This is a genomic window from Streptomyces sp. NPDC048185, from assembly GCF_043202495.1.
Lineage (GTDB): Bacteria > Actinomycetota > Actinomycetes > Streptomycetales > Streptomycetaceae > Streptomyces.
This window is the reverse complement of record NZ_JBIDAN010000006.1, coordinates 350,075-464,124: the sequence shown is the minus strand read 5'-3', so window position 1 is coordinate 464,124 and position 114,050 is coordinate 350,075. Positions and strand designations below refer to the sequence as shown.

At 72.1% G+C, this 114,050-nt stretch carries 96 protein-coding genes, 2 tRNA genes and 1 riboswitch (2 of these 99 running past the window's edge); of the genes, 33 read left to right on the top strand and 65 right to left on the bottom strand.

Translation table 11 applies throughout. The features are described 5' to 3' along the window. Both ACGF3H_RS20775 and hutU read right to left on the bottom strand, forming a co-directional pair. Positions 1-1,040 carry the 5' portion of an allantoate amidohydrolase gene (locus tag ACGF3H_RS20775; protein WP_362497747.1) on the bottom strand. Its footprint begins 178 nt before the window's first position, so 1,040 of the gene's 1,218 nt are visible here — the first part of the coding sequence; the start codon lies at positions 1,038-1,040; its stop codon lies beyond the left edge, outside the window. Then, positions 1,037-2,773: a urocanate hydratase gene (gene hutU, locus ACGF3H_RS20770; RefSeq protein ID WP_362497748.1), complete on the bottom strand. Its 1,737-nt coding sequence runs from the start codon at positions 2,771-2,773 to the stop codon at positions 1,037-1,039. The genes ACGF3H_RS20775 and hutU overlap by 4 nt, the downstream gene beginning before the upstream one ends. A 160-nt stretch (positions 2,774-2,933) precedes the next feature. On the opposite strand from hutU, the gene ACGF3H_RS20765 reads away from it, so the two are divergent. Further along, complete coding sequence (locus ACGF3H_RS20765; RefSeq protein ID WP_362497750.1) at positions 2,934-4,331, top strand: diaminopimelate decarboxylase; 1,398 nt, start codon at positions 2,934-2,936, stop codon at positions 4,329-4,331. A 96-nt stretch (positions 4,332-4,427) separates the two neighbouring features. On the opposite strand, the gene ACGF3H_RS20760 is transcribed toward ACGF3H_RS20765, so the two are convergent. The 16 genes from ACGF3H_RS20760 to ACGF3H_RS20685 all read right to left on the bottom strand — a co-directional run bounded on the left by ACGF3H_RS20760 (position 4,428) and on the right by ACGF3H_RS20685 (position 23,442). Next, positions 4,428-5,012: a hypothetical protein gene (locus tag ACGF3H_RS20760; RefSeq protein ID WP_362497752.1), complete on the bottom strand. Its 585-nt coding sequence runs from the start codon at positions 5,010-5,012 to the stop codon at positions 4,428-4,430. Positions 5,013-5,116: 104 nt separating this feature from the next. Further along, complete coding sequence (locus tag ACGF3H_RS20755; protein ID WP_362497754.1) at positions 5,117-5,959, bottom strand: MurR/RpiR family transcriptional regulator; 843 nt, start codon at positions 5,957-5,959, stop codon at positions 5,117-5,119. Positions 5,960-6,066: 107 nt separating this feature from the next. Next, complete coding sequence (locus ACGF3H_RS20750) at positions 6,067-7,386, bottom strand: AarF/ABC1/UbiB kinase family protein (RefSeq protein WP_362497953.1); 1,320 nt, start codon at positions 7,384-7,386, stop codon at positions 6,067-6,069. A 398-nt stretch (positions 7,387-7,784) separates the two neighbouring features. Next, complete coding sequence (locus tag ACGF3H_RS20745; protein ID WP_362497757.1) at positions 7,785-10,040, bottom strand: anthranilate synthase component I; 2,256 nt, start codon at positions 10,038-10,040, stop codon at positions 7,785-7,787. Between the two features lie 137 nt (positions 10,041-10,177). Next, the gene (locus ACGF3H_RS20740; RefSeq protein WP_362497760.1) at positions 10,178-11,320 is read right to left on the bottom strand and encodes an acyl-CoA dehydrogenase family protein; all 1,143 of its coding nucleotides are present in this window, start codon (positions 11,318-11,320) and stop codon (positions 10,178-10,180) included. Next, positions 11,302-11,829: a hotdog domain-containing protein gene (locus tag ACGF3H_RS20735; protein WP_362497763.1), complete on the bottom strand. Its 528-nt coding sequence runs from the start codon at positions 11,827-11,829 to the stop codon at positions 11,302-11,304. The genes ACGF3H_RS20740 and ACGF3H_RS20735 overlap by 19 nt, the downstream gene beginning before the upstream one ends. Positions 11,830-12,480: 651 nt before the next feature. After that, positions 12,481-13,608 carry a ferritin-like domain-containing protein gene (locus ACGF3H_RS20730; RefSeq protein ID WP_362497765.1) on the bottom strand — a complete coding sequence of 376 codons (1,128 nt, stop codon included), beginning with the start codon at positions 13,606-13,608 and terminating at the stop codon, positions 12,481-12,483. After that, positions 13,605-15,137: an AMP-binding protein gene (locus ACGF3H_RS20725; protein WP_362497768.1), complete on the bottom strand. Its 1,533-nt coding sequence runs from the start codon at positions 15,135-15,137 to the stop codon at positions 13,605-13,607. The genes ACGF3H_RS20730 and ACGF3H_RS20725 overlap by 4 nt, the downstream gene beginning before the upstream one ends. A gap of 1 nt (position 15,138) precedes the next feature. Further along, positions 15,139-15,384, bottom strand: a complete 246-nt coding sequence (locus ACGF3H_RS20720; RefSeq protein ID WP_362497771.1) for a phosphopantetheine-binding protein — start codon at positions 15,382-15,384, stop codon at positions 15,139-15,141. After that, entirely contained in the window at positions 15,381-16,400 is a 1,020-nt protein-coding gene (locus ACGF3H_RS20715; RefSeq protein ID WP_362497774.1) for a hypothetical protein, read from the bottom strand. The genes ACGF3H_RS20720 and ACGF3H_RS20715 overlap by 4 nt, the downstream gene beginning before the upstream one ends. Continuing rightward, entirely contained in the window at positions 16,397-16,654 is a 258-nt protein-coding gene (locus ACGF3H_RS20710) for an acyl carrier protein (protein ID WP_161163652.1), read from the bottom strand. The genes ACGF3H_RS20715 and ACGF3H_RS20710 overlap by 4 nt, the downstream gene beginning before the upstream one ends. Beyond that, a complete protein-coding gene (locus ACGF3H_RS20705; RefSeq protein WP_362497776.1) occupies positions 16,651-18,324 on the bottom strand; it encodes an AMP-binding protein in 1,674 nt (557 codons plus the stop codon). The genes ACGF3H_RS20710 and ACGF3H_RS20705 overlap by 4 nt, the downstream gene beginning before the upstream one ends. A gap of 5 nt (positions 18,325-18,329) precedes the next feature. Beyond that, the gene (locus tag ACGF3H_RS20700; RefSeq protein WP_362497779.1) at positions 18,330-19,934 is read right to left on the bottom strand and encodes an AMP-binding protein; all 1,605 of its coding nucleotides are present in this window, start codon (positions 19,932-19,934) and stop codon (positions 18,330-18,332) included. A gap of 253 nt (positions 19,935-20,187) precedes the next feature. Then, complete coding sequence (locus ACGF3H_RS20695) at positions 20,188-21,093, bottom strand: alpha/beta hydrolase (RefSeq protein WP_362497782.1); 906 nt, start codon at positions 21,091-21,093, stop codon at positions 20,188-20,190. A 409-nt stretch (positions 21,094-21,502) separates the two neighbouring features. Continuing rightward, positions 21,503-22,723, bottom strand: a complete 1,221-nt coding sequence (locus tag ACGF3H_RS20690) for a 3-deoxy-7-phosphoheptulonate synthase (RefSeq protein ID WP_362497785.1) — start codon at positions 22,721-22,723, stop codon at positions 21,503-21,505. Between the two features lie 122 nt (positions 22,724-22,845). After that, a complete protein-coding gene (locus tag ACGF3H_RS20685) occupies positions 22,846-23,442 on the bottom strand; it encodes a 4'-phosphopantetheinyl transferase superfamily protein (protein ID WP_362497788.1) in 597 nt (198 codons plus the stop codon). A gap of 352 nt (positions 23,443-23,794) precedes the next feature. Here ACGF3H_RS20685 and ACGF3H_RS20680 point away from each other — a divergent pair, with 352 nt between their 5' ends. Continuing rightward, positions 23,795-24,298 carry an SRPBCC family protein gene (locus tag ACGF3H_RS20680; RefSeq protein ID WP_362497790.1) on the top strand — a complete coding sequence of 168 codons (504 nt, stop codon included), beginning with the start codon at positions 23,795-23,797 and terminating at the stop codon, positions 24,296-24,298. On the opposite strand, the gene ACGF3H_RS20675 is transcribed toward ACGF3H_RS20680, so the two are convergent. Next, complete coding sequence (locus ACGF3H_RS20675) at positions 24,275-24,811, bottom strand: RNA polymerase sigma factor (RefSeq protein WP_362497792.1); 537 nt, start codon at positions 24,809-24,811, stop codon at positions 24,275-24,277. The two genes, ACGF3H_RS20680 and ACGF3H_RS20675, sit on opposite strands and share 24 nt — an antisense overlap. Before the next feature lie 654 nt (positions 24,812-25,465). On the opposite strand from ACGF3H_RS20675, the gene ACGF3H_RS20670 reads away from it, so the two are divergent. From ACGF3H_RS20670 to ACGF3H_RS20660, 3 genes are all read left to right on the top strand, one after another. Next, positions 25,466-26,032, top strand: coding sequence for an RNA polymerase sigma factor (locus ACGF3H_RS20670; RefSeq protein ID WP_362497796.1), 567 nt, complete (start codon positions 25,466-25,468; stop codon positions 26,030-26,032). Continuing rightward, positions 26,029-26,520 carry a hypothetical protein gene (locus ACGF3H_RS20665; RefSeq protein WP_362497799.1) on the top strand — a complete coding sequence of 164 codons (492 nt, stop codon included), beginning with the start codon at positions 26,029-26,031 and terminating at the stop codon, positions 26,518-26,520. Before ACGF3H_RS20670 ends, ACGF3H_RS20665 begins: the two co-directional genes overlap by 4 nt. Before the next feature lie 142 nt (positions 26,521-26,662). After that, positions 26,663-27,088: a hypothetical protein gene (locus tag ACGF3H_RS20660; RefSeq protein WP_362497954.1), complete on the top strand. Its 426-nt coding sequence runs from the start codon at positions 26,663-26,665 to the stop codon at positions 27,086-27,088. A 331-nt stretch (positions 27,089-27,419) separates the two neighbouring features. On the opposite strand, the gene ACGF3H_RS20655 is transcribed toward ACGF3H_RS20660, so the two are convergent. Beyond that, positions 27,420-28,808 (bottom strand): cystathionine beta-synthase, encoded by a 1,389-nt coding sequence (locus ACGF3H_RS20655; protein ID WP_362497801.1) that lies wholly within the window; start codon positions 28,806-28,808, stop codon positions 27,420-27,422. A 168-nt stretch (positions 28,809-28,976) separates the two neighbouring features. Here ACGF3H_RS20655 and ACGF3H_RS20650 point away from each other — a divergent pair, with 168 nt between their 5' ends. From ACGF3H_RS20650 to ACGF3H_RS20640, 3 genes are all read left to right on the top strand, one after another. Then, on the top strand, positions 28,977-30,002 hold the full coding sequence (locus tag ACGF3H_RS20650; RefSeq protein WP_362497804.1) for an SGNH/GDSL hydrolase family protein: 1,026 nt from the start codon (positions 28,977-28,979) through the stop codon (positions 30,000-30,002). A 299-nt stretch (positions 30,003-30,301) separates the two neighbouring features. Continuing rightward, a complete protein-coding gene (locus ACGF3H_RS20645) occupies positions 30,302-31,522 on the top strand; it encodes an acetyl-CoA C-acetyltransferase (RefSeq protein WP_362497806.1) in 1,221 nt (406 codons plus the stop codon). Between the two features lie 292 nt (positions 31,523-31,814). Then, on the top strand, positions 31,815-32,597 hold the full coding sequence (locus tag ACGF3H_RS20640; RefSeq protein ID WP_362497809.1) for a hypothetical protein: 783 nt from the start codon (positions 31,815-31,817) through the stop codon (positions 32,595-32,597). Between the two features lie 24 nt (positions 32,598-32,621). Here the strand turns inward: ACGF3H_RS20640 and ACGF3H_RS20635 are convergent, their stop codons facing one another. After that, positions 32,622-32,933: a hypothetical protein gene (locus tag ACGF3H_RS20635; protein ID WP_362497812.1), complete on the bottom strand. Its 312-nt coding sequence runs from the start codon at positions 32,931-32,933 to the stop codon at positions 32,622-32,624. Positions 32,934-33,036: 103 nt separating this feature from the next. Here ACGF3H_RS20635 and ACGF3H_RS20630 point away from each other — a divergent pair, with 103 nt between their 5' ends. Further along, positions 33,037-33,267 carry a DUF4287 domain-containing protein gene (locus tag ACGF3H_RS20630; protein WP_225637830.1) on the top strand — a complete coding sequence of 77 codons (231 nt, stop codon included), beginning with the start codon at positions 33,037-33,039 and terminating at the stop codon, positions 33,265-33,267. Positions 33,268-33,392: 125 nt separating this feature from the next. Here the strand turns inward: ACGF3H_RS20630 and ACGF3H_RS20625 are convergent, their stop codons facing one another. From ACGF3H_RS20625 to ACGF3H_RS20615, 3 genes are all read right to left on the bottom strand, one after another. Further along, positions 33,393-34,304 (bottom strand): Bax inhibitor-1/YccA family protein, encoded by a 912-nt coding sequence (locus tag ACGF3H_RS20625; protein WP_362497816.1) that lies wholly within the window; start codon positions 34,302-34,304, stop codon positions 33,393-33,395. 158 nt (positions 34,305-34,462) lie between these two features. Further along, positions 34,463-35,638 carry a 4-hydroxybenzoate 3-monooxygenase gene (locus tag ACGF3H_RS20620; protein ID WP_362497819.1) on the bottom strand — a complete coding sequence of 392 codons (1,176 nt, stop codon included), beginning with the start codon at positions 35,636-35,638 and terminating at the stop codon, positions 34,463-34,465. A gap of 328 nt (positions 35,639-35,966) precedes the next feature. Further along, positions 35,967-36,050, bottom strand: a tRNA-Leu gene (locus ACGF3H_RS20615). Positions 36,051-36,480: 430 nt separating this feature from the next. On the opposite strand from ACGF3H_RS20615, the gene ACGF3H_RS20610 reads away from it, so the two are divergent. Together ACGF3H_RS20610 and ACGF3H_RS20605 are read left to right on the top strand one after the other, a co-directional pair. Further along, positions 36,481-37,251: an ABC transporter ATP-binding protein gene (locus ACGF3H_RS20610; protein WP_362497822.1), complete on the top strand. Its 771-nt coding sequence runs from the start codon at positions 36,481-36,483 to the stop codon at positions 37,249-37,251. A 45-nt stretch (positions 37,252-37,296) separates the two neighbouring features. Next, positions 37,297-39,828, top strand: a complete 2,532-nt coding sequence (locus tag ACGF3H_RS20605) for an FtsX-like permease family protein (RefSeq protein ID WP_362497825.1) — start codon at positions 37,297-37,299, stop codon at positions 39,826-39,828. A gap of 73 nt (positions 39,829-39,901) precedes the next feature. Here ACGF3H_RS20605 and ACGF3H_RS20600 read toward each other — a convergent pair whose 3' ends face one another. The 16 genes from ACGF3H_RS20600 to ACGF3H_RS20525 form a co-directional block, all read right to left on the bottom strand. Next, positions 39,902-41,218, bottom strand: a complete 1,317-nt coding sequence (locus ACGF3H_RS20600; RefSeq protein WP_362497827.1) for a class I SAM-dependent methyltransferase — start codon at positions 41,216-41,218, stop codon at positions 39,902-39,904. Positions 41,219-41,387: 169 nt separating this feature from the next. After that, positions 41,388-42,074, bottom strand: a complete 687-nt coding sequence (locus ACGF3H_RS20595; RefSeq protein WP_362497830.1) for a hypothetical protein — start codon at positions 42,072-42,074, stop codon at positions 41,388-41,390. Then, positions 42,071-42,685: a hypothetical protein gene (locus tag ACGF3H_RS20590; protein WP_362497833.1), complete on the bottom strand. Its 615-nt coding sequence runs from the start codon at positions 42,683-42,685 to the stop codon at positions 42,071-42,073. The genes ACGF3H_RS20595 and ACGF3H_RS20590 overlap by 4 nt, the downstream gene beginning before the upstream one ends. Before the next feature lie 473 nt (positions 42,686-43,158). After that, positions 43,159-44,562: an NAD(P)/FAD-dependent oxidoreductase gene (locus ACGF3H_RS20585; RefSeq protein ID WP_362497835.1), complete on the bottom strand. Its 1,404-nt coding sequence runs from the start codon at positions 44,560-44,562 to the stop codon at positions 43,159-43,161. A 418-nt stretch (positions 44,563-44,980) separates the two neighbouring features. Beyond that, the gene (locus tag ACGF3H_RS20580) at positions 44,981-45,922 is read right to left on the bottom strand and encodes a Ppx/GppA phosphatase family protein (RefSeq protein ID WP_362497838.1); all 942 of its coding nucleotides are present in this window, start codon (positions 45,920-45,922) and stop codon (positions 44,981-44,983) included. Next, positions 45,919-46,458 (bottom strand): DUF501 domain-containing protein, encoded by a 540-nt coding sequence (locus tag ACGF3H_RS20575; protein ID WP_362497840.1) that lies wholly within the window; start codon positions 46,456-46,458, stop codon positions 45,919-45,921. The genes ACGF3H_RS20580 and ACGF3H_RS20575 overlap by 4 nt, the downstream gene beginning before the upstream one ends. A gap of 29 nt (positions 46,459-46,487) precedes the next feature. Next, positions 46,488-46,970, bottom strand: coding sequence for a septum formation initiator family protein (locus tag ACGF3H_RS20570; protein WP_362497842.1), 483 nt, complete (start codon positions 46,968-46,970; stop codon positions 46,488-46,490). Between the two features lie 91 nt (positions 46,971-47,061). Next, entirely contained in the window at positions 47,062-48,342 is a 1,281-nt protein-coding gene (gene eno, locus ACGF3H_RS20565) for a phosphopyruvate hydratase (RefSeq protein ID WP_225637847.1), read from the bottom strand. Positions 48,343-48,620: 278 nt separating this feature from the next. Then, on the bottom strand, positions 48,621-49,352 hold the full coding sequence (locus ACGF3H_RS20560) for a transglycosylase family protein (RefSeq protein WP_362497846.1): 732 nt from the start codon (positions 49,350-49,352) through the stop codon (positions 48,621-48,623). A gap of 3 nt (positions 49,353-49,355) precedes the next feature. Beyond that, a riboswitch (cyclic di-AMP (ydaO/yuaA leader) is annotated at positions 49,356-49,521 on the bottom strand. A 177-nt stretch (positions 49,522-49,698) separates the two neighbouring features. Further along, positions 49,699-50,754, bottom strand: coding sequence for a transglycosylase family protein (locus ACGF3H_RS20555; RefSeq protein ID WP_362497848.1), 1,056 nt, complete (start codon positions 50,752-50,754; stop codon positions 49,699-49,701). 143 nt (positions 50,755-50,897) lie between these two features. Next, positions 50,898-52,205 (bottom strand): cytochrome P450, encoded by a 1,308-nt coding sequence (locus ACGF3H_RS20550; RefSeq protein ID WP_362497851.1) that lies wholly within the window; start codon positions 52,203-52,205, stop codon positions 50,898-50,900. Further along, positions 52,202-53,188 (bottom strand): nucleoside triphosphate pyrophosphohydrolase, encoded by a 987-nt coding sequence (locus ACGF3H_RS20545; protein WP_362497853.1) that lies wholly within the window; start codon positions 53,186-53,188, stop codon positions 52,202-52,204. Before ACGF3H_RS20545 ends, ACGF3H_RS20550 begins: the two co-directional genes overlap by 4 nt. Before the next feature lie 71 nt (positions 53,189-53,259). Then, on the bottom strand, positions 53,260-53,907 hold the full coding sequence (locus tag ACGF3H_RS20540) for a SurA N-terminal domain-containing protein (RefSeq protein WP_362497856.1): 648 nt from the start codon (positions 53,905-53,907) through the stop codon (positions 53,260-53,262). Positions 53,908-54,061: 154 nt separating this feature from the next. Next, positions 54,062-55,552, bottom strand: a complete 1,491-nt coding sequence (pkaE, locus tag ACGF3H_RS20535) for a serine/threonine protein kinase PkaE (protein ID WP_362497957.1) — start codon at positions 55,550-55,552, stop codon at positions 54,062-54,064. Between the two features lie 38 nt (positions 55,553-55,590). After that, positions 55,591-56,259, bottom strand: a complete 669-nt coding sequence (locus tag ACGF3H_RS20530; RefSeq protein WP_362497859.1) for a hypothetical protein — start codon at positions 56,257-56,259, stop codon at positions 55,591-55,593. 125 nt (positions 56,260-56,384) lie between these two features. Further along, a complete protein-coding gene (locus ACGF3H_RS20525; protein WP_362497862.1) occupies positions 56,385-58,418 on the bottom strand; it encodes an N-6 DNA methylase in 2,034 nt (677 codons plus the stop codon). 189 nt (positions 58,419-58,607) lie between these two features. Here ACGF3H_RS20525 and ACGF3H_RS20520 point away from each other — a divergent pair, with 189 nt between their 5' ends. Together ACGF3H_RS20520 and ACGF3H_RS20515 are read left to right on the top strand one after the other, a co-directional pair. Next, positions 58,608-59,300, top strand: coding sequence for a hypothetical protein (locus tag ACGF3H_RS20520; RefSeq protein ID WP_362497864.1), 693 nt, complete (start codon positions 58,608-58,610; stop codon positions 59,298-59,300). Positions 59,301-59,370: 70 nt separating this feature from the next. Continuing rightward, a complete protein-coding gene (locus ACGF3H_RS20515) occupies positions 59,371-60,156 on the top strand; it encodes a hypothetical protein (RefSeq protein ID WP_362497867.1) in 786 nt (261 codons plus the stop codon). Positions 60,157-60,171: 15 nt separating this feature from the next. Here the strand turns inward: ACGF3H_RS20515 and ACGF3H_RS20510 are convergent, their stop codons facing one another. Then, complete coding sequence (locus ACGF3H_RS20510) at positions 60,172-60,942, bottom strand: HNH endonuclease family protein (RefSeq protein WP_362497869.1); 771 nt, start codon at positions 60,940-60,942, stop codon at positions 60,172-60,174. 136 nt (positions 60,943-61,078) lie between these two features. Between ACGF3H_RS20510 and ACGF3H_RS20505 the strand changes: the two genes are divergently transcribed. Beyond that, positions 61,079-61,279, top strand: a complete 201-nt coding sequence (locus ACGF3H_RS20505) for an antitoxin (protein WP_362497872.1) — start codon at positions 61,079-61,081, stop codon at positions 61,277-61,279. A gap of 103 nt (positions 61,280-61,382) precedes the next feature. Here ACGF3H_RS20505 and mfd read toward each other — a convergent pair whose 3' ends face one another. Both mfd and ACGF3H_RS20495 read right to left on the bottom strand, forming a co-directional pair. Continuing rightward, complete coding sequence (mfd, locus tag ACGF3H_RS20500; protein ID WP_362497874.1) at positions 61,383-64,913, bottom strand: transcription-repair coupling factor; 3,531 nt, start codon at positions 64,911-64,913, stop codon at positions 61,383-61,385. 243 nt (positions 64,914-65,156) lie between these two features. After that, positions 65,157-65,435 (bottom strand): helix-turn-helix transcriptional regulator, encoded by a 279-nt coding sequence (locus tag ACGF3H_RS20495; protein ID WP_393816521.1) that lies wholly within the window; start codon positions 65,433-65,435, stop codon positions 65,157-65,159. A gap of 462 nt (positions 65,436-65,897) precedes the next feature. Between ACGF3H_RS20495 and ACGF3H_RS20490 the strand changes: the two genes are divergently transcribed. After that, complete coding sequence (locus ACGF3H_RS20490) at positions 65,898-66,455, top strand: phospholipase A2 (RefSeq protein WP_362497877.1); 558 nt, start codon at positions 65,898-65,900, stop codon at positions 66,453-66,455. A 116-nt stretch (positions 66,456-66,571) separates the two neighbouring features. Here the strand turns inward: ACGF3H_RS20490 and ACGF3H_RS20485 are convergent, their stop codons facing one another. Together ACGF3H_RS20485 and ACGF3H_RS20480 are read right to left on the bottom strand one after the other, a co-directional pair. Continuing rightward, positions 66,572-69,142, bottom strand: a complete 2,571-nt coding sequence (locus ACGF3H_RS20485) for an FtsX-like permease family protein (protein WP_362497879.1) — start codon at positions 69,140-69,142, stop codon at positions 66,572-66,574. Then, entirely contained in the window at positions 69,139-69,927 is a 789-nt protein-coding gene (locus tag ACGF3H_RS20480; RefSeq protein WP_362497882.1) for an ABC transporter ATP-binding protein, read from the bottom strand. The genes ACGF3H_RS20485 and ACGF3H_RS20480 overlap by 4 nt, the downstream gene beginning before the upstream one ends. Positions 69,928-70,377: 450 nt before the next feature. Between ACGF3H_RS20480 and ACGF3H_RS20475 the strand changes: the two genes are divergently transcribed. From ACGF3H_RS20475 to ACGF3H_RS20465, 3 genes are all read left to right on the top strand, one after another. Then, positions 70,378-71,874 (top strand): MFS transporter, encoded by a 1,497-nt coding sequence (locus tag ACGF3H_RS20475; RefSeq protein ID WP_362497885.1) that lies wholly within the window; start codon positions 70,378-70,380, stop codon positions 71,872-71,874. Positions 71,875-72,070: 196 nt separating this feature from the next. Next, positions 72,071-72,517: a DUF485 domain-containing protein gene (locus ACGF3H_RS20470; RefSeq protein ID WP_362497888.1), complete on the top strand. Its 447-nt coding sequence runs from the start codon at positions 72,071-72,073 to the stop codon at positions 72,515-72,517. A gap of 26 nt (positions 72,518-72,543) precedes the next feature. Further along, positions 72,544-74,127, top strand: a complete 1,584-nt coding sequence (locus tag ACGF3H_RS20465) for a cation acetate symporter (protein ID WP_362497961.1) — start codon at positions 72,544-72,546, stop codon at positions 74,125-74,127. A 690-nt stretch (positions 74,128-74,817) separates the two neighbouring features. On the opposite strand, the gene ACGF3H_RS20460 is transcribed toward ACGF3H_RS20465, so the two are convergent. The 3 genes from ACGF3H_RS20460 to ACGF3H_RS20450 form a co-directional block, all read right to left on the bottom strand. After that, positions 74,818-75,702, bottom strand: coding sequence for a cellulose-binding protein (locus ACGF3H_RS20460; RefSeq protein ID WP_362497891.1), 885 nt, complete (start codon positions 75,700-75,702; stop codon positions 74,818-74,820). Between the two features lie 205 nt (positions 75,703-75,907). Beyond that, positions 75,908-78,679, bottom strand: coding sequence for an SUKH-4 family immunity protein (locus ACGF3H_RS20455; RefSeq protein ID WP_362497894.1), 2,772 nt, complete (start codon positions 78,677-78,679; stop codon positions 75,908-75,910). 7 nt (positions 78,680-78,686) lie between these two features. After that, complete coding sequence (locus ACGF3H_RS20450) at positions 78,687-79,688, bottom strand: SMI1/KNR4 family protein (protein WP_362497964.1); 1,002 nt, start codon at positions 79,686-79,688, stop codon at positions 78,687-78,689. Positions 79,689-79,948: 260 nt separating this feature from the next. Between ACGF3H_RS20450 and ACGF3H_RS20445 the strand changes: the two genes are divergently transcribed. Continuing rightward, on the top strand, positions 79,949-80,476 hold the full coding sequence (locus ACGF3H_RS20445; protein ID WP_362497896.1) for a YwqJ-related putative deaminase: 528 nt from the start codon (positions 79,949-79,951) through the stop codon (positions 80,474-80,476). Between the two features lie 46 nt (positions 80,477-80,522). Then, on the top strand, positions 80,523-81,032 hold the full coding sequence (locus ACGF3H_RS20440; protein ID WP_362497899.1) for an SUKH-3 domain-containing protein: 510 nt from the start codon (positions 80,523-80,525) through the stop codon (positions 81,030-81,032). A gap of 42 nt (positions 81,033-81,074) precedes the next feature. Here ACGF3H_RS20440 and ACGF3H_RS20435 read toward each other — a convergent pair whose 3' ends face one another. Next, positions 81,075-82,394, bottom strand: coding sequence for a histidine kinase (locus ACGF3H_RS20435; protein WP_362497902.1), 1,320 nt, complete (start codon positions 82,392-82,394; stop codon positions 81,075-81,077). Positions 82,395-82,529: 135 nt separating this feature from the next. Between ACGF3H_RS20435 and ACGF3H_RS20430 the strand changes: the two genes are divergently transcribed. The 7 genes from ACGF3H_RS20430 (at position 82,530) to ACGF3H_RS20400 (ending at position 88,235) form a co-directional block, all read left to right on the top strand. Then, on the top strand, positions 82,530-83,411 hold the full coding sequence (locus tag ACGF3H_RS20430) for a hypothetical protein (protein WP_362497905.1): 882 nt from the start codon (positions 82,530-82,532) through the stop codon (positions 83,409-83,411). A 6-nt stretch (positions 83,412-83,417) separates the two neighbouring features. Next, a tRNA-Gln gene (locus tag ACGF3H_RS20425) sits at positions 83,418-83,488 on the top strand. A gap of 125 nt (positions 83,489-83,613) precedes the next feature. After that, on the top strand, positions 83,614-85,062 hold the full coding sequence (gene glmU, locus ACGF3H_RS20420; protein ID WP_362497907.1) for a bifunctional UDP-N-acetylglucosamine diphosphorylase/glucosamine-1-phosphate N-acetyltransferase GlmU: 1,449 nt from the start codon (positions 83,614-83,616) through the stop codon (positions 85,060-85,062). Positions 85,063-85,195: 133 nt separating this feature from the next. Then, entirely contained in the window at positions 85,196-86,170 is a 975-nt protein-coding gene (locus ACGF3H_RS20415) for a ribose-phosphate diphosphokinase (protein WP_362497910.1), read from the top strand. A 200-nt stretch (positions 86,171-86,370) separates the two neighbouring features. Continuing rightward, positions 86,371-86,967 (top strand): 50S ribosomal protein L25/general stress protein Ctc, encoded by a 597-nt coding sequence (locus ACGF3H_RS20410; protein WP_362497912.1) that lies wholly within the window; start codon positions 86,371-86,373, stop codon positions 86,965-86,967. 91 nt (positions 86,968-87,058) lie between these two features. After that, entirely contained in the window at positions 87,059-87,661 is a 603-nt protein-coding gene (gene pth, locus ACGF3H_RS20405) for an aminoacyl-tRNA hydrolase (RefSeq protein WP_362497915.1), read from the top strand. 52 nt (positions 87,662-87,713) lie between these two features. Next, a complete protein-coding gene (locus ACGF3H_RS20400) occupies positions 87,714-88,235 on the top strand; it encodes a hypothetical protein (RefSeq protein ID WP_362497918.1) in 522 nt (173 codons plus the stop codon). Positions 88,236-88,305: 70 nt separating this feature from the next. Here ACGF3H_RS20400 and ppc read toward each other — a convergent pair whose 3' ends face one another. Continuing rightward, the gene (gene ppc, locus ACGF3H_RS20395; protein ID WP_362497921.1) at positions 88,306-91,047 is read right to left on the bottom strand and encodes a phosphoenolpyruvate carboxylase; all 2,742 of its coding nucleotides are present in this window, start codon (positions 91,045-91,047) and stop codon (positions 88,306-88,308) included. Positions 91,048-91,350: 303 nt separating this feature from the next. Here ppc and ACGF3H_RS20390 point away from each other — a divergent pair, with 303 nt between their 5' ends. Beyond that, positions 91,351-92,361 carry a fatty acid desaturase gene (locus ACGF3H_RS20390; RefSeq protein ID WP_362497924.1) on the top strand — a complete coding sequence of 337 codons (1,011 nt, stop codon included), beginning with the start codon at positions 91,351-91,353 and terminating at the stop codon, positions 92,359-92,361. Continuing rightward, positions 92,358-93,032, top strand: coding sequence for a TetR/AcrR family transcriptional regulator (locus ACGF3H_RS20385; protein WP_362497928.1), 675 nt, complete (start codon positions 92,358-92,360; stop codon positions 93,030-93,032). Before ACGF3H_RS20390 ends, ACGF3H_RS20385 begins: the two co-directional genes overlap by 4 nt. A 10-nt stretch (positions 93,033-93,042) precedes the next feature. On the opposite strand, the gene ACGF3H_RS20380 is transcribed toward ACGF3H_RS20385, so the two are convergent. Then, positions 93,043-93,405 carry a VOC family protein gene (locus ACGF3H_RS20380; RefSeq protein ID WP_362497931.1) on the bottom strand — a complete coding sequence of 121 codons (363 nt, stop codon included), beginning with the start codon at positions 93,403-93,405 and terminating at the stop codon, positions 93,043-93,045. A gap of 3 nt (positions 93,406-93,408) precedes the next feature. Then, complete coding sequence (locus ACGF3H_RS20375; protein WP_362497934.1) at positions 93,409-94,236, bottom strand: trans-aconitate 2-methyltransferase; 828 nt, start codon at positions 94,234-94,236, stop codon at positions 93,409-93,411. A gap of 119 nt (positions 94,237-94,355) precedes the next feature. Here ACGF3H_RS20375 and tamR point away from each other — a divergent pair, with 119 nt between their 5' ends. Continuing rightward, positions 94,356-94,853 carry a MarR family transcriptional regulator TamR gene (gene tamR, locus ACGF3H_RS20370; RefSeq protein ID WP_188181585.1) on the top strand — a complete coding sequence of 166 codons (498 nt, stop codon included), beginning with the start codon at positions 94,356-94,358 and terminating at the stop codon, positions 94,851-94,853. Here the strand turns inward: tamR and ACGF3H_RS20365 are convergent. After that, the gene (locus tag ACGF3H_RS20365; protein WP_362497937.1) at positions 94,812-95,579 is read right to left on the bottom strand and encodes a response regulator transcription factor; all 768 of its coding nucleotides are present in this window, start codon (positions 95,577-95,579) and stop codon (positions 94,812-94,814) included. The genes tamR and ACGF3H_RS20365 overlap by 42 nt on opposite strands. Positions 95,580-95,869: 290 nt before the next feature. Here ACGF3H_RS20365 and ACGF3H_RS20360 point away from each other — a divergent pair, with 290 nt between their 5' ends. Next, complete coding sequence (locus tag ACGF3H_RS20360) at positions 95,870-96,325, top strand: GNAT family N-acetyltransferase (protein WP_362497940.1); 456 nt, start codon at positions 95,870-95,872, stop codon at positions 96,323-96,325. Between the two features lie 30 nt (positions 96,326-96,355). Here the strand turns inward: ACGF3H_RS20360 and ACGF3H_RS20355 are convergent, their stop codons facing one another. The 6 genes from ACGF3H_RS20355 to galT form a co-directional block, all read right to left on the bottom strand. Continuing rightward, the gene (locus ACGF3H_RS20355; protein ID WP_362497943.1) at positions 96,356-97,015 is read right to left on the bottom strand and encodes a hypothetical protein; all 660 of its coding nucleotides are present in this window, start codon (positions 97,013-97,015) and stop codon (positions 96,356-96,358) included. Continuing rightward, positions 97,015-99,192, bottom strand: coding sequence for a hypothetical protein (locus ACGF3H_RS20350; RefSeq protein WP_362497946.1), 2,178 nt, complete (start codon positions 99,190-99,192; stop codon positions 97,015-97,017). Before ACGF3H_RS20350 ends, ACGF3H_RS20355 begins: the two co-directional genes overlap by 1 nt. Positions 99,193-99,197: 5 nt before the next feature. Beyond that, entirely contained in the window at positions 99,198-99,647 is a 450-nt protein-coding gene (locus tag ACGF3H_RS20345; protein WP_362497948.1) for a hypothetical protein, read from the bottom strand. Positions 99,648-100,044: 397 nt separating this feature from the next. Further along, positions 100,045-101,208, bottom strand: coding sequence for a galactokinase (galK, locus tag ACGF3H_RS20340; protein WP_393816517.1), 1,164 nt, complete (start codon positions 101,206-101,208; stop codon positions 100,045-100,047). 43 nt (positions 101,209-101,251) lie between these two features. Continuing rightward, positions 101,252-102,214: a UDP-glucose 4-epimerase GalE gene (galE, locus tag ACGF3H_RS20335; RefSeq protein ID WP_362500670.1), complete on the bottom strand. Its 963-nt coding sequence runs from the start codon at positions 102,212-102,214 to the stop codon at positions 101,252-101,254. Beyond that, positions 102,211-103,272, bottom strand: coding sequence for a galactose-1-phosphate uridylyltransferase (galT, locus tag ACGF3H_RS20330; protein WP_362500668.1), 1,062 nt, complete (start codon positions 103,270-103,272; stop codon positions 102,211-102,213). The genes galE and galT overlap by 4 nt, the downstream gene beginning before the upstream one ends. A 178-nt stretch (positions 103,273-103,450) precedes the next feature. Between galT and ACGF3H_RS20325 the strand changes: the two genes are divergently transcribed. Together ACGF3H_RS20325 and ACGF3H_RS20320 are read left to right on the top strand one after the other, a co-directional pair. Next, a complete protein-coding gene (locus ACGF3H_RS20325) occupies positions 103,451-105,130 on the top strand; it encodes a sodium:solute symporter family protein (RefSeq protein ID WP_362500666.1) in 1,680 nt (559 codons plus the stop codon). 21 nt (positions 105,131-105,151) lie between these two features. Next, positions 105,152-105,457: a hypothetical protein gene (locus tag ACGF3H_RS20320; protein ID WP_362500664.1), complete on the top strand. Its 306-nt coding sequence runs from the start codon at positions 105,152-105,154 to the stop codon at positions 105,455-105,457. Between the two features lie 530 nt (positions 105,458-105,987). Here ACGF3H_RS20320 and ACGF3H_RS20315 read toward each other — a convergent pair. The 6 genes from ACGF3H_RS20315 to rsmA form a co-directional block, all read right to left on the bottom strand. Next, positions 105,988-106,662, bottom strand: a complete 675-nt coding sequence (locus tag ACGF3H_RS20315) for a response regulator transcription factor (RefSeq protein WP_362500060.1) — start codon at positions 106,660-106,662, stop codon at positions 105,988-105,990. 199 nt (positions 106,663-106,861) lie between these two features. Next, on the bottom strand, positions 106,862-108,745 hold the full coding sequence (locus ACGF3H_RS20310; RefSeq protein ID WP_362500061.1) for a PQQ-binding-like beta-propeller repeat protein: 1,884 nt from the start codon (positions 108,743-108,745) through the stop codon (positions 106,862-106,864). A gap of 43 nt (positions 108,746-108,788) precedes the next feature. Next, entirely contained in the window at positions 108,789-110,546 is a 1,758-nt protein-coding gene (locus tag ACGF3H_RS20305; protein WP_362500062.1) for a PQQ-binding-like beta-propeller repeat protein, read from the bottom strand. A 249-nt stretch (positions 110,547-110,795) separates the two neighbouring features. Further along, complete coding sequence (locus ACGF3H_RS20300; RefSeq protein ID WP_362500063.1) at positions 110,796-112,610, bottom strand: ABC-F family ATP-binding cassette domain-containing protein; 1,815 nt, start codon at positions 112,608-112,610, stop codon at positions 110,796-110,798. Positions 112,611-112,665: 55 nt separating this feature from the next. Next, entirely contained in the window at positions 112,666-113,559 is an 894-nt protein-coding gene (locus ACGF3H_RS20295) for a 4-(cytidine 5'-diphospho)-2-C-methyl-D-erythritol kinase (protein WP_362500064.1), read from the bottom strand. Positions 113,560-113,566: 7 nt separating this feature from the next. Then, positions 113,567-114,050: the 3' portion of a 16S rRNA (adenine(1518)-N(6)/adenine(1519)-N(6))-dimethyltransferase RsmA gene (gene rsmA, locus ACGF3H_RS20290; protein ID WP_362500065.1), read on the bottom strand. 377 nt of this gene lie beyond the right edge of the window; the window shows 484 of its 861 coding nt (coding positions 378-861); its start codon lies beyond the right edge, outside the window — the gene reads right to left on this strand; its stop codon occupies positions 113,567-113,569.

The window sequence follows — 114,050 nt, the reverse complement described above, 5'->3', positions numbered from 1 at the left end:
AGGACGGGGACCTTCAGCTCGGTGTCGCTGCCCAGGATGCGGGCGAGTTCGTCGCGCAGGGCGTGGTCGAACTCCACGACGGGCGTGAACGACTCGCGGACGACGTCGAGGTCGACGCCGTGGGCGGCGGCGTACTCGCGGGCCGCCTTCTCGATGCCGGTGACCACGGTGTCCAGGCTCCCCTGGTCGGCGGCGCGGGAGTCGAGCCAGCCGCGGACCAGGGACGGGATCGCGTTGACGCCGTTCGGCTCGACGGCGATCTTGCCGAAGGTGGCGACGGCACCGGCGAGTTCGGCCTCGCGGCGGGCGGCGAGGACGGTCTCGGCGTAGGAGAGCATCGGGTCGCGCCGGTCGGCGAGGCGGGTGGTGCCGGCGTGGTTGGCCTCGCCGCGGAAGTCGAACCGCCAGCGTCCGTGCGGCCAGATGGCGCTGGCGATGCCGATCCGGTCGCCGGACAGGTCGAGGGCGCGGCCCTGCTCGACGTGGAGTTCGACGAAGGCGCCGATGCGGTCCAGGCGTTCGTGGTCGGGTCCGATGGCCTCCGGGTCGTGTCCGGCGGCCTCCATGGCCTGGGGCAGCGTGATGCCGTCGGCGTCGGTCAGGCGCCGGGCCTGCTCGACGGTGAGCGCCCCGGAGGTGAGCCGGGAGCCGACGCAGGCGAGGCCGAAGCGGGCGCCCTCCTCGTCACCGAAGTTGACGATGCCCAGCGGCCTGGTGATCCGCGCTCCCCTGCGGCGCAGTTCGTCCAGGGCCGCGAAGGCGGAGACCACCCCGAGGGGGCCGTCGAAGGCGCCGCCGTCGGGCACCGAGTCCAGGTGGGAGCCGGTGACGACGGCGTCGCCGGCGGCCGGGTCGCCGAGCCAGGCCCACTGGTTACCGTTGCGGTCGACCTCGTGGGCCAGGCCGCGCGCCTCGGCCTGCTGCCGGAACCAGGCCCGGCAGTCGGCGTCGGCGCCGGTCCAGGCGAAGCGGCGGTAGCCGCCGGAGGCGGAGCTGCGGCCGACCGGCAGCAGCTCCGCCCACATGCTGTGGAAGCTCACGCGGCCCCACCCTCGCGCGTCCCGTCGCCTTCGCGCATGGGCACCCGCACGCCCCGCTCCCCGGCCACCGACTCGGCGATGTCGTACCCGGCGTCGACGTGCCGGATGACGCCCATGCCGGGGTCGTTGGTGAGGACCCGGCGGATCTTCTCGCCGGCCAGGGCGGTGCCGTCGGCGACCGTGACCTGCCCGGCGTGGATCGAGCGGCCCATGCCGACGCCGCCGCCGTGGTGGAGGGAGACCCAGGAGGCGCCGGAGGCCACGTTGACCATGGCGTTCAGCAGCGGCCAGTCGGCGATGGCGTCGGAGCCGTCGAGCATGGCCTCGGTCTCCCGGTAGGGGGAGGCGACGGAGCCGCAGTCGAGGTGGTCGCGGCCGATGACGATCGGGGCGGCCAGCTCACCGCTCGCGACCATGTCGTTGAAGCGCTCGCCGGCCTTGTCGCGCTCGCCGTAGCCGAGCCAGCAGATGCGGGCGGGCAGGCCCTGGAAGTGGACGCGCTCGCCGGCCATCTTGATCCAGCGGGCCAGCGACTCGTTCTCCGGGAAGAGGTCGAGGATCGCCTTGTCGGTCTTGGCGATGTCGGCGGGGTCGCCGGACAGCGCGGCCCAGCGGAAGGGGCCCTTGCCCTCGCAGAACAGGGGGCGGATGTAGGCGGGGACGAAGCCGGGGAAGGCGAACGCCCGGTCGTACCCGGCGAGCTGGGCCTCGCCGCGGATGGAGTTGCCGTAGTCGAAGACCTCGGCGCCGGCGTCCTGGAAGCCGACCATGGCCTCGACGTGCCGGGCCATGGACTCGCGGGCGCGGGTCGTGAAGCCCGCCGGGTCCTTGGCGGCGGCGTCGGCCATGTCCTCGAAGGCGATGCCGGTGGGGAGGTACGCCAGGGGGTCGTGGGCCGAGGTCTGGTCGGTCACGATGTCGATGGGGGCGCCCATGGCGAGGAGCTGCGGCACCAGCTCGGCGGCGTTGCCGAGGACGCCGATGGACAGCGGCTTGCGCCGGTCGCGGGCCTCGGTGGCCAGGTGCAGGGCGTGGTCGAGGGAGTCGGCCTTCACGTCGAGGTAGCGGTGCTCGATGCGGCGGTCGATGGCGCGGGGGTCGCAGTCGACGCAGATCGCGACGCCGTCGTTCATGGTGACCGCGAGGGGCTGGGCGCCGCCCATGCCGCCGAGGCCGGCGGTGAGGGTGATGGTGCCGGCCAGGGTGCCGCCGAACTTCTTCGCGGCGACGGCGGCGAAGGTCTCGTAGGTGCCCTGGAGGATGCCCTGGGTGCCGATGTAGATCCAGGAGCCGGCCGTCATCTGCCCGTACATGGTCAGGCCGAGGGCCTCCAGGCGGCGGAACTCCTCCCAGTTGGCCCAGTCGCCGACGAGGTTGGAGTTGGCGATGAGGACGCGCGGGGCCCACTCGTGGGTCTGCATGACGCCGACCGGGCGGCCCGACTGGACGAGCATCGTCTCGTCCTGCTTGAGGGTCTCCAGGGTGCGGACCATGGCGTCGAAGGAGCGCCAGTCGCGGGCCGCCTTGCCGGTGCCGCCGTAGACGACGAGCTTGTCGGGGTGCTCGGCGACCTCGGGGTCGAGGTTGTTCTGCAGCATCCGCAGGGCGGCCTCCTGCTGCCAGCCCAGGGCGCTCGGCTGCGTGCCGCGCGGCGCTCGGACTCCACCAGGGGGCGGCCCGTAGGGCCTCGGTTGAGGGTGGTGGCGGGAGACGGGCGGGCGGGGTCCGGACATGGTCTGCCTCCTGGTGGCTTGCTCCCGGCGGATTGTTACTGCGGATATTCATATCCTCGCCTTGTGAATAGAACTAGTCAATACGCCCGTGTCGCGGCGCGGGCGCGGCGCGGATGTTTGGCTGGACGTCCGGGCAGACGGCGAAGGGACGGAGGATCGCGTGAGCGACGGCGTGGGCACGAGCGGTGATCTGGACGGCGGCGACGCGGAGCGGGCCGCGCTGCGGGACGAGGCGGTGCGGGCGGCCGTGGAGCAGGGGCTGCTCGGGCCCGGCGCCCCGATCGCCGGACTGCTGGACGTCGCCGGGATCCGGGAGTCGGCGGCGGCGCTGCGGGCGGCGTTCGCGGCGGTGACGGCGCCGGGGACGGACGTGCTGCACGCCTTCGCGGTGAAGGCGTCCCCCCTGGTCCCGGTGCTGCGGCTGCTGCACGAGGAGGGCATCGGCGCGGAGGTCGCGAGCCCCGGCGAGCTGGCCCTGGCGCGGGCCGCGGGCGTGCCGGCGGAGCGGACGGTGCTGGACTCGCCCGCCAAGACGCCGGACGAGCTGCGCGAGGCGCTGGCGCTGGGCATCGCCGTCAACGCGGACAACCCGCAGGAGCTGGCGCGGCTCGACGCGCTGACGGCGGCGGGGACGAGCCGGTCCCCGCTCGGCATCCGGGTGAACCCGCAGGTCGGAGGCGGCGCCATCGAGGCGCTGTCGACGGCCACGGCCACCTCGAAGTTCGGCGTGGCGCTGCGCGACGAGGGGGCGCGCGAGTGGGTGGTGCGGGCGTATCTGGACCGGCCCTGGCTGACCCGCCTGCACGCGCACACCGGCTCCCAGGGCATTCCGCTCAGCCTGATGGCCGAGGGTGTGACCGAGACGTACGCGCTCGCCGAGGAGATCAACGAGCGTGCCGGGCGCCGGCAGGTGGACACGCTCGACATCGGCGGCGGGCTGCCGGTGAACTTCGCCTCCGACGAGACGACGCCGACCTACGCCGCGTACGCGCGCACGCTGCGCGAGGCGGTGCCGGGGCTGTTCGACGGGCGGTACGGGCTGGTCACCGAGTTCGGACGGTCGCTGCTGGCCAAGCACGGCACGGTCGTGGCCCGGGTGGAGTACGCCAAGAGCGCCGGGGGCCGGCCGGTCGCGGTGACGCACGCGGGCGTGCAGGTGGCGACGCGGACGGTGTACGCGCCGGGGGCGTGGCCGCTGCGGATCGCCGCGTACGACGGCAAGGGACTGCCGAAGGAGGGGCCGGACGTGGTGCAGGACGTGGCGGGGCCGGCGTGCTTCGCGGGGGACCTGCTGGCGACGGGGCGGGCACTGCCGCTGCTGGAGCAGGGCGACTACGCGGCGGCGCTGGACACGGGGGCGTACTACTTCGCGCACCACTACGCGTACAACTCGCTGGCGCGGCCCGCCGTGTACGGGTTCGTGGCGGACGGCTCGGGGGGCGTCGCCTTCGCGACCGTGCGGGAGGCGCAGAGCGTCGAGGAGATCGTGGCCGAGGCGGGCGGTGCGTACGTCGGCTCGCTGAGCGGGCTTCGCCGTGGGGGTGCGGGCGCTTCGTAGGGTGCGGCGCACGTCGTGGCTGGTCGCGCCCGGGCGGCGGGGCCGCCCGCCGCCCGGTGAAACACAGCGCCCGTGCCCCCGGCGTCCGGCCCCGCGTCAGACCAGCGCCGGCGCCTTGCGCTTCGCGCCGCCGGGGGCCGCGTCGCCCGCGGCGATGCCCGTGCCGCGGTAGGCCTTGACCGCCCTGCCCGCGGGACGGCCGGCGTCGCGAGCGAGCCAGTCGACGCGGACCCAGAGCAGGGCGTCCCCGGCCTCTTCCCGGCGGCCGATCCAGGCGGACTTCAGCCACAGGCCGGCACCGCAGCCCGCCATCAGCAGTCCGGCGGCAGCCGGGACGGCGAAGGCGCTGCCGAGCGCGGCGAGGAAGGCGAGCAGCAGCCACCAGCGGTGGCCCCGGCGCCAGTTGCGCACGGTCACCGCGCGGTCCTGGAGCACGTCGTGCTTGCCCGCGCGGACGGCCGAACCGGCCAGGGCGGTGTACCGCTTGCGGCGCACGTACGCCACCACGGCCGTCGCCACGACGAAGAGCGCCGCACCGGCCAGGACGCCGATCCTGCGCCCGGTCAGTCCCGGCACCAGCACGCCGATGCCCGCCGCGAGCACCCCCAGCCACCACAGCGGCGCCGCCCCCGCCCGTACGACGACGGCGACCCGAGCCAGTCCCTGTCCTCCGCGTGCCACGTTCCTGCCTCCTCGTCCCCAGTCCTGTGTGTCGGGCGCCGCACTGTAGCGAGGGAAGCTGAGACGAATCTGAGAAGCCGTCCGGGGACGCCCGCGGGGCCGGGTCACTCCACGAACAGGCCCCTGGCCGCCGCCTTCGCGTCGAACTCCTCGAGCCGGGCCTGGGCGTCCGGCAGGTCGTCGCACATCGCCTCCAGCAGCACCCGGCCGATCAGCATCGGCGCGCAGGCCGTGTCGAAGGCGAGGCCCGTACCGACGGCCGCGGGCAGCAGCAGGTCGGACACCTTGGCGACCGGGGCGAACGCGGAGTCGGCGACGGTCACCACCGTGAGCCCCGCCTCCTTGGCGTGGGCAAGGGTGTCGACGACCTCCCGCGGGTGCCGGGGCAGGGCGAAGCAGATCAGGGCGCTCGCGCCGGCCCGGACGGCGGCGTCGATGCGGTCGTGGACCATCGTGCCGCCCTCGTTGAGGAGCCGCACGTCGGGGTGGACCTTGGCGGCGAAGTACGCGAAGCCGTGCGCCTGGGCGGCCGCCGCGCGCAGCCCGAGGACCGGGAGCGGCCTGCTGCCCGCGAGGACCCGGCCCGCCTCCCGCACCGGCCCCGGGTCGGCCAGCGCCTCGGCCAGGTGCCGCAGGTTCTCGATCTCGGCCTCCACGGCCTGCTGGTACTCGTTGGAGGAGCCCGTGTCCGCCGCCGTTCCCGCGGGGGCGACCTCGCGCAGGTGCCGGCGCAGCGCCGGGTAGCCGTCGAAGCCGAGGGCGACGGCGAAGCGGGTCACGGACGGCTGGCTGACCCCCGCCAGCTCGGCCAGCTCCACGCTGGACAGGAAGGGCACGTCGGCCGCGCGCCGCACCATGCTGTGCGCGATGCGCCGCTGGGTGGGCGTCAGCCGGTGCCCCTCGAAGAGCGCCTGCAGCCGCGCGGCCGGGCCGTCCGTCCCGATCATGACGTGCTCCCCCTCGACCTATTCACCCGTAACGGTTTCTGCATACCGTTATACAGGCGCACGGGGGCCGGGGCACACGGCGCTGGGACGGCCGGGCCCCTCCCGGCTCACCGGCCGCGCACGGCCTCGCCCGCCTCCCCCTCCCTCTCCTCCTCCGCGCCGGCCGTGCCGGGCACGAATCCCGGCAGCCAGCGGGCCGCCTCCGCGCGGAACGGGATCTCGCACTCCAGCTGGCACAGCACCGCGGTGGCCGCGCCGACCACACGGTTCACCAGCACGTAGGAGGGCGGGAGGTTGAGGCGGCGCAGCAGTCCGCCCTCGCGCAGGTCGACGGAGTGCACGACCTCCTCGCGGAGCCATTCGCGGGTGAAGCGGTACGTCTCACCGGCCGACGGCGTGGCCACGGGCAGCAGGAACGCGCCGAGCGCGGCGTGGTCGAGGGGGGCGCCCGCCGTGACGAACCCCTCCCGCACGAGGAGTTCCTGGGCGGCGGCCCAGTCCCCGTCCTGGGCCAGCCGGATCAGGCTCCCCAGGGCCGCGGGGAAGCCGTCGGGGAGGTGCTTGACGGCGCCGAAGTCCAGGATGCCGAGCCTGCCGTCCGGGAGCAGGCGGAAGTTCCCCGGATGCGGGTCGGCGTGCAGGCGTCCGGCCCGCTCGGGCCCGGAGAACAGGAAGCGCGCGTACTTCAGGCCCGCGTCGTCGCGCTCGGCCTGCGATCCCTCGCGGATGACGGAGGCGAGCGGTGTCCCCTCCAGCCACTGGGTGACGAGCACCCGGCGGGTGTACGTCACCACGTCGGGCACCAGGATCTCCTTGTCGCCCCGGTACGCGTCGGCGAACGCCTGCTGGGCCTCGGCCTCGAGCCGGTAGTCCAGCTCCTCGGCGACCCGTTCGCGCAGCTCGCGCAGCATGGGCTCGACGTCCAGGCCGGGGGTGACCAGGGAGAACAGCCGGATCAGGCGGCCCAGTTGGGCGTAGTCCCCGAGCAGCGCCTCGCCGGCGCCCGGGTACTGGATCTTCACGGCGACGGTGGTGCCGTCCGTGCGGACGGCCCGGTGCACCTGGCCGATGGACGCGGCCGCGGCGGGCGTGTCCTCGAACGCGGTGAACTGTTCGCGCCAGTCCGGGCCGAGTTCCTCCCGGAGGACGGCGTGCACCTGGTCCGCGGGCAGGGCGGGCGCGGCCTCCTGGAGCAGGGTCAGGGCGGCCCGGTAGGGGCCGACCACCTCCGGGGGGAGCGCGGCCTCGAAGACGGAGAGCATCTGGCCGAACTTCATGGCCCCGCCCTTGAGTTCGCCCAGCACGCGGAAGAGGTGCCGGGCGGTGCGGCGCTGCAGTTCACCGGCGAGCAGGTCGCCGGACTCCCCCAGCAGCCGCCGCCCGAACCCGAGCGCGGAACGGCCGGCGAAGCCGAGCGGCAGGGACATCAGGCGCGCGCCGCGGGTGAAGGAGGAGCGGGGGACGGCACGCGCGGCGGGGGCGTCGTACGGTGCCGCGGCGGAACCGTCGTGCGGTGCCCCGGCATCCCGGCCGGCTGGTTCCGTGGTGCGCTCGTCCGCCGACGCCCCGGACCGCTCGGCCGCCGGTTTCGTGGCGGCTTCGGCCACCGGAAACACGGCCCGCTTGTCCGCAGGTTCCCCGCCACCCGGGGCCGCCGGTGCCGTGGTGGCGCCGGTCGTCGTCGCCGCCGACCGCCCGGCCGCCGGTTCCGTGGTGGGCTCGTCCGCCGGTGCCCCGGCAGGGTCGTCGGTCGGTTTCGTGGTGTGCTCGGCCGCGAGGTCACCGGTGTGGTCCGGCGTCGGGGCCGCTCGGGTCTCGTTCTTCGTCATCGTGGGCTCCCCGCCGTCATGGTGGCCCGCACGGGGCCCTTGAGTCCGGTCACGGCGTTGGCGATCAGGGCGTGACCCGCGCCCTCCCCCGTGGTCATGATCGACTCGGGGTGGAACTGCACGGCCGCCACCGGCAGCGTGCGGTGCTCGATGCCCATCACCGTGCCGTCGGCGGTGCGGGCGGTCACCCTCAGCCCGTCCGGCAGCGTCGCGGGATCGGCGTACAGGGAGTGGTAGCGCCCGGCGCGGAAACGGGCCGGCATGTTCCGGAACACCGTCCCCCCGTCACCGGTGACCTCGACCGTGGACGGCTTGCCGTGCACGGGCCACGGCAGCGTGCCGAGGGTCCCGCCGAAGTGCTCCACGATGCCCTGCAGGCCCAGGCAGACCCCGAACACCGGCAGTCCGCGCGTCAGGACACCCTCCAGCAGGGCGGACATCCCGAAGTCCGCCGGCCGGCCGGGACCGGGTGAGAGGAGCACCAGGTCGGGCGCCACGGAGTCCAGCAGGTCCAGGGGGAACCCGGCGCGGTAGGTGACCACCTCCGCGCCGGTCTGCCGGACGTAGTCGCCGAGCGTGTGCACGAAGGAGTCCTGGTGGTCGACGAGCAGGACGCGGCGCCGGCCGCCGGTCCGCGCCGCCCGCCCGGCTCCCGCCCGTACGCCGGCCCGCGCCACCGCGTCCCCGCCCGGGTTCTCGACCGCGTCGAGCAGCGCGGACGCCTTGAGCACGGTCTCGGCCTCCTCCGCCCGCGGGTCCGAGTCGAACAGCAGCGTCGCGCCCGCCCGCACCGTGGCGACGCCGTCGCGGAACTGAATCGTGCGCAGGGTGAGCGCGGTCTCCAGGCCGCCGTCGAAGCCGACGCGGCCCACCGCACCGCCGTACCAGCGGCGCGGGCTGCGCTCGTGCTCCTCGACGAAGGCGATCGCCGCCCGCTTGGGCGCTCCCGTGACGGTCACCGCCCACATGTGGCTCATGAAGGCGTCGAGCGCGTCGCGGTCGTCGCGGAGCCGGCCGCGGACGTGGTCGACGGTGTGGATGAGCCGCGAGTACATCTCGATCTGCCGGCGCGCGAGGAGCTCCACGCTGCCCGGCACGCACACCCGTGCCTTGTCGTTGCGGTCGACGTCCGTGCACATCGTCAGCTCCGACTCCTCCTTGTCGGAGCCGAGCAGCGCGCGGATCTGTTCGGCGTCCTCCTGGGGGTTGCGGCCGCGGGCGGCGGTGCCGCTGATCGGGCAGGACTCGACGGTGCGGGCGTGCGGGTCGACGCGCACGAACATCTCGGGCGAGGCCCCCACCAGGTGCTCGCCGTCGGCGAGGTTCATCAGCAGGCCGTACGGCGCCGGATTGCGGGCGCGCAGCCTGCGGAACACCTCCGAGGGCGGCGCCTCGGCGCGCCGGTGGAAGCTCTGGCCGGGCACGACTTCGAACAGGTCGCCGTCGCGGAACCGTTCCTTGGCGAGGCCGACGAGCTCCGCGTACGCCCCCGGCGCGTGGTCGCGCGGGGCGGGGGGCCGGGCGGGCGGCGCGAGGGGTGTCGCGGGCGTGGCGCGGTCGAGCCCCACGGTGCTGCGGCCGGCGTGGGAGAAGTCATAGCTGTGGCGCACGGCGGTGCCGCGGTGCCGGTCGATGCACAGGATCCGATCCGGTATGTGCAGGACGAGGACGCGGTCGCGCGGGTCACGGTCCTGGTGCTGCGGTACGGGGTCGAGCTGCAGGACGAGGTCGTAGCCGAACGCCCCGTACAGGCCCCACACGTCGTCGTGCGGTCCCGCCAGGGCGGCGACGACGGCGCGCAGCACGGTGAAGGCGGAGGGCAGCCGGGTGCGGTCCTCCTCGGCGAAGGGGACCTGGCCGTGGCGTGCGCCGCGGCTCGGGTCGATCGCGACCGTGACCGTGCCCGCGGTCCCGTCCCGGCGCGGGCCCAGCGGGGCCAGGGCCCGGAAGAGCGCGGGCAGCAGGACCCGGCCGCGTTCGTTGAGCGCGCGCAGCCGGACGTCGTCCTGGTGGGCGGTCACCTCGACGGGCGGGTCGACGTAGGCGATGTCGTGGGGCCGGTAGCGGCCCGGCTGGTCGGAACGGCCCGACATCAGCAGTCCGCGCCGGGTGTCCAGGGCTTCTTCCAGGCGGGCGAGTTCGGTCTCCGCCCGTTCGAGGTCCAGGGCCTCGGTCAGGCGGGTCACCTCGGCGCCGGCCGGGGTGGTCCACTGGTGTGCCGTCGCCGCGGTCCGGTGGGTCGTTGCCGTCATCGTGGTCCTTTGCGTCGGGTCGTCGGCGGATTCGCCGGGCTGAGGCGGGCGGGGACGGCCTGGTGGCGTACGGCCGGGGGCCGGGGGCGGCGCGGCGAGGGAGGCACGCGGCGGGGGGAGTGCGGCGCGGGTGGCGGTCAGACGCCCAGGTCCCGGCCGATGATCTCCTTCATGATCTCGTTGGTGCCGCCGTAGATCGGGTGCACCCGGTTGTCCACGAACGCCCTGGCGACGGGCGTCTCCCGCATGAAGCCGTAGCCGCCGTGCAGTTGCACGCAGCGGTCGAGCACCCGGCGCTGGACGTCGGTGGCCCACCACTTGGCCTTGGCCGCGGCCACCGCGTCGAGGCGTCCCGCGTTGTGCTCGGCCACCGCCCGGTCGACGTAGGTGCGGGCGACGTCCAGTTCGGTGGCCATCTCCGCCAGTTCGAAGCGGACGTGCTGGAACGCGCCCACGGGCTGCCCGAAGGCGGTGCGGTTCTTGCAGTACGCGAGGGTCTGGGCGAAGGCGGTCTCGGCGGCGGCCACGGCGTAGGCGGCGATGCCGAGCCGTTCCTGCGGCAGGTTGGCGGCCAGGTGCAGGAAGGCGCGGCCGGGGGTGCCGAGCAGGTTGGCCGCCGGGACGCGGACGTCGTCGAAGAACAGCTCGGCGGTGTCCTGGGCCGCCATCCCGATCTTCTCCAGCTTGCGGCCGCGGGAGAACCCGGGCATGCCGCGCTCGACCACGAGCAGGCTGAGGCCCCGCGCGCCCCGGCCGGGCCGGGTCCGGGCGACCACGACGACCAGGTCGGCGTGGATGCCGTTGGTGATGAACGTCTTCGCGCCCCGGAGCACGTAGTCGTCGCCGTCCTGGAAGGCGGTGGTCCGGATGGCCTGGAGGTCGCTGCCGGCCTCCGGTTCGGTCATCGCGATGGCGGTGACCAGGTCGCCCGAGCAGAAGCCGGGCAGCCAGCGCCGCTTCTGCTCGTCGGTGGCGAGTTCCAGGAGGTAGGGCGCGACGACGTCGTTGTGCAGGGCGAAGCCGATGCCGGTCGCGCCGACGCGCATGATCTCCTCGCTGAGGAGGACCTGGTAGCGGAAGTCGCGGACGCCTCCGCCGCCGTACTCCTCCGGTACGTCGATGCCCAGCAGCCCGAGCTTGCCGGCACGGCGCCACACCTCGCGGTCGACGAGCCCGGCACGCTCCCACTCCGCGTGGAACGGGACGATCTCCCGCTCGACGAAGTCGCGCACCATGGCCTGGAAGTCGCGGTGGTCCTGGGTCAGTTCGCTGTCGCGCATGTCCCTCGCTCCGTCTGCGGGCCGGTGGTGCGGTGGATGATCTGTTCGACGGTCCCGGTGCAGGCCCGGGTGCCGGCCTGCTCGAAGCGCACCTCGGCCACGGCACGCCGGGTGGAGCAGCTGGTCAGTACGGTCTCGATGCGGACGGGGCCGGGGAGCAGCGGTGCGTGGTAGTCGACGGACAGTCCGGCGGTGAGGAAGCCGGTGCCGTCGGGGATCGCCGACAGCATCACCAGTCCGGCGAAGTGGTCGACCAGGCAGGCGATCCAGCCGCCGAAGACGACGCCGGGGGTGAGGGTCAGCTCCTCGTCGAAGGACGTCTCGCAGACGACCAGGCCGGGCAGCCAGGAGGTGGCGGGCGGCAGGGCGAGCGTGCGGGCGGCCGGAGGGTCGGGCACCGTGCCGTCGGCCAGGCCGACGAGCATGCGCCGGCCGCTGGTGTCCGCACCGTCCGGTGCCAGGCCGCGCAGCCGGGCCGGCCGGGCGGGTGGCGGGGTGGTTTCGAGCATGCTGGCATCTCCGCGTTTCCAGGGTCGAGGGACCGGTACGGGGTGGGCGGCGCGTCCTCCCGGCGGACCGGGCGACGTCCTGCCGGACGCCGGGCGTTCCGGTTCACCGGGTCGCCCGACGGCAGTACCGCCGGCCCGGCCGCCGGGTGCCGCCCGAGACGGCACGCAGCGGACGCCGGCCCGGCGCCCGGGCGCCCCGGGTCGTCCGATGCCGCCGAGCGACCGGCGGGGCTCCGGCCGGGGTCCACCCGCGGCCGACCGGACGCACCGGACCGCCCGCAGGACGGGTCGGGCGTCGGGCGACGCGGCACGACAGGTGCCCGCGGTCTCCCGCTGCCGGGCGCTACCCGGGTCGGCCACGTCCGCCGGGTGACCGCAGCACAGGTGCCACCGTCGCCCGCTGCCGGGTCGGCCACGTCCGCCGGTGACCGCAGCACAGGTGCCACCGTCGCCCGCTGCCGGGTCGGCCACGTCCGCCGGGTGACCGCAGCACTGCCGCGGTCTCCCGATGCCGGGTCGCTGCCGGGTCGGCCACGTGCGCCGGGCGTGCCGCACCACGGTGGCAACCGCACCGCACCGCCGGTCCGGGTGGCGTGGGGCCGCCGCCGCGACGGGGCCGGGGGATGTACCCCGGCGCGGCGGCGGCCCGGTTCAGGGGGCCGGCGTGCCGTCCGAGGGCGCCGCGCTGCCGAGGTCGGCGACCTGTTCGATGTCGCGGTGCCGGAACGCCATCTCCCGTTCGGTCAGCGCGTCCACGGCGGCCTTGTCGTCCAGGGCGCGCAGCGCTTCCTCGTCCACCTCGTGGAAGCCGAGGACGCCCATCTTGGCCAGCGCCTCCTGGACCCGGGGTCCGAACATCCCGATCTCCTTGAGGCCGGGCACGATGCGCATGAAGACCAGCCGGCGGAACTCCCGCTTGGCGGGCGAGCGCCGGGAGGCCTTGATCGCCTCCTCGCCGTAGCCGAGCTGCTGCCAGATCTCGTCGTCGACGTACCGGTCGCGCAGCGCCCAGCAGCCCTCGACGACGAAGTCCTCGCGCTCCTTCAGCTCCGCCTCGGAAAGCTGCGGGTAGTAGCCGCGCAGCAGCAGCCGGCCGAAGGCCACGTGCCGGGCCTCGTCTCGGGCGACGTAGGCGCTGAAGGCACGCGCCAGCGGGTCGCGCAGCCGCTCGCGGTGCACGCCGAAGGTGGCCAGGCCCATGTTCTCGACGAGGATGTGCGCCGCCAGCACCCCGAAGTCCCAGCGGGGCTCGCGCATCGCCTGCTCGAACATGGCGGAGATCGACGGGGACAGCCCGTAGCGCAGCCCGATCTTGGTGTGCAGGAACCGGTTGAAGCCCTCCACGTGCCGGGCCTCGTCCATCATCTGCGTGGCCGCGTACAGCTTGGAGTCGAGGTCCTCCACGGTGAGCAGGATCTTGCCGACCGCGATGAGCGCGGCCTGCTCGGAGTGGAGGAACTGCGAGTACAGCCAGCCGCTGCTGTGCCGGCGCACGATGCGCCGTTCGCTCTCCGGCAGCCGGTCCCACAGCTTGGAGCCGGCGATGGAGATGAAGTCGTCGGGAAGGCCCAGCGGGTCGTCGGGGTCCACCTCGTGGTCCCAGTCGAGCCGCTCGTCCATGTCCCACTGGCGCTGCTTGCCCTGCTGGTACAGCCGGACCAGCTTGTCGTTGCGCCGGTCGTAGTCCCACTGGATGACGGCCCGGCCGTTGACCGGGACGGCCCACTCGCCGGCGAGGTCCGTCAGTACCTCGGGACGCGTGTAGTCGGTGGTGCTCATGAGCTGTTCTCCCTGTCGGCGGTGAGCGTCTGCCGGGCGATCTCGCGCAGGTCGGTGCGCAGGGCCTTGCCCGCCGGGTTGCGCGGGATGCGCTCGATCGGCAGGAAGTGGGTGGGCCGCTTGTAGGGGGCGAGGCCCGCCACGCACAGCCGCAGCAGTTCCTCCGGGTCGAACCGGTCGTCGTCGGTGGGCTGCACGAACGCCACCGGCGTCTGGCCCCAGGTCTCGGACGGCACCGGTACGACGACCACGTCGGCGACGTTCGCGGACTGCCGCAGCACGTGTTCGATCTCGGCCGGGTAGACGTTCTGGCCGCCGCGCAGGACGAGGTCGTTGCGCCGGTCGACGACCCAGACCCGGCCGTCGGCGTCGACGCAGCCCACGTCGTGGGTGTTGAGCCGGCCGTCGCGCAGGACGTCGGCGGTGGCCTCCGGGTTCTTCCAGTAGGCCTGCATCAGCCCGTCGCCGCTGACCTGGAGCTCGCCGATGACACCGGCGGGCACCTCGCGCCCGTCGGCGTCGGTGACGCGCAGCCCGGCGCCGAGCATGGGCACGCCGACGCAGACGGCTCCGGGGACCGGCGGCGGTCCGACGGGCGTGTCCGGGCGCAGGGTGAGGACGGGGCCGCCGCCCTCGGTGATCCCGAAGATGGTCTGCAGGTCGGCGCCGAGCCGCTCGCGGGCCTCGCGGGCCAGGTCCTCGGGCATCGGGGCGGCGCCGTGGAGCAGCAGCCGCAGCCGGGACAGGTCGGTGCCGGGCAGGCCCTTGGCCCGCAGCAGGAGCCGGACCATGGACGGCACGAGGAAGGCGTGCTCGATCTCCCACCGCTCCAGGGCGGCCAGGCAGCCCTGCGGGGTGAAGCGGTCCAGGACGCAGACGGTGCCGCCCGCGGCCAGGTGGTCCAGGGCGATGACGACGCTGCCGTGGAAGAGCGGGCCGGCGTTGAGGAAGGCGGTGCCCGGGCGCGGGCCGACGTCGGCGAGCCAGGACAGCGCGTTGATCTGGAGCGAGCGCTGGTCGACGACGACGCCCTTGGCGCGGCCGGTCGTCGCCGAGGTGTGCAGGATCAGCACGGGGTCGGCCATGCCGGTGCCGGCCTCGTCCGCGGCCCCCGCGTCCGCGGACCCGGCGTCCTCGTCGGGCAGTTGGGCGACGGTCGCGATGTCGGTGACGGGCAGCCCCGGGTACAGGGCGCCCAGCCGGGCCGCGTACGCCTCCTCGGCGACGGCCGCCGAGGGCTCGACGGACTCCATGATGGCGCCGATCTCCGGGTCGGTCAGCGCGGGGTTGACCGGCACCGCGACCAGGCCGGCGACGGCGCAGGCGAAGTAGGTCTCCAGCACCTCGACGCGGTTGGTGCTGAGCACCAGGACGCGGCTGCCGGGCAGGGTGTCGTGGCGCAGCCGGGCGGCCAGCGCCGCCACGTCCCGGTGCAGGGTGCGCCAGCTGACGTCGCGGCGGACGTCGCGCAGGGCGAGGGCGTCGGGGTCCCGGTCGAGGCCTCGGCGCAGCACGTGGTTCAGCCACATGTCAGCTCGCCTCCGCCCCGGCCAGCCGGGCGACGGCGCGGACCGTGGTGAGGCCGAGGAGTTCCTCGTCCTCCAGCGGCCGGCCGAGCTCGTCCTCCAGGCTCAGCGCGATGCGGATCAGCTCACCGGAGCCGATGCCGGCGCCGGCGAAGTCGTCGTCGTCGCCGAGCCGGTCCAGCAGGACGGGGTGGTCCAGGCTGCCCCGGATCAGGGCGCGTACGTCGGTCAGGGAGCGGACGGCGGTCATGAGCTCCTCCTGGGGCGGGCGCCGACGCCGACCATCGCCCAGTAGGGGGCGGGTTCGCCGTCGAAGTACACGAGGGGTTCGGCGCTGTCGGTGCGGCAGGGCAGCAGCCGGTTGAAGCGGCTGCCGAAGCAGGCGGCGGCGAACTCGGGCGACTCCGCGACGCCCCGTTCGTCGCCGACCGTGGCGACGAAGGCGAAGACCGGGTCGAGCGACTTGTGCACGCCGTCCTCGACGACGTCGCACCAGGCGTGGTCGCTGCCGAACAGCCCGAGCAGGTAGCCGCGGCGAGCGGTGGCCTGCAGTCCGGCCGCGCGCAGCCGGTCGGCGAGCAGCCGGGAGGCGACGACGCAGTCGGCGATGCCGAGTTCCCAGGCCCGGTGGTGGTCGGCGCGCAGGGGTTCGGGCACGGTCTGGTAGATCACGCGGCGCGCGGCCAGGGCGTCGACGACCTCGGACCACGCCTCGTGGACGCGCGGGTCGCGCACGGTGTGCGCGGCGCCGGTCAGCCGGATGGCCGCGGTGTATCCCGAGTCGTGCAGCGGCCGGCCGAACGGTCCGCCCTCCAGCAGTTCCACGCCGGGCGCGGACAGGTCGGGGACGCGGACGGTCACCTTCCGGCTCCCGTCGCCGGCGGCGCGGTCCTCCGCCGCCTCGCCGCCGGCCGTACGGGAGGGATGGACGCCGATCTCCCAGTCGCGTGGCGCGAACCAGCTCGCCCGGGGGGCGGCGGCGAAGCGCATCAGGAAGCGCAGGCCGAGTTCGGGCACGGTCTGGCCGGTGCCGCAGAACATGCCGACGTTCATCAGGTCGTCGTAGTCGAACAGCGGCCCCCGGGCGGAGTCGACGACGTGCGGCAGTCCCGCCGAGGCGAGCCGCGCGACCTGGTCGGGGGCGGCCCGCAGGGCGCGGGCCGCGGTGGTGGTGTCGGTGTCGTAGCGGGCGACGTCGGACGGCGCGGTGCGGAACCGGTCGAGGGCGCCGAGCAGGCTGTCGGCGGCGGCGGTCTCCACGGTCATACGGAGCTGCCCTCCCGGGTCAGCCGGGCCACGAAGTCCGCCAGTTCGCGCACGGTCGCGGTCTCGAAGAGGAAGTCGTCGGGGATGACGACGTCGCACTCGTCCTCGATCTCGGTGATCGCGCGCAGGGCCTTGACGGACTCGATGCCCGGCACGGCCGACAGCGGCTTGTCGGGGTCCACGGAGGACTCGGCGACGCCGGCCTGTGCGGCCAGTGCCCGTACGACGATGTCCAGGGTCGCGGTGACGCTCACGAGTGCTGTCCTTCCGGTGCGGTGGGCAGTGCGGAGTGGTGGCGGCGGTACAGGTCGGCCGCGCCGGAGCGCTTGACCTTGCCGGAGCTGGTGAAGGGGAGGGTCTGCGGGGAGACCGCGAGGGTCTCGACGGCGGTGAGGCCGAGGTGTTCGGCCAGCCGGGTGCGGATGGCCTCGCCGACCGCGCGGGCCGTGTCGGTGTCGAGCTTCGTCTCCCAGATCACGACCATGTACTCCTCCCGGTCGTCCTCCCAGGCGAAGGCGGCGCAGTGCCTGCGGTCGACGCCGGGGGTGGACTTGACGATCTCCTCGACGTCCTCGGCGTAATAGTTCTGGCCGCGCACCACGGCCATGGCCTTCACGCGGCCCATGACGTAGAGCTCGCCGTCGTGGCGGAAGCCGATGTCGCCGGTGCGGAGCATGCCGTCCGGGGTGAAGGGCTGCTGCTCGGCGGGGAGTCCGAGGTAGCCGGGCGTGACGGGGGCGCCGCCGATCTGCACCTCGCCGACCACGCCGTCCTCGAGGGGTGTGCCGTCGGCGTCGCCGATGCGCACCTCGACGCCCTCGACGGGCCTGCCGCAGGAGACGACGGTGCGGGTGGTGGGGCCGGACTCGGCGGCTTCCCTGACGCGGTCGCCGACGGCGAGGCTGGAACGTTCCGCCTCCAGGCTGCGGTACGGGGAGCCGGGGACGCCGGTGCTGACGATCAGGGTGGCCTCGGCGAGGCCGTAGTTCGGCTGGACGACCTGGGGGCGCAGCCCGTACGGCGCGAACGTCCGCTGGAACTCCTCCAGGCTGGAGCGGCGCACCGGCTCGGAGCCGTTGCCGCCGTAGCGCCAGGCGGACAGGTCCAGGTCGTCGGGGATGCCCTTGGCGGCGGCGGCGACCAGGTAGTCGTAGAAGAAGTTCGGGGCCGGCAGGATCGTGGCACGGCTGGCCGCGAACTCGGCGAGCCACCGCATCGGGCGGCGGACGAAGTCGCCGGGCTGCCACAGCGAGATCGGCGAGCCCATGCGCAGCGCGGCGAGCAGCGTGAACAGGCCCATGTCGTGGAAGAGCGGCAGCCACTCGCCGAGCCCGTCCTCACGCGTCCACCGGGTGCCGGCCTCGATCGCGTCGAGTCCGGCGGACACGTTGGCGTGGGTGACCACGACGCCCTTGGGGGCGGAGGTGGAGCCGGAGGTGTACTGGACGATCGCGGGTGCCGTGCCGCCGCCGTGCGGGGCCGGCAGGTCCTCGCGGGCGTGCGGGGCGTCGGCGATGTCGATGAACGGGATGTGCGGGACGGCCTCGGCGACGCGGGCGACGATGCGGCCGCCGAGGCTGCCGTCGACGAGCATGGCGTCCAGTTCCGCGTCCTCGGCGATGCGCCGGACGTGGGCGGCGTAGGCGTCGGCGCCGCCGAAGGCGACCGGCAGGGCCAGCGGGACGGCCGCCGCGTCGAGGCGGAGCGCGGCGAGCATGCCGCGGACCCAGGGCTCGCCGTTGGCCATGAGCAGGCCGACCCGGCGCGGGGCGCGGCCGTCGCGGGCCGCGAGCACGGCACCGGCGGTGCGCTCGGCACGGTCGAACAGGGCGGTGCCGGAGACGGGTTCCTCCGTGCGCGAGGGCGTGTGCAGCAGCGTGCCGTCGTGCAGGCCGCGGGAGAGTTCGTGCCAGAGGTGCGTCATGCTGCTCAGGCCTCCTTCGGGGCGGTGGCGGGGGCGGCGGTGCGGTGGACGCTGCCGGCGAGCCTGCGGCGCAGCACGGACCTGCGGACCTTGCTGGTGCCGGTGACGGGCATGGCCTCCCACTCCCAGAAGCGCACCCGCAGGCCGGGGAGCCCGGCCTCGGCGGCGACGGCGCGGAAGCGTCCGGCGTCGGGGGTGGTGCCGGGGCGGGGGCAGGCCACCGCGAAGACGGTGCCGTCGTCGTCCTTGACCAGGACGAGTTCGACCAGTTCGGGCAGGGCCTCCAGCAGGTGGTCCTCCTTCTCCAGGAGGCTGCCGACGCCGTCGACGTGCTCGACGCTGCGGTCGAGCAGTTCCAGCGAGCCGTCGTCGAGGAGACGGCCGATGTCCCCCATGGGCCACCAGGCGTCCGCGGGCGGCATCGGGTCGCCGCCGACGTAGCCGCGCATCCGGCCGGGTGAGCGGGTCTCGATCAGGCCGGGCGTGTTCGGCGGCTGCGGGACGCCGTGCTCGTCGACGATCCGGATCTCCATGCCGCCACCGCTGTGGCCGACGTTGCGCGGCGAGTAGTCGGCGGACTCCTCGCGGGTGACGATGCGCAGGCAGATGGGGCCGGACTCGGTCTGCCCGTAGGCCTGGAAGTAGTGGGCGCCGGGGTGCTCGGAGGCGTTCAGCAGCGTCCGCACGGTGCGCGGGTGCATGGCGTCGAAGGTGCTGATGAACCGTTCGACGTGCTGGAAGGGGCGGTCGGGGTCGTCGGCGAGGGACTCCCACTGGATGTAGATGTTGGGGTGGGTCTCCAGCGAGGTCGGACTGTGCTCGAGCATCAGCCGCTTGACGTTCGCGGGGTCCGGGTCGGCGATGGCCAGCGCGGGCATCGCGGTCTCCAGCGAGGCCAGCGTGCCCGCGCAGGTGCGGGCGTGCACGAAGGACAGGTGCTTGGCGTTCAGGTCCTGCGGCGAGTACTGGTCCCGGAAGATCATGATCATCGGGGCGACCATGCCGAACAGGGACCGGGTGGAGTGCGCGGCCATCTTGGGCGCCCCGGTGGTGCCCGAGGAGTGGGTGATGACGAACCACTCGTCGGCGTCGCGCGGGTCCGCGGTGTGGGCGACGCGCTCCTGGAGCGGTACGACCCACTGCTCGTCCGTCTCCTCCAGGCACAGCACGTTGCGGGTCAGGCGGCGCAGCGCGTGCCGGTGTTCGGCGAGCCGCGACAGGCCGGTCGAGTCGACGACCAGGTAGGGGTCGTCCAGGCGGGCGAAGCACTCCAGGAGCTCCCCCGTCTCCATGGCGGAGGAGAGCAGGGCGGGCAGGGCACCGATCTTGCCGAGGGCGCACATCACGCCCTCGACCTCGATGTGGTTGCGCTGCACCACGGCGACGACGTCCCCGCGGCGGATGCCGCCGGCCCAGAACCGGTCGGCGTAGTCGTCGACCGCCCGCGCGAAGTCCGCGAAGTCGCGGACGGGGTGGTCGTAGGTGCGCCAGGGCGTGTCGGACAGGAAGGGGGTGTCGGGGTACTTCTCCGCCGCGACGGCCGGGAGGATCCCGAGGGGCGCGGTCGGCTGCGGCATGACATCGAGCTTCAGTGCGGATATGTCAGGCATGGAAAGTCCCCCTGCTCGGCCTGGCGAAGACGTCCGGGCAGCACGACGTGCGCGCCGGGATATGGCTGTCCGGTGTCGGAAGTGGTCGGGATCGCTCACCGTTCGGTCGGGAGCGGCCGACATGAGACAAGAGGGGGTTCCCGGCCGATGCACTCCACCGAAATCCGAGATTTTCCGGACGCTCCGGCTCCGCCACGGCCGCACCCGGCGCACCCCGGTGCGCGGTGAGCGGCGGAGCCGTGGCCGGGCGGCGTCAGCGCGCCCGGGAGAAGAGCCGCTCGGCGGTCCGGGCGACCAGGTCGGGCCGTTCCTCGTGGAGGTAGTGACCGCAGTCCGGGACCACCTGGACCCGCAGGTCGTCGGCGTGCCGTCCGGCCGGCGTCAGCACGCTCGGGGGCAGCATGAAGTCACGCGCCCCTCCCATGATCACGGTCGGGGTGGTGAGCCGGAGCCTCTTGTAGCGGCCCGTCAGCAGCCGTGCGATGTCCCGCAGGGCGAAGGCCCGGTGCAGTGCCTCCCCGGCGCGCGCCCGTGCGGGCTCCCGGCCGGCGCGGACGAACTCCTCCATCGCGTCCGGCGTCCAGACCGCGCCGTCCACCACGCCCTTGCGCATCAGGTAGCGCGTGAACCCGGGTCGGTGGCGCAGCATCCAGCGCCCGAGGAGCGGCTGCTCCAGCAGTGCGGTGTACCAGAAGCGCCAGGACTGCGGCATGAGGCGCCGGTGCAGCGGCCAGGGGTGCATCATGTTCAGCGCCAGGTAGTGCGAGACGCGCTCGGGTGCGGCCAGGCAGAGGTGGAACCCGGTCCAGGCGCCCCAGTCGTGCCCGATGAGCCGCACCCGGTCCAGGCCCAGTTCGTCCAGGAGGGCGACCACGTCGGCCACCCTGCTGTCGGTGTCGTAGCCCTTGGCCGGGGCGTCGGACCAGCCGAAGCCGCGCTGGTCCACGCAGATCAGCCGGTAGCGGCCGGACAGCAGCGGGATCAGCCGCCGCCAGCCGTACCAGTGCTGGGGAAAGCCGTGCAGCAGCACGACCGGCTCCCCCTCTCCCGCCTCGGCGACATGCAGGCGTACGCCGCCCCGCACGGTCACCCAGCGGTGGCGCACGCCGTCCAGTTCGGGCTGGGGCGGTGAGGCTGAGGCGTTCTCCACGGACTCCACGGAAGCTCCTGTGAGTTGTCGGACCGGTGCGTTCGGTCGGTCAGGAGGCGGCGACCGGGCCAAAGGTTCCCGCCGAGCACCGGCTCGCGGACCGGCCCCTCGCCGGGGCGTGGCGACGGTGAGGGGCCGGCGCGGGGGAGCCCGGCCCCGGCGCGAGAGGACCGCTGCCGCCGGACCGGTGACCGGTGGCCCCGGCAGCCAACACGCCGATGCCGCAGGCGCGGTGGCCTGGTGACCGGTGGGCGGTGGCCGGTGCGCGGTAGCCGGTGGCCGGTGGCTGCGAACACGCCGATGCCGCAGGCGCGGTGGCCCAGGCGGCGGTGGCCGGCGTCCGCGCACACGGCGTCGCCGCCGGGCCGGAGCCCGGCGGCGACGGAGGGCGGCAGCGACAGGGGCAGTGGGGCGCCCGTCAGCTCCCGCCCGCGCACAGCCGCGCGGTCAGTGCGGCGATCTCGGCGGTCTGGGAGCCGTTGAGGCGGGGATCGCAGGCGGTCTCGTACCGCACGTGCAGACCGTCCTCGGCGATGCCCGCGCCGCCCCCGACGCACTCGGTGACCTCGGCGGGCGTGGCCTCCAGGTGGAGACCGCCGGGTGTCGCGCCGGCGGCCCGCACCGCCGCGAAGAAGCCGCGGATCTCGTCGGCCACCGTCGCCACGTCCCGGGTCTTGTGCCCGCTGCCGCCCACATAGGTGTTGCCGTGCATCGGGTCGCACATCCACACCACCAGGTGGCCCGAGCCCGCCACCTCCTCCAGCAGCGGCGGGAGCAGCTCGCGCACCTGGCCGGCGCCCATCCGCGAGATCAGCACCAGGCGCCCCGGCTCCCGGTCCGGGTCGAGCCGGGCGCACAGCGCGGCCAGCCGGCCGCGGTCGGTGCCCGGCCCGATCTTGACGCCCACCGGATTGGCGACCCCGGACAGGAACCGCACGTGCGCCCCGTCGGGGTCACCGGTGCGCGCGCCGATCCAGGGCAGGTGGGCGGAGGTCAGGCACAGGCTGCCCGTCACGGGGTCGCGCCGCACCTGGGGCTCCTCGTAGTCGAGGACCAGCATCTCGTGGCTGGTCCACACCGCCGGGACGCCGGGCACCGTCGCCCCCGGCAGGGCCATGCCGGACTCGGCCAGCTCCCGCAGCAGGGCGAGGACCTCGCGCGCGTGCTCGTGGCCGCGCAGCAGCCGCATGGCGTCGGGAACGCGCGCGGCCGGCTCGGGGCGCGGATCGTTCACGAGGTGCCCGCGGAAGGACGGCAGCAGCAGTCCGCCGACCCGCTCGGTCGGGGAGGAACGCGGTTTGGCGTACTGGCCCGCCAGCCGGCCGACGGGGATCACGGGCCGGCCCAGCGCGGCCCGGACGGTGCCCGCGGTGCCGTGGAGCTGGCCGACGCGCGCCGCCACACCGGCGAACGTCGGGGCGTCGAAGGTCTCCGCGCAGTCGCCGAGCTGCACCACGAAGGCCTCCCCGGCGGCGGCCTCGGCGAGGGCGCGGCGCAGGTCGAGGATCTCGTCGGACCGTACGAGGGGTGCGGCGCCGGCCAGCCGGGCGCGGATCCGGCGCAGCAGTCCCGGGTCGGGCCAGTCGGGCTGCTGCTCGGCCGGGTGTGCGCGCCAGTCGGACGGCGTCCACTGAGGCACGCGTCGGGGTGAGGTGAGTACGGCGGGCGGGTGCATGGCGGGATCGGCCTCCGTCGTGGGATGCGGGCAGGGGTGAGGGCGAGCGGGGAACACGTGCGGGAAGCGGGGAGCGGCGCCCGGTCTCAGTCCTGGGGCAGCGCCCAGCACAGGACGCCCCGGTCGGGCAGTTGCCGGACGCTCACGTGGACGCGGGTGCGGGGGTGGCCGGCGGCCCAGGCGAGGTAGCCGGCCCCGTCCGGCTCCAGTCGCACGTCCCGCAGCCCCCGCGGGGCCGGGTCCACCAGCGGGTGGAGTGCCTTGAAGGCGGACTCCTTCGCGGAGTACAGGGCGTGCAGGCGCCGCGCGGCGGTGCGGGGCGTGCCGAGCAGCGGGCGTTCGGGTCCGCGCAGCACCAGGTGGGCCGCCCGGACGGGCAGCGGGGTCATCTCCAGGTCGACGCCCAGGGCCCGGAACCGGACCGAGGGGCCGGCGACGGCGACCGCGACTCCGCCGGAGTGGCTGATGGACGCGGCGATGCCCTCGGGCAGCCGGGGGCGGGGCCCGTCGCACAGCACGGAACCGGCGGTCAGTCCCGCCGCGCGCACCGCCCGGTGCAGGGCGCTGCGTCCGATGAGGAAGTCGCTCCGGCGCGCTTCCGGCATGGTCCGCGCCAGGCTCCGCTCCTCGTCGGTCACCGCGACGGGCGGTCCCTCGTGGGCCGAGGCGACCCCGAAACCCATGCCCGGAATGCGCGGACCATTACTGGAAAAAGCGCGGTGAAGATTGTGGAGCGGCCCACTGAAATACACGATGCTCGCTTCCCCGTCCGTTGTCGTCGGTATCCGCGAGAACCGGGGACCGACCGCCCGGGCGAACCCTTCTCCGGCCCGCACAACGGTCGGTATCCTGGTTTCTCACACAGGGAAGAGGGCCCATGGAGCGCATGTACTCCCCTGCGCGCCGAATCCCTTCGTCCGCGACTTCCGCGGGCCCATGACGTCAGATTTTTCCAGGTCTTGACCATCCCGGGAGACAGTGCGACGCTCCCTCACATACGTAACCTCACGTACGCGTGAAGAGGGAGCGACAGCAATGACCGGTTCGGTGGACAACGATTGGCCGCTGGCCGAACTCGACGCGATACGCCGGCTGAGGATCATCGCGTCCAGCGCCCGCCACCCGGCCTTCGCCGAGCGCCGCTTCGACGTGCCGGTCGACCGCGTCTGGTCCGTCGCGTCCGACCTGGAGGCCGAACTCCCGCTCATCGTCCCGGGGCTGCGGTCCTTCACCGTCACGGAGTCCTCCGGTGACCGCCTGGCGGGCCGGGCGGTCGGCGCCCTCGGTTACCGGGAGAGCTTCGACGTCGTCCTGCGCCCCGGGTGGTGCCTGATGCAGGGCACCGCGCTGACCAGCGGCATGGCCGCCGTGCCGGACGGTGACGGCTGCCGCTTCGCCTTCTTCAGCACCCTGCGCCTGCCGGGTGGCGGCACGCTGGACCGGTTGCGCGCCCCCTGGTCGGCGAGGCGGGCCGAGAGGATGCTCGACCGCCTGGGCGAGCGGGTCGCCGCCCGCTCAGCCCCAGGCCGAGCGGAATGACCGGCGGGCCCGGAACAGCCGCGACCTGACGGTGCCCACGGGTATCTCCAGCAGCGCGGAGACCTCCTGTTCGCTCAGGCCCTCGACGTGACGCAGCATCAGCACCGCCCGGTGCTCCAGCATCAGGCGGCCCAGCGCGTCCGTGATGTCCGAGGCCAGGTGCAGGTCCCCCGCGACCGGCAGGTCCTCCCACTCCATCGGCACGGTGGGCTGGCGCCGGCGCTGGTTGGCGAACTTCAGCGCCTCCCGCACGGCGATCGCCCGCACCCAGCCGAACAGGGCCGCCGGCTCCTTCAGCTGGCGGATGCTGCGGAACACCGCGATCAGCGCCTCCTGCGCGGCATCGGGGCCGTCCTGCAGCGCCACCGGACCGCAGATCCGGCCGACGAAAGGGGCGAGGATCTCCAGCAGTTCGTCCATCGCCAGCGCGTCCCCGCGTCGCGCCCCCTCGACCAGGCGGGCCAGCAGCTCCGGATCCCGTTGCCCCGTGCGCCCCTCTCCGCCCCCGCTCACCGCGCCCCCGCCGTCGCCGCGACCGGGCGGCAGGCGCGCAGGGAATTTCGAGATTCAACTGAATAGCCGGACGACGGGAACGGGCGACGCCGAACCCTCTCGTATTGACGGGAATTCAAACAGACCTTGCCGACAACCGCTTTCCAGAGAAATAGCTGCACCATGTGTGACGGACCCCCCGTGGATGGCTAATTCAATAGCCGCACATCGCGCCCACCCTAGCACCGGGTGCAGAAATCCGGGAGGTTGAGCCGAGGAGCCCGCCCCGGCCGGGCAGATGCCCGGCGGCGGCCGCAACAGATCGCCCCAGAACGCATCACCTCTCCCCACCCGGGTGATAACCCGGCACACCGGAATAGCGCTCCGCGCATGCCGGGGAGTGCCTCGGCGTTCGCTCCGCCCGGCACTCACTGTCCGCCAACTCCGATGCCGCCCGGCGAACCGGTCCCCCGGCCCGCGGGACGGACATCCCACCCGGACAGAGGCCCGTCGGCGCCCATGCACTCCCTCGCCCGCCGATTCCAGTTCCAGCCAGTTCCCGACGGACGGGAGTGCCCGGCCGCCGCCGCTCCTCCTCATCCACGAAAGCTCCCACACCGACGCCGTCCTGGTGCCGCCGCTGGAGCGCCGACGTCCAAGGGAGGAGAACGGCACATGATCACAGCCCGAGCGGGCACCCTGCGCGAGGCCCCTGCCCCACGGTCCGACACACAGGAGGACCCCTGGGCCGCGGGAGGCGTCCTCGTGCGGGCCGCCCAGTCCGGCGACGCCATGGCCCTCAACGATCTGCTGGGGCTGCTCACGCCGTACGTGAGCCGGCTGTGCCGGCCGATCGCCCTCGGCCACAGCGCCGACGCCGTGCAGGAGGCGCTGATCGCGGTCTTCCAGGGCATGCCCCGGCTCCGCGACCCCCGCGCCCTGTACGCGTGGGTGCGCACCATCACGGTGCGCGAGGCGGTGCGGGTGGCCCGCCGGGCCGAACGCGAGACGCCCGTGTGCGAGTTCGACGACATCGTCTGGCCGGGCAGCCCGGAACTGGCCGTGGACATCCAGGACGTGCTCGCCCGCATGTCCACGGAACACCGCGCGGTCCTGGTGCTGCGCGAACTCGAGGGCCTGGACGAGCGGTCCGCGAGCCGGATCCTCGACATCTCCTGCGGCACGATGAAGTCCCGGCTCCACCGTGCCCGTCACAGCTTCCGAAAGGCGTGGCCGCGATGACAACGAACTGGCCCACGGCCGAACTCGACCCGGTCCGGCGCCTGCGCGTCATGGCCGCGGGACTGCGCGCCGTCATGTACGCGGAGGCCCATGTCGACCTGCCGATGGCGGACGTGTGGTCCGTCGCCGGGGATTTGGAGGGAGAGCTCCCCCATCTGGTACCGACGCTGCGCGAGTTCCGGTGCCGGCCCTGCGGCGGGGACCGCTTCCACGGCCGGGCGTACGGCCCCCTCGGCCACACCGCACGTTTCGACGTCCGGCTCCAGCCCGGCTGGTGCCTGATGCAGAGCGAGTACGTGGTCGGCGGCATGGCGGCCGTCGCCGAGGGGTCGGGCACGCGCTTCGCGGTGCTCGGCGGTCTGCGCCGGCCCTGGTCCGCTCCGCTGCAGACCGCCCTGCGCCCGCTGGGCCGGTCCCGGGGCCTGCTGATGATCGACCGGGCCACCCGGCGCGCACGGCTCCGGCGGGACGCCCGGGAGGCCGGCTGAGCGGCCGGGGCCGCCGCCGGACGGGGCCGGGCGGCGGACCCCCCGCCGCCGCCCGCTCCGTACCGCCCGCCCCCGCCGAAGACGGGGGCTAACCCCCGTGCCGGCGCCGTCCCCGCCCCCTACCGTGGGAGCCATGACGGGAATGGACGGGCGGGACACCGACCTCAAGAAGGAACTCGACGCCACCCTGCAGACCCGCAGGGAGCTCGGTGAGGAGTACGAGTCCGCACTGGTCGACTCGTTCCTGGAGAGGGTCGAGCAGCGCATCGACGGCACGGTCGAGCGCCGGGTGCGCCGGCAGTTCGCCGAGCAGCAGATGTCGGCGGCCCGGGACAGCCGCTCGCCGCGGTCCACCGACTCCTTCGGCGAGCGTTTCGGCTTCGGCATCGTCTCGCTGGTCCTCGCCGTCCCGCTCTCCGCGATCGGCGGCGGCGTCGCCCACCTGCCCGGGCTGCTGACCGCCTGGGCGGGCATCGTCGGGGTCAACGTCGTCCAGGCCGCCCGTACCAACCCGGGCCTCTTCGGCCGCCGCCGCACCGCCGGCCGCGAGGACCGCTGGGAGGACTGAGCACACCGGAGGACTGCGCGGGGACCGCCGCACCCCCATCGCCGGGGGGCGGGACGACGACGGTCCCCGCGGGGGACGCGGTGCCGGGCCTCACGGCCGGGCGGCGCGTCCGTGGCGTCCGTGGAAGTCCGGGAGCCGCTCCGGAAGGTCCTCGACGCCGTTCGGTGCCGGCCGGGCGGGAGGCCTCCCCCAGTGCTCAACGCCTGGGAGGCACCCCCTCCGCCCTGCCGACACCCCCTACTGTGCCGACCTCGTGTTAAGCGGGTGCTGCGCCGACGTGACGCGCGCGTACCACTTCCGCGAAGTCCACGGGCCCGTGCGGGCGCCGGGCCTACTTGCCGCCCTTGGCGAGGAAGGCCAGCAGGTCCTGACGGCTCACCACGCCCGTCGGCTTGCCCTCGACCAGGACGATCGCCGCGTCGGCGGAGCCGAGCACGGACATCAGGTCGGCGACCGGCTCGCCGGAGCCGACCTGCGGCAGCGGGGCGGACATGTGCTTCTCCAGCGGGTCCTCCAGCGAGGCGCGCTGGGCGAACAGGGCGTCCAGCAGCTCGCGTTCCACGACCGAGCCGACGACTTCGGCGGCCATCACGTCGGGGTGGCCGGCGCCGGGCTTGACGATCGGCATCTGCGAGACGCCGTACTCGCGCAGGACCTCGATGGCCTGGCCGACGGTCTCGTCCGGGTGCATGTGGACGAGGGAGGGGATGGCGCCGTGCTCCTTGTCGTTCAGGACGTCGGCGACGCGGGCGCTGGGGCCGGTGTCCTCCAGGAAGCCGTAGTCGGCCATCCACTCGTCGTTGAAGATCTTGCTGAGGTAGCCCTTGCCGCTGTCCGGCAGCAGGACGACGACGACGTCGTCCTCGCCGAGCCGCTCGGCCACCTCCAGCGCCGCGACCACGGCCATGCCGCAGGAGCCGCCCACCAGCAGGCCCTCCTCCTTGGCGAGGCGGCGGGTCATCTGGAAGGAGTCCTTGTCGGAGACGGCGACGATCTCGTCCGCGACGTCGCGGTCGTAGGCCGTGGGCCAGAAGTCCTCGCCGACGCCCTCCACGAGGTACGGGCGTCCGGAGCCGCCGGAGTAGACGGAGCCCTCCGGGTCGGCGCCGATCACCTTCACCGCGCCCTCGCTGACGTCCTTCAGGTAGCGCCCGGTGCCCGAGATGGTGCCGCCGGTGCCGACGCCGGCGACGAAGTGGGTGATCTTCCCCTCCGTCTGCTCCCACAGCTCGGGGCCGGTCGAGTGGTAGTGGGAGAGCGGGTTGTGCGGGTTGGAGTACTGGTCCGGCTTCCAGGCTCCCGGCGTCTCGCGGACCAGGCGGTCGGAGACGTTGTAGTAGGAGTCCGGGTGCTCGGGGTCGACCGCCGTCGGGCAGACGACGACCTCGGCGCCGTAGGCGCGCAGCACGTTGATCTTGTCCGTGGACACCTTGTCAGGGCAGACGAAGATGCACTTGTAGCCCTTCTGCTGGGCCACGATCGCGAGGCCGACGCCCGTGTTGCCGCTGGTCGGCTCGACGATGGTGCCGCCGGGCTTCAGTTCGCCGCTCTGCTCGGCGGCCTCGATCATGCGCAGGGCGATGCGGTCCTTCACCGAGCCGCCCGGGTTGAAGTACTCCACCTTGGCCAGGACGGTGGCCCTGATGCCCTTGGTCACGCTGTTGAGCCGCACCAGCGGGGTGTTGCCGACGAGGCTGATCATCGAGTCGTGGAAATGCACCGTGGTCTCCGGATGCCGCAAAAGATGTGGTCGTGATTGGTTCCGCCAGCCTATGGCCTGGCGGCCCGCCGATGCCCTGTGTCGGTCGTTCACTCCGCGTCGAGATTGGGCGACCGTCCGTACGGGGCAAGCAGTGGGTGTACGGCTCGATGGAGGTGGCGGCGACGTATGACGAGCATGTCGAGGGCGCGGGTGGCCCGGCGGATCGCGGCCGGCGCCGCGTACGGCGGCGGCGGGATCGGGCTGGCCGGCGCGGCCGCGGTCGGTCTGCTGCTGGCGGAGGTGCAGCTGGCCAGGCGCCGGGTGGGCATCGGCACGCCCGACCGGGTGCCGAACGCGGCGGGACTGTACGGCGGCACTCTGGCGACAGCCGCCGAGGCGCCGCTGCGGCTGGTGATGCTGGGCGACTCGACGGCCGCCGGGCAGGGCGTGCACCGGGCCGGCCAGACCCCGGGCGCGCTGCTGGCGTCGGGGCTCGCGGCGGTGGCCGAGCGGCCGGTGGAGCTGCACTCGGTCGCGGTGCCGGGGGCCCGGTCGGACGACCTGGACCGGCAGGTGGGGCTGGTGCTCGCCGATCCGGGCCGGATGCCCGACATCTGCGTGATCATGGTGGGGGCGAACGACGTGACCCACCGCATGCCGGCCACCCGCTCGGTGCGGCACCTGTCGACGGCGGTACGGCGGCTGCGCACGGCCGGCGCGGAGGTGGTCGTCGGCACCTGCCCGGACCTCGGCACCATCGAGCCGGTACCGCAGCCGCTGCGCTGGCTGGCCCGGCGGACCTCGCGGCAGCTGGCGGCGGCGCAGACGATCGGCGTCGTGGAACAGGGCGGGCGCACGGTGTCGCTGGGCGACCTGCTGGGACCGGAGTTCGCGGAGAACCCGCGGGAGCTGTTCGGCCCCGACAACTACCACCCCTCCGCGGAGGGGTACGCCACGGCGGCGATGGCGGTCCTGCCGTCGGTCTGCGCGGCACTCGGCCTGTGGCCGGCGGAGGAAGAGCGGCCCGACGTCGCCCGCCGGGAGGGCTTCCTGCCGGTGGCCCGGGCGGCGGCCGAGGCTGCGGACGAGGCCGGCACGGAGGTCGCGGCGGCGATGCCCACGGGGCCGCGGGGACCCTGGGCCCTGCTCAAGCGCCGCCGCAGGCGGAGGGTCTCGGAGGCGGAACCGGCGACGTCGGCACAGCGGAGGTAGGCGGGAAGGGGCGTCGGCCCGATCGGCGTTCGAGCACGAGGCCGTCCAGGCGCCGCAGCGGCGGGGGCGGCATCCGTGCCCCCGGAGGGGCGCGGGGAACGGCGCGACCGGCCACGGACGGCCCGCGCCCGGCCACGGCTCCCCGCGCCCCCGCACCGCGTCCACCCGACCACCGGGGGGCCAAGCAAGCGCTTAGAAAGTTGCGGCCCATGTCACACACCCAGACCCGTGACCCGGGCCATACGTCCGGGTAACTTCCCAACCAGCCGCCTCATCCCCGCGACGCCACTGGAGCCGTGATGCCCGAAGCCGTGATCGTCTCAGCCGCCCGCTCCCCCATCGGCCGCGCCTTCAAGGGCTCCCTGAAGGACCTGCGCCCCGACGACCTGGCCGCCACGATCATCCAGGCGGCGCTCGCCAAGGTCCCCGAGCTGGACCCGAGGGACATCGACGACCTGATGCTCGGCTGCGGCCTGCCCGGCGGCGAGCAGGGCAACAACCTCGGCCGGATCGTCGCCGTCGAGATGGGCATGGACCACCTGCCCGGCTGCACCGTCACCCGGTACTGCTCCTCGTCCCTGCAGACCTCCCGCATGGCCCTGCACGCCATCAAGGCCGGCGAGGGCGACGTGTTCATCTCGGCCGGTGTCGAGATGGTCTCCCGCTTCGCCAAGGGCAACTCCGACAGCCTGCCGGACACCCGCAACCCCCTCTTCGCCGAGGCCGAGGCCCGCACCGCCGAGGTCGCGCAGCAGGAGGGCACCACCTGGCACGACCCGCGCGAGGACGGCCTCGTCCCCGACCCCTACATCGCGATGGGCCAGACCGCCGAGAACCTCGCCCGCGTCAAGGGCGTCACGCGGCAGGACATGGACGAGTTCGGCGTCCGCTCGCAGAACCTCGCCGAGGAAGCCATCAAGAACGGCTTCTGGGAGCGCGAGATCACCCCGGTCACGCTGCCCGACGGCACCGTGGTGTCCAAGGACGACGGCCCGCGCGCCGGCGTCACCCTGGAGGGCGTCCAGGGCCTGAAGCCCGTCTTCCGCCCCGACGGCCTGGTCACCGCCGGCAACTGCTGCCCGCTCAACGACGGCGCCGCCGCCCTCGTGATCATGAGCGACACCAAGGCCCGGGAGCTGGGCCTGACCCCGCTCGCCCGCATCGTCTCCACCGGGGTCTCCGGCCTCTCCCCCGAGATCATGGGCCTCGGCCCGGTGGAGGCGAGCAAGCAGGCGCTGTCCCGCGCCGGTCTGACCATCGACGACATCGACCTGGTCGAGATCAACGAGGCCTTCGCCGCGCAGGTCATCCCCTCCTACCGGGACCTCGGCATCCCGCTGGAGAAGCTGAACGTCAACGGCGGCGCCATCGCCGTCGGCCACCCCTTCGGCATGACCGGCGCCCGCATCACCGGCACCCTGATCAACTCCCTCCAGTGGCACGACAAGCAGTTCGGCCTGGAGACGATGTGCGTCGGCGGCGGCCAGGGCATGGCCATGGTCATCGAGCGCCTCAGCTGAGCCGGGACCGGCTGCTGAGGAACCGTCAGTAGCACCCCGGGGACCCAGCGTCACCCTTCGGCCCAGAACCCGGCGGCACCAGGGTTCTGGGCCGATTTGTGACCCAAACTCCCCCAGGATGTGACCTACCTCTCCCGCCACCGCGATCCCTGCAGGTCAGCCCCGTCACAGGCGTACCTCACGGGCCCAAAGCCCTGTCCCTTTCGTGACGTTACGCACTGACAGACGGCCGGTCCGCCCTTCAAGCTGAGGTAGGAAGTCGGGGGTCGACTTTGAAACCGGGAGTACGTCCGTGAGCGCCATGCCGATCGCCCTGCTGCTCACCACGGCCGCCACCGGCGCCGTGGGCGTCGCCGTCCTGCGCGCTGTCCTCGTGCTGCGCCGCCAGGTCGCGGCCCTGCACACCGAGCTGACGGAGAGCCGCGCCGCCGCGAAGCGGAGCCGGGTCCCGGCCGCCCGCACCACCAGCGACGCCGAGGAGATACGCGCCGCCGTCGCCGAGGCGCTCGCCGAGGAGCGCGAGCGGGAACTCGCCGAGGCGCGCGCCTTCTGGGCCGCCCAGGAGTCCCGCGACGCCTCCGACGCCCCCCTGCTGCTCGGCCTGTCCGACAGCGAGCTGTTCCTGCCCCGCCAGGCGGACCTCGTGGGCCTGGAGCCGGTGGCGGAGCCGGGCGCGGACGCCGACGAGCCGGCCGGGGAGTCCGCCGAGCTGGCCGCGGCCCGCCGCCGGCACCCCTCGCACCCGGACTTCGTGCCGAACCCGGCCCCGGCCGTGAACGACCACGAGCGCACCGTCGCCGCGCTGGAGGAGCTGGCCGCCTCCCACGTCGCGCTGGCGGACGTCCGCCCGGGCCCGCTGGGCACCCTCGACGTGTACGTCTTCGCCGACGGCACCACCCTGTGCATGACGCCGGGCCACCGTGAGACCGCGGAGCGCCTGGCCGCCGCCCTGCGGGCGGGCCGGACGCCGTACCTCCTGGGCGGCTCGGGCATCTCCGGCGCCTACACGCTGACCTTCGCGTGCGGCGAGGAGAACGTCTACATCCTGGCGGACCGGGTCATCGCGTCCCTGTAGTCGCGGGAGCGCTCGGGCGCGCCCTCACACCCCGGCCCGCTTGCGGGCCTCCTCTACCAGCCGCACCGCCTGCTCCACCTGGTCCGCGTCCGTCAGGACGACGGCCAGGTCGTGCGCGGCCACGGCGATCTGGTCGGCCGCGGCGAACATCCCCGCGTCCGGCATCTCCCGCGGCTCGGCGTCCGGGTCCTCCGCGAGCTGGGCGCGCCGGGCGAGCTCCCTGGCCAGCTCCAGCGCCTCGGCGGCGGCCCCGCGTTGCAGCCTGCTCTGCGGGGCGGCCCGCAGCCGGTCGGCGAAGTCGTCCACGGCACGGGTCAAAGGCGTCGTATCAACCACGGCGTGAGCGTACGCGGCGTTCCGGGACTGTTGCCAACGGACGAACGCTCAGGCACGGTGACCTGAAGGACCGGCTTACATCCCCTTTCGCCCGGAGGCGCCGATGTCCCACGTCTTCTCCGAGGAGACCCACCGCAACCTGCTCGCCCGCATCCCCCACTGCACCGGTCGTGAGATCGCCGACTGGCTGCGCGCCGTCGAGGACGGACCCGCTCTCTTCCGCTTCGAGGAGAAGGTCAGCTGGCTCCGTCACGAACACAACCTCGCGTACGGCCACGCGAAGGCCATCGTCCACGAGTACGACCTGAGGAGGGCCGCGCGCAATCTGCTCTAGGCGTGCACCGTTCCACCGGTGGTGATGAACCACGACGACGACGAAGGGGCCCCGGGCACAGTGCCCGGGGCCCCTTCACGCGGCGCTCCGGCGGGCGGGGCGTCGCGGTGGTGCTAGTCGCTGCTCTAGTCGCTGCTGTTGAGGATCGAGATGATCCGCAGGAACTCCATGTAGATCCACACCAGCGTCAGCGTGAGGCCGAAGGCGGCGAGCCAGGCCTCCTCGCGCGGGGCACCGTAGGCGATGCCGTCCTCGACCTGCTTGAAGTCCAGGGCGAGGAAGCACGCGCCGAGGAGGATGCCGACGATGCCGAAGACGACGCCGAGGGAGCCGCTGCGGAAGCCGAGGCCGTCACCGCCGCCGAAGACGGCGAACAGCAGGTTCACCATCATCAGGAAGACGAAGCCGAGCGCGGCCGCCATCACGAAGCCGTAGAAGCGCCGGTTGACCCGGATCCAGCCGGCCTTGTACGCGATCAGCACACCGGCGAAGACCGCCATCGTGCCGATCACGGCCTGCATGGCCGCGCCGTCCGCGATGCGGTTGTCGACGACGCTGGAGACGACGCCGAGGAACACGCCCTCGAACGCCGCGTAGGTCAGGATCAGCGCGGGCGAGGCCTTGCGCTTGAAGGACTGCACGAACGCCAGCACCATGCCGATCAGCGCGGCGCCGATACCGATGCCGTACGAGCGGTTGATGTGGGCGTCGTCGACCGGCAGCAGCGCCCAGGCGAGCGCGGCGGTGACGATGAGGACACCGAGCGTGGACCCGGTGCGGACGAGGACGTCGTCGATCGTCATCCGGCCGGTCGTCGCCGGCGCCTGCGGCGGCGTGCCGTACTGCTGGTCCTGCTGGGCGTAAGGGTTCTGCGCGTAGGGGTTGCCGACGGGCTGGGCGTACGGGGCGCCCTGCGCGTACGGATTGCCCTGCGTGGCGACGGCGGGTCCCCCGGCCTGCGGCGCGGCGTTGAAGCCCGCGTAGCCGTTGTCGCGGCTGAACCCCCGTCGCGAGAAGACCGGGTTTCTGCTCCTCATTTCACTCCTCCATGGCCACACTGCGCAGCCTTGGCCTAAGAGTAATAGAACGGCAAAGGATTGACCCTACTGCTTGGGGAGGATCTTTCCCTCGTCCTGTGGCGCAACACGCTACGCGCAGCGGTGATTCCGCTCACTGCCGGGGCCGCGCCCCGCGTTCAGCCGATCGGGAAGCCGGTGTAGGCCTCGGCGAGGTCGGTCTCGGCGGCGCGGGAGGAGGCGATCCGGTCCAGGCGCGCCACCTGGAGGCGGTCGTCGAAGGGCGTGGCGTCGGGGGCGCGGTGCAGGAGGGTCGTCATGTCGTACGAGAACCGCTCGGCCTGCCACACCCGGCGCAGGCAGGTGGCGGAGTAGGCGTCGAGCAGCTCGTCGGAGCCGGTCCGCCGCCGGTGCGCCAGGGCGCGGGCGAAGGTGACGACGTCGCCGACGGCGAGGTTGAGGCCCTTGGCTCCGGTGGGCGGCACGATGTGCGCGGCGTCGCCGGCCAGGAAGAGGCGGCCGTGCCGCATGGGCTCGTGGACGTAGGAGCGCATGGGGGTGACGGACTTCTGGGTGATGGGCCCCCGCTGGAGCGTCCAGTCGTCGTCCGTCTCGAAGCGGCGCTCCAGCTCGGTCCAGATCTCCTCGTCGCTCCACGCCTGCGCGTCCGTGCCCTCGGGCACCTGGAGGTAGAGGCGGGAGACGGACGGGGAGCGCATGGACAGCAGGGCGAAGCCCCGGTCGTGGCGGGCGTAGACCAGCTCGTCGTGGGAGGGGGCGACGTCGGCGAGGATGCCGAGCCAGCCGAAGGGGTACGTGCGCTCGAAGGTGCGGCTCAGGCCGGCCGGGACCGCCTTGCGGGCGACGCCCCAGAAGCCGTCGCAGCCGACGACGTAGTCGCACTCCAGGACGTCCTCGACGCCCTCGTGCCGGAAGCGGACGCGCGGCCGGTCGGTGCCGGCGCCCTCGACGGCCAGTGCCTCCGCCTCGAAGAGCAGCGGGCCGCCCTTCTGGAGCTGGAGCGCGATGAGGTCCTTGCAGACCTCGGTCTGGGCGTAGACCGTCACGGACCGGCCGCCGGTGAGCGCGGGGAAGTCGACGCGGTGGCGCCGCCTGTCGAAGCGCAGCTCGATGCCGTCGTGGCGCAGCCCCTCGCGGTCCATGCGCTCCGCCGCTCCGGCCGCGCGCAGGACGTCCACCGTGCCCTGCTCCAGGATCCCGGCGCGCTGGCGCCGCTCGACGTAGGCGCGGTCGCGGCTCTCCAGGACGACCGAGTCGATCCCGGCGTTGTGGAGCAGCCGGGCGAGCAGGAGTCCGGCGGGGCCGGCCCCGATGATGCCGACGGTGGTGCGCATCGGTCGTTCCCTTCGATTGGCGTCGTTGCCGCGGGGGTCGCTGTGTTGTTCGCGTGGTGAAAATTCCTTCACTCACTGCTGCGCTGAGTCTCGGCTCCCCGCGCGCGGCTGTCAACGGTTCCGGGCCGGTTCGCGCCGAGCAGCTCGCCGAGACGGAAGGGGGGCGGGAGGAGGAAGCCGGGACGCGCACCACCGTGCCTGACGCGCAGGCGCGACCGGGTCCGGTCCGGAGGAGCGATCCGCCCGGCCGAGGCGGTTCCGGGTGGCGCTCACTTGGCGCCCCCGAAACCGCGCGGCTCTTCGCCGGGGAACACGGCAGCGCGGTAAGTGCCCGGAGCCGGACTTGAACCGGCACGCCCGCGAAGGGGCAGCGAGGTTTAAGCTCGCCGTGTCTGCATTCCACCATCCGGGCAGGCCATGGGCACCGCGTCGAGTGCTCCGACCCTATCGGGACGCACCCCTCCGACAGCGGGCGGTCAGGCCGATGTTGTCTTATTTTATTGGCGCCTGAGGGAGCATCAGCTACCGGAACAGGCCGTCCGCACGTGCCAACAGCCTTGCGGGCGACGACCGGCCACGCATGCGGAATGACGGGAATTCACCGTCTCGACCAGGACGCCCGCCCCGTTCTCGCGCCCGCGCACAACAGCGGGCCCGTCGCGGGCGCCGCCGGAGGGGTGCCGTCAGGGTCGCCCGTCATCCGCAGGTATGACACCGGCCGGGGCCGTCCGACCACAGTCGCCCCCCGAAACCGGAACAGCGGCTGACTCCACGGCACCCTCCGGCCGGGACGATGGATGACGTCCCCGAGCACACCGCCGTACCGACAGGAGCGCCCTCCCGTGACCACCGCACCCATCGCCGACCGGTCCACCGACGTGGCCGCACGCGCCACGGAGCTTTCCAAGATCTACGGCCAGGGCGAGACCCAGGTGGTCGCCCTCGACCGGGTCTCCGTCGACTTCCGGCAGGCCGAGTTCACCGCGATCATGGGCCCCTCCGGCTCCGGCAAGTCCACGCTGATGCACTGCGTCGCCGGACTGGACACCTTCTCCTCCGGCTCGGTGCGCATCGGCGACACGGAGCTGGGCTCGCTGAAGGACAAGCAGCTCACCAAGTTGCGCCGGGACAAGATCGGCTTCATCTTCCAGGCGTTCAACCTGCTGCCGACGCTGACCGCGCTGGAGAACATCACCCTCCCGATGGACATCGCCGGCCGCAAGCCGGACAAGCAGTGGCTGGACTCCGTGATCCAGATGGTCGGCCTGTCGGGCCGCCTCGGGCACCGTCCCGCCCAGCTCTCCGGCGGCCAGCAGCAGCGTGTCGCCGTGGCCCGGGCCCTGGCCTCGCGGCCGGAGATCATCTTCGGCGACGAGCCGACCGGAAACCTGGACTCCCGCTCGGGCGCCGAGGTGCTGGGCTTCCTGCGCAACTCGGTGCGCGAGATGGGCCAGACCGTCGTCATGGTCACCCACGACCCGGTGGCCGCCGCCTACGCGGACCGGGTGGTCTTCCTCGCCGACGGACGCATCGTCGACGAGCTGTACGGGCCGACGGCCGACTCGGTGCTGGACCGCATGAAGCGGTTCGACGCCAAGGGCCGCACGAGCTGACGCCCCCGCCACCTTCCCTCCCGTACGTCTGGACGAAGTAGACCCATGTTCCGTACCGCCTTGCGCAACGTCTTCGCGCACAAGGCCAGGCTGTTGATGACCGTGCTCGCCGTGATGCTCGGCGTGGCGTTCGTGTCCGGCACCCTGGTCTTCGCCGACACCCTCTCCAACGCCTTCCGCAACCAGTCGGCGAAGAGCTACGACGACGTCGCCGTCGCCGTCACCTCGTACGCCGACTCGGACAACCCCAAGGAGGGGTACGGCCTCTCCGGCAAGACCCTCGACCGGATCTCCGCCGTGGACGGCGTCGCCGGGGTGTACGGCCGCGTCGAGGGCTTCGCCGGCGTCGCCGATCCCGACGGGAAGCTCATCGGTGTCGGCTGGTCCAACAAGGGCTCGAACTTCGCCCCCGGCAAGGACGGCAAGGACGCCGCCTACACCTTCACCGGCGGCTCCGGCCCGGTGCGGGACGACCAGATCGCCCTGGACGAGGACTCCGCCGCCAAGGGCGAGTACGAGGTCGGCGACCGGGTGCGCGTCGCGACCAACGGCCCGGTGAAGGAGTACACCCTCAGCGGGGTGTTCACCACCGAGGACGGCGCCGTCAACGCCGGCGGCAGCCTCGTCCTGTTCGACACCGCCGTCGCCCAGAAGCAGTACCTCCGGCCGGGCTACTTCGAGAGCGCCACCGTCACCGCCGCCCCCGGCGCGGACGACGCGAAGATCCTGGCCGCGGTCGAGCCGCTGCTGCCCGACACCGCCGAGGCGCAGACCGGCCAGGCGCTCGCCGACGAGCAGGCCGACCAGATCGAACAGGGCCTCGGCAACCTCAAGCAGGTCCTGCTCGGCTTCGCGGGCATCGCGCTCTTCGTCGGGATCTTCCTGATCTCCAACACGTTCACGATGCTGGTCGCCCAGCGCACCAAGGAGATCGCCCTGATGCGCGCCGTCGGCGCGTCCCGCCGGCAGATCACCCGTTCGGTGCTCGCCGAGGCCGCGCTGGTGGGCCTGGTCGCCTCGGCCGTCGGCTTCGCCCTCGGCGTCGGCCTCGCCGTCGGACTGCGCTCCGGCATGGCCGCGTTCGACATGAAGATGCCGAACGGTCCGCTGGTCCTGTCCGCCACGCCGGTGGTCGCGGCCTTCGCGGTGGGCGTGCTGATCACGGTGCTCGCCGCCTGGCTGCCCGGCCGCCGGGCCGCGAAGATCCCGCCGGTGGCGGCCATGAACAGCGTCCACGCGGTGGCCACCACCAAGTCGCTGGTGCTGCGCAACTCCATCGGCGCGGCCGTCACCGCCCTCGGTGCGGCGGGGATCGTGGCGGGCGCCTCGACCGGCGGCGACGACGGCCGGATGTACATCGGGGCGGGCGCGTTCCTCGCGCTGATCGGCGTGATCGTCCTGATCCCGCTGCTGTCCCGGCCCGTGATCGCGCTCGTCCGTCCACTGCTCGTCGGGCCCTTCGGGGTGGCGGGCAAGCTGGCCGGCCAGAACGCGGTCCGCAACCCGCGCCGCACCGGCGCGACCGCCTCGGCGCTGGCGATCGGCCTGACGCTGGTGACCGGCCTGTCGGTGCTCGGCATCACGGTCGGCACGGCCATCGACAAGATGACGACGGACAACATCAAGGCCGACTACATGGTCTCGATGGCCAACGGCGGCGACCTCGACGGGTCCGCGCTGACGGCGCTGGAGAAGGCCGAGGGCGTGTCCGCGGTCTCGCCGCAGCAGGACGCCTACTTCCGGATCGGCGAGGACTACGTGTCCGCCTCGGCGGTCACCCCGGGCGACATCGAGAAGGTCCTGGCCGTCGACGTCGTCAGCGGCAGCGCGGGCTCGCTCGCCGACGGCCGGATCGCGGTCGCCGAGAAGACGGCGAAGAGCAGGGGCTGGAAGACCGGCGACACCGTGCCCGTCACCTTCGACGACGACGAGAAGGCCACGCTCACGGTCGGCGCCGTGTACAAGGACAGCGAGTTCCTCTCCCCCGTCCTCGTGGACCGCGGGGTCGTGGACCGGCACGAGACGAAGCCGTCCATCCGGCAGATCTTCGTGAAGGTCGACGGCGGCCAGTCCGCGGCGAACGAGAAGGTCCTCGTCGACGCGCTCGGCGACAACCCGGCGATCACCGTGATGGACCGGCAGGACATCCGCGACGAGTTCGGCGGTGCCATCAACACCCTGCTGAACGTCATGTACGGCCTGCTCGCGATGGCCCTGATCATCGCGGTCCTTGGCGTCGTCAACACCCTCGCGATGTCCGTCTTCGAACGGCAGCAGGAGATCGGCATGCTGCGCGCGATCGGTCTGGACCGGCGCCGGGTGAAGCGGATGGTCCGGCTGGAGGCCGTCGTCATCTCGGTGTTCGGCGCGGTGGTCGGCATCGGTCTCGGCACGTTCCTCGGCTGGGCGATCGGCGAGACCGTCGCCGACCAGATCCCGGGATACGCCCTGGTCCTGCCCTGGGACCGGATCGGGATCTTCGTGGTGCTGGCCGGCCTGGTGGGCGTCCTGGCCGCGATGTGGCCGGCCCGCAACGCCGCGCGGCTGAACATGCTGAACGCGATCAAGGCCGAGTGACCTCACCGCACCGCGGCACACCGAGGGCCGGGCTCCCCGCAGCGGGGGCCCGGCCCTTCGCGTCGTGTGCGGATCAGGCGCGGGCGGGCGCACCCCACACGCGGGCCCGCAACGGCATCCCGGAGGCACCCGAGTGCGGCGTCCGGACGGCGAGGACCTGGTTGACGCCGATGCGGTTGCGCTCGAAGGCGAGCGCGGACGCGGCCATGTACAGCCGCCAGACACGGGCCCGGCCGGGGGTGACCAGCCGGGTGGCCGCCTCCCACTCGGACTCCAGGTTGGCGACCCAGCGGCGCAGGGTGAGCGCGTAGTGCTCGCGGATCGACTCCACGTCGCGCACCTCGAACCCGGCACGTTCCAGCTGGGTGACGGTGGTGCCGACGGGAGCCAGCTCGCCGTCGGGGAAGACGTAGGCGTCGATGAACTCGTCCACGTTGTAGGTGGACTCGTCGCGCTGGGGGCGGCGGGCGATCTGGTGGTTCAGCAGCCGCCCGCCGGGCTTGAGGAGCCGGTACAGGTCGACGGCGTACTCCAGGTACCGCTCGGCACCGACGTGCTCGGCCATGCCGATCGACGAGATGGCGTCGTACGGCCCGTCGGCGACGTCCCGGTAGTCCTGGACGCGGATCTCCACCCGGTCGGTGAGCCCCTCGTCGGCGACCCGCTTGCGCGCGTACGCGGCCTGCTCCTGCGACAACGTGACGCCGACGACGCTCACGCCGTGCTCACGGGCCGCGTGGATGGCCATCGAGCCCCAGCCGCAGCCGACGTCGAGGAGCCGCTGACCTGCCTTCAGGCCGAGCTTGCCGCAGACGAGTTCGAGCTTGTCGCGCTGGGCGTCCTCCAGGGTGCCGCCCTCGGCCTCGGGGGCGAACCAGTAGGCGCAGGAGTACACCATGGACGGGCCGAGGACGAGCTCGTAGAAGTCGTTGCCGACGTCGTAGTGGTGGCTGATGGCCCGCCGGTCGCTGCGCTTGGTGTGGAGGTGGCCGCGGACTCTGCGGATCTCCTCCCGCGGCGGCGCGGGCGGCAGCGGCGGACCGGCGAGCTTCACCAGCCCGCGTACGGCGGCCCGCACCTCGGGGTCGCGGAGGGCCTCGACCAGCCCCCGGGCGTCCTCGCCGCGTTCCCAGACGAGCCCGGCGAGCAGGTCGAGGGCGGTGTAGAGGTCCCCCTCGATGTCGAGGTCGCCGGCCACCCAGGCCCGGGCCAGCCCCAGCTCGCCCGGCTTGAACAGCAGCCGGCGCAGCGCCCTGCGGTGCCGGACGACGAGCGTCGGTGCGCCCGGCGGCCCCGCCTGCGAACCGTCCCAGGCGCGAACGCGCACCGGAAGCGGTGCCCCCAGCAACTGTTCGAAGAGGTTCTGCAGCCGCAGCGCGGCATCAGCCATGGCGTACCTCCGTGACAAGCGATCCCGGAATGTCCTGACACCACGTAAACACCTGGGCGGCGCCATCGCAGTCCCGCCACGGAGTCATGACTGGGCAAAAAAAGATGTACACACCACCTTCTCGCCGGCGAGACCCATATCGCCCCCACGACCAGCCCGCCGAAAACCCTCAGGTTCCGGAGATCAAACTGTCGGGAATGTCCGGACGGTTCACACACCCCACCGCGTCCCGCACCGACCGCGCCAGCTCGACGACCAGCCGCTCGTGAAAGGTGCGCGTGAACTTGGGCGCTCTCACCTTTCCCACGCGCGTTTCCAGCAGCACCTGCTCCTGCTTCCCCTTTGCGCCCGCGACATCACACCGGAAGACGAGAACGACGTCTCGCCCCACATACGTCCCATCGGCCACATAGGCGTCCGGGCCAGCCGCGCGCCAGCGCCCGGCTGGGACGGACACCTCTCTCAGGGAGACCGCCGACCAGTACACGTAGGAGGAAAAGGGGCGACTGCCCCGGAGTCCGCAGACGTCGTACTCGTCGAACCCTCTGGCGCGGTCGTAGGGCTCGAGCGCCTCACGCTGCAGACCCTTCGTCACGTCACTGACGGAAAGCGCCTGATTGGTGAACGTGAGGTCGTCGCTCCCGACCATCTCGCGGACGTCGCCCATCCTCTCCGCGCCGAACAACTCGTCACAGGTCTTCCACTGGGTCGGAAATCTCTCGCGCAGAGAGGGGTCGTCCGAGCACCCGGACATCAGCGCCAGTACTGCACTCACCGCGCACCAGAACGGCCACCGAAAGCCCCTCCCGGCGGCCCGGCCGAGACCGCGACGGCCGCCCCCCGACAGCCCGGTCACGAGGACACCTTCTCGTTGTTCGAGATGGCAGCCTTGCCGGTGTAGTAGCTCTGCTCGATCTCCCGCACGACGTCGTCCGCCTCTGATGTGCTCATCCCGGTGTTCTGCGCATACTGCAGGACAGGTTGGGTGACCGCCCGCTCACCGATCTTCTCCACGTCCTGAACCGCCAGGAGCGCCTCCGGATCGTTCTTGTACTCGTTGTCCTGCAGGTACTGCAGCGTGTGGTTGCCATAGGCGGTACTTGCAGCCGAACCACCGGATTCCAGGACCAGCGGAACGGCCGTGGACACGACGATGCCGGCCGCCGGTCCGACCAACACCGCAGCTCCGACCGCCGCGCCGATGGCGACGCCTCCGCCCATGAGCGACTTCCGCCACTCGCCGTTCTTCTCCTGCTGCAGGTTCTTCGCGTCCTCCGCGTCCTTGAACTCCTCACGGATGCCGTGCGACCGCGACTCGTCGAGGATCCCGTGCACCTTGGCCGCGTTCTCGGCGAACGACGTCCCGATGTCCGGGTTCCCCTCGGCAGCGGCGAGGCCACTGGCCATGTACAACTGCTGAGCAGCGGTCAGCGTCCTGTACCCGTCCTCGTCGCCTGCGACCAGCATCGTGGGAGGCCAGGGCGGAGGCGGCCTGCGCACTGGAACCGGCGCCCGCCTTGTCGGCACCCGCGCCGGCGATGTCCGCCGTCTCGCTGAGGCCGTCGAAGAGGATGTGGGCATCGTGGCCGACCGCTCCGAGGTCGTCCTGGTAGACCACCAGGTCCTGCCCGCCACCGCCGCCCGCTGCCGCGAGCTGGTTGAGCCGCATGCCCGTGTCCCGCTGTACGGCCGCGTCGGCCTTCAGCGCCTCCCACTCGTCCCACGCCACTGCCCCGCGCCCCCTTCGTCGTACGTGGCGGGCAACGTACCAACGGGAGCGGTGACGGGGGTTGCTGGTGGAACAGAACGAGTCAGGCCCCCGATGGCCGTCCGCGTGGCGACTGGCGGGGGGCGGACGCGCCGAAGGGGCCGCCCGCACCACGGATGGCGGGTGGCCCCTTCGGGGAGTTGCCGGTACTACGGTGACGGGTGACCGGGCGTCAGGAGGCCTTGGCCTCGGTCTTCTCCGCCGGCTTCTCGCTCTTGTCGGCCTTCGGCGGCGCGGCCGGGGCCGGCTTGGCGGCCTCGTAGAACTCCTCGCGCGGGGTCTCGATCGCGCCGAGGGAGACGACCTCACGCTTGAGGAACATGCCGAGCGTCCAGTCCGCGAGGACACGGATCTTGCGGTTCCAGGTCGGCATCGCGAGACCGTGGTATCCGCGGTGCATGTACCAGGCGAGACGTCCCTTGAGCTTGATCTTCATCTTGCCCATGACGATCATCGCGACGCCCTTGTGCAGGCCGAGGCCCGCCACCGCGCCCTTGTTGGCGTGGCTGTAGTCCTTCTGCGGGAAGCCCCGCATGCCGGACACCACGTTGTCGCCGAGGACCTTGGCCTGGCGCAGCGCGTGCTGGGCGTTCGGCGGGCACCAGGCGTTCTCGTTGCCCGCCTTGCGGCCGACGAGGTCCGGGACCTGGGCGTTGTCGCCCGCGGCCCAGATGTAGTCGGTGCCGGTGACCTGGAGGGTCGGCTGGCAGTCGACGTGGCCGCGGGGGCCCAGCGGCAGGCCGAAGCGGGACAGGGCCGGGTTCGGCTTGACGCCGGCCGTCCAGACGATGGTGTTGGAGTCGACCTCGAGGCCGTTCTTCAGCACCACGTGGCCGTCGACGCAGGAGTCCATCGAGGTGGAGAGGTAGATCTCCACACCGCGGCTCTCCAGGTGCTCCTTGCCGTAGGCGCCCAGCTTCGGGCCGACCTCGGGAAGGATCTTGTCCGCGGCGTCCACGAGGATGAAGCGCATGTCCTCGCGGGACACGTTCTTGTAGTACTTGGCCGCGTCGCGGGCCATGTCCTCGACCTCACCGATGGTCTCCGCACCGGCGAAGCCGCCGCCGACGAAGACGAAGGTGAGCGCCTTGCGGCGGATCTCCTCGTCGGTGGTGGAGTCGGCCTTGTCCAGCTGCTCCAGGACGTGGTTGCGCAGGCCGATGGACTCCTCGATGCCCTTCATGCCGATGCCCTGCTCGGCGAGGCCGGGGATCGGGAAGGTGCGGGAGACCGCGCCCATGGCGATGACCAGGTAGTCGAAGGGCAGCTCGTACGCCTCGCCGACCAGCGGGGCGATCGTGGCGACCTTGCGGTCCTGGTCGATGGTGGTGACCCGGCCGGTGAGGACCTCCGCCTTCGGAAGCACGCGCCTGAGGGGGACGACGACGTGCCGCGGGGAGATGTTGCCGGCGGCGGCTTCGGGGAGGAAGGGCTGGTAGGTCATGTACGACCGCGGGTCGACGACGGTGACGGTCGCCTCGCCGTAACGCATCTTCTTCTGGATGCGTCGAGCTGCGTACAGGCCTACGTACCCACCGCCTACTACGAGGATCCTGGGACGCTCCGTGGTGCTCATGGCATCGAGTATCCACCCGTCCGAGGGGGGTGGTTCGTGCGCCCCTTCACAAGCTCCAGGGGGCACTGTGCTACCATCCGCCGCCCACGTGACGGAGATCATGGCGGGGAGGGGAACCAGCGTGTAGGGGATCCCGTTGTCAATGCCGCGTGAGCTGCCGATCCGTGCGGTCGAGGGCGGTGGACCGGGCCCCCTCGGCCCCTCTCCGGGACCCCTCCGCAGCACCGTCCTGAACACGTTCAAAGGGCAGTTGAACCCCCAAAAGGGTCAACCGACGGCCCTCGACCGTCCGCCGGGACCGAATTCCTTGTGAAGAACTTCACGAAGTTTTCCCGACGGAGTGTCGTCGGGGGCCCTCGCGGGGCCCCCGACCGTGCTCAAACGTTGTCCGGCCTGCTCAGAGAGCCACCGCGGACCCCTACGCCACCGACCACGCGATGCCGTCGAGGATGTCGTGCTCGCTCACGACGACCTCCTCCGCACCCGTCCGCTCCATGATCGACAGGAGCACCAGCGCCCCGGCCGCGATCACGTCCACCCGGCCCGGATGCATCGAGGGCACCGCGGCGCGTTCGGCGTGGGTGGAGCGCAGCAGCCACTCCGTGATCTCACGGACCCGGTCGCGGGAGATACGGGAGTGGTGGATGGCGGCCGAGTCGTACTCCGGCAGCTCCTGCGCGATCGCCGACACGGTCGTGACGGACCCCGCCAGACCGACCAGCGTGCGCGCCTCGCGCAGCGGCACGGACCGCTCGGCGAGGTCCAGCGCCGCCTCCACGTCGCCCCGTACGGCCGCGATCTGCTCCTCGGACGGGGGGTCGGTCACCGCGCCGTCGCGGACCAGGTGCCGCTCCGTCATCCGGACGCACCCGACGTCCACGGAGCGGGCGGCCCGCACGTGGTCGTCGCCGACGACGAACTCGGTCGAGCCGCCGCCGATGTCCACGACCAGGAAGGGCTTGTCGAGGTCCGCGCGGCCGGTCAGCTCCTTCGTCGCGCCGGTGAAGGAGAACTCGGCCTCCTGGTCACCGGAGATGACCTCCGGCTCCACGCCGAGGATGTCCAGCACCCCCCGCACGAACTCGTCCCGGTTCTCCGCGTCCCGGGAGGCGGACGTCGCCACGAAGCGCAGCCGCTCGGCACCGTGCCTCTTGATGATCCCGGCGTACTCGCGGCAGGCGGCGAACGTGCGCTCCAGCGCCTCGGGCGCCAGCCGCCCCGTGCGGTCGACGCCCTGCCCGAGCCGCACGATGGTCATGCGCCGGTCCAGGTCGGTCAGCTCGCCCGTCGCCGGGTCCGCGTCGGCCACCAGCAGCCGGATGGAGTTCGTACCGCAGTCGATGGCGGCGACCCGGGTCACCGGCCCTCCTCCCCGCACGTCTCGGAGACCGTCACGCACGGCCCCTTGCGCCACCACTCCGGCAGCATCGCGATCGCCTCGTCGCCCAGCGGGTTGACGCCGGGACCGGCCGCCAGCGAGTGGGCGACCAGCACGTGCAGGCACTTCACCCGGTCGGGCATGCCGCCCGCGCTCGGGAAGCCGGTGAGCTCCTCGATCTCGTCGCGCCGCCGGACGTAGTCCTCGTGCGCGGCCCGGTAGGCGGCGGCCAGCTCCGGATCGGCGGCCAGCCGCTCGGTCATCTCCTTCATCACGCCGTTCGCCTCCAGCGTGCCGATCGCGGAGGCCGCCTTCGGGCACGTCAGGTAGTACAGCGTGGGGAACGGCGTGCCGTCGGGCAGCCGCGGCGCCGTCTCCACGACGTCCGGCTGCCCGCAGGGGCAGCGGTGCGCGATGGCGCGCAGGCCGCGCGGAGGGCGTCCGAGCTGCTGCTTGAAGGCCGCCACGTCCGCGTCGGTCGGTTCGGTGCGCGGGGTGGTCGGCGGGGGAGTCTGCATGACTGTCTTCTGCTGGTCTTCCTGTTGAGTCACTGCCGGTGGGCGGCGGCGTCGGCCTTGTCGACCCCGTCCCACACGTTCCGGTACCAGGGACGGCCGGCCGCCCCGACGTCGGTGCGCGACTGCGCCGCCGCGTGCGGGTCGACGACGACGAAGCCCGTCTCCCCCGGCATCACGTAGTGCAGCCGCAGGCGAATCTGCTGCTCGGCGTACGCGTCGTCCTGCCAGCGTGCCTTGAGGTCGCGCAGGTCCTCCACCCGCTGCCGGGTCCGCGCCTGCTCCTCGCGCAGGTCGGCGATCTCCGCGCGCTGGGCGACGTACTGCCGTATCGGGTAGGCGAGCGCCACGACGAGCGAGCACAGCACCATCGCGAGCAGCGCCGCCCGGCCGGTCAGCCGGGAGCGGCGGGCCTGGCGCTTGGTCTGCGAGCGGTAGACCCGGGCCGCGGTCTGTTCCCCGATGATCCGGATTCTGGTCGCGGTGGAGAAACGGTCCCGGTCCTTCACGGCCATCTGGTCTCCGCCTCCCGTGCACGCGCGTACGTCCCCGCACACGGTACGGGACCGGGTACGGGGACGTACGTACGACGCTTCTTTACTTGTGTCAGCCCTTGAAGCGCGGGAACGCGCTGCGGCCGGCGTACACCGCGGCGTCGTCGAGGATCTCCTCGATGCGCAGCAGCTGGTTGTACTTGGCGACGCGCTCGGAGCGGGCCGGGGCGCCGGTCTTGATCTGGCCGCAGTTGGTGGCGACGGCGAGGTCGGCGATGGTGACGTCCTCGGTCTCGCCGGAGCGGTGGGACATCATGCACTTGAAGCCGTTGCGCTGGGCCAGCTCCACGGCGTCCAGGGTCTCGGTCAGCGAACCGATCTGGTTGACCTTGACCAGCAGGGCGTTGGCGGCGCCGTCCTCGATGCCGCGGGCCAGGCGCTCCGGGTTGGTGACGAACAGGTCGTCGCCGACGAGCTGGACCTTGTCACCGAGCTTGTCGGTGATGGTCTTCCAGCCCTCCCAGTCGTCCTCGAACAGCGGGTCCTCGATGGAGACCAGCGGGTACGCCTCGACCAGCTCGGCGTAGTACTCGGTCATCTCGGCGGCCGAGCGCTCCTTGCCCTCGAAGGTGTAGGAGCCGTCCTTGTAGAACTCGGACGCGGCGACGTCCAGGGCGAGCGCGATCTGCTCGCCCGGGGTGTAGCCGGCCTCCTTGATGGCCTCGAGGATGAGGTCGAGGGCCTCGCGGTTGGAGCCGAGGTTCGGGGCGAAGCCGCCCTCGTCGCCGAGGCCGGTGGCCAGGCCCTTGCCCTTCAGCACCTTCTTGAGGGTGTGGTAGACCTCGGTGCCCCAGCGCAGCGCCTCGGAGAAGGACTCCGCGCCGATCGGGGCGATCATGAACTCCTGGATGTCCACGTTGGAGTCGGCGTGCGAGCCGCCGTTCAGGATGTTCATCATCGGCACCGGCAGCAGGTGCGCGTTCGGACCGCCCAGGTAGCGGAACAGCGGCAGGTCGCTGGCCTCGGAGGCGGCGTGGGCGACGGCGAGGGAGACGCCGAGGATGGCGTTGGCGCCCAGCGAGCCCTTGTTGTCGGTGGCGTCCAGGTCGAACATGGCCTGGTCGATCAGGCGCTGCTCGGTGGCGTCGTAGCCGACGAGCTCCGGGCCGATCTGCTCGATGACGGCCAGAACGGCCTTCTCGACACCCTTGCCCTGGTAGCGGTTGGGGTCGCCGTCACGGAGCTCGATGGCCTCGAAGGCACCGGTGGAGGCGCCGGACGGAACGGCGGCACGCCCCGTGCTGCCGTCGTCGAGGCCGACCTCGACCTCGACCGTGGGGTTGCCTCGGGAGTCCAGGATTTCCCGGGCTACGACGACGTCGATGGACGGCACGAGCATCTCCTTCTTCAATGTGACGCTTCGGTGTGACGCGGGTCCGCGAGGACCGCAGCGGTTCTGCGGGACGAGCCTAACCGGCTCCGGGCGATCGGCCAGCCGGTCGCCCACCCGGTGGACAGAACCGAGAGTAAATTGTTTCCGAACGGAACAAAGACCGTTCACGGAAATCGGGGAGGCTCCCCCGGCCGCCGGGACGTGACCCGGACGTGAAAAACCCGCCCCGGTGCGTACGGGGGAACACGCACCGGGGCGGGAGCAGGGCGGGCCGCCGCTTACTTGAGGTGCAGCTGCTGGCCCGGGTAGATCAGGTCGGCCTCGTCGACGATGTCGTCGTTCAGCTTGAACAGCTTCGCCCAGCCGCCCTTGACGTGGTGCTCCGCGGCGATCGAGCTGAGCGTGTCGCCCTTGACGACCTTGTACTCGCCGTCACCCTTCTCGACCTTCTTGCCGGTCGGGGTGGTGACGGTCTTCTTCTCGGCCTTGGTCTCGGCCTTGGCGGCCGGACGCTCGGAGGAGCGGGAGGCCTTCTGCTCGGTGGAGCGCTCGGCCGTGGAACCGCTGCTCTGGCTCTGCGAGCCGGAGGACTGCGAGGAGCCGCTGTCCTGGCTCTCGCCGGAGCCGCCGGAGTACGCGGCGCCCGACAGGCCGGTGCCGCAGACCGGCCAGGCGCCCTTGCCCTGGCTGGCGAGCACCTTCTCGGCGACCGCGATCTGCTGCGTCTTGCTCGCCTGGTCGGCGGTCGAGGCGTACTGCGTACCGCCGTAGGCGGCCCAGGTGGAGGCCGAGAACTGCAGACCGCCGTAGTAGCCGTTGCCGGTGTTGATGGACCAGTTGCCGCCGGACTCGCACTGGGCGACGGTGTCCCACTCGGACGCGGTGGCGGCGGAGGCGTTGCCGGCCGCCATCAGCGGGGCGGCGACGGCGGCACCGGTGACGCCGGCGACGGCGATGACACGGGTGGCCTTGGACGGACGACGGTGCTTGCCCTTGTCGGAAAACAGCATGGTTGATCCCCTCACCGACGCCTGCGAGGTGAGCTGTCGGGTTCGGGCCGGTTGAGTTGCCCGGCCGGGTCCCTTGCGGGACTCGGCTCCACCCCTAGCCGCTCCGGATCGCTGCCCGTTGCGGCACTTACCTTGGGTCCCCCGCTCCTGCCTGCGGCGCTTGACGCGACGACTGTTCCCGTACCGCCACTGGCAGGATTCGGCGTTGCGGCGGCCGGGGCCCGCGGTGGCGAGCGGTCATGACCGTAAGCACGCGCTCCGCGGTTTTTCAAAGACGATCACGGCTTCTGAGACCTATCTCTCACGTGATCCAAAACGGACATACGATCTCTAATCGTGACGCGAACTACCCCTGGTTCTGCACCGGTTCGCCCCCGACTGTGAGCGTCTGACCGGGCAGGATGTGGTCCGGGTCGGCGCCGACGACGTCCTTGTTGTCGGCATAGAGGGCGTGCCACCCGCCGGTGAGGTCAAGGGAGTCGGCGATGCCCCACAGGCTGTCGCCCGAACGCACGGTGTACGAGCCGTCCGTGAGACCGCGACCGCCCTCCTCGTCGCGCGAGGCGTGCCGCCCCGACGAGTCCGCCGTACGGCCGTCCACGGCGCCCTCCTCCGCGCTCCCGCCGCGGTGCCGGCCGGTCGCGGGCTCTTCGGTGCCGGTGAGCCCCGAAGCGGCGTCGCTCTGCCCCGACTTGCCGGACTCGTCACCGTCCGACGCGGTGGCGCCCGCGCTGCCGGACGCCTGCGCGTCACCGCCGGCCGGGGTGCCGGACGGGGTGGACGTGTCGGACTTGGTCGTTTCGTCCCCGGCGCCCGACGCGGCATCAGTCGTGGCCGGGGCGGAGGGCGACGGGGACTGGTGCCGCGACGGGGACGGAGAAGGGGTCGCCGAAGAGGACGATTCAGGGGCGGACTCGGTGGAACCGGTCAGACCGGATGACTCGGACGTACCCGGTGCATCCGCCCCCTCCTCCCCCGCCGACGCCCCGTCACCCGAGCCGCCGGAGCCGCCGCCGAGGATTCCCGAGTCGTTGCCCAGCCCCGCGAGCAGGCCGCAGGTCGGCCAGGCGGCGATGCCCTGGGCCGCGAGCACCTTCTCGGCGACGGCTATCTGCTGCGAGCGGCTCGCCTGGTCGGCACTCGAGGCATAGCTCAGACCGCCGTACTGCTCCCACATGTCCTGGGACAGCTGCAGGCCGCCGTAGTACCCGTTGCCGCTGTTCTGGCTCCAGGCGCCGCCCGTCTCGCACTCGGCGACCCGGTCCCAGTTCGTTCCGTCGGCCGCGTGGGCGCCGGTGGCCCCCAGGAGCGGGATCGCGATGGCGGAGCCGGTGACTCCGGCAGCGACGACCAGGGCGGGAGCCTGGCGGGGGCGACGGTGACGACCGTTCCCGGAGAGCATGCGACGACCTTTCACGAGACAGCGGGGACGGCGCGGCGAGTGATGCTCGGCGCCACGCTGATCCGTGAACGTATAGGCAGATGATCGCTTGTCACAAGTTCATGCCGCGCAGATCACGTGAAGATCACAGAGGTGAGCGCGTGTCACCTTTGCGTGGGTGACGGATCGTTCTCGCGCGGCGACGGGACCGGTGTGAAGGACACCGGAAGCGTGCGCAGCCCCCGCATGATGAGACCGCCGCGCCAGCGCAGCTCGGCCGGATCCGCGGCGAGGGCCAGGTCCGGGAGCCGCGTGAGGAGCGTGGCGAGCGCGGTCTGCCCCTCCAGCCGGGCGAGCGGGGCCCCGAGGCAGTAGTGGATGCCGTGGCCGTATCCGAGGTGCTGGCTGTCCCGGCGGGAGAGGTCGAGGGTGTCGGGGTCGGGGAACCGCTCCGGGTCCCGGTCGGCGGCGGCCAGGACGACGAGGACGGGATCTCCGGGGGCGATGTCCTGCCCGCCGACGGTGAGCGCCTCGGTGGCGAAGCGCCAGGTGGCGAGCTCCACGGGGCCGTCGTAGCGGAGGAGCTCCTCCACCCCGGTCTCCAGCAGGCCGCGTTCCCCGGCGGCGAGGGACGCCTGCAGACGGGCCCGCTGCCCGGGGTGGGTGAGCAGGGCGTACAGGCCGTTGCCGACGAGATTGACCGTGGTCTCGAAGCCCGCGAACAAAAGGATGAACGCCATCGCCGCGGCCTCGTTCTCGGTGAGGTGCTCGCCGTGGTCGGAGGCGCGGATGAGAGCGGAGATGAGGTCCTCGCCTGGGCCGGGCTCGGCCGGCAGCGCGGCGCGCTTGCGGTGGATGAGGTCGGCGAGGTAGCCCCGCATCTTCTTCACCGACCGTGCGACGCCGCCGCGGGGACCGCCCCCGTGACGGATCATCATGCCCGCCCAGTCCCGGAAGTCGTCCTGGTCCTCGCGGGGGACGCCGAGCAGGTCGCAGATGGCGTAGATGGGCAGGGGGAAGGCGAACTCGTGGATGAGGTCGGCCGAGCCGGCGGCGGCGAACCGGTCGATCAGGTCGTCGGCGAGCTCCTGCACCCGTGGCGCGAACTCGGCGACGCGCCGCGGTGTGAACGCCTTGCTCACCAGCCGGCGCAGCCTGGTGTGGTCCGGCGGGTCGATGTTGAGCAGATGGGTCATCAGCTCGGCCTTGCGCTCACCCGGGATGCCGGTCTTGCCCTTCGCGTGCGCGGGCTCGTCGTGGTGCGCCGGGTTCTTGGACAGCCGCTGGTCGGCGAGGGCCTGCCGGGCGTCGGCGTACCGGGTGACCAGCCACGCCTCCACGCCGCTGGGCAGCGTCGTGCGGTGCACGGGGGCGTGCTCGCGCAGCCAGGCGTAGGCGGGGTAGGGATCGCTCGCGAACTCCCAGGTGAACAGCTCGGGAGCCGGGCCGTCGGGGACGGGCCGGCCGGTCACCCCTCGACCTCCCTGATCGCGTCCCGGTACGCGCGCGCCGCCGCTCTCAGGGCCGCCTCCGGGTCCGTGCCCTCGGACTCGGCGCGGGCCGCCAGGGCGAGGAGGTCGTAGCCGATGCCCTCGCCCGTGGGGAGCGGCACCTCCAGGCCCGCCGTGCGGACCCGGGAGGCCAGTTTGGCGGCGAGGGCCAGGCCCGGCTGGCCGAGGGGGACGCCCTCGGTGACCGAGGTGCGCTGCTTCTCCACCGCCTTGGTGCGCAGCCAGTGCTCCCTGACCTCTTCCGGCGTGGTCGCCGTCTCGTCGCCGAAGACGTGCGGGTGGCGGTGGACGAGCTTGGTGACGATGCCGGCGGCGACGTCGTCGATCGAGAACGGCGCGCCGGTGTCCTCCTCGGCGATGCGGGCGTGGAAGACGACCTGGAGGAGGACGTCGCCCAGTTCCTCGCGCAGTTCGTCGCGGTCGCCGTCCTCGATGGCCTCGACGAGTTCGTAGGCCTCCTCGATGGCGTACTTGGCCAGGCCCTCGTGGGTCCGCAGGGACGACCAGGGGCATTCCACGCGGATGCGGTCCATGACCTGCACGAGGTCGAGGAGCCGGGCGCCCGGGAGGTCGTAGGAGGCGGGAAGCAGCTCCAGCTCGGGCATGGAGACGCGGCCGGAGCCGGCGAGGCGGGCCAGACCGTCGGTGAGGGCCGGCTCGCCCTCGCCGGTGGCGACGACGACCACCGTGCGGCCCCCGGCGCAGGCGGCGACCAGTTCCTCGGCGGCCGGGGACGCCTCGTCGACCCGTATGCCCGCCTCGCGCAGGTACGGCAGCTGCGGGTGCGCGGCGTCGGCGCACAGCACGCGGTCGGCGGTGCGCAGTGCCTGCCAGGCGGGCCAGGACAGCAGGCCGGGGGCGACGCGGTGGCTGGTGGTGAGCAGGACGATGCGGCCCGGTCCGGGGGTGGTGCCGGGTGCGGGGTCGGCGGTGGTTTCGTTCACGTTCCGAACGTAACGCACGGTACGGGCCGGCCCGCGGGTCGTCCCCGGGGGCGGCCCCCCCGGGGGCGCGGTCACGCCGTCTGCTGGGCCCCGGCCGCCGTCACTTCGCGGACCCACGGCGTCTTCGCGTCGACGCGGCTGCTCTTCTGGACGTCCCAGGTGCCGTAGCGCGGGTTGAGGTCGACGTCGAGCTGCTGGGACGCCTTGGACAGGGCCTGCCAGAACTCGGGGCGGCTGGTGTCGGTGCCGAGGTGCTCGGCGAGCTTCTGGGCCTCGAGCTGGACGACGAGGTTCTCGTCGAGGCGCTCGGGGGCGACGCCGTACTGCTGGAGCCAGACGGTCTCCAGCTGCTTGGCGCCGCCGGCCTGCTGCTCCAGGCCCGTGCGCATCTGCTGGACCTCCTTGCGGCTGACGGTCACGCCCGCGTCCTGGGCGGCGCGGTGCAGGACCCGGTCGAGGACCATGCCGTGCAGGGTGTCGCGGGTGAGGGTGCCGGTGCGGGCGACGACCTGCTGGTACTGGGTGTCGTCCGGGACGGCGGCCCGCTGCGCGTCGCGTACCTCGTCGACCCGGTTCTCCAGCTGGGCGACGGTGATCCGCTGGTCGCCGACGACGGCGGCCGCGCCGGGATGCGCGTCGTTCCCGCAGGCGGTGAGCAGGGGTGCCGCGGCGGCGATCGCGGCGGTGAGGAGGAGCGCGGTGCGACGGCGGCGGTGCAAGGAAACCTCCCGAGGAGATTGTGCGACGGTGCACAAAGTCTTGCGATGATCGATGGTAGGCAGTGGCCCAGCTTTGGCCAACCCATTCGACCAACGATTCACGGGGACTTCGGGCACCGCCGCGCCGCCGCCGAAGGTGCCGGGCGCCCGCCGACTAGCCGCGTACCTGGCCGAGCCACTCGAGGGTGCGCCGGATCTCGGCCGCGAGGGGGTGGCCGGGGCCGTGGAGGCGCTCGACGTCGTGCAGGAGCCGGGCCAGCGTCTCGTGGGCGGCGGCGCGGTCGCCGAGGGCGAGGAGCAGGTGGCCGATGCGGCGGCGGACGTCGTGGGCGAGGTCGGGGTCGCCGGCGACGTACTGGTTCTCGTAGTACGGCAGCAGGGCGCGGTACTCGGCGAGGGCGGCGGCCGGTTCGCCCAGTTGTTCCAGGCACTGGGCGGCGTCGTAGCGGTGGCGCAGGGACTGGGGGTCGGCCTGGCCGGCCTCGGCGGCGCGCTCGTCGGCCAGGCGGCGCAGCTCGGGCAGGGCGCGGCGGTACTGGCCGTCGTCCATGAGGGTGGCGGCGTACTGCTTGCGCAGGGTGCGGACGACCGGGGAGCGCTCGCCGTGCTGCTCGGCGGCGGCGGGCAGGATCGCGCCGAGGATGTCGACGGCCTGGGTGATGCGGCCCTCGCCGAGGAGGCGTTTGACGTCGTCGACGGCGCGGGCGACGTCCGGTTTCCCGGCTTCGGCGACGGGAGGTGCCGGGGTGGGCTGGGGTGCGGGGGTCCGGGCGCGGTCGGGCCAGGGGGCGTGCGGGCGCACGAAGGGGCGGGTGGGGTCGAGGGGGCCGCCGGTGGGCATGCCGCGGGCGGGCAGCAGCAGGGCCAGGTGTTCGTAGACCTCCTGGGCGGAGGCGGGGCGGTGCTGCGGGTCCTTGGCGAGGAGGCGCAGGACGAGGGCTTCGAGGGCTTCGGGGACCTCGGGGCGGAGGCGGCGGACGGGCAGCGGCGGTTCGTACAGGTGCCGGTGGAGCACGCCGAGGGCCGTCGACCCCGCGAAGGGGACGTCGCCGCTGAGCAGTTCGTGCAGGAGGACGCCGAGGGCGTACAGGTCGGTGTAGGGGCCGACGGCGCCGCCCATCGCCTGCTCCGGGGCCATGTAGGCGGGTGAGCCTATGGGGGTGCCGGTGTGGGTGAGGCGGGTGGTGTCGGCGTCCATGACGGAGGCGACGCCGAGGTCGAGGACGGTGACGGTGCCGTCCTGCTTCACCATCACGTTGCGCGGCTTGAGGTCGCGGTGGACGATCGGCACGGCGTGCACGGCGCTGAGGACGGCGCACAGCTGGGCGGCGACCGCGACGGCCCACTGCCAGGGGTACGGGTCGTGCTCGGCGAGGTGGTCGGAGAGGTCGGCGCCGTCGACGTACTGCATGACGAGGAAGAGTTCCTCGCCCTGGCTGCCCGCGTCGTGCACGGTGACCAGGCCGGGGTGGTCGACCTGTGCGGTCACCCGGCATTCGCGCACGAAGCGGCGGCGCAGCTCGTCGGCCTCCTGGCCGGCGACCTTGTCGGGGCGCAGCAGCTTCACCGCGACGCGCCGGTCGAGGCGCTGGTCGTAGGCCGTCCAGACCTGGCCCATGCCGCCCTGTCCGATGAGCGTGGACAGTTCGTAGCGGCCGGCGACGACGCGTCCTGTCGCCACGCTCACCTCGCGCCCTCGCCGTTGCCGTTGCCTTCGTGCCTGCGCAGGTAGTCGCTGAGCTCGTCGAGTTCGGCGCGGACCTGGTCGATGCGGGCGGGCGCGGGGGTGTGCGGCGGCGGGGCCGGTGCGGGGGTCTGGGCCGGGGGCGCCGGTATGGGTGTCGGCGTCGGTGCCGGTGCCGGCGGCATCGGGGGCGGGGTGTGGTGCGGCCGGGGCACGATCGGCTGACGGGCCGTCTGCGGGACGGTGGTGCCGGTGTACGGCGTGGCCGGGGGCTGCGGATAGCCGTATCCCGGGGCCGGCTGCGGGGCGTAGCCCGTCCCGTAGCGGAGCTGGTGGAAGTGGCGGACGTCGGCCGCCAGGTAGTACGCCATGGCGGCCACGAGCGTGCCGAACAGCAGGGCCATGCCCGTCCAGCCGCCCACGGTGTGGACCTCCTCGCCGGGCTCGGTGCCGACCAGGACGAGGGCGAGCGCGTCCGCGGCCAGCGCGGCCACGAACAGGCCCCAGTCCAGCGCCTTGCGCGTGACGATCGCCAGTCGCAGCAGCATCGTCCAGGCCAGCAGGCCGATGCTGAGGACGGACAGGACCACGAACAGCACGCGCAGGAAGACCAGCCAGCCCGTCGGGGGTGGCTGCTTCACCGGCTGCTGGTAGCCGTGGCCATGCATGGCTGCTCCTGGTACCTGGGACGTGGACCGACGGTGTCGGCATCGAGCGTATAGGCCGACACCGGCAACCGGCCCAGGGTTGTACCGAACCGTTGTCGTGCTGGTCACTTCCCGTGCCCGGGACGTCAGTCGGGGGCGACCGTGCCGTCCGTCAGGCCGTCGTACATGCCGCGTACGAGCTGGTCGCCGAGGCGGCCGGCGTGCCTGAGCGCCCGCTCGAACTCGTCGAGGGCGCGGAAGCGGGCGCCGTAGCGGCGCTGGGCGTCGAGCGGGAGCCGCGGGAGCTGGAGGCGGCGCACGTCGAGGCGGGTGGCGGTGGAGGCGTAGCTGCTGGCCTGGCGGTTGTTGGCGGTGCCGCGCAGGAACCCGGCGAGGAACCAGGGGTCCAGCGCGGCCGGGTCGGGGCGCAGCAGGACGAGGTGGCGTCCCAGGGCGGCACCCGCGGTGGCGTCGTCGATCACGCGGGCGACGGAGTCGCCGCCGAGGACGGGCAGGACGACGTCGCCGGGCTCGGTGAGCACGGCTTCCTCGTCGCTCTCGGGGAGGGTGCCGGAGGGGGCGGTGCCGGCGAGGACGTCGAGGTCGGTGAGGACGGGCACGCGCGCGTGGCCGCCGTTGGTGCCGGTGCGCATCTTCAGGGCGCCGCCGCGGGCGAGTTCGCCGACGGTGGTGAGGGGCCAGCGGGGCGCGGCCGGTGCCGTGCCGGCGGGCGGCGGGGTGAGGTCGGCGGCCAGGCGGAGGGTCTCGCCGAGGCGTTCGCGTACGTCCGTGAGCTGTTCGGCGCCGTCGGTGGCCGTGGGCGGCGGCAGGTGGCGGGCCGGTGCCAGGTCGACGTCGTCGTCGAGGAGTTCGATGACGGGCAGGGAGCGGGCCAGGCCCGGGCGCTCGTCGAGGTGCCCGGAGCGGTCGAAGTCCCGCCACGCGTCGAGCACGGCCTCCCGCACGGCCCGCCAGTCCGGCCCGCCGCGTCCCTCGCCGGCGAACTGCCCTGTGTCGGCGAGCAGCAGCTCCGGCTGCGCGGGGGTCTTCTCGGGGCGGCGCAGTACCCACAGGTGGAGCGGGAGGTTGTACGGGGGTGCGGCGCCGGCCGGCAGGGCGACGACGGCCCGCAGCGCGCCCCGGCGCAGCAGGTCGGCGCGGATGCGGCGGCCGGAGCGGCGGGAGGCGGCGGCGGGCGGCATGAGGAGGACGGCCGTGCCGCCGTCCGTCAGGCGGGCCAGGGCGTGCTGCACCCAGGCCAGCTCGGACTCGGTGCGGGCCGGGAAGCCGTACTCCCAGCGGGTGTCGTAGGCGAGTTCGTCGTGTCCCCAGTTGCGTTCGTTGAACGGCGGGTGGCACAGGACGGCGTCGGCGCGCAGTTCGGGGAAGGCGTCGGCGCGCAGGGTGTCGCCGGCGGCGATGCGCACGGCCGCCTTCGTGCTCAGGGCGAGCCGCAGTCCGGTGAGCGCGGCCAGTTCGGGGGCGCTGTCCTGGCCGTACTGCTCCTGTCCGGGGCGGGCGCCGACGGCGCGGAGCAGGGTGCCGGTGCCGCAGGCCGGGTCGAGCACCGTCCGGGCCGGACCGGCGAGTTCGGCCATCAGCTCGGCGAGCTGGTGCGGGGTGAGGGTGTACTGGCGCGGGTTGGCGTCGAGGTGCCGGCCGAGCAGGAACTCGTACGTCTGCCGGGCGCCCTGGGCCGCGGCGAGTTCGGCGGCGCCGCGCAGGAGCGGCACGGAGGGCAGCAGCCGGGGGCTGATCGGGGTGGCGACGGTGCGGTCGCGGGCGGTGCCGAAGCGGGGGGCGAGCACCTGGTCGAGCGCGGCGGGCAGCAGGGCGGCGAGGCGCTCGTCGGAGCCGGCGCTCATGTCCAGCCAGTCGGTGGGGCGGTCGTGGATGAGCAGGAGGACGCAGCCGGCGTGGGTGAGGGCCGTGACCGGTCCCTCGGGGTGGCCGACGAGCTGCTGCCAGACGCGTTCACGCAGGGGGACCTCGGCGAGTTTGCCCTGGCTGCGCAGCCACTCCTCGATCTCGGCGAGGGCGAAGGAGGGGCTGGTCTCGGTGCCGCCGACGGGCTTGGGGAAGTCGGCGTGCCGGCGGCGCCAGTTGCTGACGGCCGCACGGCCGACACCGGCGAGCCGCGCGATCCCGGCGGCGGTCACTTCAGTCGCGTTGTCCTGCACCCGCGCTGCTCCCCTCGTCCCTGTGTGGCGACGAGCATACCGAGGCGGCGTGGATGGAGGCATTCACGGCTGTGTACCGGATGGGCCGTGTGAACTTGGTTGACTCGATTCACAGGTTCTGGTCTTATTGACCCCGCCAACGAGCGGCCGCCGACCAGAGGCGGTCGCCGCACGGGAGGGGACACAGCCATGGGCATGAAGGGCAAGGTCGCGCTGGGCGCCGTCGTGGGGATCGTCGTCATCGGAGCCATCTCGGCGAACTCCGGCGGCGACGACGGCGGCTCCGACGGAAAGAGCTCTTCGGCGTCCGCGGGGCAGCAGTCCGGCGGACAGAAGGACACGGGTTCGGCCGGCAGCGCGGACACGGCGAAGGCGGAGAAGAAGGTCGCCTTCGAGGGGGACGGCGACTTCGAGGTCGGCTCGGACGTCAAGCCCGGCACCTATCGCACCACCGGCAACACGGACGGCATGTGCTACTGGGAACGCGCCAAGGACGCCTCGGGCGAGCTCGACTCGCTGCTGGCCAACGACAATGTGACCGGTACCAGTTACGTCACCGTCAAGGCCACCGACAAGTTCTTCAAGTCGAACGGCTGCGGCGACTGGGAGGCCGTCGACCCGAAGGCCAAGGGCACCCCCGCCTCGAAGATGTCCGGGGACGGCGGCATGTTCGCGGTCGGCACCGACATCGCCCCCGGCACCTACAAGTCCACGGGCAACACCGACGACATGTGCTACTGGGAGCGCACCAAGGACGCGGACCACTCGCTCGAGTCGATCATCGCGAACAACAACGTGTCCGGTACGGCGGTCGTGCGCATCAGCGCCTCGGACGCCTACTTCAAGACGGTCGGCTGCTCGGACTGGCAGAAGACCGGCTGACCCGCCACCACCACACGCCTCGGCCCCCTCGAAACCCCCGATACACCCCCAGCACCACCAAGGAGCCCTCATGCGGCGCACCACTCTCGTCGCCCTCTGCCTCGCGGCAACCACCACCGCCGCCCTCGCCGGCTGCCAGTCCGGTCAGGACGGTGGCGGGTCGGGCAGCTCCGCGTCCGCGTCCGCGCCGAAGGCGTCCGCACCCGCGGACCCGTTCGCCGGACTGACCGGGGCGCAGATCGCCGACCGGGCCGTCGAGGCCACCACCGGGGCACGCTCGCTGCGCATGACCGGCGACGTCCCCGACGACGAGAGCGGCGGCACCATCAGCATCGACCTGGCCATGGACCGGCAGGGCGAGTGCGCCGGCACCATGAGCCTGGACGGCCAGGGCGAGGCCCAGCTGATCAAGACCGGCAGCACGCTCTACATGAAGTACGACGAGAAGTTCCTGCGCGCGCAGAGCGAGGGCGAGCCGGCGGCCGACACCGACGCGGCCGTGGCGATGCTGGCCGGCAAGTGGACCAAGATGGCCGCCACCGGCCAGGACGCCAAGGACCTGGCGGGCTTCTGCGACCTGGACACGATGCTCGGCGAGATGGAGGGCGCCGGGCAGGACGTGACGCGCGGCAAGTCCGCCACCGTCGGCGGCACGCCCGCGCTCGTCCTCACCGAGAAGGACGGCGCGGACCGCAACACGCTGTACGTCGCCACCGAGGGCAAGCCGTACCTGCTGCGCTTCGACAGCGCGTCCGAGGAGGACCCCGGCACGATGACCTTCAGCGCGTACGACGAGCCGGTGGCCGCGAAGGCGCCCGCCGGTCAGGTCCTGGACCTGGACGCGCTGGGCGGCTGAGGCCGCGCGGCGCGCTCAGCCGCCGCACTGCCGCAGCATGGCCTGCCGGTCCGGCGCGGTCACCGCGAGTTCGTACTTGACGGCGACCTGGGCGAAACGGACGGCGTACGCGCACCGGATGCCCTTGCTCGGGGGCAGCCAGGTGGCGGGCCCGGAGTCGCTCTTGGCCGAGTTGGCCCGGCCCTCGACCGGGATCAGGTTGAGCGGGTCGTTCGCGAGCTGCCGGCGCTTGCTCTCCGGCCACCGCGAGGAACCCAGCTGCCAGCTGTACGACAGCGGCACGACGTGGTCGATCTGGACCTCGCTCGCCTTCTGCTTGCGCCACTCGATCGTCGTGCCGGTGTACGGGTCGTGCAGCGTCATCGCGATGACCACGCAGTTCGAACCGGACCGGAAGCGCACCTCCTGACCATCGCGTCGCAGCAGGTCGTTGCGGGTGTCACAGCCGTTCCTCGCCAGCGGCACACCGTCCGCGGTGTCCATCCAGGCGTAGCCGAACTCGTCCCGGTCGTAACCCGTCTTCGGGCCGCGCCCCTTGGTCTTCAGGCTCTCGATGAGCCTGCGGGCCTCGGCGCGGTCGGAGTCGGCGGAGACCGGGCCGAGGCCGGGCTCGGTCCCGTCCGGGTTGCGCAGCGGGCTGACGGCCTGTCCCGCCGCCGGGGCCTCGGCACCGCCGGCCGACGGCGAGGCCCCCTCACTGTCCAGGCCCTCGCACCCGGCCACCAGGGCCAGGGTGAGCACCGCGCCCGCGGCCCCTGCGGTACGGATCCTGCTGCGCCGCCTCATGCGCGCCCCTCCCCTTGCTGTTTCGCCGCCACCACCGTAGCGAGAGAGAGGTCCAGACCATAGGGGGCCTTAGTAGGCGCAAGGGACATATCTGGCGTACGGTCGGAGGTGAGTCACGTCTCGGAAGGAGCGCTGCATGGGCTTCCTCGACAAGATGAAGAGCATGGCCGGAAAGGACAAGGACCGCTCCCGGAAGATGTCCGACGCCGCCGAACGCAAGGTAAACGAGCGGACCGGCGGCAAGTACGAGAAGCAGGTCGACGCCGCGCAGCAGCGGGCCGAGGACCAGATGGGCTTCGGGCGCGAGCGGGGCGGTGACCGGCCGGAGCGGCCGTAGGCGCGCTCCCTCACATCACACAGCACACATCGAAGCCGTCCACGGGATCGCTCCCGTGGACGGCTTCTCCCTCCCCCGCGGCCACGAGCCCGGGATCGAGGGACTACGAGCCCAGGATCGAGGTCAGGAACTCGCCCACCCACGCGAGCAGTTCCCGCCCGAGGAGCGGCTTGCCGCCCACCTTCGCGGTCTTCGGGCGCGGCACCAGCACCTGGTGGGCGGTCGCCTTGATGACCGTGCCCGGGTACAGGCGCTTGAGGCGCAGCTCCTGGGACTCGCGCAACTCCACCGGAGCGAAGCGGATGTTGTTGCCCTGGAGCACGATCTCGCCGACCCCGCACGCCCGCGCCAGCATCCGCAGCCCGGCGACCAGCAGCAGGTTCTCCACCGGTTCCGGCAACTTGCCGTAGCGGTCGACGAGTTCCTCCCGCACGGCCTTGACGTCCTCCTCGCTGTTCGCGGAGGCGATGGACCGGTACGCCTGGAGCCGCAGCCGCTCGCCGGGGGCGTAGTCGTGCGGGACGTGCGCGTCGACGGGCAGCTCGATCTTGACCTCGAGCGGCGGCTCCTCCTCGACGCCGCCCTCCAGGGAGGCCCGGTAGTCGGCGACGGCCTCCCCGACCATCCGTACGTACAGGTCGAAGCCGACGCCCGCGATGTGGCCGGACTGCTCGCCGCCGAGCAGGTTGCCGGCGCCGCGGATCTCCAAGTCCTTCATCGCCACGTACATGCCCGCGCCCATCTCGGTGTGCTGGGCGATGGTGGCGAGCCGCTCGTGCGCGGTCTCGGTCAGCGGCTTCTCCGGCGGGTAGAGGAAGTAGGCGTAGCCGCGCTCGCGGCCACGGCCGACGCGGCCGCGCAGCTGGTGGAGCTGGCTGAGGCCGAAATTGTCGCCGCGCTCGACGATGAGGGTGTTGGCGTTGGAGATGTCGATGCCGGACTCGACGATGGTCGTGGAGACCAGCACGTCGAACTTCTTCTCCCAGAAGTCGACGACGACCTGCTCCAGGGCCTGCTCCGACATCTGGCCGTGGGCGGTGGCGATCCGCGCCTCGGGCACGATCTCGCGGAGCTTGGCCGCCGCGCGGTCGATGGACTCGACGCGGTTGTGGATGTAGAAGACCTGGCCCTCGCGCAGCAGCTCGCGGCGGATCGCGGCGCCGATCTGCTTGTGCTCGTAGGGGCCGACGAAGGTCAGGACCGGGTGGCGCTCCTCGGGCGGGGTGGTGATCGTGGACATCTCGCGGATGCCGGTGACCGCCATCTCCAGGGTGCGCGGGATAGGGGTGGCGGACATGGTGAGCACGTCGACGTTGGCGCGGAGCTTCTTCAGCTGCTCCTTGTGCTCGACGCCGAAGCGCTGCTCCTCGTCGACGATGACCAGACCGAGGTCCTTGAACTTCGTCTCGGAGGAGAACAGGCGGTGGGTGCCGATGACGATGTCCACGGAGCCCTCGCGCAGGCCCTCCAGGGTGGCCTTGGACTCGGTGTCGGTCTGGAAACGGGACAGCGCCTTCACGCTCACCGGGAACTGGGCGTACCGCTCGCTGAACGTCCCGAAGTGCTGCTGCACCAGCAGGGTCGTGGGCACGAGGACGGCGACCTGCTTGCCGTCCTGGACGGCCTTGAAGGCGGCGCGGACCGCGATCTCCGTCTTGCCGTAACCGACGTCGCCGCAGATCAGGCGGTCCATGGGGACCGTCTTCTCCATGTCCTCCTTGACCTCGGCGATGGTCGTGAGCTGGTCGGGCGTCTCCGCGTACGGGAAGGCGTCCTCCAGCTCGCGCTGCCAGGGGGTGTCCGCGCCGAACGCGTGGCCCGGCGCCGCCATCCGGGCGCTGTAGAGCTTGATCAGGTCGGCGGCGATCTCCTTGACGGCCTTCTTGGCGCGGGCCTTGGTCTTGGTCCAGTCGGCGCCGCCGAGGCGGTGCAGGGTGGGGGCCTCGCCGCCGACGTACTTGGTGATCTGCTCCAGCTGGTCCGTCGGGATGTACAGCCGGTCACCGGGCTGGCCGCGCTTGGCGGGGGCGTACTCCACGACCAGGTACTCGCGGGTGGCGCCCTGCACGGTGCGCTGGACCATCTCGATGTAGCGGCCCACGCCGTGCTGCTCGTGGACGATGTAGTCGCCCGACTCCAGGGTGAGCGGGTCGATGGTCTTGCGGCGCCTGGCGGGCATCCGGGCGCCCTCGCGGCCGGCGGCCTTCTGGCCGGTCAGGTCGGTCTCGGTGAGCACGGCGAGCTTCAGCGCCGGGTCGACGAAGCCGTGGTCGATCGAACCGCAGGAGACGTGCACGACGGACGGGGACAGCTCGCCCAGGTCGTTGTCGAGGCGGGCGGCGATGCCCTCGCCGCCCAGCACCTCGACGGTGCGGGCCGCCGGACCGTGGCCCTCGGTGAGGTAGACCGCGCGCCAGCCGTCGGACAGCCAGCCCTTGGTGTCGGCCAGGGCCCTCGCGGTGTCGCCGCGGTAGGTCTCGGGGGCGTGCATGCCGAGCTTGAGGGTGTCCGAGTCGAGCTCTTCGTCGGCGGCGAACGGCGACACCGACCACCACATCATGTCCAGCTCGCGGGCCCGGTCCCGGACGTCCGCGATGGACCACAGGGAGGCCGCGTCGACGTCGATCGGCGCCTCGCCACCGCCCGCGGTGGCGGCCCAGGACGCCTGGAGGAACTCCTGGCTCGTCGCCACCAGGTCGGCGGCCCGGGTCCGGACCCGCTCGGGGTCGCAGACGATCGCCATGGCGCCCTTGGGCAGGACGTCGAGCAGCAGCTCCATGTCGTCCACGAGGACGGGCGCCAGGGACTCCATGCCCTCCACGGCGATGCCCTCGGCGATCTTGCCGAGCAGCTCGCCGAGCTCGGGGTGCTCCTCGGCGAGGGCGGCGGCCCGCTCGCGGACCTCGGGCGTCAGCAGCAGCTCGCGGCAGGGCGGGGCCCACAGTCCGTGCTCGGCGACCTCCAGGGAGCGCTGGTCGGCGACCTTGAAGTAGCGGATCTCCTCGACGTCGTCGCCCCAGAACTCGACGCGGAGCGGGTGTTCCTCGGTGGGCGGGAACACGTCCAGGATGCCGCCGCGCACGGCGAACTCGCCGCGCTTCTCCACGAGCTCCACACGCTGGTACGCGGCGGCTGCGAGGCCCTCGACGATCTCGTTCAGGTCGGCGTTCTGCCCGGTCCGCAGGGAGACCGGTTCCAGGTCGCCCAGGCCTTTGACCTGGGGCTGGAGCACGGAGCGCACGGGCGCGACGACGACGGAGACCGGGCCGGTCTCCGGGTCGTCGGGGCGGGGGTGGGTCAGGCGCCGCAGGACGGCCAGGCGGCGGCCGACGGTGTCGCTGCGCGGGCTGAGCCGCTCGTGCGGCAGGGTCTCCCAGGACGGGTACTCGACGACGCCCTCGGGCGGCAGCAGCGAGCGCAGGGCCGCGGCCAGGTCCTCCGCCTCGCGTCCCGTCGCCGTCACCGCGAGGACGGGGCGGTTCGTCTCGCGGGCCAGCGCGGCGACCGAGAAGGGGCGGGCGGCGGGGGGGCCGACCAGGTCGACGTGCATGCGGTTGCCGTCGGCGGCGGCGGTGATCGCTTCCGCGAGGGCGGCGTCCTTGACGACGGCGTCGAGCAGACCGTGCAGGCTCATTGAGGAGGCGCTTCCGTCCTGGGGGTGTGGTCCTGGGCGTCCGGGTTGTCAACACGAGTAACCCGGCGGTGCGAAGGCCGGGGGTGTCCAGGGTACGACTGGACGTCGCCCGGTGCCGCGCCGCCGAGGGCTCCCGTCGTGGCTCGCCACGCCTTCGGCCAGGCGGTGTACCGGCTGCCCCACGCCGCTCCCGGCCGGAGCACCCAGCTCTCGACGCGTCCCGTGGTCCGTCCGCCCGCGCCCTCAGCCGGAGGGCGGCCGGGAGCCCGGGTGCTGCCGCTGCGGCCCGGTCCGCGACGGGACGGCCGGCAAGGCGGTACCGACTCGCACAGCGGTGTCACCGGCACCGCGGAAAGCGACAAACACCCCCCGCCCCGGTGCGACGGTCACGAACAGTTCGGCACCGAACGCCTGAGCTATGCGTTCCAGTAAAGGAAACGTGGGCGCGCATCTGCCGCGTTCGAGCCGGGAGATCGCTGCCTGCGTCAGCCCGGACAGTGCGGCCAGGCGCACCTGCGTCATCCCGGCGGCTTCCCGCCGGCTGCGCACGGCTTTGCCCACCGACGCCTCCCACGTCCTCGCGACGCCTTCCCCCGCCACGCGCCCAGGCCCCGCGATTCCCGGCCCCGTTCCCCGCGATCGACGCATCATCGCCACCCCCCGGTTGTTCAATTCAAAACATCAATTCGTCAGCCGCCCCCCGCCCGGGACGGTAACCGGCCGGCCCGCCGAGACGGTGCAATTTGAGCAAGAACTGAGCTTCCCAATACCGCCCTCCCGCTCGACGGAAAGCGCCTTCCGATATCGCAGAACACGCATATAGCACGACTGGCATGAAGCGCGAGAAAGACGCATTGATGCTGCTCAGGGAGATGGAACGGACTATTCCGAACACGGACGTGGCTCATTTCCCTCACATCCGCTTGTTCGGCCGTCGACGCCCGTGCAACTGTTGCCGCCACCTCGAACCGAAAGGCGTCGCACATGACCCAGTTGCGCAAAGCAATCCCCGCTGTCGCCCTTTCCGGCCTTCTGCTCGCCACCGGAGCGACGCCGGCGCTCGCGGACTCCGCCGCTCCGGCCGGAACAAGCTCCGCCCAGGCCGCCCCCGCCGTGACGAAGGGAGCGAAGCTGACGAAGCTGAAGTCCCTCACCGACAACTCGGAAGCATCCCAGAACCGCTGGTTCACCGCGCTCGGCCAGTACCGCCAGAAGAAGGCGGCGATCACGAAGTACAAATTCAACTGGAAGACCGACTACTGCTCCAAGTCCCCGAACAAGATACCCGGCGGGTACGACTTCTCCTTCCCCTGCTACCGTCACGACTTCGGGTACCGGAACTACAAGAGCATCGCCGGCAAGACCGCGTTCAAGCGGGATCACAAGCTGCGCATCGACAAGGCATTCCTCGGCGACATGAACCGGGTGTGCACGTACAAGCCCTGGGCGGACCCCTACACGCCGGGCCAGCGGAAGAAGCTGAAGGCCGCCTGCTACAAGACGGCCAAGAAGTACTACTCGGCCGTCCGCGCTCTCGGCTGACACCGAGTCCGAGCCGGTCCGTGCCCCTCCGTACGGCCACGAGGGCGGCGGGACGTGGGATCGCACCCACGTCCCGCCGCCCTCGCGTCTTGCTCGGTACGCCGAAGGTTGCGCGGTCAGTCCGTCGCGATGGCGTCCAGCACATTCATCCGCCCTGCCCGGAAGGCGGGTACCAGTGCCGCGAACAGCCCGACGAACGCCGAGCCCGCGAACACCGCCGCGATCGTCGGCCAGGGGATGTCCAGCACCTTCAGCCCTTCCAGGGCGAGCAGTTCATGAGCGGTCGTACCCCAGCCCATACCGAGGCCCAGGCCCAGCAGCGCGCCGAACACGGCGATCACCACCGATTCCATCCTGATCATGCGGCGCAGCTGCCGACGGGAGAGGCCGATGGCCCGGACCAGACCGATTTCCCGGGTGCGCTCCACCACGGACAGGGCGAGGGTGTTCACCACGCCGAGGACCGCGACCACGATGGCCAGGGCCAGCAGACCGTAGACCATGTTGAGCAACTGCCCTATTTGGTCCTTCAGTTCCTGCTTGTAGTCGGCCTGGTTCAGCACGGTGACGGTGGGGTCGGAAGCCAGGTGGGCCTTCAGTGACTCGTACGCGTGCTCCTCCTGCCCGTCCTTGGCGGTGATGAGCAGGGCCGTGTCCAGCGGCATCCGGTCGGCCGGGACGTACCGCTCCACCGTGTCGATGCCCGTGTACATCGCTCCCTGGTCGAGTGCGGTGTCGTCCGAGGTGACGGCGGCCACTCGCAGCCTGGCGACACGCCCCCCGTCGAAGGCGACGGTCAGGGTGTCGCCCACGCGCACACCGTGGTCTCCGGCGAAATCCGACCCGACGGACATGGCGTCGCCGCCGTAGGCCTCGGACAGCTTGCCCGACACGGTCTGCCTGCGCAGGTCCTGCTGGTAGGCGGCGTCGGTGGCGCTCAGCCGGCCCTCGTGGACCGTGCCGTCCGGTGTGGTGATGTCGGCCGGAACCTGTCGAAGGCGCGTGACGTGGCCGAGGTCGGAAGCACCTCTCGCCGCCGCGACCGCGGCCGGGTTGAGGGGCTTGTCGCCTTCGCTCTCGACGATGAAGTCGGCACCGACCGTCTTGTCCAGTTCGGCGGTGGCGGAGGCCACCATGGAAGAGCCGACCACGGAAAGGCAGGCGACCAGGGCCAGGCCGATCATCAGCGCAGCCCCGGTGGCGCCGGTACGGCGTGGATTGCGCAGCGCGTTGCGTTCGGCCATGCGTCCGACGGGTCCGAAGGCCCGCAGCAGTACGGCACTGAGCACGCGGACCACCCCGGCCGCGAGGAGCGGACCGATCACCACGAACCCGAGCAGGGTCAGCAGGACACCGGCGCCGAGCAGAAGCGCACCGTCGCTCGCCTTCGACGCGTCCGCCGCGGCGTACAGGGCGAGGGCGCCGGCACCCGTGAGCACCAGGCCGATCACGGCCCGCACCCAGCCCGCCCGGCCGCCGGCCGGTGCGCCCGACTCGCGCAGCGCGGACATCGGAGAGATTCTCGCCGCCCGGCGTGCGGGCAGCCAAGCGGCCAGGACGGTGACCAGGATGCCGAGCACCAGGCCCACCACCGGCGTCGCCACGGTGACCGTCAGATCCCTCGTCGACAGGTGCATGCCCATGAGGCCCATGAGTTTCATCAGGCCGACCGCGAGACCGATTCCAGCCCCGACGCCCAGGACCGAGCCCACCACGCCCAGCAGCAGCGCTTCGGCCAGCACGGACCGGTTGACCTGACCGCGCGACGAGCCGATCGCCCGCATCAGGCCGATCTCACGCGTCCGCTGAGCGACCAGCATGGAGAACGTGTTGACGATCAGGAAGACACCCACGAGGAACGCCACGCCCGCGAAGCCGAGCATGGCGTACTTGATGACATCCAGGAACTCGCCGACGCTCTTGCGGTTCGCGTCAGCGGTCTCGGCCTGCGTCCGGACCAGGTACGCGCCGTCCAGCTCGGCCGAGACGCTTCCCTTGAGCCGGACGTCGGAGACACCGTCGGCTGCGGTGACGTTGATCTGTGTGAACCGGCCTACGGCGCCGAGCAGCACCTTCTGGGCAGTGGCCGTGTCGAAGTAGACGATCGCTGCCCCGGGGTTGGTCACCCGGAAGGCGGCGATTCCGACGATCCGCGCGGAGAGGTCACCGCGGGCGGTGATGGTGCGCAACTCGTCGCCGAGCCGCAGGCCGTGCTTGTCGGCGGTGTCCTTGTCGACCATCATCTGGGTCGGCCCGCGCGGGGCGTGTCCCGAGGTGATCTCCATCGACCGCAGGTCGTTCCGCGTCCAGTTGCCGGCGATCGTCGGAGCGCCCGTCGACGAGCCCATGTTCTCGTTCTCACCGTCGACGACGGTGACGCTGGCCGAGCTCACGGCGCCCTCGACCGACGTGACCCCCTCCACGTCACGCAACCGCTCGACCGCCGAGGCGGGAAGCGACTCGGGCACACCATTGCGGGGCGCCTCGTCGCTCTTCGCGGACGCGGGGGAGACCGTCACGTCCGACGCCGTCGCCGCGAACAGCTTGTCGAACGTCGTGTTCATGGTGTCCGTGAACACCAGGGTGCCGCACACGAACGCCACCGACAGCAGCACCGCCACCGCCGAGAGCGCCATCCGGCCCTTGTGCGCGAAGAAGTTGCGCAGCGAGGTCTTGACGACGGTCATGACGTACGCCCCCGGGCGTCGAAGTCCTTCATGCGGTCCAGGACGGCTTCCGCGGTCGGCCGGTGCATCTCGTCGACGATCCGGCCGTCGGCGAGGTAGAGCACCCGGTCCGCGTAGCTCGCGGCCACGGGGTCGTGGGTGACCATCACGATGGTCTGGCCCAGCTCGTCCACCGACCGGCGCAGGAAGCCCAGCACCTCGGCGCCGGCCCGCGAGTCGAGGTTTCCGGTCGGCTCGTCCCCGAAGATGATCTCCGGCCGGGCCGCCAGGGCCCGCGCCACGGCGACGCGCTGCTGCTGGCCGCCGGAGAGCTGGGTCGGCCGGTGCTTGAGCCGGCCGGCGAGCCCCACGGTCTCCACGACCCGGTCCAGCCACGCCTTGTCGGGCTTGCGGCCGGCGATGTCCATGGGCAGCGTGATGTTCTCGATGGCGTTCAGCGTCGGCAGCAGGTTGAACGCCTGGAAGATGAAGCCGATCCGGTCCCGGCGCAGCTGCGTGAGCTTCTTGTCCTTCAGGCCGGTGATCTCGGTCTCGTCCAGGTAGATCTGTCCGCCGGTGACGGTGTCGAGGCCGGCCAGGCAGTGCATCAGCGTCGACTTGCCGGAGCCCGACGGACCCATGATCGCCGTGAACCGGCCGCGGGCGATGTCCACGTCCACGTGGTCCAGGGCCACCACCCGGGTCTCCCCGCTGCCGTAGGCCTTGACGACCTGCCGCGCCCGCGCGGCGACGGCTGTACGCCCTCCGGTGCTCCCGTGCAGGGGAGTGGTTACGGCCGATGTCATGTCAAGTCTCCTATGTCGGTCATCGAGTGAGCCGCCGGTGCCGGCGGTACGGGTCGTTCGGTACCGCTGAAGGCGTTGCTTGCTACGTCGAAGAGTCTGGCCGGGACCAGGGGTCGGGCGCGCTGGTGCTCAGCGCACTCTTCCGCTGGGGAAAACCCCACCCCCGCTGGTCCGGTTCGCCGCCCCCCAGCGGCGTAAAGCCAGATTAAGGACCCGCCGGGGCCCGTCTCGTCCTCCGCCGGTACGAACCCTCCCCGGGCCGTAGTACGGAGGTACCCCTAGGGGCTGTCCACCCGTCGGTGGAGTTCTCCTAGGGGTAGGTCTCCGCCCTCGGACGCACCGAGCCTCCACCCTCCCGCGACGTGAGGCTCAAGTGGCAAGCTGAACCCGGCAGGTCGATGCACGGGGCACACATCAGGGGTCCCCGGTGAACACGGGGGGAGACCCGGGGTGGGCGGCACCAGACCCGCGGTACGCGAGGCCGCGTCCGGCGGCGGCACGGACCGGCGCGGCGCCGTCGTCGCCGCGCTGATGCTGGCGATGGCCCTGGCGGCCCTCGACTCGACCATCGTCTCCACCGCCGTACCGCAGATCGTCGGCGACCTCGGCGGCTTCTCCCTCTTCTCGTGGCTCTTCTCGGGCTATCTGCTGGCCGTCACCGTCACCCTCCCCGTCTACGGCAAGCTCTCCGACACCTTCGGCCGCAAACCGGTGCTGGTCGCGGGTGCGGCCCTGTTCCTGCTCGGCTCCCTGCTGTGCGCGCTGGCGTGGAACATGGCCGCCCTGATCGCCTTCCGGGTCGTGCAGGGCCTGGGCGGCGGCGCCCTGCAGGGCACGGTCCAGACCCTCGCCGCCGACCTCTACCCGCTGAAGGAGCGGCCCAGGATCCAGGCCCGGCTGTCCACCGTGTGGGCGGTGTCGGCGATCGCGGGGCCCGGCCTGGGCGGTGTGCTCGCCGCCTACGCCGACTGGCGCTGGATCTTCCTCGTCAACCTGCCGATCGGCGCCCTCGCCCTGTGGCTGATCGTGCGTCACCTGCACGAGCCGCGGCGGGAGGCGTCCGGCGCGCGGCCCCGGGTCGACTGGGCGGGCGCGCTGGCCGTGTTCGCCTGCGGTGGTGTGCTGCTCACCGCGCTGGTGCAGGGCGGTGTGGCCTGGCCGTGGCTGTCGGCGCCCTCCCTCGCCCTGTTCGGTACGGGGCTCGCGCTGCTGGCCGTCGTGGTGGTGGTCGAGCGCCGGGCGGCGGACCCCATCATCCCCGGCTGGGTGTGGCGGCGCCGGACGATCGCCGCGGTGAACCTCGCGCTCGGCGCGCTGGGCCTGCTGATGGTCGCCCCGACCGTGTTCCTGCCCACCTACGCCCAGTCGGTGCTGGGCCTGGCCCCCGTGGCCGCCGGTTTCGTGCTGTCCGTATGGACGCTGACCTGGCCCGTGTCGGCGGCGCTGAGCCAGCACGTGTACCGCAGGATCGGCTTCCGCCACACGGCCATGCTGGGCATCGGCACCGCGTCCCTGATCCTGCTCGCCTTCCCCTTCCTGCCCTACCCGGGCGAGCCCTGGCAGCCGATGCTGCTGATGCTGCTGCTCGGTGCCGCGCTCGGGCTGTTCCAGCTCCCGCTCATCGTCGGCGTCCAGTCGACGGTGGGCTGGTCGGAGCGCGGCACGGCGACCGCGTCCGTCCTCTTCTGCCGCCAGACCGGGCAGACCGTGGGCGCGGCCGTCTTCGGCGCGATCGCCAACGGCGTGCTGGCCGCACGGCTCGGCGGCGCGAGCGACCTCGACTCGGTGACCCGTGCGCTGGACACCGGCGCCCCCGCCGAGCCCGTACGGCACGCGATCGCCGAGGCCGTCCACGCGGTCTACCTGGGCGCGGCGGGGGCGGCGGCCCTGGCGTTCGTGGTGCTGCTGGTGGTCGCGCCGCGGAAGTTCCCGGTGCTGAAGGACTGATCGCGCGGGACGGTTGTGCCGGTGCCCTGCGAGAACGGCGCGACGGTGGGCCGCGCACCCGAGGTGACGGCATACCGACCACTCAGTTCGCCGAAAAGGGCCCGCGGAACCGAACCGGCGAGTAACGTGCGTGGCCCTCCACCCCCCGCCTCCCTGCGGTCCGCCCGCGGACCCCAGCCGCGCAAGGAGCACCGGGATGTCCTTCGACCCGTACCCACCACCACGGCACGGCGCGCCACCGCCGTACGGGCCCTCGCCGTACGGCCCCGCCTCCTCGTACGACGGCTCTCCGAGCCACGACACCGACCCGCCGTACGCCGCCCGGTCCCGGCAGCCGCTCGGGCACCACAGCGACCTGCGCGTCCTGCGCGGCGCGTACCGCCGGCAGCGGCGCACGGCCACCTTCGCCGCGCTCGGCTACTTCCTGCTGTTCCTGGGCCTGTCGGCGTTCGCCCCGTCGGCCCTCACCGGCTCCGTCGCCGACGGGCTGCCGCTGGGCCTGCTGCTCGCGCTGCTCCAGCTCCCCGTCACCTGGCTGGCGATCGTCCTGTACGAGCACACCGCACGCCGCACCGTGGACCCGCTCGCGGACCGCATCCGCCACGACAGCGAAGTGGACGTCAGGCGGGGGGCGGCCTGGTGACCGGATTCGACGACAACGCGCAGGCGATGGCCCTGGTCGCCTTCACCGCCATCGCCACGGTCACGCTGCTGCTGTGCGTGATGACCGGCCCGGACCGGGACGACCTCGACGAGTTCTACACCGGCTACGGGACCCTGTCGCCGATGCGCAACGGCCTGGCCATCGCGGGCGACTACATCTCCGCGGCGACCGTCCTCGGCACCGGCGGCGTGATCGCCCTGTTCGGCTACGACGGTGTCGTACTCGCCCTCAGCACCGCGCTGTCCCTGCTGCTGCTCATGTTCCTGATGGCCGAACCGCTGCGCAACGCGGGCCGGTTCACCATGGGCGACGCGCTGTCCCGCCGCACCCCGGCGCGCAGCGTGCGCGTCGCGGCCTGCGTGGTGACCATCGCCGCGCTGCTGCCGATGATGCTGGTGCAGCTGGCCGGTACCGGGCAACTGCTGTCGTTTCTGCTGGGGTTCACCAGCGAGTCGGTGCAGACGGGCTGCATCGTCGGCGTGGGCGCGCTGATGATCAGCTACGCGGCGATCGGCGGGATGAAGGGCACCGCCCTCATTCAGATCCTGAAGATCGTGATGCTGCTCGGATCCGGCGCGGTGGTCACCGTCCTCGTCCTGAACCGCTTCGACTGGAACCCGGGCGCCCTGTTCGACGCCGCCGCCCGGGGCAGCGGCGCGGGCCCCGCCTTCCTGCACCCCGGCCTCGAGTACGCCTCCGCCGGACCCCACCCCGGGCTCGACATGGTCTCCTCCCAGCTGGCCGTGGTCCTCGGCGGCGCCTGCCTGCCGCACGTCACGATGCGCATGTACACCGCCTCCAGCGCCCGCCAGGTACGCCGGTCGATGTCCTGGGCGGTGTCGCTGGTGGCCCTGTTCGTGCTGGTCGTCACCGTCGTCGGCCTCGGCGCCACGGCCCTGGTCGGCCGCGAGACCGTCGCGCACATCGACCCGGCCGGCAACACCGCCTACCTGCTGGGCTCACGGGCCGCCTTCGGCACGGACGTGACCATGGTGGAGACCCTGCTCTTCACCACCGTCAGCACCGCCCTGTTCCTCACCCTGCTCGCCTCCGTCGCCGGCATGATCCTCGCCTGCGCCAACTCCCTGGCCCACGACGTGTTCGCCACCCGGCCACGGGAGCTGACGCCACGCCGCGAGATGACACTGGCCCGGCTGTCCGCCCTGGCGGTGGGCGTGCCCGCGATCGCGCTGGCCACCCTGGTGCAGCACCACAGCCTGCAGCCGCTGGCCACCCTGTCCTTCTGCCTGGGCGCGTCCGCCCTGTGCCCCGCCCTGGTCTACAGCCTCTTCTGGCGCCGCTTCACCCGAACGGGCCTGCTGTGGACGCTGATCGGGGGCACCGTCACGGTCCTGGTGCTGATGCCGGGCACCAGCCTGGTCTCCGGCACCCCGGTGGCGGCCTTCCCGGACGCCGACTTCAACTGGTTCCCGTTCACCACCCCCGGGCTGGTCTCCATCCCGGCCGGTTTCGCCTTCGGCTGGCTCGGCACGGTGGCCTCCGGCCGCCGGAAGACGGACGAGCAGCGCCGACGGTACGAGGCCCTGGAGGCGGGCCTCCTGGCGGGGGCGGTCCGCAGGGGCGGGTGACGGGGACTCCGTCCGGAGGGGGCGGCGGGACGGCGTCCGCCCCGTGCGGGACGGCGTCCGCCGCGTACGGGGCGGCGGGTCCTCGCTGGGACGGCACGCGGGGGCGGCGGGCGCCGCCGCACCCGCCGGAAGGCCGCGCCCTCCCGCCCGACCGGCCCTCACGTGACGGCTGGCAAGGACGCGGCGTGCGGGTGGCCGCCCCCGCGGCCGACGGCACATACGCATCCCGGCCGGGCGCGGCGTGCGGTGGCCGCCCTCGCGACCGGCGGGACGTACCCGTGGGCGAGGGGGCGCGGCACGCGGATGGCCCCCCGCCAGAGGCGGAACGCACGCGGGGGCGGCGGGCGCCGGGCGCGGCCGGCGATGGGCCACCCCGCGACAGACGGCAGATACGCATCCCGGCCGGCACGGCGTGCGGTGGCCGCCCTCGCGACCGGCGGGACGTACCCGTGGACGAGGGGGCGCGGCACGCGGATGGCCCCCCGCCAGAGGCGGAACGCACGCGGGGGCGGCGGGCGCCGGGCGCGGCCGGCGATGGGCCACCCCGCGACAGACGGCAGATACGCATCCCGGCCGGCACGGCGTGCGGTGGCCGCCCTCGTGACCGGCGGGACGTACCCGTGGACGAAGGGGCGCGGCACGCGGATGGCCCCCCGCCAGAGGGGAACCGACGCCGGGGCAGCGAGGGTGTCACTCCGCGCTGTGGCCCGTCAGGGTGCCCAGGCGGCCGCGGGACGAGCTGATCTGGTTCTGGACCTCGTCCCAGCGCTCCCCGTGTTCGCGCAGCACCCGCTCCGTCTCCCGGGCGATCCGCTCGGCCCGTGCCCGCGCCGCCGCGACGGTCTCCGCGGCCTGCGTCCGCGCTTCCTCCTGCCGGCGCCGGGCCGACGCCTCCTCCTCGGCCAGGGCCCGTTCCGCCTCGGCCAGCGCCCGCTCGGCGCGCGTGAGCCGCTCCTCGTGGCAGGCGTCCAGCTCGGCCGCCCGGTCCGCCTCCTCGCGCTCGGCCTCCGCCCACCGCTCCGCCTGCTCGGCCGCCTGCCCCGCGAGCAGCGACGAACCGCGCCGCCTCGCCTCCCGCGCCGCGGACAGCGCCTCGCCCCGCCCGGCCCGCACCTCGCGCCGGGCCGTGACCCGCACCTGGTGGGCCTCGGCCCGCGCCTTCGTCAGCCGCTGCCGGGCCCACGCGTCGGCCTCGGCCCGCACGGCGTCCGCATGCGCCCGCGCAGCACGCCCGGCCTCGGCTTCGAAGGCCCGCGCCCGGTCCATCAGCTCCCGCGCCCCGCGCCGCCCGCGCTCCCGTACGGCCTCGGCCTCCTCCTGCCCGAGCCGGAAGAGGCGCCGGGCCCGGTCCCCGAGCGACGCGTAGTCCTGCGGCGCCAGCCCCGCCACCGTCTCCCGCAGCCGGTCCAGCTCCGTGCCCATCCGGCGGGCCAGCACGGTGAGCCGTGCGGCCCGCTCCCAGGCGGCGTCACGCTCGCGGGAGAGTGCCTCGGCACACGCGTCGACCTGCTCGGGACGGTAACCGCGCGCCCGTACGGTCACGAAACCGTGCGGCGACGCCGATGCGCTGCTCATACCGGAACCCCTGTTTCGCCCGATCCACTGACAGACTTCCGCGATGTCCGGACATCTTTACGGATCAGACGTAAACACTCATAACGCGACACTCCGCACAAAAGGCACGACAATGGCGCCCCGGACCGGCCCCACGCCGACGGGCCGGGCCGGCTCCCGTGCGGGAGGCCGGCCCGGCCCGTCGTCGCGTGTCAGCGGCGCCGCCTCACAGCAGCCCGTCCCACATCTGCTCCAGCAGCACCGACCACCAGCTCTCCGCCGACCCGAGCGCCGCCGGGTCGATCGAGGCCAGCTGCGCCTGGAAGTCCACCGTCCAGCGGCCCGCCTGCTCCTGGTTCAGACCGAACCTGAGCCGCCACATCCGGCCCAGCAGCGCCAGACAGCGCGCGAACTCCGGCAGCCCCGTGTTCACGAACTGCGGCGGCACGGGCGCACCGCCCGGACCCGCCTCCACCGGCACCGCCACGATGTTCGCCGTGCCGTACTGCACACAGACCGCCCGGCCGAAGTCGCTGCCCACCACGAGGTACGAGCCCGCGTCCGAGGCCGGCTGCACGCCCCGCTCGGCCGCCAGCTCCGCCAGCGTCGGCACCGGACGGCCCGGCTGGGCCTGCGCCCAGAAGAAAGGCCCCATGTCCATCGGCAGCCCCGCCGCCACCAGCGTGTGCGCCACGACCGGCGGCACACCCTGCCGGGACACGGCGGCCTGCTCGAACCGGAAGACGCCCGGCCCGAACGCCGCCGCCAGTTCCTGACCGATGCCCTCCGGCGGGATCGGCGGCGCCGGCTGCACCTGCGGCAGCGGCGCCCGCACCGGCGCCGGACGCGCCGGCCCGTCGGCCACCTGGTGCAGCTCGCCCTGGTGCGCCAGCAGCTGCTGCATGCCCTGCTGCCGGCTCGCGTGGTCGGTGCCGTACGGGGCGATGGACGTGATCCGCGCCTGCGGCCACTGCTCCCGGATCATCCGCGCGCAGTACGCGCCCGGCAGCTCGCACGACTCCAGCTCGGTGTGCAGCTCGAGCACCTGGTCCGGCGGCACGTTCATGGCCCGCAGCTCGTGGAAGATCTGCCACTCCGGGTGCGGCGTGCCGGGCGCCGAACGCCGGATGAGCTGCTGCTCGGAGCCGTCCTGCGCGCGGTAGCGCAGCACCGCCTGGTAACCGGGGCCGACGGTCGGCTGACCGGCGGGCGGCTGCGGATAGCCGTACGCCGGAGGCTGCCCCGGCACCGGCTGCCCGGGCGGCGGCACCGCACCGGGCGGCATCGCGCCCGGCGGCACGGCGCCCGGCGGCACGGCGCCCGGCGGCGCGGGCTGCGCACCACCGGGGACACCCGGGGCACCGGGAGGCGGCGGCGGGCCGGGCACGCCCGGCGCGGACGGAGGCGGAGGCATGCCCGGGCCGCCCACCGGAGGCGCGGCCAGCACCGTCTCCGCATGGTGCACGGCACCCCGCGGCCCGCCGGAGGAACCCTGCGCGCCGGAAGCCGCGGGAGGCGGCGGCGTACCGGGACCACCACCCGCGCCGGGAACGCCCGGCGCCCCAGGGGCGCCCGGCACACCAGGGGCGCCCGGCACACCGGGAGCAGCGGGCGGCGCGGGAGGCTGAGGCGCCCCGCCGCCCGTCCGGCCCGGGTCGGCCAGCATCGTCGCGGCATGGTGCACCCCGCCCGGGGGCGTCCCGCCGGGGGCACTCGGCGGAGGCGGCGCGCCCGGCCCGGCCGGACCGCCGGGAGCGCCCGGGCCCTCGGGGCCGAGCGACGACACCAGCTGCGTCGGCACATAACCGCCCGCCGGCGCACCCGGCGCGGCCGGCGGCGGCGTACTCCCCGGCCGCCCGCCCGGCACACCCGGAGCGCCCGGCGGAGGCGGCGTCGTCGGACCGCCGCCGCGCCGCGGAGGCGCCGCCTTGCTGGTCGCGGCGTCGGCGATGTCCCCGGCGTTCGGCGGGAGCGGCCGCGCCGGCGTGCTCGGACCGGCCTGCGGCAGAGGCGCGGGCGCGGCGGGCGGCGCGGCCTGCGGCGGAGTGTGCGGCGCGGCAGGCGCGGCCGGCGGCGCGGAAGGCGCGGCAGGCGGCGGCGTCCCCGTGCCCGCGGGCGTCGCCGGCGTGTTCGGGCCGCCGACCGCCGGCGCGAGCGCCGTCCGCGGAAGCCGGCTGCCGCCCGACATCAGCGCCGTCTTCGCGTCCGGCGTCACCGAGGGCGGCGGCGCGTCGTCGGCACCGCTCAACGGCGGCGCGAACACCGTCTCGGGCAGCGGAACGGAACGGTCCTCCCCGGCGTCCGCGTTGGTGTCCGTCCCCGCCCAGGGGGTCGCTCCCGCGGGCGCGGCCGGCGCACCGGACGTGTCGCCACCGGCACCCGAGGCGTCACCGGCGGCCGGCCACGCCGCACCGCTGCCCCGGGCATCCGCGACCGCCCCGGCCGACGGCGCGGACGGAGCGGGAGGCACAGCGGGAGCAGAAGGCGCAGAGGAAGCAGCGGGAGCGGAAGGCGCCGCCGACGGCGCCCCCGCCTGCGTCTCGGGAAGCGCCCCCGCACCGCCCGCACCGGTGGCATCCGCCGCGGCACCGTCAGCGGCGCCCCGCTCACCCCGCCGGTCCGGAATGCCCAGCTTGTCCGCCGCCTCCTGCAACCACTCCGGCGGACTCAGCAGGAACGACGTCTGATTCAGGTCCACCCGCGCCGCGGGCGCGGGCGCCGGCTCCTCCACCGCCTCCGGACGGCCGTACTCCTCCTCGTAGCGGCGGATCACCTCCCCCACCGCCAGCGCCGGCCACAGCGTCGCCTCACCACTGTCCCGCGCGATCACCAGCCGCTGCGCACCCCCGTCCGAACGCGGCCCGTCCGCACGGTCCTCGGCCCACACCACGAACCCGAGACCGAACTCCCGCACCCGCACCTCACGGTGCTGGTACGCCGGCAGCTCACCGTTGACCCACTCCTCCGCGCGCTCCTGCGCCTGCGCGAACGTCACCATCGCCAGCTCACTCCCCTACCGGCGCCGAGGACGCCGACGCCACGGGCACCGCACGCGCGAAACCACCGTCCACCATCAGGTTCGCCACCGTCTCCAACTCCGGCGGCGATCCCGCCAGCCGGGACAGGAACGCGTCGAAGTCCTCACCGCACGGCAGCAGCAGGCGCTCCACCCGCTCCGCCGGCGACCAGGACGGATCCACGTCCCGCGCGTCGTCGTACGAGCAGAACCACACCGAACCGATCCGCTCGCCCTTCACCTTCACCGCGAGCAGACCACCCTGGACGAACGCGACGCCCAGATAGTCCTTCGTCAGGTGGTCCCGCAGACACTTGTTGACATAGACCAGGTCATTGACCGCCGCCTCCTCACGCACCGTGAAGAACGGCTGGTCCACCAGCAGCCCCAGCTCCGCGTCCAACGCCGTACCCACCGGCGCGCAACCACCCGCCGCCTTCAGGAACGACCGGTACGCACCCGGCAGCCGGTACCCGAGATCCTCCTCGACCCCCTGCACCTGCTGCTCCGTCACCGCCACACCCGACTTCGGCAGCCCGAAATGCGCCGGACGCGTCTCCTGCAACGGCCGCGTGCCCCGCTTGTCCTGGTCCACCGCCGCCGTCGCGATACCGCCGTGATGCCGCAGCAACGCCTTCACCTCGACCGGCACCAGCTCCATCCGCCGCGACCCGGCCGCGTGATGCCACGTCCAGCCGTGCGGCGTCGCCACCGCCGGCACCGTGTCCCACAGCTCGTGCCCCGACGCCGCCAAGGCCGCGTTCGCCGACACGTAGTCCGTCAGCCGCAGCTCGTCGACCCCGAACCCCACCGGCGGCTCCGCGATCTCCGCCACCGCACGGGCGTACGGCGAGAAAACGGGGTAACCACCCTCGTCCACCCGTACCCCTCTCGGGTGACGGGCCGCCCGCACCGGATCCGGAAAATGCACGACCTGCCCGGCGTAGGCCGCGTTCGGCGGCGCGATCTGCCCGAGCCGACCTGTCGTCATGGCGGTAGCCCCCTGCGGCGTCTGTCTGTCTGCACTGTCTTCCATCACCGCACGCGAACGCGGTGCCGACAGCCTATGCGGTACGCCGACACCGGTCACCGGCCCCGCACCACCACCCCCGCCCCACCCGTGACCAGCCGTCACCCCCTCGTGACGGACCGCCCACTCCCGGGCGTGTCACCCCGCCCCAGCTTCCGCACACGCCCCCGGATTTGGCACCCTGTGACCTCCGGGGGGATGCCCAGGAGGGGAAGATGATCATGAGTGCGACGCAGACGGGACCACACACCGGCAGGTCCGACGACCCCCGGACCGGCGACCCCCGCATCGGCTGGAGCGCCACCGACACCTCCCGCACCCCCACCCTGCGCCACCGCCGCGACGGCATACTCCCCACCGTCGCCGCCGCCCTCTCCGTCCGCGGCACCACCCTCACCGGGACCCCCACCCGCGCCGACACACCCCCCGCCCTGCACCACCTCGTCCAGGACTTCCTCGACACCCTCACCAGCGGACAACGCGACCGCTTCACCGGCCGCTGCGCCGAAACCATCCTCATCTCCCGGCACCTCACCACCGCCGACTCCGCCCGCAGCAAACGCGCCGCACGCAAACCCATGACCAACGGCGAAGCCCGCAAAGCCCTCAAACACGCCAAACTCACCACCCGCCGCATCCGCGAGGACGGCGACCCCCTCCACGGCAGCTTCGCCACCCCGTGCCGCGCCTGCACCGCCCTGAGCGCCCACTTCGGCGTCCGCATCGTCGACCCCACCACCGACGACTGACCGACCCCGCCACGCCGACGCCACCACCGAGACGAACCAAGGGCAGATGCACGCCGACCGCACCTCCACCACCCGCTTCCCCGTCCCCGTCGACGCCGCCCTGCGCGACGCCGGCTGGCAACCCGGACGCTGGGACATCAAGCAGGCCGAGATCTGGGCCGACACCCTGCGCGAACACACCTCACCCGCAGGACACCGCCACTCCGTCTTCCCCGCCGCCGTCGAAGCCTGGGCCGAATTCGGCGGCCTCACCATCACCCCCACCGGCCCCGGCCGCCAGATCGCCCCCGCCACCCTCCACCTCGACCCCCTGCACGGCCTCCACATGGCCCGCACCCTCGGCGACCTCGGCCGCGCCCTCGACACCCAGACCTGCCCCCTCGGCACCGAGACCGACACCCAGGCCCTCATCGCCATCGACACCGAAGGCCGCGTCTACGCCCTCGACCACACCGGCGACTGGTACCTCGGCCCCGACATCGACCAGGCCCTCGCCGCCCTCGTCGCCGGCACCCAGCCCACCCGCCTCACCACCACCGCCACCACCGCCGACTGAACCCCGCCCGGCCCGCGCCCACGGCTACGGCTACGGCTACGGCTACGGCGCCGGAATCACCGCCGACACCCGGAAACCCCCCGCGTCCGTCGGCCCCGACACGAACACACCACCCAGAGCGGACACCCGCTCCTTCATCCCCACCAACCCGTTGCCACCCGACGGCAACCGCGCCGACGACGCCGACGACACCTCCGGCGGCGGCTCGTTCTCCACCTGCATCGCGATCTCCGACCCCCGATGCGCCAACCGCACATACGTCTTCGCACCGGCCGCATGCTTATGGACGTTCGTCAACGCCTCCTGCACCACCCGGAACGCCGTCGACTCCACCTCCGGCGCATACGACCGCGCCTCCCCCTCCACCGACAACGCCACGACCATCCCCGCCGCCGTCGACTGCCCGATCAACTCCTCCAGCTCCGCCAGACACGGCCCCTCCGCAGGACGCTCACCGTCCTCCGCCGCCCGCGAAGCAGCCGCCGCCGCGGCCACCCCCACCGCCGCCAACGGCACCGCCGCCCGCTCCGCCCGCGCCCCCTCCGCACCCGCGCGCAACACCCCGAGCATCTCCCGCAGCTCCGTCAGCGCCTGCCGCCCCATGTCCCCCACCAGCGCGGCGTTCTTCACCGCCTTCTCCGGATCCTTCCGCGCCACCGCCTGCAACGCGGCCGCATGCACCACCATCAGACTCACCCGGTGCGCCACCACGTCGTGCATCTCCCGCGCGATCCGCGTCCGCTCCTCGCTGCGCGCCCACTCCGCACGCTCCTCCGCCCGCTCCGCGAGCAGCTGCAACTCCCGCTCCAGGCTGTCCGCACGCTCCCGCAGGCTCTCCATCAGCCGCCGCCGCGCCCCCACGTACAGCCCCAGCAGCACCGGCGGAGCGGTCATCCCCAGGGACGTGGTGATCGCCGCGAACGGAATGAACCAGTCACCGATGTCCAGATCATCGGACGCCATGTCCTGCCGCACCCGCACGAACGTCACGATCAACGTGCCGAGCAACGACATCCCGGCCAGCGACCCGATGATCCGCCGCGGCAGCTCGGACGCCGCCAGCGTGTACAGGCCGACGACCCCCATCAGAAAACCCATCTGCGCCGGCGTGACGGCGATCGCCACCAGCACCACCGCGATGGGCCACTTCCGCCGCACCACCAGCACCGAACCGGCCAGCAACCCGAAGACGACCCCCGCCGCCCACGGAATCCCGGCTTCCCTCGCGAACGGCACACCCTCCGCCGCGCACTCCAGCGCGGACACGACGCCGAGGCTCACATCGAGCACCGCTCCGCGCCGCCTGTCCCACCACCAAGGCCCACCCCGGGCCGGTACGTGGTCTTCCCCCGTCGTGGTCATACCCACCACCCTACGGGCGCCCCCCGCCCCCTTTCCGTCGACTTTCACCAAGCGATACGACGCGATATCCCTCGAACTGGTGAACCCTCGACCGACCAGCACCGGAGCCGCCCATTCCGGCCGGACGGTATGCCCATGGCACTTTCACGGAACAAGTACGCGGACTTCGAAGGCTTGCGGGAGCAGGCGGTGGCGTTGCGACGCGAGGGCCTCAGCCGCCGTCAGATCCGCGACCGGCTGCACGTCGACAACAACGACATTTTGAACCGCCTCCTGGAGGGCGAGCCGCCCCCGGAATGGACGAAGCGCCCGAACGCGAAGGACGACCTGCGGGAGCGAGCCCGTGAGCTGCGGCTTCAGGGCTGGACGTACGACCAGATCCAGGTGGAACTGGGATGCAGCAAGAGCTCGATCTCACTCTGGGTCCGGGACCTGCCGAAGCCGGAGCAGCGGCCCCGCACACGCACACGCGCAGAAGCCTCCGCCATCGCCAAGCGCGGCTGGGAAGCGACGCTGCGCGTACGGGAGGAGGAGAGGCAGCAGACCCGACGGAAAGCGTCGGAAGAGGTCGCCACCATGACCGATCGGGAACTATTCCTCACCGGCGTGGCCCTGTACTGGGCGGAGGGCTCCAAGAGCAAGCCGTACAGTCGCCGGGAGCGGGTGAGCTTCATCAACAGCGATCCCGACGTCATCACGGTCTTCCTGGCCTGGCTCACGTTGCTGCGCGTCGATCCCGCGTCCCTCAGATTCACCGTACACATCCACGAAACCGCGGACGTGCCAGGCGCCGAGGCGTACTGGGCCGAGCACGTCGGCATCAAGACGGCCGACCTCCTGAAGACCACTCTCAAGCGACACAACCCGAGCACCAATCGGAAGAACACCGACCAGAGCTACCGGGGTTGCCTGCGCGTCGACGTGCGAGGCGGGGCAGACCTGTACCGTCGCATCGAAGGCTGGTGGTACGGCATAGTAGGTGCTGCCTCCGCAGCCGATCTAGCAAATCGGACATAGCGGTAATCCCGGGTCGTCTAAGGGCAAGACGTCAGATTTTGGTTCTGATCATGGGGGTTCGAGTCCTCCCCCGGGAGCACATATTCAGTTCGGGTCCTGACCGGCGAAAGCCACCGTCAGGGCCCGCACTCATGCCCCCCACAAACCACCCCGGTATCCTGCGGATGTCCACCCCCACCCCCTCAAAGCCGAAGGGCATCCCGTGAGCGCCATTCGCCCGGCAGCCGTCGTCGTTCTCGCAGCGGGTGAGGGCACCCGTATGAAGTCGGCCACACCCAAGGTCCTGCACGAGCTGTGCGGACGTTCCCTCGTCGGTCACGTGCTCGCCGCCGCCGGTGAGCTGGAGCCCGAGAACCTGGTCGTCGTCGTGGGTCACGCCCGCGAGAAGGTCACCGCGCACCTCACCGAGGTCGCCCCCGACGTCCGCACCGCCGTGCAGGAGCAGCAGAACGGCACCGGGCACGCCGTCCGGATGGGGCTGGAGGCCCTGGGCGGTGCCGTGGACGGCACCGTCGTGGTCGTCTGCGGTGACACTCCCCTGCTGACCGGCGAGACGCTGCGGGCCCTCGCCGCCACCCACTCGGCCGACGGCAACGCCGTGACGGTGCTGACGGCCGAGGTGCCGGACGCGACGGGGTACGGGCGGATCGTGCGGGACGGGGCCTCCGGCGCGGTCACCGCGATCGTGGAGCACAAGGACGCCTCCGAGTCGCAGCGGGCGATCCGTGAGATCAACTCGGGTGTCTTCGCCTTCGACGGGCAGCTGCTCGCGGACGCGCTGGGGAAGGTGCGGACGGACAACAGTCAGGGCGAGGAGTACCTGACCGATGTGCTCGGCATCCTGCGGGAGGCCGGTCACCGGGTCGGTGCCTCCGTGGCGGGGGACCACCGGGAGATCGCGGGGATCAACAACCGGGTGCAGCTCGCCGAGGCCCGCCGGATCCTCAACGACCGGCTGCTGACGCGCGCGATGCTGGCCGGCGTGACGGTCGTGGACCCGGCGACCACGTGGGTCGACGTGACGGTGACCTTCGAGCAGGACGTCGTCGTGCACCCGGGGACGCAGTTGCTGGGCGGCACGCATCTCGCCGAGGGTGCGGAGGTCGGGCCGAACTCCCGCCTCACGGACACCAGGGTGGGCGCGGGCGCGCGGGTGGACAACACGGTGTCCCTGGGTGCCGATGTCGGTCCGGAGGCGACCGTGGGCCCGTACGCGTATCTGCGTCCGGGTACCCGGCTGGGGCTGAAGGCCAAGATCGGTACGTATGTGGAGACGAAGAACTCCTCGATCGGTGAGGGGACGAAGGTCCCGCACCTGTCCTACGTGGGTGACGCGACGATCGGTGAGTACACCAACATCGGTGCGGCGAGCGTGTTCGTGAACTACGACGGGGAGAGCAAGCACCACACGACGGTGGGTTCTCACTGCAAGACGGGTTCGGACAACATGTTTGTGGCTCCTGTCACGGTCGGGGACGGTGCCTACACGGCTGCCGGCTCGGTGATCACGAAGGATGTGCCGCCCGGTTCGCTGGCCGTGGCCCGTGGCCAGCAGCGGAATATCGAGGGTTGGGTGGCCCGTAAGCGTCCGGGGAGCGCGGCGGCGAAGGCGGCCGAGGCGGTGTCCCGGGAGTCCGGTGGCGAGGGCTGACCGGAAACCGGCGCGTCGAACACGGCGTACCGTGATAAGTGCACATCCGCACCCCACCAGCTGAGACGCCTCCGGCACCCAGCCGGACGAGCCTGATGAGGCTCAGCTGCGAAACCTCTGAGGAGAAAGTGCTGTGACCGGGATCAAGACGACCGGCGTGAAGAAGATGATGTTCTTCTCCGGCCGCGCCCACCCCGAGCTTGCCGAGGAGATCGCCCACGAGCTGGGTGTCGGGGTCGTCCCGACGAAGGCCTTCGACTTCGCGAACGGTGAGATCTACGTCCGTTATCAGGAGTCGGCGCGTGGTGCGGACTGCTTTCTGATCCAGAGCCACACGGCTCCGATCAACAAGTGGATCATGGAGCAGCTGATCATGATCGACGCGTTGAAGCGCGCGTCGGCCCGCTCCATCACCGTCATCGTGCCCTTCTACGGTTACGCGCGGCAGGACAAGAAGCACCGGGGACGTGAACCGATTTCGGCGCGTCTGGTCGCGGACCTGATGAAGACCGCGGGTGCGGACCGGATTCTGGCGGTGGATCTGCACACGGATCAGATTCAGGGCTTCTTCGACGGTCCGGTGGACCACCTGTTCGCGCTGCCGCTGCTGGCGGACTACGTGGGTGCGAAGGTGGACCGTTCGAAGCTGACGGTGGTGTCTCCGGACGCGGGCCGGGTGCGGGTGGCGGACCGCTGGTGCGACCGTCTGGGTGCGCCGCTGGCGATCGTGCACAAGCGTCGTGACAAGGACGTGGCGAACCAGGTGACGGTGCACGAGGTCGTCGGTGATGTGAAGGGCCGGATCTGTGTGCTGGTCGACGACATGATCGACACCGGTGGCACGATCTGTGCGGCGGCGGACGCGCTGTTCGCGCACGGTGCGGAGGATGTCATCGTGACGGCGACGCACGGTGTGCTGTCGGGTCCGGCGGCGGACCGGCTGAAGAACTCGAAGGTGAGCGAGTTCGTGTTCACGAACACGCTGCCGACGCCGAGCGAGCTGGAGCTGGACAAGATCACGGTGCTGTCGATCGCGCCGACGGTCGCGCGTGCGGTGCGTGAGGTGTTCGAGGACGGTTCGGTGACGAGCCTGTTCGACGAGCAGTAAGGGTTTTTCAGGGGGCCTGCGGGGCTCTCGAGATCGTTTTGGGTGCGGCCTTCGTCTCCGAGTAGACTGCTGAAGTTGCTCGGCGAGGGAGGCCGTACTCGTGTTTCGCGGGTGTGGCTGTCCGTTATCGACGCGCTCTTCGTAGCAGGCCGTTCGTGGCCGGGTGACCACGTCCGTTTCTACCTCTACGAGGAGTGATCATGTCCGAGGTGAAGCTCGCCGCCGAGACGCGCAACGAGTTCGGCAAGGGTGCCGCGCGTCGCATCCGTCGTGACAACAAGGTTCCGGGTGTTCTGTACGGTCACGGTTCCGACCCGGTGCACCTGACCCTTCCGGGTCACGAGCTGCTGCTGGCGCTGCGTACGCCGAACGTGCTGATCGCGCTGGACATCGACGGCAAGACGAACGAGCTGGCGATCCCGAAGTCGGTCCAGCGTGACCCGATCAAGGGCTTCCTCGAGCACGTCGACCTGCAGCTGGTGAAGCGCGGCGAGACCGTGACCGTCGAGATCCCGGTGCAGACCGAGGGCGAGCTGGCCCCGGGCGGCAACCTGCTGGAGCACGTGCTGGCCGCGCTGCCGGTCGAGGCCGAGGCCACGCACATCCCCGAGTCGGTCACGGTGTCCGTGGAGGGTCTGGAGGCCGGTGCCTCCGTCCTGGCCAAGGACATCAAGCTGCCGTCCGGTGTGAAGCTGGCCGTCGAGGACGACGCCGTGGTGCTGCAGGTCCTGGCCGCGCAGGCCGAGGAGCCCGCCGCCGAGGGCGAGGGTGAGGGCGAAGAGGCCGCCGAGGCCTGATCCTCCCGCACGGTCATCGTGTGGTCGGCCGCTGTTCCCGTGCGGGGCAGCGGCCGACGTGTATGTGTGGACGGACGGCGGACAAGGAGACATGGACGTGACGACGGACGCGGGTGCGCCCTGGCTGGTGGCCGGTCTGGGAAATCCGGGGCCCGAGTATGCCGCGAACCGGCACAATGTCGGTTTCATGGTGGTGGATCTGCTGGCGGAGCGGATCGGGGCGCGGTTCAAGCGGCACGGCAAGGCGCAGGCGCAGGTGGTGGAGGGGCGGATCGGTCCTCCGGGGCCGGCGAACCGGCGGGTGATCCTGGCGAAGCCGATGTCGTTCATGAACGTGTCGGGCGGGCCGGTGACGGTGCTGCGGGACTTCTACAAGGTGCCGGTGGCCAACATCGTGGCGGTGCACGACGAGCTGGACATCGACTACGGCGTGCTGCGGCTGAAGCTGGGCGGCGGGGACAACGGGCACAACGGGCTGAAGTCGATCACGAAGTCGCTGGGGTCGGACTATCACCGGGTGCGGTTCGGGATCGGCCGGCCGCCGGGGCGGATGCCGGTGGCGGATTTCGTGCTGAAGGACTTCTCGTCGGCGGAGCGCAAGGAGCTGGACTACTTCGTGGACCGTGCGGCGGATGCGGTGGAGTGTCTGGTGATCGAGGGGCTGGAGCGGGCGCAGGGCACGTACAACTCGTGACGTGTCGGGGTTTGCCGCCCGGGTGAGTTGACCGAGCGCATAGGTATGGCCAATGATCCCGGCCATGCCTGCCTCAGCCGCTGCCGCTGCCCGTCCTCGTCAGGCCTCGCGCGCCTCGCGTGCCGCGCTGCGGTTCGGCCGGGTGGCGGCGATGGGTCTGGTCGCCGCGTTGATCCTGATCGCCGGGGTGTGGGCGTCGTGGGGGACGGCGCAGCACGTGATGCTGACCAAGGGGCGTGAGCAGGGCACGGTCGAGGTGACGCGGTGCGGGGGCGGTTCGTGCAGCGGGCCGTACGCGCCGGTGTCGGCGGGGTCGCGGGCGCGGGCGAGCGTCGAGATCGAGGATTCGGTGGCCGTGTCGCGGGGGCGGACCTACTCGGTGGTGCTGAAGCCGGGTGGCGAGCACGCCGTCCGCTCGGGTCCGGCCGGGGTGCTGTACGCGTGGGTGCCGCTCGGTGGTGCGCTGCTGCTGGCGTCGGTGGTGGTGGCGGGCGGGCTGCGGCGGACGCGGGCGGCGTGGGTGCTGGCCGGGTCCGGGGTGGGGTTGCTGACGGCGGCGTTCTTCGCGGTGTGACGTGGATACGGCGGTGCCCCCGTGCTCGTGGTGAGCGCGGGGGCACCGCCGTTTCGCGGGTGGTGGGGTGTCAGCCGGTGTTGCGGAGGCCGGCGGCGACGCCGTTGACGGTGAGCAGCAGGGCGCGGGCGAGCAGCGGGTCGGGTTCCTCGCCGGCGGCGGCCGCTTCGCGCTGGCGGCCGAGGAGGGCGACCTGGAGGTAGGAGATCGGGTCGAGGTAGGCGTCGCGGATGGCGAACGTCTGCTTGAGGACGGGGTCGGCGTCGAGCAGTTCGTCCTCGCCGGTGACGTTGAGGACCTCGGCGACGGTCAGTTCGTGTTCGGCCTTGATGGCGTCGAAGACGTGCTTGAGTTCGTCGGGGACGAGGGTGTCGACGTAGTGCTGGGCGATGCGCAGGTCGGTCTTGGCGAGGGTCATCTCGACGTTGGAGATGAAGTTCCGGAAGAAGTGCCACTGCTGGTGCATCTCTTCGAGGACGGTGTCCAGGCCGGCCTCGCGCAGGGCCTTGAGGCCGGAGCCGACGCCGAACCAGCCGGGGACGATCTGCCGGGACTGGGTCCAGCCGAACACCCACGGGATGGCGCGCAGTCCGTCGAGGGAGACGCCGGAGCCGGGGCGGCGGGAGGGGCGGGAGCCCAGGTGCAGGTCGGCGAGCTGGTCGACGGGTGTGGAGGCCAGGAAGTAGGTGGGCAGGTCGGGGTCCTCGACCAGCTTGCGGTAGGCCTGGTGGGCCGCCTCGGAGACGACGTCCATGGCGGCGTCCCAGCGGGCGAGGGCCTCGTCGGACTGGCGGGGCGCGGTGTGCAGGGCGGATGCCTGGAGGGTGGCGGCGACCGTCAGTTCCAGGTTCTCGCGGGCCAGGGACGGGATGAGGTACTTGTCGGAGATGACCTCGCCCTGCTCGGTCACCTTGATCTCGCCCTCCAGGGTGCCCCAGGGCTGGGCGAGGATGGCGTCGTGGGTGGGGCCGCCGCCGCGGCCGACGGTGCCGCCGCGGCCGTGGAAGAGGCGCAGGCGTACGCCGTAGCGGTGGGCGACGTCGCGCAGGCGGCGCTGGGCGCGGTGGATCTCCCACTGGCTGGTGGTGATGCCGCCGAACTTGGAGGAGTCGGAGTAGCCGAGCATGACCTCCTGGACGTCGCCGCGCAGGGCGACCAGGCGCCGGTAGGAGGGGTCGGCGAGGAGGTCCTCGAGGATGGTGTCGGCGGCCTTGAGCTCGTCGGTGGTCTCCAGGAGCGGCACGATGCCGATCTTGGCCCAGCCGGCGTGCAGGTCGATGAGGCCGGCCTCGCGGGCGAGGACGGCGGCGGCGAAGACGTCGTCGGCGCCCTGGCACATGGAGATGATGTAGGACTCGATGACCTCGGGGCCGAAGACCTCCAGGGCGCGGCGCACGGTCTGGAAGACGCCGAGGGTCTTCTCGCCGGCCGCGTCCACCGGGGCGGGGGTCGGGGCGAGCGGCCTGCGGGAGCGCAGCTCCTTGGCGAGGAGCTTGGTGCGGTACTCGCGGGGCATGTCGGCGTAGCGCCAGGACTCCTCGCCGAGGCGGTCGAAGAGCTGGCCGAGGGCGTGGTGGTGGGCGTCGGCGTGTTCGCGGACGTCCATGGTGGCGAGCTGGAGGCCGAAGGCGGCCAGGGTGCGGATGGTGCGGGCGAGCCGGCCGTCGGCGAAGAGGCCGCCGCGGTGTTCGCGCAGGGAGGTCTGGAGGATGCGCAGGTCGGCGAGGAGTTCGGCGGTGCCGAGGTAGTCGTGGCCGTCCTCGTGGGGGATGCCCCGGGCGAGGCGCTCCTTGGTGTTCTCCAGCTTCTGCCGGATGCAGGTGGCCTTGAGCCGGTAGGGCTCTTCGGCGTTGAGGCGCTTGTAGCGGGGGCTGATCTCGGGGAGCCGGTCGAGGTCGGCCTGGAGGGAGGTGAGGAGTTCTTCCGTCGCTCCGGTGTAGCGGATGGAGTTGGACAGGAAGCCGCGCAGCTCGTCGATCATCTCCAGGGCGTCGTTGATGCCGTGTTCGTGCTGGAGGATGAGGACGTCCCAGGTGACCTGGGGGGTGACGTTGGGGTTGCCGTCGCGGTCGCCGCCGATCCAGGTGCCGAAGGTGAGGGGGCGGGTGTCGTCGGGGAGCTTGACCCCGGCGCGTTCGAGTTCGGCCGTCAGGTCCTCGAGGACGTCGCCGACGGCGCCGGCGTGGAGTTCGTCGAGGTAGTAGATGGCGTTGCGGGCCTCGTCGGCGGGTTCGGGGCGTACGACGCGGAGTTCGTCGGTCTGCCAGACGAGGTCGATGTTCTCGGCGAGGCGGGTGTCGAGGCGGCGCCGGTCGGACTCGATGACGGGGGTGTCGAGGAGGGCGGCGATGCGGCGCAGCTTGTTGAGGACGGAGCGGCGGGCGGCCTCGGTGGGGTGCGCGGTGAAGACGGGGCGCACGTTGAGGTTGCGGACCGTCTCGCGCAGGTGCTCGGGGTCGGCGTCCTTGAGGCGGTCCGCGGTCCGGGCGAGCAGTCCGCCCTCGGCGGAGCGGCGGGCGCGCAGTTCGCGGCCGCGGTGCACCTGCTCGGTGACGTTGGCGAGGTGGAAGTAGGTGGAGAAGGCGCGGACCAGCTTCGCCGCGGTCTGCAGTTCGGTACCGCGCAGCAGCTCCGCGGCGGCCTCGCCGTCCTCTCGGGTCAGGCGGCGTACCTTCTCTACGAGGTCCAGCAGTTCGGGGCCTTCCTGCCGGACGAGGGTCTCCCCGAGGAGGTCGCCCAGTCGGCGGATGTCGGCCCGCAGTTCGGTGCTGGTGGTCGCCTGGGACACAGTCTGGTCGTCGGCACTGCTCACAGGTGCGGCTCCTTGCAGTGTTGAAGCTCGTCTGGGAGGGAACCCGGACGGCGTCTCGCGCGGCGGGCGCCGCTTACGGGGCTGGACGTCCGGGAAGAAATCTGAGCGGACCGCGCTGTCCGACCGCTCTCCAGGATAGGTGTCGACCGGGACGCGCAGGCTCTGGGGCTCTTGCCGCGGGGCGACGCGCTGCCATACTTACGTCGCCGTAGGTTACGGAACCGTAGGAAACTGTGCGTGGTTTCCGCGGCGTGTTTCCGCGGCCCACGGCACGGCCAAACCCTCGACCCCCCAAGGACGCGCATGACCACGAGTTCCGATGTGATCCCAGACGCTCCGAAGGCCCCCGACGAGGAGTCCGCGGACTCCGCCACGCTGGGCGGTGAGCAGAAGCGTTCGATCGAGCAGATCACCCTGCTGCTGTTCATCACCGTCCCCTTCCTCGCGCTGGTGGCGGCGGTGCCGCTGGCGTGGGGGTGGGGGGTGAGCTGGCTGGACCTGGGTCTGCTGGTCTTCTTCTACTACCTGGGCTGCCACGGCATCACGATCGGTTTCCACCGTCACTTCACCCATGGTTCGTTCAAGGCGAAGCGGCCGCTGAAGATCGCGCTGGCGATCGCGGGTTCGATGGCGGTCGAGGGGCCGCTGGTCCGCTGGGTCGCCGACCACCGCAAGCACCACAAGTTCTCCGACGCCGAGGGCGACCCGCATTCGCCGTGGCGGTACGGCGAGACGGTGCCGGCGCTGATCAAGGGCTTGTGGTGGGCGCACATCGCCTGGATGTTCGACGAGGAGCAGACCCCGCAGGAGAAGTACGCCCCGGATCTGATCAAGGACCCGGCTCTGCGGGCGATCTCCCGCCAGTTCGTCCTGTGGACCGCGGTGTCGCTGGCCCTGCCGGCGCTGATCGGCGGGCTGGTCACGATGTCCTGGTGGGGTGCGCTCACCGGGTTCTTCTGGGGGTCCCTCGTCCGGGTGGCGCTGCTGCACCACGTGACGTGGTCGATCAACTCGATCTGCCACGCGGTCGGCAAGCGGCCGTTCAAGTCCCGGGACCGTTCGGGCAACGTGTGGTGGCTGGCCGTCCTGTCCTGCGGCGAGTCCTGGCACAACCTGCACCATGCCGATCCGACGTCGGCGCGGCACGGCGTGATGCGCGGCCAGCTCGACTCGAGCGCCCGCCTGATCCGCTGGTTCGAGCAGCTGGGATGGGCGTACGACGTGCGGTGGCCGTCACGCTCGCGTATCGATGCGCGCCGCAACACGGATCAAGGAGCCGCCCGCCGCCGGAAGGAAACCGTCGAGGCGGCATGATGGTCGCTGTGGCGACCGACTCCAGCACTCCCAGCAATGACAAGCCGCGGCGTGCGCGCCGTACCCGGATGACCGGTGCCGAGCGTCGCCAGCAACTGCTGGAGATCGGTCGCACCCTCTTCGCCGCGAAGGGTTTCGAGGGCACGTCGGTGGAGGAGATCGCGGCGAAGGCCGGGGTGTCCAAGCCGGTGGTGTACGAGCACTTCGGCGGCAAGGAGGGCCTGTACGCGGTGGTGGTCGACCGCGAGATGCGGCGGCTGCTGGAGATGGTGACCAGCTCCCTGACCGCCGGCCACCCGCGTGAGCTGTGCGAGCAGGCGGCGTTCGCGCTCCTCGACTACATCGAGGAGTACACGGACGGTTTCCGCATCCTGGTCCGCGACTCCCCCATCCCGCAGTCGACGGGCACCTTCGCCTCGCTGATCTCCGACATCGCCACCCAGGTGGAGGACATCCTGGGCCGCGAGTTCAAGAACCGCGGCTTCGACGCCAAGCTGGCCCCGCTGTACGCGCAGGCGCTGGTCGGGATGGTGGCGCTGACCGGGCAGTGGTGGCTGGACGTGCGCCGTCCGAAGAAGGCGGAGGTGGCGGCGCACCTGGTGAACCTGGCGTGGCACGGCCTGGACGGCCTGGAGCCGAAGCCGCGGCTGATCGGGCACCGCAAGGCGTAGCGGGGCCCGGTCAGCCGGCCGGTTCGAGGAATTCGAGCCGGTTGCCGACCGGATCCTCGGAGAAGAAGCGCCGGTGGCCCGGGAGGTCACCGTCCCGGATGACAGGCGCCCCGTGGGCCGCCAGCCGGGCGGCGTACGTGTCGATCCCGCTGACCCTCAGGCCCGGGTGGGCCTTCTTCGCGGGCCGGAAGTCCGCCTCGATGCCCAGGTGGAGCTGGACGGCGCCGGCCCGGAACCAGCAGCCGCCGCGCGCCGCGAGAGCCGGCGGCTTGGGGATCTCGGTCATGCCGAGGACGCCCGCGTAGTAGGCCCTCAGGTCGTCCTCCGAGCCGGGCGGGGCGGCCAACTGCACGTGGTCGAGTGCGGTGAGCACGGCTCACGCCTCCCTGGTGGCGACGGCGAAGACGCGGCGGAAGGGGAACGGGGTGCCGTGCGAGCCGGGCGGGTAGGCCTCGCGGAGAGCGGCCCGGTACTCCTCGACGAACGCGTCCCGGGACTCCGGGTCGTCGGCGAGCGCGGTGAGGACCGGACGCAGGCCCGTGCCCCTGACCCAGTCGAGGACGGCATCGTCCCCGGTCAGCAGGTGGAGGTAGGTCGTCTCCCAGACGTCCGCGGCGCAGCCGAGGCCGGTCAGCCGCTCCAGGTACGCCTCGGGGGTGAGGACGGCGTCGTCGTGGCGGAGGACGCCGTCGAGGCGGTCCCGCCAGCGCGGGGAGCCGGCGATGTCGCGCATCAGGCGGTGACTGGGGGCGCCGAAGTTGCCGGGGACCTGGAAGGCGAAGGTGCCGCCGGGCCGCAGGGCGGCGGTCCAGTCGGCGAAGCGCTCGACGTGGCCGGGGACCCACTGGAGGGTGGCGTTGCTGATGATCAGGTCGTGCGGCTCGGCCGGGGTCCAGGTGCGGGCGTCGGCGTGGGCGAAGCCGAGGCGGCCGCCGCCCGGGGTGGGGCCGGCGTGTTCCTCGGCCCGCGCGAGCATCTCGGCGGAGTTGTCGTAGCCGGTGATGCGGGCGGTGGGCCAGCGGCCGGCGAGCAGGGTGGTGACGTTGCCGGGGCCGCAGCCGAGGTCGGCGATGCGGGGCGGCTCCGCGGCCGGCTCCGCGGGCAGGCTGGGGACGCGGGCGAGGAGGTCGGCGAAGGGACGGGCGCGGTGGCCGGCGTGACGCAGGTACTGGGCGGGGTCCCAGGCGGGCGTGGTGGCGGACATGGTGCCTCCGGGGAGCGGCCGGACGGGTCGGGTACCCAGCGTCACCCGACATTTATCTCGACGTCAAGATGATTGATACCAAGAGACTTCACATCGACACAACCACTACACTGATCGTCATGGAGGACGAGGTCGATCGGCTGGTCGCAGCGTGGCGCCGGGAGCGCCCGGACCTCGACGTGGAACCGCTCGAGGTGCTGAGCCGGGTGAGCAGGCTCGCGCGGCACCTCGACCGCGCACGCCGGCTGGCCTTCTCCGAACATCAGCTCGAGCCGTGGGAGTTCGACGTGCTGACGGCGCTGCGCCGCGCCGGCACGCCGTACCAGCTCTCCCCGGGCCAGCTGCTCACGCAGACCCTGGTCACCTCCGGCACGATGACCAACCGCATCGACCGCCTCGCCAAGAAGGGCCTGGTGGAGCGCCTGCCCGACCCCAGCGACCGGCGCGGCGTGCTGGTCCGGCTCACCGACGAGGGCCGGGACCGCGCCGACCAGGCCCTCGCCGGGCTGCTGGACCAGGAGCGCGCGATCCTGGCCGAGCTCTCCCGGGCCCAGCGCAGCGAACTGGCCGCGCTGCTACGCCAGCTGACCGCCCCGTTCGACAACATCCCCGGTTAGGTCCGCCGGCCCCACCCCGGCCCGGCGCGCCAGTGCCACGGCGGCGAGGGTGGAGTGGACGCCCAGCTTGCCCAGCACGTTCTGCATGTGGGTGCGCACCGTGTGCGGGGACAGGTACAGCCGTTCGGCGACGGCCTTGCGGCCGAGCCCGGCGACCATGCAGCGCAGCACCTCCCGCTCGCGCGGGGTGAGCGACTCCACCAGCCGCTCGCTCTCGGTCCGGTGCCTGCGGGCCGCGGTCAGCTCGCGCAGGACGCCGGTGAGCAGCGCGGGCGGCAGATGCGTCTCGTCGCGCAGCACTCCCCGGATGACGCTGAGCAGCCGTGACAGGGAACAGTCCTTGGCGACCCATCCGCAGGCGCCGGCACCCAGCGCCAGGGCGGCCCGCCGGGGGTCGTCCTTCTCGGCGAGGACGACGATCCGCACGGCCGGCTGGGCCGACCGCACCCCGGTGACCAGGGAGATGCCGTCCACCAGCCCGTCCTCGTTGCCGTCCCGCACGGGCACGGCCGGCCGGGCGCCGGGCACCCGGCCGCCCAGGTCGGCGTCGACGAGCAGCACGTCGAACCTGCGCCCCTCGGCCGCGGCCCGCTCCAGGCAGCGCAGCGCGGCCGGACCGCTGCCGGCCGCGGAGACCTCGACGTCCGGCTCGGCGGCCAGGGCGGCGGCGAGCGACTCGGCGAAGATGCGGTGGTCGTCGACGACCAGGACTCGGATGCGAACCACGGAACCCCCTTCCCCACGCTCCCGGAGAGCAGGGGATACATCGCCAAAGGACGACACCGGCGCGGGCACGGGGCCCGAAGCCCCCGTATCCGACCTCGTGTTCGGTACCGGGGACGGGTCGCCGCAGCCGCACGGCCGCCGCCGTGCGTAACCGCTACCCCCGTCCCGGGCCCCGTACCCGGCTGTCTCGCCCCCTGATCGGCACCGGCCCCCACCGGTGCTGTCCATCAGAGTACGGGCGGGCGGCGGGAGCGGAAGGTTATTTGCAGAACTGACAGCCGGGCACGTTTATGGTGAGCCGCATGTTTCGTCTTGTGACAGAAGTAGACAAAGCACGGCGCGATCTGCTGCGCACCCGCCTGCGGGAGACGAACACGGCCGCCTCCTCGATCCTGCGTTCCCTGCGCGGCACCCCTCACGAACGCGAATTCCCCCTGCACGTCTGGGCCCTGGACGACGGGGGCGGTCTCGCTGGCGGTCTGGTCGGGCACACCTGGGCGACCTGGCTGCACGTGACCTATCTGTGGGTGGACGGCCGGTGCCGGGGCACGGGGCTGGGCGCCGCGCTGCTGGGCGAGGCGGAACGGGCGGCCCGCGACGAACGGGGCTGCGGGGCGGCGCGCGTGGAGACCTGGGACTTCCAGGCACCGGGTTTCTACCGCCGGCGGGGTTACGAGGTGGTGTGCGTGATCCCCGAATACCCGCCGGGGATCACCGAGTACACCCTGGTCAAACGGCTGGGCTGAGCCAGGAGAGGCGATCGGGCTCAGACCGTCTCACCGATCCCCGTAGCGGGGCAGCTCCTGGGAAAAGCTACGGGGCATCTTGCACTCGGCCGTCTCGTATGCGTGCGCGGCGAGCTGGTACGCAAAGTCGGTCAGATGCTGACGCAGCGACTCCCCTGCGGCCTTGGCCTCTCCATACACCCAAACCTCCCCGACCACCGCATACGGCTGAGAGGCGTTGTAGGAGGGGACACTGGGCGGAGCGCAGGGCACGTACACGGAGGAGACCGTACTGGAACCTGTCAGGGCAAGCGCCTCTACGTCTCCCGCGGATACGCGGATGACCTGATGCTGCCCGCCGGGTCCTCGATAATATTCGAGCCATTTATCACGAGAAAGCGGTTGTACTCGCGCTTTCCCGGATAGCGTTGAGTCGTCACTGGTGGTGACATGACAAGAGAAGGACAGATCGGCTCCGGCGCCTCGAATATCAGAACCGCTTTCAGCCTCTCGCGCCTCCGGCAGCACGCGTTTCACCACGTCCCGGTCGAGCGCACCCTCGCACATTCTCTCCGGGAGTAGATACAGGCCCTTGTTGAGAAATATCCATCCACCACCACACAGCAGGCCAAGAGCCACAAAGAAGAGGGATACAACTTTCACATTACCCCGGAAGGCACGTGCTTTGTGACGCCACTCTCCCTTCTCCACTAGGGTCGCTCCTTCGTACTGCTCAGGTATTCGCTGCTTGCGTCCCAGCCTGCATTGACAGCATTGCGAACGAGAGCATCGGTGCCATCCTTGGGCAAGTTCACGTGATGTCGAGCGAGCGCGTCTTCAGTCGACCACTGCGTTTGCTGATTGACAGAATCCCGCATCGCGTACAGGTCCTTGGCACTCATATACAGCCCCTCGTCCTTGGCGCCCTTCATCTGCTGGCCCTCAATCAGGCGATCGATGGCAGCACCCGCAACAGCACCAGCCCCTCCGCCGACCACGGACCCCATGACCTCGCCGCCCAGATGTTCGGGAAGCTTCAGGCCGGCCAAGCCGATCGCGGCCCAACTCTTGGCGAAATCCCCCTTCGCCTTCAGGGCGTCGTTGTAATCCTTCTCGCCAGCTACCGCAGCCTTTACATCACCATCTGCCACGGAATGCCCGACGAGACCCTCGATAATTCCTGCATTTCTGCCGATATTTTCGATCACTTGCTCACGGGGGCCGTCAAACAAGGACGAATCAGAAAGATGCGATTCAAGGAGACTGCCGGTATAGATACTTTCACCGTAGATGATCCCGGCTCTGCCTGCCGGATCCGCGGCTGTCGCCGAGAGGAACCTCACCACATCAGGAACACGCTCACCTTGGAACGCGTCAGGCGCTCCGCTGTTCGTGAGGAAGACAGAGTCCGAGCTGGGACCGGCCAGGGCTTGACTGATCTCCGGCATGTAAGCGGCTGCCATGTCCCCGAAGCTCTCGCCCAGCCCCTTGGTCACAAGTTCCTCACCGCTGTCGGGCCGGGCCACCGCGTTCATGATATTGGCCATGATCTCGGCCTGTGCCGCACTGTGGGGCGGGGCCGTGGACGGGGTGTCACCGGCCGCAATTCCAGTGACCGCGCTCTCCAGGGCACGCCCAAGGGATTCTCCTCGGTCCATGTACCTGGTGGTCCCGAGCAGGTGGTCCAGGTCCGACTTGGATTCGAAGGCGTGCTCAGCCGCCTCGGGGTTGTGCGAGAGGCCGTCGAACAGCCCCTCCAGCGGGTCCCGACCGTTCCCGTCGCCAAAGACAAGATCCACAGCGTCATAGCCCTTGACCCACAAGTCATTGGCACCCGAGCCTCCCGCCGCCTTGTCCGCCTTGAAAAGCTTCTCCCGGTAACCGTCGAGGAACTCGGTGTCGAACTGGCCCCGGTGCATGAGACTGCTGATCACCTGAGAGCCGAGAGCACCGAACGGGCTCATTGACCCCGTCGCTTTGAAGCTGGTGTTGCTCTCGGCGATCAGGTCCTTCTTCCAGTCCCGCATGGCGTCCGATTCCGAGAAGGACGCTGTGGCCAAGGTCAGGCCCAGATTGGTCTGCATGTCCTTCATCGCTTTGAGTTCCGCGCCCTGGGCACCGGCATGACTATGAGTCATTTCGGTCCAGAACTGAAGCGTTCCCTTGGCCCCCAGACGCTTCGCAAACTGCTCAGCGAACAGGGGATCGTCGTGGTACTTCTCCATCGTGCGGGTGAAGGCGGCGATGTCGTTCAGGGACATGCCAGCTGGGTCCTTGCCCATCCTCGCCAGACCCTCCGCAGCCGCAATGGCCTTGGCAGCCTCATCGCGGTCTGCATAGGAGGAATCGGCGAAGCCGTACTTGGCCTGATCCACGAGGAGCCTCAGGGCCTGCGCAGCAGTTTTGTCACTCTCCGTCGCCTTCGCGAGAATGCCCTGGATTTCTTTACAGAAGGCGTCAACCACTTTCTGGTCCGTGGCGCCAGTTTTTCCACTGGGATCGCTCGCCCAGTCAGGCCTGGTGTTCCCGACCACAGAAAATGTCCCGTTACCAGTGTCCATCACGGTCAGGTGCTGATCCGTGGCCCGTTTGATAGCGTCGTTCAGCTGGGTCCTGTAGCTGATGAGTTCGCCGCGTGTGTCGCTGAGGATGTTGGCGATGGAGTTGGCCTCCGCGTGCGCGTCGGTGAACTCGGCCGCAGTTTTCGCGATGAACTCGCGGCTGACGGTGGCATTGACGCCCGCCCACCTGGCTTTTTCTGCTTTCGCCTTGAGGTTGTCCTCGGCATCCTTCCCCAGCTCGGCGAGCTTCTTCGCCATCTGTTCCCAGTCGGTGATCGCTTCACCGAGTTTGGCGAGGTTGCCGTAGCGCAGGGCGTCCAGGTCCATCGGAGTCAGTTGCCTTTTCGGTCGTCGAAGCCCTCGTCGAGGGTGGCAATGCTGCTGACCACTCCGGCGATGTAGGACTCGTCGGCTGCGTGCCGGTTCTTGGTGAATCGCAGGTGGTTGGAAATGTGGGCACAGGCGTCCAACAGCGTCTTCGCCTGTTCGCCCCAACGCTGCGTCACATGATCCAGGGCACTCCCCAGAGCGAAACCCTCGCCCTTGAGGCCACCCGCAGCCGTCTCGGAGGCGACGCGTGCGTGCCCACTCCAGCTCGTGAAGTCATCGAACAGGTCATGGGCCGCTTTGCCCACCGCTTGGAGGTCCTCATGACCTGCTACGAGGTCTCCCTGGGTACCACCGCCGCCTCCACGGTCGGCCGGGTACTGGTTGAGCTGCATCTGTACGGACTGCCGATCAGCCGCCTGGGCCTTCAGTTGCTCCCACTCATCCCACGCCATATGTGATCCCCCTGTGGCTTCGGCGCGCCCCAGACCTCCCGTACTGACAGCGAAGACATTAGCCGACCGCCGTCAAGTGGCGTGCCTGCCCCCGCACTTCGCCATCGAGAGCGGACCTGGGTTCCTGGGGCGGTGTCGCAGAGGCGACACACGTTGCTCGAGCGGGAGGCTGACCCGGCGCGCGTGACACAGCCGTGATCGCGATCAGCACGTCGCAGCCGAGGGCCACCCTCACGTTCAACCGGTCACGGGGCCTGCTCACCCAGTTCCGCCCTCGCCGGGGCGTGTCCCGGGTCCGTGAGCGGCCTCCATCGGTGGTCGCGAAGTCCGATGGAGATCACGTCATGCAGAGGACGGTACGAGCTCGTGAACGACAAGTTCCAGAAGCACGTCTCCGTCACGCCACCCGTCGCGCGCCCGCCGAGGGCACCGCCTCGAACACCCGGGGAGCGGTGAGGCCGGCCCCCGCGAACGCCTCCTCGACCGCCTTGGTGACGCCGTCCACGTCCGCCGTCTCCACCAGCACGATCGCCGAGCCGCCGAAGCCGCCGCCGGTCATCCGCGCGCCCAGGGCACCGGCTTCCAGGGCAGTGTCGACGACCAGGTCCAGCTCGGGGCAGGAGATGCGGAAGTCGTCCCGCAGGGAGACGTGGCCCTCGACGAGGACCGGGCCGATGGCGCGGGTGTCCCCGGACTCCAGCAGCGACACCACCCGCTCCACGCGCTCGTCCTCCGTGACGACGTGGCGGACCAGACGGCGCACCTCCTCCTCGTCGCCCAGCCGCTCGAGCGCCGCGTCCAGTTCCGCGTAGGGCACGTCCCGCAGGGCGTCGACGCCGAGCAGGGCGGCGCCCTTCTCGCAGCCGGCCCGGCGCTTGCCGTACTCGCCCTCGCTGTGGGAGTGCTTGACCTGGGTGTCGACGACGAGCAGGCGCATGCCCTCGGCGGCCAGGTCGAAGGGGATCTGGCGCTGTGAGAGGTCGCGGGTGTCCAGGAACAGGGCGTGTCCGGCCTCGCAGCAGGCGGACGCCGTCTGGTCCATGATGCCGACCGGTGCGCCGACGTAGACGTTCTCGGCGCGCTGGCACAGGCGGGCCAGCTGCCAGCCGCGCAGCCCGAGGGCGTACAGGTCGTTCAGCGCCAGGGCGACGACGATCTCCAGGGCGGCCGACGAGGACAGGCCCGCGCCCGACGGGACGGTCGAGGCCAGGTGGATGTCGGCGCCGGTGATCTCGTGCCCCGCCTCGCGCAGCGCCCAGACGACGCCCGAGGGGTACGCCGTCCAGGACGTGTCCGCCTCGGGGGTCAGGTCGGCGACGCGCAGCTCGACGGGGCCGGCGTCGATGTCCGCCGAGTGCAGGCGCAGGACGCCGTCGTCGCGCCGGGAGACCGCGGCGACCGCGGTGTGCGGCAGGGCGAACGGCATGACGAAGCCGTCGTTGTAGTCGGTGTGTTCGCCGATGAGGTTGACCCGCCCCGGCGCCGCCCACACCCCCTGCGGCCGGTCCCCGTACAGCTCGCGGAACCGGTCCCCGACCGCCTGCGCGACAGCCTCGCTCATGCCCTGACCCCTCGCCCTTCCGTCTTCTCCACGTACTGCAGGTCTACTTCGCGTGCCGCTGCGCGAACTCCCACGCGTCGGCGACGATTTCCGCGAGGTCCGCGCGGGACGGGTTCCAGCCCAGCTTCTCGCGGGCGGTGCCGGCCGACGCCACCAGGGTGGCCGGGTCGCCGCCCCGGCGGGGGGCCACCACCTCGGGGATCGGGTGGCCCGTCACCCGGCGGACGGTCTCGACGACCTCGCGGACCGAGAAGCCGTTGCCGTTGCCAAGGTTGCAGATGAGGTGCTCGCCGGGGACGGCCGCGGCCAGGGCGAGCAGGTGGGCCTCGGCCAGGTCGGCGACGTGGATGTAGTCGCGCACGCAGGTGCCGTCCGGCGTCGGGTAGTCGTCGCCGTAGACGGAGATCGCCTCGCGCCTGCCCTGCGCGACCTGCAGGACCAGGGGGATCAGGTGCGACTCGGGGTCGTGCCGCTCGCCGTGGGCGCCGTACGCGCCGGCCACGTTGAAGTAGCGCAGCGAGACCGCGCCCAGCCCGTGGGCCGCCGCCTCGCCGGTGATCATGTGGTCGACGGCCAGCTTGGAGGCGCCGTACGGGTTGGTGGGCCTCGTCGGCGCGGTCTCGACGATCGGCACCTCGTCCGGCTCGCCGTAGGTGGCGGCCGTGGAGGAGAAGACGAGCCGGCGCACGCCCGCCGAGCGCATGGCCTCCAGCAGGGCCATGGTGCCGCCGACGTTGTTGTCCCAGTACTTCTCGGGCTTCACGACCGACTCGCCGACCTGCGAGAACGCGGCGAAGTGCAGGACGCCGTCGAACGAGGCGTCCAGCCATTTGGCGGCGTCGCGGATGTCGCCCTCGACGAACGTGGCGCCCGCCGGGACACCCTCCCGGAAACCGGTGGAGAGGTTGTCGAGGACGACGACCTCGTGGCCCGCCTCCAGCAGATGCTGGGCGACGACGCTGCCGACATAACCGGCCCCGCCCGTGACCAGGTACTTCCCACTCATGAACTCGCTACCTCTCGCAGTCGCTCGGCCGCGCGCTCCGGGGGCACGTCGTTGATGAACACGTTCATGCCGGACTCGGAGCCCGCGAGGAACTTCAGCTTGCCGGACGTACGGCGAATAGTGAAAAGCTCCAGGTGCAGCGCGAAGTCGTCCCGCGTCACGCCCTCGAACTCCTCCAGCTGCCCGAACGGGGCCTGGTGCCAGGCCGCGATGTACGGCGTCGGGGGCTCGCCCTCCCCGAAGATCCGGTCGAAGCGCCTCAACAGTTCCAGATAGACCTGGGGGAACTCTGTGCGCGCCGCCTCGTCGAGGCCGAGCAGGTCGGGCACGCGCCGCTTGGGATAGAGGTGCACCTCGTACGGCCAGTGCGCCGCGTACGGCACGAAGGCGACCCAGTGCTCGCCCTCCAGGACGACCCGCTCACCCGCCAGTTCCTCCTCGACCACCGCGTCGAACAGGTTCCCCCCGCCGGTCGCCTCCTTGTGCGCGGCGAGCGATCGGAGCATCAGGGCGGTGCGGGGGGTGGTGAACGGGTAGGCGTAGATCTGCCCGTGCGGGTGACCGAGCGTCACACCGATCTCGGCGCCGCGGTTCTCGAAGCAGAAGACCTGTTCGACGGAGGGCAGATGCGACAGCTCCGAGGTGCGGTCCGTCCAGGCGTCGAGCACGAGCCGGGCCTGTCCCTCGCTCAGGTCGGCGAACGAGGCCTTGTGGTCGGAGGTGAAGCAGACGACCTCGCAGCGGCCGGAGTCGCCGGCCAGGGAGGGGAAACGGTTCTCGAAGACCACCACGTCGTACGACGCGTCGGGGATCTCGCTCAGCCGCTCACCCGCGGACGGGCACAGGGGGCACTGGTCGGCGGGCGGGTGGTAGGTGCGGCCCTGGCGGTGCGAGGCGACGGCGACCGAGTCGCCGAGCAGCGGGTCGCGGCGGACCTCCGAGGTGGTGACGGTCCGCTCCAGCGGGCGGCGGTCCACGGCGTCCCGCACGGCATCGTCGCGCAGGTCGTAGTAGACGAGCTCGCGACCGTCGGCCAGCCGGGTCGAGGTCTTCTTCACTGCCGCACTCCTCTACACCCACACCCAATCACTCAACACAATCAAACATAACACATCACAACCAATCAGCACCCCGATCATCACAATCAAACAAAGAACATCACCAGAAGTGTTCAATTACTGAACGCGGGGGCGTAGGTTCCGCTGCGGATCAGTTCGCGCAACGAAGCGAGTTCGTATGCATACCCCCACATATCTAGCCGCGGAGCTTCGACTCCCCACCAACTGGCTCGACTACACGATCCTCGGGATCTACTTCGTCGTCGTCCTCGGCATCGGCTTCGCCGCCCGCCGCTCGGTCAAGACCAGCCTGGACTTCTTCCTGTCCGGCCGGTCCCTGGCCGCCTGGATCACCGGTCTCGCCTTCATCTCGGCCAACCTCGGTGCCACCGAGATCCTGGGCATGGCCGCCAACAGCGCGCAGTACGGCGTCTACACGACGCACTGGTACTGGATCGGCGCCATCCCGGCGATGGTCTTCCTCGGCCTGGTGATGATGCCGTTCTACTACGGCTCCAAGGTGCGCTCGGTTCCGGAGTTCCTCCTGCTCCGCTTCGACAAGGCGGCACACCTGCTGAGTTCGATCCTGTTCGCCTTTGCCGCCATCCTGATCGCCGGTGTGAACCTCTACGCCCTCGCGATCGTCGTGGAGGCGCTGCTCGGCTGGCCGGAGTGGGTGGCCATCGTGGTCGCCGGCTTCTTCGTGCTGGCGTACATCACCCTCGGCGGACTCTCCTCGGCGATCTACAACGAGGTCCTCCAGTTCTTCGTGATCATGGCGGCGCTCATCCCGATCACCATCCTGGGTCTGAAGAAGGTCGGCGGCTGGGACGGCCTGTCCGACTCCCTCACCCAGTCCCACGGCGCCGACTTCATGACCTCCTGGGGCGGCACGGGCATCGGCAGCGCGAACCCGCTGGGCGCCAACTGGCTGACCATCGTCCTCGGCCTCGGCTTCGTGCTCTCCTTCGGCTACTGGACGACGAACTTCGCCGAGGTGCAGCGCGCCCTGTCGGCGAAGAACCTCTCGGCCGCCCAGCGCACGCCGCTGATCGCCGCGTTCCCGAAGATCTTCATCGTCTTCCTGGTGATGATCCCCGGCCTGGTCGCCGCGGTCCTCGTCCCGAAGATCGGCACGCCGGGCTCGGACCTCCAGTACAACGACGCGATCCCGTACCTGATGCAGCAGCTGCTGCCCAACGGCGTGCTCGGCATCGCCGTGACCGGTCTCCTGGCGGCCTTCATGGCGGGCATGGCGGCGAACGTCTCCTCCTTCAACACGGTCTTCACCACCGACATCTGGGCGAAGTACGTGGTGAAGGACCGCGACGACGCGTACTACGTGCGCTTCGGCCGCCTGATCACGGTGATCGGCGTCCTGGCATCGATCGGGACGGCGTTCCTGGCCTCGTCCTTCTCGAACATCATGAGCTACCTCCAGACGCTCTTCTCCTTCTTCAACGTGCCGATGTTCGTGGTCTTCATCATCGGCATGTTCTGGAAGCGGGCGTCGATGAAGTCCGGCTTCTGGGGCCTGATCGCGGGCACCACGGCCGCGATGGTGAACTACTTCGTCATCTACAAGCAGGGCATCATCGACATCCCCTCCGACCAGGGCGCCAACTTCGTCTCGGCGATCGCGGGCTTCGTCGCCGGAGCGGTCGTCATGGTCGCCGTGTCCCTCTTCACCAAGCCCAAGCCGGTCGCCGAGCTCCAGGGCCTGGTCTACGGCACCCGCTCCCCCGGCATGTCCGAGCCGCCCGCCGAGGGCGACGACGCGTGGTACCGCAGGCCGGCGCTGCTGGGCTGGGGCGCGGTCGTGCTGGCCGCCGTCTGCTACATCCCGTTCTCGTTCTGATCGCGAGAGGATTGAGAGAACATGTCCGATTCCTACTCCGACAAGAACGTCCAGGACGAGGTCTCCGAGCTGGAGAGCAAGTCCGCGACCGCGGCACGGCTGTTCGACATCCGGCGGATCATCGGCGGGCTGTTCGTGGTCTACGGCGTCATCGTGACGATCGCGGGCTTCGTGGCGTCCGACGACGACATCGACAAGGCGCAGGGGGTGAACATCAATCTGTGGACCGGGGTGGGGATGCTGGTGCTGGGCCTGTTCTTCCTGGCCTGGCTGAAGCTGCGGCCCATCGCCCCGCCGACGCTGCCGCCGGACGACGCGAAGAAGTGACGCGGGGTCAGTGACGCGGGGTCCCTGTCCCGACGTTGTGGGGCACCCGGCGCGGCTGTGGGCCGGGGGTGGGTGGCGTGGCCCGGCGCTGCCGGGGTGCCGCTGCGCCCACCCGTGCCGCCCCAGCGGCACGACTGCCCGCAGCTGGGGCGGGACGGCTGCGCGTGCGGCTGCCCGCAGCTGGGTGGGGGACGGCGGTCAGACGCGTACGGCGGGAAGGGGACGTATCGGGGGGTGTCCGCCCGCAGCGGTTGGCGCGTCAACGCCCCGCCTGCTGGAAAGGGACCGATTCCGCGCCGTTCCGAGGACGGACACCCCCCGGCGCGGCCCCGACCCACACACCACGCACCGCGCTACGCGCACCCCCACCGAACCCGCACAGGCCGCCGCAGGCACCCCGCACCCCGCACCACCGCCGCAGCCACCCCGCACGCGGCACCACCGCCGGAGGCACCCGGCACCCCGCACCCCCACCGACCCCGCACAGGCCGCCGCAGGCGCCCCGCACCACCGCCGGAGGCACCCGCTGCTCAACCGCCGGAGGCACCCGCTCGGTCCAGCAGGCCCGTTCGTGCGGCCAGCGCGGCCGCCTCCAGGCGGGAGCCCACGCCCAGCTTCATCAGGACCCGCTGCACATGCGTGCGCGCGGTGGAGGGCGCGATGCCCATCCCCGCCGCGATCAGCCGGGTGTCCTCCCCGTCGGCCACCCGGACCAGCACCTCGACCTCCCGCGGCGTGAGCATCTCCAGCAGCCGCTGCCCCTCGTCGTCCGGCTGTGCCGCCGGATTCAGCAGCTCCCCGAACGCCCCCTGGAGCAACGCCGGCGCCACCGCCGCCTCACCTGCCCGCGCCTTCATGATCGCCCGCTCGACCCCCTCGATGCGCTCGTCGTGCCGGACGTACCCCGACGCCCCCGCCGCGAACGCCGCCGCGATCCCGCGCGGACTCGGCACCGGCCCCAGCACCAGCACCGCCACCTGCGGCCGCTCCCGCTTGATCCGCACCACCGGGTCGAAGATCCCCGGCTCGGCCGGTGTCGCCGTGCCCAGCAGGCACACCTCCGGCGCCCGGCTGATCACCAGCTCCGCCGCCCCCGCGGCAGGCGCCGCCGCGGCGAGCACCCGGTGCCCCCGCAGCTTCAGTGCCGAGGCCAGCGCCTCGGCGAGCAACCGGTGGTCATCGACCACCATGAGCCGCACTCCCATAGAGCAACCCCCACTCCCCCAGCCCGCGGCCCCCCGGCCCCCGGCCCCGCCTCATGCCCCCGGAAGCTACACGCTGGTGCGGTGTCGCGCTGCCCCTACCGGTGAGAACCGCCCCGGAACGCGGAAATCCCTCGCAGCACGGCCCCGCCCCTGAGCAGGGGCGGGGCCGTGAGACGCACGACGGGCGGGCGGCGCGGCGTCAGCCGCCGGTGCCGAACGCGACCGCGAGGTACTCCTTCTCGCTCGTCCCGCCGCTCAGCTCGCTGGCGTACACCTCCGACATGTACAGGTGTCCCTGCGAGTAGAGGACCTCGGAGTACTCCGGCGACATGGACATCTCCGCGTCCTGGACCGGCTCGGTGTCCGGGTTCTCCAGCAGCGTCGTCTGCTTGAACGACTTGCCGTCGATGCTGACGACCTGGTCACCCTTGCTGTACGTGCGCTTGTAGGCGATCACGTTGTCGCCGTCCATGCGCAGGGGGGTGATCGTGTAGTCGTCCCCGGCGTCGGCCCGCTGCCCGGTCTGCTTGCCGGTGAGCAGGTCGAAGGCGACGACCTCGTTGGTCTGGCTGTACGACTCGCCGCTGCCGTCGTGCTCCTCGGTCGGGATGTAGAGCCGGTCCGTGCCGACGGCCAGCCCCTGGCAGTTCTCGATCTCGGTGATCGTCTCGCAGCTCGCCGCGAAGTCGTCACCCGGTGCGGAGATGCGCGTGCGCAGCTTGCCGGTCGCGTTGTCGATGGAGAAGAAGTCCGAGATGCCGCTGCCGTCACCGGCGGAGTCACCGACGTCGGCGACCACGACGAGCGGGTTGGTCGAGACGACGCCCGCGTACTCGATGCCCGTGGCCATCTTGTACTCGGAGAGCACCTTGCCGGTCTTCGGGTCGAGGGTCTGGATGTTCAGCTGCGGCGCGTCGTACGAGCCGCACCGGCGGACCGCGACCAGCTTCTCGCCGCCGCCGTAGCCGGAGTCGGAGCAGGAGTCGGTCGTCTTGGGAGACCAGAGCAGCTTGCCGGTGGCGGCGTCCCAGGCGACACCGCCGCTGTTGCTGCCCGCGGCGACGGTGCCGCCGCTGATGGTGACGTTGTCGAAGGTGATCAGCTGGTCGCCGGCCTTGGCGGTCTTGGTCCACACCTGCTTGCCCGCGTCCAGGTCGATCAGGGCGAGCTGCGTGCAGGACTGCGGGTCGTTCTTGGCCGGCATGGCGGGCTTGTAGATGACCGCCGCCTTGTTGTCGGCGGTGACGTACTTGCTGGCCCCGCACACCGGGCCGGGGAGGTCGACCGTCCAGAGCTTGGACCCCTTGACGGGGTCGTAGCCGACGACCTCGCCGACGCCGCTCTTGGCGTACACCTTGTCGGTGAGCCAGGAACCGGCGGTCGGGATGCTCGACTGCTCCTTGGTGACCGGGGGGGCAGGCACCTGGAAGAGCACCCTGGCGGTGGGGTCGGCGGGCGCCTTCTCCTTGCTGCCGGAGGCCGTGCCTCCGCCGCCCTTCTCCTCCGTGCCGCCCTTGCCGTCGTCGGCGGTGGTCTTCTTGTCGTCCTTGCCGGAGGAGTTCGCGTACCAGACGCCGCCGCCGATGATGAGGGCGATCGCGACGACGGCCGCGACGATGATCGCCAGCGAGGCGTTGATCTTCCGCCCGCCGCCCGTCCCGCCGGGCTGGACCGGCATCGGCGCGGTCGCGTGCGGATACCCGTAGCCCGGCTGGCCGGGCTGCCCCGGCTGACCGTACGGCGGCGTCGGCTGCCCGTAGGGCCCCGGCTGCTGCGGCTGCCCGTACGGGCCCGGCTGACCGGGGTAGCCGTACCCGGGCTGGGGCGGCTGCGGGGCCTGCGGATAGCCGTACGCCGGCTGCGGCGGGGCCGGCGGAGCGGCGGGCGGCTGCGGGGCCGCCGGAGGCGTCCCCGGGGCCTGGGGGTAGCCGTACCCGGGCTCGGGGGCCTTGCCGAGGTTCGGCCCCGACGGCGGGACGGAGGGCTGGGCCGGCTGGGCCGGCTGCGGCGGCTGGTCCTGCGGCGGGCCGAAGCCCCCTCCCTGCGGGGGCTGGTGGGGCGGCGGGGGCGGGGGCTGGGTCATGGTGTGAGTACCTCGGGGAGCGAGACGGCGGGGGCGAAGAAGGTCACTTGCCGTAGGCGAGCATCAACTTCTCCTTCGCGTCGTCGTTCCCGGTGAGGCGGGTGGTGGAGATGTAGAAGCGCCCGTCGGCCCAGTCGATGTCCCGCGAGTAGAAGCTGTCCTCGATGTCCGCGGCGCCCTGCGGGTTCTGCAGCAGCTTGGCCGGCGTGTGGCTGCCGCCGCCCGTCGGGATCGACACGACCTGGCCGCCCGCGTCGTACGACGGCTCCACGTAGGCGACGAGCGCGCCGCCCTCGGCCTTCACCGGCAGCATCGACTCCTCCGCGGGGGACTTCGTGCGCCACTTCTCCTTGCCGTCGGCGAGGTTGATCGCGACGATCTCGTTGGCCCCGGTGGTGGCCTCCGTCGGCAGGTAGAGGGTGTTGTCGGCGACGACGACGCCCGTGCAGCCCTGGAGGTCGCGCTCGAGGATGGCCCAGCCGCACTCGGGGGCGAAGTCCTCGTCGACGCCGACCTGCGCCCGGACCCGGCCGGCGGTGGTGAAGCTGGAGATGTTCCAGACCTTCTTGTCCTCGTTGGTGGCGTAGATGACGAGCGGGTCGACGGAGTAGGCCCGGGCGACCTGCCAGCCCTTCTCGTACCGGTAGGTCCACAGGGCCTTGCCGGTCTTCGGGTCGAGGCCCTGCAGCTCGTCGTGCGCGTTGTCGCCGCCGGCGCCGCAGGAGGCGACCTGGACGAGCTTCGTCGCGCTGCCCGCGAAGCCGGCGGGGAAGCAGGCGTCGCCGTACCGCTTCTTGTCGTACAGCTTCTTGCCGCTGGTGACGTCGTAGGCGGTGCCGGACTGGGAGCGGCCGACCATCAGGGTGTTGCCGCTGACGGTGAGCTCCAGGGAAAGCGTCGAGTCGAACAGTTCGCCGTCCGCGACGACCTGCTTCCAGCCCTGCTTGCCGGTGGCGAGGTCGATCTGCTGGAGCTGGTTGCACTCGGCGCGGTCGCTCGAGCCGCTCATGTAGGCGACGACGACCGTGTTCAGGGCCGTCTTCTCCGGGGTGACCGCGCAGACCTTCTGCGGGAAGGTGATCGGGTCCCAGGCGGGTTTGCCGTCAGCGACGCCGTAGGCGAAGACCTGCTTGTACGCCACCTTCACCGCGGCCTTGTCGGTGATCCACATGCCGTCGGCGTCGGCGCCGGAACCGGGGGCGTCGGGCGCCTCCTTGTACCAGAGCACCTTGGACTCCCCGGCCTGGCGGCCCTCGTTGAGGTCCTCGGGGTCCTCGCCGCCGTCGCCGCTGCCGTCACCCGGGTCGACCGGGGCGCCGCCGGAGGCCGAGGGCTTGGCGTCGTCGCTCTTCTCTGCGACCGGCTTCTTGTCCTTGCCGTCGTCCCCGGTGCCGGTGACCGCCCACACGGTGCCGCCGATCACGAGCAGGGCCGCGACCGCGGCGCCGATCACGAGGGCCGGCTTGCCCTTGAAGGGGTTGCGGGACCCTGAGCCGCCGGGCGGCGGGGTGCCGGGACCGCCGGGGAACTGGGGCTGCGGGTAGCCGTAGCCGGGCTGCTGGCCGTAGGGACCCGGCTGCTGGGGCTGGGCGTACGGACCGGAGGCGTACGGGCCGGGCTGCGCGTACGGGCCGGGCTGCTGCTGCTGTGGGTACCCGTACCCCGGCTGCGGCGGGCCCTGCGGAGGCTGCGGCGGTGGGGGCGGAGGCGTCTGCGGCGCTCCGAAACCACCGGCCGGCGGCGGGTTCTGCGGTGCTCCGAAGCCACCCGGCTGCGGCGGCTGGTTGGGCGGCTGGCTCATCAGCGCGTTCCCCCTTATTGCTCACTGATTTCGCGCCACGACCCGAGGTACGCGCTGGCCCCGGAGTCGTCGTCGGGCGGTCACTCAGACAGTCTTCAGACGGCCCTTTCTATCACCCGGCACCGACAGCACACCGGGCCGCGTCCGCCCCTGTTCCCAAGGGAGAACGGGCCCGTGATGCCTCCGTTACGCGCCTTCACGCCCCCTTCACGCGCTGCGCGCCCCGCACGCGCAACGGCACCTCGCGGGTCAGGCGTCCTCCGCCAGTTCCAGCCAGCGCAGCTCCAGTTCGTCGCGCTGCCCGGTCAAGGTGCGCAGCTCGGCGTCCAGTTCGGCCACCTTCGCGAAGTCCGTGGCGTTCTCGGCGATCCGGGCGTGGAGCTTGGTCTCCTTCTCGGAGATCTTGTCGAGCTGCCGCTCGATCTTCTGGAGCTCCTTCTTCGCGGCGCGCACGTCGGCGGCGCTCTTCTCGGCCGCCTCGGCGGCCGGCTTCGCCGCGGGCGCGGACGAGGAGGCCGCCGCGGCCTCCTCCATGCGCTGCCGCCGCTCCAGGTACTCGTCGATGCCGCGCGGCAGCATCCGGAGCGCGCCGTCGCCGAGGAGGGCGAAGACGCGGTCGGTGGTGCGCTCGATGAAGAACCGGTCGTGGGAGATGACGATCATCGAGCCGGGCCAGCCGTCGAGGAGGTCCTCCAGCTGGGTCAGGGTCTCGATGTCGAGGTCGTTGGTGGGCTCGTCGAGGAAGAGGACGTTGGGCTCGTCCATGAGCAGGCGCAGCAGCTGGAGCCGCCGCCGCTCACCGCCGGACAGGTCGCCGACCGGCGTCCACTGCTTCTCCTTGCCGAAGCCGAACGTCTCGCACAGCTGACCCGCGGTCATCTCGCGGCCCTTGCCGAGGTCGACGCGCTCGCGCACGCGCTGCACGGCCTCCAGCACCCGCCAGTCGGGGTCCAGTTCGGCGACCTCCTGCGACAGGTACGCCAGCTTGACCGTCCTGCCGACGCGCACCTGCCCGCCGGCCGGCTGCTCCTCGCCCTCGCTGCGGGCGGCCTCGGCGAGGGCCCGCAGCAGGGAGGTCTTGCCGGCGCCGTTGACGCCGACCAGGCCGATGCGGTCGCCGGGGCCGAGCTGCCAGGTGACGTGCTTGAGCAGCACCTTGGGGCCGGCCTGGACGGTCACGTCCTCCAGGTCGAACACGGTCTTGCCGAGCCGGGACGACGCGAACTTCATCAGCTCGCTGCTGTCGCGGGGCGGGGGCACGTCGGCGATCAGCTCGTTGGCGGCCTCGACGCGGAAGCGGGGCTTGGAGGTGCGGGCGGGGGCGCCGCGCCGCAGCCAGGCCAGCTCCTTGCGGACCAGGTTCTGCCGCTTGGTCTCCTCGGTGGCGGCGATGCGCTCGCGCTCGGCGCGGGCGAAGACGTAGTCGGAGTAGCCGCCCTCGTACTCGTACACGTCGCCGCGCTGCACGTCCCACATGCGGGTGCAGACCTGGTCGAGGAACCAGCGGTCGTGGGTGACGCAGACGAGGGCCGAGCGCCGCTCGCGCAGGTGCTTCGCCAGCCAGGCGATGCCCTCGACGTCGAGGTGGTTGGTGGGCTCGTCGAGGACGATCAGGTCCTGCTCGTCGATGAGCAGCTTGGCGAGCGCGATCCGGCGCCGCTCGCCGCCGGAGAGCGGCCCGATCACGGTGTCCAGCCCCTGCGGGAACCCGGGCAGGTCCAGTCCGCCGAACAGGCCGGTCAGCACGTCCCGGACCTTGGCGTTGCCCGCCCACTCGTGGTCGGCCATGTCGCCGATGACCTCGTGGCGGACGGTGGCCTCGGGGTCGAGGGAGTCGTGCTGGGTGAGCACGCCGAGCCGCAGACCGCCGGAGTGGGTGACGCGCCCGGTGTCGGGCTCCTCCAGCTTGGCGAGCATCCGGATCATGGTCGTCTTGCCGTCGCCGTTGCGGCCGACGACGCCGATGCGGTCCCCTTCGGAGACGCCGAGCGACACGCCGTCGAGCAGTGCACGGGTGCCGTACACCTTGCTGACGTTCTCGACATTGACCAGGTTGACGGCCATTTCTCTCCTGCCTGGGGGACGATCGACCCTCCAGGGTAGTCCCGGCCGCGGGCCTCTAGAGCACCGTCGCCCCGGCTGCCGGCCCCGAGGCGGTGCGGACGTCGCGGCAGGTGCCGGACGCCCTCAGCACACCGGCGATGTCCGACGCGGACCTGGCGTCCGGGGCGAGGAAGGCCGTGGTCGGCCCGGAGCCGGAGACCAGCGCGGCCAGCGCCCCCGCGGCGCGCCCGGCCGCGAGGGTGTCGGACAGCTCGGGGAAGAGGGAGAGCGCGGCGGGCTGGAGGTCGTTGGTGACCGCGACGGCGAGCGCGGCGGGGTCGCCCTTGGCGAGGGCGTCGAGGACGGGCTGCGCGGCGACCGGCTCGGGGACGTCCCGGCCCTCGGCCAGGCGGTCGAACTCGCGGAAGACGGCCGGCGTGGACAGGCCCCGCGAGGCCAGTGCGAACACCCAGTGGAAGTCGCCGCCGGTCTCCAGCTCCCTCAGCCTCTCGCCCCGCCCGGTGCCCAGCGCCGCCCCGCCGACCAGACTGAACGGCACGTCGCTGCCCAGCTCGGCGCAGATCTCCAGCAGCTCGGCGCGCGACGCGCCGGTGCCCCACAGGGCGTCGCAGGCGACCAGGGCGGCGGCGCCGTCGGCGCTGCCGCCCGCCATGCCGCCGGCGACGGGGATGTCCTTGGCGATGTGCAGGTGCACGCCGGGCTCGCGGCCGTACCGCTCGGCGAGGGCGAGGGCGGCGCGCGCCGCGAGGTTGGTCCCGTCGAGCGGGACCTGGTCGGCGTCCGGGCCCTCGCAGGTGACGCGCAGGGCGTCGGCGGGGGTCGCGGTGACCTCGTCGTACAGGGAGACGGCGAGGAAGACGTTGGCCAGGTCGTGGAAGCCGTCGGGGCGGGCGGCGCCGACCGCGAGCTGGACGTTGACCTTGGCGGGGACGCGGACCGTCACGCTCACTTGCTCGTCACTCCTTGTGTTCGGCGATACGCGCGAACTCTTCCACGGTCAGCGCCTCTCCGCGCGCCTGCGGCGACACGCCCGCGGCGACGAGGGCGGCCTCGGCGGCGGCGGCCGACCCGGCCCAGCCGGACAGGGCGGCCCGCAGGGTCTTGCGGCGCTGGGCGAACGCGGCGTCGACGACGGCGAACACCTCGCGCTTGGACGCCGTGGTCTTCAGCGGCTCGGTCCGCCGGACGAGTGACACGAGCCCGCTGTCGACGTTGGGCGCGGGCCAGAAGACGTTGCGCCCGATGGCGCCGGCCCGCTTGACCTCGGCGTACCAGTTGGCCTTCACGGACGGCACGCCGTACACCTTCGACCCGGGTCCGGCGGCGAGCCGGTCGGCGACCTCGGCCTGGACCATGACGAGGGTCCGCTCGATGCTCGGGAAGGTGTCGAGCATGTGGAGGAGGACGGGCACGGCGACGTTGTAGGGCAGGTTCGCGACG

Excerpts from the sequence above, each read along its gene's own strand:
- hutU (WP_362497748.1), bottom strand. The coding sequence starts at position 2,773 with ATGTCCGGACCCCGCCCGCCCGTCTCCCGCCACCACCCTCAACCGAGG.
- ACGF3H_RS20755 (WP_362497754.1), bottom strand. The coding sequence starts at position 5,959 with ATGATCGGGACGGACGGCCCGGCCGCGCGGCTGCAGGCGCTCTTCGAG.
- ACGF3H_RS20750 (WP_362497953.1), bottom strand. The coding sequence starts at position 7,386 with ATGTCCCTGCCGCTCGGCTTCGCCGGCCGTTCCGCGCTCGGGTTCGGG.
- ACGF3H_RS20745 (WP_362497757.1), bottom strand. The coding sequence starts at position 10,040 with ATGACGGCAACGACCCACCGGACCGCGGCGACGGCACACCAGTGGACC.
- ACGF3H_RS20740 (WP_362497760.1), bottom strand. The coding sequence starts at position 11,320 with ATGCGCGACAGCGAACTGACCCAGGACCACCGCGACTTCCAGGCCATG.
- ACGF3H_RS20735 (WP_362497763.1), bottom strand. The coding sequence starts at position 11,829 with ATGCTCGAAACCACCCCGCCACCCGCCCGGCCGGCCCGGCTGCGCGGC.
- ACGF3H_RS20730 (WP_362497765.1), bottom strand. The coding sequence starts at position 13,608 with ATGAGCACCACCGACTACACGCGTCCCGAGGTACTGACGGACCTCGCC.
- ACGF3H_RS20725 (WP_362497768.1), bottom strand. The coding sequence starts at position 15,137 with ATGTGGCTGAACCACGTGCTGCGCCGAGGCCTCGACCGGGACCCCGAC.
- ACGF3H_RS20720 (WP_362497771.1), bottom strand. The coding sequence starts at position 15,384 with ATGACCGCCGTCCGCTCCCTGACCGACGTACGCGCCCTGATCCGGGGC.
- ACGF3H_RS20715 (WP_362497774.1), bottom strand. The coding sequence starts at position 16,400 with ATGACCGTGGAGACCGCCGCCGCCGACAGCCTGCTCGGCGCCCTCGAC.
- ACGF3H_RS20705 (WP_362497776.1), bottom strand. The coding sequence starts at position 18,324 with ATGACGCACCTCTGGCACGAACTCTCCCGCGGCCTGCACGACGGCACG.
- ACGF3H_RS20700 (WP_362497779.1), bottom strand. The coding sequence starts at position 19,934 with ATGCCTGACATATCCGCACTGAAGCTCGATGTCATGCCGCAGCCGACC.
- ACGF3H_RS20685 (WP_362497788.1), bottom strand. The coding sequence starts at position 23,442 with ATGGGTTTCGGGGTCGCCTCGGCCCACGAGGGACCGCCCGTCGCGGTG.
- ACGF3H_RS20680 (WP_362497790.1), top strand. The coding sequence starts at position 23,795 with ATGACCGGTTCGGTGGACAACGATTGGCCGCTGGCCGAACTCGACGCG.
- ACGF3H_RS20670 (WP_362497796.1), top strand. The coding sequence starts at position 25,466 with ATGATCACAGCCCGAGCGGGCACCCTGCGCGAGGCCCCTGCCCCACGG.
- ACGF3H_RS20665 (WP_362497799.1), top strand. The coding sequence starts at position 26,029 with ATGACAACGAACTGGCCCACGGCCGAACTCGACCCGGTCCGGCGCCTG.
- ACGF3H_RS20660 (WP_362497954.1), top strand. The coding sequence starts at position 26,663 with ATGGACGGGCGGGACACCGACCTCAAGAAGGAACTCGACGCCACCCTG.
- ACGF3H_RS20650 (WP_362497804.1), top strand. The coding sequence starts at position 28,977 with ATGACGAGCATGTCGAGGGCGCGGGTGGCCCGGCGGATCGCGGCCGGC.
- ACGF3H_RS20645 (WP_362497806.1), top strand. The coding sequence starts at position 30,302 with ATGCCCGAAGCCGTGATCGTCTCAGCCGCCCGCTCCCCCATCGGCCGC.
- ACGF3H_RS20630 (WP_225637830.1), top strand. The coding sequence starts at position 33,037 with ATGTCCCACGTCTTCTCCGAGGAGACCCACCGCAACCTGCTCGCCCGC.
- ACGF3H_RS20625 (WP_362497816.1), bottom strand. The coding sequence starts at position 34,304 with ATGAGGAGCAGAAACCCGGTCTTCTCGCGACGGGGGTTCAGCCGCGAC.
- ACGF3H_RS20620 (WP_362497819.1), bottom strand. The coding sequence starts at position 35,638 with ATGCGCACCACCGTCGGCATCATCGGGGCCGGCCCCGCCGGACTCCTG.
- ACGF3H_RS20605 (WP_362497825.1), top strand. The coding sequence starts at position 37,297 with ATGTTCCGTACCGCCTTGCGCAACGTCTTCGCGCACAAGGCCAGGCTG.
- ACGF3H_RS20600 (WP_362497827.1), bottom strand. The coding sequence starts at position 41,218 with ATGGCTGATGCCGCGCTGCGGCTGCAGAACCTCTTCGAACAGTTGCTG.
- ACGF3H_RS20590 (WP_362497833.1), bottom strand. The coding sequence starts at position 42,685 with ATGCTGGTCGCAGGCGACGAGGACGGGTACAGGACGCTGACCGCTGCT.
- ACGF3H_RS20585 (WP_362497835.1), bottom strand. The coding sequence starts at position 44,562 with ATGAGCACCACGGAGCGTCCCAGGATCCTCGTAGTAGGCGGTGGGTAC.
- ACGF3H_RS20575 (WP_362497840.1), bottom strand. The coding sequence starts at position 46,458 with ATGCAGACTCCCCCGCCGACCACCCCGCGCACCGAACCGACCGACGCG.
- ACGF3H_RS20570 (WP_362497842.1), bottom strand. The coding sequence starts at position 46,970 with ATGGCCGTGAAGGACCGGGACCGTTTCTCCACCGCGACCAGAATCCGG.
- ACGF3H_RS20560 (WP_362497846.1), bottom strand. The coding sequence starts at position 49,352 with ATGCTGTTTTCCGACAAGGGCAAGCACCGTCGTCCGTCCAAGGCCACC.
- ACGF3H_RS20555 (WP_362497848.1), bottom strand. The coding sequence starts at position 50,754 with ATGCTCTCCGGGAACGGTCGTCACCGTCGCCCCCGCCAGGCTCCCGCC.
- ACGF3H_RS20530 (WP_362497859.1), bottom strand. The coding sequence starts at position 56,259 with ATGCATGGCCACGGCTACCAGCAGCCGGTGAAGCAGCCACCCCCGACG.
- ACGF3H_RS20520 (WP_362497864.1), top strand. The coding sequence starts at position 58,608 with ATGGGCATGAAGGGCAAGGTCGCGCTGGGCGCCGTCGTGGGGATCGTC.
- ACGF3H_RS20515 (WP_362497867.1), top strand. The coding sequence starts at position 59,371 with ATGCGGCGCACCACTCTCGTCGCCCTCTGCCTCGCGGCAACCACCACC.
- ACGF3H_RS20510 (WP_362497869.1), bottom strand. The coding sequence starts at position 60,942 with ATGAGGCGGCGCAGCAGGATCCGTACCGCAGGGGCCGCGGGCGCGGTG.
- ACGF3H_RS20505 (WP_362497872.1), top strand. The coding sequence starts at position 61,079 with ATGGGCTTCCTCGACAAGATGAAGAGCATGGCCGGAAAGGACAAGGAC.
- mfd (WP_362497874.1), bottom strand. The coding sequence starts at position 64,913 with ATGAGCCTGCACGGTCTGCTCGACGCCGTCGTCAAGGACGCCGCCCTC.
- ACGF3H_RS20495 (WP_393816521.1), bottom strand. The coding sequence starts at position 65,435 with ATGACGCAGGTGCGCCTGGCCGCACTGTCCGGGCTGACGCAGGCAGCG.
- ACGF3H_RS20490 (WP_362497877.1), top strand. The coding sequence starts at position 65,898 with ATGACCCAGTTGCGCAAAGCAATCCCCGCTGTCGCCCTTTCCGGCCTT.
- ACGF3H_RS20485 (WP_362497879.1), bottom strand. The coding sequence starts at position 69,142 with ATGACCGTCGTCAAGACCTCGCTGCGCAACTTCTTCGCGCACAAGGGC.
- ACGF3H_RS20480 (WP_362497882.1), bottom strand. The coding sequence starts at position 69,927 with ATGACATCGGCCGTAACCACTCCCCTGCACGGGAGCACCGGAGGGCGT.
- ACGF3H_RS20470 (WP_362497888.1), top strand. The coding sequence starts at position 72,071 with ATGTCCTTCGACCCGTACCCACCACCACGGCACGGCGCGCCACCGCCG.
- ACGF3H_RS20465 (WP_362497961.1), top strand. The coding sequence starts at position 72,544 with ATGGCCCTGGTCGCCTTCACCGCCATCGCCACGGTCACGCTGCTGCTG.
- ACGF3H_RS20460 (WP_362497891.1), bottom strand. The coding sequence starts at position 75,702 with ATGAGCAGCGCATCGGCGTCGCCGCACGGTTTCGTGACCGTACGGGCG.
- ACGF3H_RS20455 (WP_362497894.1), bottom strand. The coding sequence starts at position 78,679 with ATGGTGACGTTCGCGCAGGCGCAGGAGCGCGCGGAGGAGTGGGTCAAC.
- ACGF3H_RS20450 (WP_362497964.1), bottom strand. The coding sequence starts at position 79,688 with ATGACGACAGGTCGGCTCGGGCAGATCGCGCCGCCGAACGCGGCCTAC.
- ACGF3H_RS20445 (WP_362497896.1), top strand. The coding sequence starts at position 79,949 with ATGAGTGCGACGCAGACGGGACCACACACCGGCAGGTCCGACGACCCC.
- ACGF3H_RS20440 (WP_362497899.1), top strand. The coding sequence starts at position 80,523 with ATGCACGCCGACCGCACCTCCACCACCCGCTTCCCCGTCCCCGTCGAC.
- ACGF3H_RS20435 (WP_362497902.1), bottom strand. The coding sequence starts at position 82,394 with ATGACCACGACGGGGGAAGACCACGTACCGGCCCGGGGTGGGCCTTGG.
- ACGF3H_RS20430 (WP_362497905.1), top strand. The coding sequence starts at position 82,530 with ATGGCACTTTCACGGAACAAGTACGCGGACTTCGAAGGCTTGCGGGAG.
- ACGF3H_RS20410 (WP_362497912.1), top strand. The coding sequence starts at position 86,371 with ATGTCCGAGGTGAAGCTCGCCGCCGAGACGCGCAACGAGTTCGGCAAG.
- pth (WP_362497915.1), top strand. The coding sequence starts at position 87,059 with ATGGACGTGACGACGGACGCGGGTGCGCCCTGGCTGGTGGCCGGTCTG.
- ACGF3H_RS20400 (WP_362497918.1), top strand. The coding sequence starts at position 87,714 with ATGATCCCGGCCATGCCTGCCTCAGCCGCTGCCGCTGCCCGTCCTCGT.
- ACGF3H_RS20390 (WP_362497924.1), top strand. The coding sequence starts at position 91,351 with ATGACCACGAGTTCCGATGTGATCCCAGACGCTCCGAAGGCCCCCGAC.
- ACGF3H_RS20385 (WP_362497928.1), top strand. The coding sequence starts at position 92,358 with ATGATGGTCGCTGTGGCGACCGACTCCAGCACTCCCAGCAATGACAAG.
- ACGF3H_RS20375 (WP_362497934.1), bottom strand. The coding sequence starts at position 94,236 with ATGTCCGCCACCACGCCCGCCTGGGACCCCGCCCAGTACCTGCGTCAC.
- tamR (WP_188181585.1), top strand. The coding sequence starts at position 94,356 with ATGGAGGACGAGGTCGATCGGCTGGTCGCAGCGTGGCGCCGGGAGCGC.
- ACGF3H_RS20360 (WP_362497940.1), top strand. The coding sequence starts at position 95,870 with ATGGTGAGCCGCATGTTTCGTCTTGTGACAGAAGTAGACAAAGCACGG.
- ACGF3H_RS20350 (WP_362497946.1), bottom strand. The coding sequence starts at position 99,192 with ATGGACCTGGACGCCCTGCGCTACGGCAACCTCGCCAAACTCGGTGAA.
- ACGF3H_RS20345 (WP_362497948.1), bottom strand. The coding sequence starts at position 99,647 with ATGGCGTGGGATGAGTGGGAGCAACTGAAGGCCCAGGCGGCTGATCGG.
- galK (WP_393816517.1), bottom strand. The coding sequence starts at position 101,208 with ATGAGCGAGGCTGTCGCGCAGGCGGTCGGGGACCGGTTCCGCGAGCTG.
- galE (WP_362500670.1), bottom strand. The coding sequence starts at position 102,214 with ATGAGTGGGAAGTACCTGGTCACGGGCGGGGCCGGTTATGTCGGCAGC.
- ACGF3H_RS20325 (WP_362500666.1), top strand. The coding sequence starts at position 103,451 with ATGCATACCCCCACATATCTAGCCGCGGAGCTTCGACTCCCCACCAAC.
- ACGF3H_RS20320 (WP_362500664.1), top strand. The coding sequence starts at position 105,152 with ATGTCCGATTCCTACTCCGACAAGAACGTCCAGGACGAGGTCTCCGAG.
- ACGF3H_RS20315 (WP_362500060.1), bottom strand. The coding sequence starts at position 106,662 with ATGGGAGTGCGGCTCATGGTGGTCGATGACCACCGGTTGCTCGCCGAG.
- ACGF3H_RS20310 (WP_362500061.1), bottom strand. The coding sequence starts at position 108,745 with ATGACCCAGCCCCCGCCCCCGCCGCCCCACCAGCCCCCGCAGGGAGGG.
- ACGF3H_RS20305 (WP_362500062.1), bottom strand. The coding sequence starts at position 110,546 with ATGAGCCAGCCGCCCAACCAGCCGCCGCAGCCGGGTGGCTTCGGAGCA.
- ACGF3H_RS20300 (WP_362500063.1), bottom strand. The coding sequence starts at position 112,610 with ATGGCCGTCAACCTGGTCAATGTCGAGAACGTCAGCAAGGTGTACGGC.